General features: G+C 63.9%; 74 protein-coding genes (1 of these 74 only partly in view). 26 read left to right on the top strand and 48 right to left on the bottom strand.

Annotated features, from left to right (window positions below):
• The first annotated feature begins 225 nt into the window (after positions 1-225).
• Positions 226-3,705: a carbohydrate binding domain-containing protein gene (locus tag HPY44_14575; GenBank protein NSW57236.1), complete on the top strand. Its 3,480-nt coding sequence runs from the start codon at positions 226-228 to the stop codon at positions 3,703-3,705.
• A 101-nt stretch (positions 3,706-3,806) separates the two neighbouring features.
• Here HPY44_14575 and rpsT read toward each other — a convergent pair whose 3' ends face one another.
• The gene (gene rpsT / locus HPY44_14570; protein NSW57235.1) at positions 3,807-4,079 is read right to left on the bottom strand and encodes a 30S ribosomal protein S20; all 273 of its coding nucleotides are present in this window, start codon (positions 4,077-4,079) and stop codon (positions 3,807-3,809) included.
• Between the two features lie 249 nt (positions 4,080-4,328).
• Here rpsT and HPY44_14565 point away from each other — a divergent pair, with 249 nt between their 5' ends.
• The 4 genes from HPY44_14565 to HPY44_14550 all read left to right on the top strand — a co-directional run bounded on the left by HPY44_14565 (position 4,329) and on the right by HPY44_14550 (position 9,755).
• Positions 4,329-6,317 carry an alpha-L-fucosidase gene (locus HPY44_14565; GenBank protein ID NSW57234.1) on the top strand — a complete coding sequence of 663 codons (1,989 nt, stop codon included), beginning with the start codon at positions 4,329-4,331 and terminating at the stop codon, positions 6,315-6,317.
• Positions 6,318-6,628: 311 nt separating this feature from the next.
• Positions 6,629-7,621 carry a zinc-binding dehydrogenase gene (locus HPY44_14560; GenBank protein ID NSW57233.1) on the top strand — a complete coding sequence of 331 codons (993 nt, stop codon included), beginning with the start codon at positions 6,629-6,631 and terminating at the stop codon, positions 7,619-7,621.
• Between the two features lie 23 nt (positions 7,622-7,644).
• Positions 7,645-8,628: an FAD-dependent oxidoreductase gene (locus HPY44_14555; protein NSW57232.1), complete on the top strand. Its 984-nt coding sequence runs from the start codon at positions 7,645-7,647 to the stop codon at positions 8,626-8,628.
• Positions 8,625-9,755, top strand: a complete 1,131-nt coding sequence (locus tag HPY44_14550; protein NSW57231.1) for an N-acetylneuraminate synthase family protein — start codon at positions 8,625-8,627, stop codon at positions 9,753-9,755. Before HPY44_14555 ends, HPY44_14550 begins: the two co-directional genes overlap by 4 nt.
• Before the next feature lie 82 nt (positions 9,756-9,837).
• Here HPY44_14550 and HPY44_14545 read toward each other — a convergent pair whose 3' ends face one another.
• From HPY44_14545 to HPY44_14535, 3 genes are all read right to left on the bottom strand, one after another.
• Complete coding sequence (locus tag HPY44_14545; GenBank protein NSW57230.1) at positions 9,838-11,475, bottom strand: cobalamin B12-binding domain-containing protein; 1,638 nt, start codon at positions 11,473-11,475, stop codon at positions 9,838-9,840.
• Positions 11,465-12,580: an NAD/NADP octopine/nopaline dehydrogenase family protein gene (locus tag HPY44_14540; protein ID NSW57229.1), complete on the bottom strand. Its 1,116-nt coding sequence runs from the start codon at positions 12,578-12,580 to the stop codon at positions 11,465-11,467. Before HPY44_14540 ends, HPY44_14545 begins: the two co-directional genes overlap by 11 nt.
• Before the next feature lie 137 nt (positions 12,581-12,717).
• Positions 12,718-13,545 (bottom strand): sugar phosphate isomerase/epimerase, encoded by an 828-nt coding sequence (locus HPY44_14535; GenBank protein NSW57228.1) that lies wholly within the window; start codon positions 13,543-13,545, stop codon positions 12,718-12,720.
• A gap of 187 nt (positions 13,546-13,732) precedes the next feature.
• Here HPY44_14535 and HPY44_14530 point away from each other — a divergent pair, with 187 nt between their 5' ends.
• The 3 genes from HPY44_14530 (at position 13,733) to HPY44_14520 (ending at position 17,919) form a co-directional block, all read left to right on the top strand.
• Positions 13,733-14,821, top strand: coding sequence for a hypothetical protein (locus HPY44_14530; protein ID NSW57227.1), 1,089 nt, complete (start codon positions 13,733-13,735; stop codon positions 14,819-14,821).
• Between the two features lie 261 nt (positions 14,822-15,082).
• Positions 15,083-16,720 carry a thiamine pyrophosphate-binding protein gene (locus tag HPY44_14525; GenBank protein NSW57226.1) on the top strand — a complete coding sequence of 546 codons (1,638 nt, stop codon included), beginning with the start codon at positions 15,083-15,085 and terminating at the stop codon, positions 16,718-16,720.
• A gap of 152 nt (positions 16,721-16,872) precedes the next feature.
• Positions 16,873-17,919, top strand: a complete 1,047-nt coding sequence (locus HPY44_14520) for a Gfo/Idh/MocA family oxidoreductase (GenBank protein ID NSW57225.1) — start codon at positions 16,873-16,875, stop codon at positions 17,917-17,919.
• 120 nt (positions 17,920-18,039) lie between these two features.
• Here HPY44_14520 and prmA read toward each other — a convergent pair whose 3' ends face one another.
• The 3 genes from prmA to HPY44_14505 are packed head-to-tail and all read right to left on the bottom strand — an operon-like array spanning position 18,040 to position 20,929.
• Positions 18,040-18,936 (bottom strand): 50S ribosomal protein L11 methyltransferase, encoded by an 897-nt coding sequence (gene prmA / locus HPY44_14515; protein ID NSW57224.1) that lies wholly within the window; start codon positions 18,934-18,936, stop codon positions 18,040-18,042.
• Between the two features lie 35 nt (positions 18,937-18,971).
• Complete coding sequence (locus tag HPY44_14510; GenBank protein ID NSW57223.1) at positions 18,972-20,204, bottom strand: hypothetical protein; 1,233 nt, start codon at positions 20,202-20,204, stop codon at positions 18,972-18,974.
• Positions 20,201-20,929 (bottom strand): hypothetical protein, encoded by a 729-nt coding sequence (locus HPY44_14505; protein ID NSW57222.1) that lies wholly within the window; start codon positions 20,927-20,929, stop codon positions 20,201-20,203. Before HPY44_14505 ends, HPY44_14510 begins: the two co-directional genes overlap by 4 nt.
• A gap of 179 nt (positions 20,930-21,108) precedes the next feature.
• Here HPY44_14505 and HPY44_14500 point away from each other — a divergent pair, with 179 nt between their 5' ends.
• Positions 21,109-21,990 carry a hypothetical protein gene (locus tag HPY44_14500; protein NSW57221.1) on the top strand — a complete coding sequence of 294 codons (882 nt, stop codon included), beginning with the start codon at positions 21,109-21,111 and terminating at the stop codon, positions 21,988-21,990.
• Between the two features lie 123 nt (positions 21,991-22,113).
• Here the strand turns inward: HPY44_14500 and HPY44_14495 are convergent, their stop codons facing one another.
• The 18 genes from HPY44_14495 to HPY44_14410 form a co-directional block, all read right to left on the bottom strand.
• A complete protein-coding gene (locus HPY44_14495; GenBank protein NSW57220.1) occupies positions 22,114-22,842 on the bottom strand; it encodes a metallophosphoesterase in 729 nt (242 codons plus the stop codon).
• A gap of 17 nt (positions 22,843-22,859) precedes the next feature.
• Positions 22,860-23,882: a KpsF/GutQ family sugar-phosphate isomerase gene (locus HPY44_14490; GenBank protein ID NSW57219.1), complete on the bottom strand. Its 1,023-nt coding sequence runs from the start codon at positions 23,880-23,882 to the stop codon at positions 22,860-22,862.
• Positions 23,875-24,693: a 3-deoxy-8-phosphooctulonate synthase gene (gene kdsA, locus HPY44_14485; protein NSW57218.1), complete on the bottom strand. Its 819-nt coding sequence runs from the start codon at positions 24,691-24,693 to the stop codon at positions 23,875-23,877. Before kdsA ends, HPY44_14490 begins: the two co-directional genes overlap by 8 nt.
• A 29-nt stretch (positions 24,694-24,722) precedes the next feature.
• The gene (gene kdsB, locus HPY44_14480; GenBank protein NSW57217.1) at positions 24,723-25,502 is read right to left on the bottom strand and encodes a 3-deoxy-manno-octulosonate cytidylyltransferase; all 780 of its coding nucleotides are present in this window, start codon (positions 25,500-25,502) and stop codon (positions 24,723-24,725) included.
• A 34-nt stretch (positions 25,503-25,536) separates the two neighbouring features.
• The gene (locus HPY44_14475) at positions 25,537-26,013 is read right to left on the bottom strand and encodes a hypothetical protein (protein ID NSW57216.1); all 477 of its coding nucleotides are present in this window, start codon (positions 26,011-26,013) and stop codon (positions 25,537-25,539) included.
• 18 nt (positions 26,014-26,031) lie between these two features.
• Entirely contained in the window at positions 26,032-26,883 is an 852-nt protein-coding gene (locus tag HPY44_14470; protein ID NSW57215.1) for a rod shape-determining protein MreC, read from the bottom strand.
• Positions 26,884-26,929: 46 nt separating this feature from the next.
• Entirely contained in the window at positions 26,930-27,940 is a 1,011-nt protein-coding gene (locus HPY44_14465; GenBank protein NSW57214.1) for a rod shape-determining protein, read from the bottom strand.
• Between the two features lie 172 nt (positions 27,941-28,112).
• Positions 28,113-28,769 carry a septum formation inhibitor Maf gene (maf, locus tag HPY44_14460; GenBank protein ID NSW57213.1) on the bottom strand — a complete coding sequence of 219 codons (657 nt, stop codon included), beginning with the start codon at positions 28,767-28,769 and terminating at the stop codon, positions 28,113-28,115.
• Positions 28,766-30,460 (bottom strand): AarF/ABC1/UbiB kinase family protein, encoded by a 1,695-nt coding sequence (locus HPY44_14455; protein NSW57212.1) that lies wholly within the window; start codon positions 30,458-30,460, stop codon positions 28,766-28,768. The genes maf and HPY44_14455 overlap by 4 nt, the downstream gene beginning before the upstream one ends.
• A complete protein-coding gene (amrS, locus tag HPY44_14450) occupies positions 30,450-31,472 on the bottom strand; it encodes an AmmeMemoRadiSam system radical SAM enzyme (protein NSW57211.1) in 1,023 nt (340 codons plus the stop codon). The genes HPY44_14455 and amrS overlap by 11 nt, the downstream gene beginning before the upstream one ends.
• Before the next feature lie 42 nt (positions 31,473-31,514).
• Complete coding sequence (locus HPY44_14445; protein ID NSW57210.1) at positions 31,515-32,438, bottom strand: hypothetical protein; 924 nt, start codon at positions 32,436-32,438, stop codon at positions 31,515-31,517.
• The gene (locus HPY44_14440) at positions 32,435-33,211 is read right to left on the bottom strand and encodes a hypothetical protein (protein NSW57209.1); all 777 of its coding nucleotides are present in this window, start codon (positions 33,209-33,211) and stop codon (positions 32,435-32,437) included. The genes HPY44_14445 and HPY44_14440 overlap by 4 nt, the downstream gene beginning before the upstream one ends.
• A 454-nt stretch (positions 33,212-33,665) precedes the next feature.
• Positions 33,666-34,139 carry a tryptophan-rich sensory protein gene (locus tag HPY44_14435; protein ID NSW57208.1) on the bottom strand — a complete coding sequence of 158 codons (474 nt, stop codon included), beginning with the start codon at positions 34,137-34,139 and terminating at the stop codon, positions 33,666-33,668.
• A gap of 49 nt (positions 34,140-34,188) precedes the next feature.
• Positions 34,189-35,136, bottom strand: coding sequence for a TIGR01777 family protein (locus HPY44_14430; GenBank protein ID NSW57207.1), 948 nt, complete (start codon positions 35,134-35,136; stop codon positions 34,189-34,191).
• A gap of 60 nt (positions 35,137-35,196) precedes the next feature.
• On the bottom strand, positions 35,197-36,162 hold the full coding sequence (locus HPY44_14425; protein NSW57206.1) for a hypothetical protein: 966 nt from the start codon (positions 36,160-36,162) through the stop codon (positions 35,197-35,199).
• Positions 36,159-37,421 carry a hypothetical protein gene (locus tag HPY44_14420; GenBank protein ID NSW57205.1) on the bottom strand — a complete coding sequence of 421 codons (1,263 nt, stop codon included), beginning with the start codon at positions 37,419-37,421 and terminating at the stop codon, positions 36,159-36,161. Before HPY44_14420 ends, HPY44_14425 begins: the two co-directional genes overlap by 4 nt.
• Positions 37,422-37,453: 32 nt before the next feature.
• Complete coding sequence (locus HPY44_14415; GenBank protein ID NSW57204.1) at positions 37,454-38,941, bottom strand: DUF4434 domain-containing protein; 1,488 nt, start codon at positions 38,939-38,941, stop codon at positions 37,454-37,456.
• 20 nt (positions 38,942-38,961) lie between these two features.
• Positions 38,962-40,539 carry a PD40 domain-containing protein gene (locus HPY44_14410; protein ID NSW57203.1) on the bottom strand — a complete coding sequence of 526 codons (1,578 nt, stop codon included), beginning with the start codon at positions 40,537-40,539 and terminating at the stop codon, positions 38,962-38,964.
• A gap of 145 nt (positions 40,540-40,684) precedes the next feature.
• On the opposite strand from HPY44_14410, the gene HPY44_14405 reads away from it, so the two are divergent.
• Together HPY44_14405 and hisF are read left to right on the top strand one after the other, a co-directional pair.
• Positions 40,685-42,445 carry an FAD-dependent oxidoreductase gene (locus HPY44_14405; GenBank protein ID NSW57202.1) on the top strand — a complete coding sequence of 587 codons (1,761 nt, stop codon included), beginning with the start codon at positions 40,685-40,687 and terminating at the stop codon, positions 42,443-42,445.
• 48 nt (positions 42,446-42,493) lie between these two features.
• Positions 42,494-43,258, top strand: coding sequence for an imidazole glycerol phosphate synthase subunit HisF (gene hisF / locus HPY44_14400; protein ID NSW57201.1), 765 nt, complete (start codon positions 42,494-42,496; stop codon positions 43,256-43,258).
• Positions 43,259-43,280: 22 nt separating this feature from the next.
• Here the strand turns inward: hisF and HPY44_14395 are convergent, their stop codons facing one another.
• The 13 genes from HPY44_14395 to HPY44_14335 form a co-directional block, all read right to left on the bottom strand.
• Positions 43,281-44,348, bottom strand: coding sequence for an ATP-binding cassette domain-containing protein (locus tag HPY44_14395; GenBank protein NSW57200.1), 1,068 nt, complete (start codon positions 44,346-44,348; stop codon positions 43,281-43,283).
• Positions 44,345-45,124 (bottom strand): molybdate ABC transporter substrate-binding protein, encoded by a 780-nt coding sequence (modA, locus tag HPY44_14390; protein ID NSW57199.1) that lies wholly within the window; start codon positions 45,122-45,124, stop codon positions 44,345-44,347. The genes HPY44_14395 and modA (HPY44_14390) overlap by 4 nt, the downstream gene beginning before the upstream one ends.
• Entirely contained in the window at positions 45,121-45,927 is an 807-nt protein-coding gene (locus HPY44_14385) for an ABC transporter permease subunit (protein ID NSW57198.1), read from the bottom strand. Before HPY44_14385 ends, modA (HPY44_14390) begins: the two co-directional genes overlap by 4 nt.
• Positions 45,924-47,498 (bottom strand): molybdate ABC transporter substrate-binding protein, encoded by a 1,575-nt coding sequence (modA, locus tag HPY44_14380; protein ID NSW57197.1) that lies wholly within the window; start codon positions 47,496-47,498, stop codon positions 45,924-45,926. The genes HPY44_14385 and modA (HPY44_14380) overlap by 4 nt, the downstream gene beginning before the upstream one ends.
• A 37-nt stretch (positions 47,499-47,535) precedes the next feature.
• Entirely contained in the window at positions 47,536-48,738 is a 1,203-nt protein-coding gene (modA, locus tag HPY44_14375; protein ID NSW57196.1) for a molybdate ABC transporter substrate-binding protein, read from the bottom strand.
• A 29-nt stretch (positions 48,739-48,767) separates the two neighbouring features.
• Positions 48,768-50,027 (bottom strand): permease, encoded by a 1,260-nt coding sequence (locus tag HPY44_14370; GenBank protein NSW57195.1) that lies wholly within the window; start codon positions 50,025-50,027, stop codon positions 48,768-48,770.
• A 259-nt stretch (positions 50,028-50,286) separates the two neighbouring features.
• Positions 50,287-52,371: an alpha-L-fucosidase gene (locus tag HPY44_14365; GenBank protein ID NSW57194.1), complete on the bottom strand. Its 2,085-nt coding sequence runs from the start codon at positions 52,369-52,371 to the stop codon at positions 50,287-50,289.
• A gap of 81 nt (positions 52,372-52,452) precedes the next feature.
• Positions 52,453-53,715 (bottom strand): MFS transporter, encoded by a 1,263-nt coding sequence (locus HPY44_14360; GenBank protein ID NSW57193.1) that lies wholly within the window; start codon positions 53,713-53,715, stop codon positions 52,453-52,455.
• A gap of 174 nt (positions 53,716-53,889) precedes the next feature.
• On the bottom strand, positions 53,890-55,008 hold the full coding sequence (locus HPY44_14355; GenBank protein ID NSW57192.1) for a hypothetical protein: 1,119 nt from the start codon (positions 55,006-55,008) through the stop codon (positions 53,890-53,892).
• Positions 55,009-55,121: 113 nt separating this feature from the next.
• A complete protein-coding gene (locus tag HPY44_14350; GenBank protein ID NSW57191.1) occupies positions 55,122-56,375 on the bottom strand; it encodes a hypothetical protein in 1,254 nt (417 codons plus the stop codon).
• A 207-nt stretch (positions 56,376-56,582) separates the two neighbouring features.
• The gene (locus HPY44_14345) at positions 56,583-57,926 is read right to left on the bottom strand and encodes a DegT/DnrJ/EryC1/StrS family aminotransferase (GenBank protein NSW57190.1); all 1,344 of its coding nucleotides are present in this window, start codon (positions 57,924-57,926) and stop codon (positions 56,583-56,585) included.
• Positions 57,927-58,360: 434 nt separating this feature from the next.
• Positions 58,361-59,434 carry a hypothetical protein gene (locus HPY44_14340; GenBank protein ID NSW57189.1) on the bottom strand — a complete coding sequence of 358 codons (1,074 nt, stop codon included), beginning with the start codon at positions 59,432-59,434 and terminating at the stop codon, positions 58,361-58,363.
• Between the two features lie 166 nt (positions 59,435-59,600).
• Positions 59,601-60,653: an alcohol dehydrogenase catalytic domain-containing protein gene (locus HPY44_14335; protein ID NSW57188.1), complete on the bottom strand. Its 1,053-nt coding sequence runs from the start codon at positions 60,651-60,653 to the stop codon at positions 59,601-59,603.
• Between the two features lie 174 nt (positions 60,654-60,827).
• Between HPY44_14335 and HPY44_14330 the strand changes: the two genes are divergently transcribed.
• Complete coding sequence (locus HPY44_14330) at positions 60,828-63,335, top strand: right-handed parallel beta-helix repeat-containing protein (GenBank protein NSW57187.1); 2,508 nt, start codon at positions 60,828-60,830, stop codon at positions 63,333-63,335.
• Positions 63,336-63,346: 11 nt separating this feature from the next.
• Here HPY44_14330 and HPY44_14325 read toward each other — a convergent pair whose 3' ends face one another.
• The 3 genes from HPY44_14325 to HPY44_14315 are packed head-to-tail and all read right to left on the bottom strand — an operon-like array spanning position 63,347 to position 68,015.
• Positions 63,347-65,776, bottom strand: coding sequence for a right-handed parallel beta-helix repeat-containing protein (locus tag HPY44_14325; GenBank protein NSW57186.1), 2,430 nt, complete (start codon positions 65,774-65,776; stop codon positions 63,347-63,349).
• Positions 65,773-67,002, bottom strand: a complete 1,230-nt coding sequence (locus HPY44_14320; GenBank protein NSW57185.1) for a hypothetical protein — start codon at positions 67,000-67,002, stop codon at positions 65,773-65,775. Before HPY44_14320 ends, HPY44_14325 begins: the two co-directional genes overlap by 4 nt.
• Positions 66,999-68,015, bottom strand: coding sequence for a zinc-dependent alcohol dehydrogenase family protein (locus tag HPY44_14315; GenBank protein ID NSW57184.1), 1,017 nt, complete (start codon positions 68,013-68,015; stop codon positions 66,999-67,001). Before HPY44_14315 ends, HPY44_14320 begins: the two co-directional genes overlap by 4 nt.
• 206 nt (positions 68,016-68,221) lie before the next feature.
• Between HPY44_14315 and HPY44_14310 the strand changes: the two genes are divergently transcribed.
• The 6 genes from HPY44_14310 to HPY44_14285 all read left to right on the top strand — a co-directional run bounded on the left by HPY44_14310 (position 68,222) and on the right by HPY44_14285 (position 77,965).
• Positions 68,222-72,937 (top strand): hypothetical protein, encoded by a 4,716-nt coding sequence (locus HPY44_14310; protein ID NSW57183.1) that lies wholly within the window; start codon positions 68,222-68,224, stop codon positions 72,935-72,937.
• Positions 72,938-73,156: 219 nt separating this feature from the next.
• On the top strand, positions 73,157-74,290 hold the full coding sequence (locus tag HPY44_14305; protein NSW57182.1) for a site-specific DNA-methyltransferase: 1,134 nt from the start codon (positions 73,157-73,159) through the stop codon (positions 74,288-74,290).
• Positions 74,291-74,295: 5 nt separating this feature from the next.
• Positions 74,296-75,156, top strand: coding sequence for an AmmeMemoRadiSam system protein B (gene amrB / locus HPY44_14300; protein NSW57181.1), 861 nt, complete (start codon positions 74,296-74,298; stop codon positions 75,154-75,156).
• A 40-nt stretch (positions 75,157-75,196) separates the two neighbouring features.
• Complete coding sequence (locus HPY44_14295) at positions 75,197-76,273, top strand: Gfo/Idh/MocA family oxidoreductase (GenBank protein NSW57180.1); 1,077 nt, start codon at positions 75,197-75,199, stop codon at positions 76,271-76,273.
• Positions 76,270-77,115 carry a metal ABC transporter ATP-binding protein gene (locus HPY44_14290; protein NSW57179.1) on the top strand — a complete coding sequence of 282 codons (846 nt, stop codon included), beginning with the start codon at positions 76,270-76,272 and terminating at the stop codon, positions 77,113-77,115. Before HPY44_14295 ends, HPY44_14290 begins: the two co-directional genes overlap by 4 nt.
• Positions 77,108-77,965: a metal ABC transporter permease gene (locus HPY44_14285; GenBank protein NSW57178.1), complete on the top strand. Its 858-nt coding sequence runs from the start codon at positions 77,108-77,110 to the stop codon at positions 77,963-77,965. Before HPY44_14290 ends, HPY44_14285 begins: the two co-directional genes overlap by 8 nt.
• Before the next feature lie 367 nt (positions 77,966-78,332).
• On the opposite strand, the gene HPY44_14280 is transcribed toward HPY44_14285, so the two are convergent.
• On the bottom strand, positions 78,333-79,448 hold the full coding sequence (locus tag HPY44_14280) for a Gfo/Idh/MocA family oxidoreductase (GenBank protein NSW57177.1): 1,116 nt from the start codon (positions 79,446-79,448) through the stop codon (positions 78,333-78,335).
• 175 nt (positions 79,449-79,623) lie between these two features.
• Between HPY44_14280 and HPY44_14275 the strand changes: the two genes are divergently transcribed.
• Genes HPY44_14275 through HPY44_14265 form a run of 3 tightly spaced genes read left to right on the top strand, consistent with a single transcriptional unit; the run spans position 79,624 to position 85,008 of the window.
• Positions 79,624-80,880, top strand: a complete 1,257-nt coding sequence (locus HPY44_14275) for an exo-alpha-sialidase (GenBank protein NSW57176.1) — start codon at positions 79,624-79,626, stop codon at positions 80,878-80,880.
• Between the two features lie 44 nt (positions 80,881-80,924).
• A complete protein-coding gene (locus tag HPY44_14270) occupies positions 80,925-82,709 on the top strand; it encodes a hypothetical protein (GenBank protein NSW57175.1) in 1,785 nt (594 codons plus the stop codon).
• A 49-nt stretch (positions 82,710-82,758) separates the two neighbouring features.
• Positions 82,759-85,008: a hypothetical protein gene (locus HPY44_14265; GenBank protein NSW57174.1), complete on the top strand. Its 2,250-nt coding sequence runs from the start codon at positions 82,759-82,761 to the stop codon at positions 85,006-85,008.
• 77 nt (positions 85,009-85,085) lie between these two features.
• Here HPY44_14265 and HPY44_14260 read toward each other — a convergent pair whose 3' ends face one another.
• Positions 85,086-87,029, bottom strand: a complete 1,944-nt coding sequence (locus tag HPY44_14260) for a hypothetical protein (protein ID NSW57173.1) — start codon at positions 87,027-87,029, stop codon at positions 85,086-85,088.
• Positions 87,030-87,167: 138 nt separating this feature from the next.
• On the opposite strand from HPY44_14260, the gene HPY44_14255 reads away from it, so the two are divergent.
• Complete coding sequence (locus HPY44_14255; protein ID NSW57172.1) at positions 87,168-90,389, top strand: hypothetical protein; 3,222 nt, start codon at positions 87,168-87,170, stop codon at positions 90,387-90,389.
• 67 nt (positions 90,390-90,456) lie between these two features.
• Here the strand turns inward: HPY44_14255 and HPY44_14250 are convergent, their stop codons facing one another.
• From HPY44_14250 to HPY44_14235, 4 genes are all read right to left on the bottom strand, one after another.
• Positions 90,457-91,902, bottom strand: coding sequence for an FAD-dependent oxidoreductase (locus HPY44_14250; protein ID NSW57171.1), 1,446 nt, complete (start codon positions 91,900-91,902; stop codon positions 90,457-90,459).
• 41 nt (positions 91,903-91,943) lie between these two features.
• Positions 91,944-93,296 carry a deoxyribodipyrimidine photo-lyase gene (phrB, locus tag HPY44_14245; protein ID NSW57170.1) on the bottom strand — a complete coding sequence of 451 codons (1,353 nt, stop codon included), beginning with the start codon at positions 93,294-93,296 and terminating at the stop codon, positions 91,944-91,946.
• Positions 93,293-94,285, bottom strand: coding sequence for an aldo/keto reductase (locus HPY44_14240; GenBank protein NSW57169.1), 993 nt, complete (start codon positions 94,283-94,285; stop codon positions 93,293-93,295). The genes phrB and HPY44_14240 overlap by 4 nt, the downstream gene beginning before the upstream one ends.
• 74 nt (positions 94,286-94,359) lie before the next feature.
• A complete protein-coding gene (locus HPY44_14235; protein NSW57168.1) occupies positions 94,360-95,334 on the bottom strand; it encodes a hypothetical protein in 975 nt (324 codons plus the stop codon).
• Between the two features lie 172 nt (positions 95,335-95,506).
• On the opposite strand from HPY44_14235, the gene HPY44_14230 reads away from it, so the two are divergent.
• The 4 genes from HPY44_14230 to HPY44_14215 are packed head-to-tail and all read left to right on the top strand — an operon-like array spanning position 95,507 to position 99,721.
• Positions 95,507-96,208 (top strand): DUF4129 domain-containing protein, encoded by a 702-nt coding sequence (locus tag HPY44_14230; GenBank protein NSW57167.1) that lies wholly within the window; start codon positions 95,507-95,509, stop codon positions 96,206-96,208.
• Complete coding sequence (locus tag HPY44_14225) at positions 96,205-97,446, top strand: DUF4350 domain-containing protein (GenBank protein NSW57166.1); 1,242 nt, start codon at positions 96,205-96,207, stop codon at positions 97,444-97,446. Before HPY44_14230 ends, HPY44_14225 begins: the two co-directional genes overlap by 4 nt.
• Positions 97,436-98,407: a MoxR family ATPase gene (locus HPY44_14220; GenBank protein NSW57165.1), complete on the top strand. Its 972-nt coding sequence runs from the start codon at positions 97,436-97,438 to the stop codon at positions 98,405-98,407. The genes HPY44_14225 and HPY44_14220 overlap by 11 nt, the downstream gene beginning before the upstream one ends.
• Before the next feature lie 3 nt (positions 98,408-98,410).
• Positions 98,411-99,721 carry a DUF58 domain-containing protein gene (locus HPY44_14215; protein ID NSW57164.1) on the top strand — a complete coding sequence of 437 codons (1,311 nt, stop codon included), beginning with the start codon at positions 98,411-98,413 and terminating at the stop codon, positions 99,719-99,721.
• Positions 99,722-99,837: 116 nt separating this feature from the next.
• On the opposite strand, the gene HPY44_14210 is transcribed toward HPY44_14215, so the two are convergent.
• Positions 99,838-99,957, bottom strand: partial view of an alpha-mannosidase gene (locus HPY44_14210; protein ID NSW57163.1) — the 3' portion only. Its footprint extends 2,925 nt past the window's final position; only the last 120 of its 3,045 coding nucleotides appear in the window; its start codon lies off the right edge, out of view; its stop codon occupies positions 99,838-99,840.

Here is a 99,957-nt window from a genome sequence, read left to right as displayed (position 1 = left end):
CTGTGCTCACGGAGCTACCCCCTCGGAGATTGGTTTTGGGTGACAACCTACCGTTCTCCGAACAAAGGGTAGCTCCCTGCGTTCTCAGCGAAATTCACGCCCCGGCATTAGACTTTGGTACGGACTCCACTCTCCAGGCAGGAAAGACGCGGAGGCGCGGTCAATCTGCCCGCATGAGAGCAAATTGCGGTCGGGGATCGGAAAACCGGCTGGGAGGTACAAGGAATGTTGAGACATTGTCTCATGGTTGCGCCTTGCCTGTTCACCCTCGCCGTGCCCGCTGTGGGGCAGGACCAAATTCTCGTGTCCCTGGACGCCTGGGCGGACCTGGACGGTGTCGTTCATGTGCGCTGGATCACCGCTCAAGGCGACCCCGCCAAGTGTTCCGTGGAATACGGCCCCACCCCGGAACTGGGCATGACCGTGGAAGAAGATCCGTCGTCGCTCAGGGGCGGCACGAACAGCTCGGACCCCGGCACCGGTTGGGCCAACAACCACCGCGCGGACATTGAAGGCATCGAGAGCTGGCCCGTGCAGCTGCGTGTAGTCGGAGAGACCCGTGGGGGCAAGAGCTTTGTTTCGGATACAGTGACGGTGGACAGACCGGAACCTCCCGCAACCCGGCCCGACGCCGCCCGGATCCCTGTGCGCCTGCATCCGGGGGACTGGAAGCTTCCGCGGATACCGTACACCCTCGGCGTGCCATTCGCCCGAGGGGAACTGGGTGATCCGGCGCGGGTACGGGTGCTGGTGGACGGTGAGGAGATCGCGTCGCAGGCGGTTGCGGTCACCCGCTGGCGGTCGGACCAGAGCGTCAAATGGCTGCGGGTGGACTTCCTTGCCCCGGCAGACCAGAGCGAGGCGGTGCTGGAGTACGGCGCCTCCGTGACGCGGCAGGATTACGGTCCAGACATCGTGCCCTTCGGCATGAGCGCCCTGCCCCTGCCAGTATTCGTGCGCCTGGTGGACAGCGAGGGCAAGGTCTACCAGGACGAAGTCGACGAGCAGGCCCTGGAGGAAGTCGGGCCGGTGAAGTCCGTCCTGCGTATCGAGGGGCATCATGTGGCCGAGGATGGCGCGCGCCTTTGGGCGTACACGATGCGCTTTCACGTCTGGGAGGGTCTGGGCTGCACGCGGGTGGATTACACCGTGGAGAACGACAACACGCGGCAGGAGTTCACCGCCATCCAGTCCCTCGAGCTGGGACTGCGGGGAGCCGGGAGCGAAGCGGTGACAGTGGGCGAGGGCGAGGCATCCGTGACCCTCGAAGAGGGCGAGCGGGTTCTTCAGCGCGAGGACTTCGAATGGATCACCGAACCCGCCGGCGACAAAGGCAAGCGGATCGAAGGCGCACTCGCTCTCGGTGGCGGCGACCGGGCGCTCTTGCGGAGCTTCTGGGAGCAGTGGCCTGCGTCCGTGGAACTGCGTGGAGGCATCGCTCACTTCGGCCTTTGCCCTCGACTGCCTGAAGGCTTCTACGCGGGACGCAAGGATGAAGACAAACTGTACTATCACATCCGCGACGGCCTGCACACCGTCCGCCAGGGCTTCAGCAAGACCTGGGAGCTATGGCTGTGCCGGGAGAATGCGGAAGCGGCGGAGTCGCTCCTCGGCGAGCGCCCGGTGGCGTCCGTGCCGCCACAATGGGTGGAAGATTCCCGCGCTCTGCAGGGGCTTGCGGTGTCTACCCGGGACCAGTTCCCAGGCTATGACGAGTCACTGGAAACCGGTATCCGCCGGTTCCTCGAGCAGCGCGATGCCTCCCGCGAGTATGGCATGATGAATTTCGGTGACTGGCATGGGGAGCGCACCTGGAACTGGGGCAACCTGGAGTACGATCTGGGCCACGGATTCCTGACGCAGTTTGCGCGCACCGGAACGCCGGAATTCTGGCGCCGGGCGGAAGAAGCCGTGCGTCATCAGCGCGACGTCGATACGCGGCACCATGCTGACGACCCGCGCCGCGTGGGGCAGCAATGGACCCACAGTATCGGGCACACTGCAGGGTATTACCCGCCCGAGTACAAGGGCATGAAGGTGTACGCATCGCCCGGCTGGTCCGACAACCGCGGGCATGTGTGGTGCCAGGGGATGTTCGAGCACTATCTGATGGGTGGCGACCGAAGGTCGTATGAAACCGCGCGGTTGATCGCCGACAACTATGGGGGGCCGGGCACCACCAACTATACGTTCTACAACGCGCGCGAGCCCGGGTGGGTCGGCAAGATGCAGATGGCCGCGTTTCTGGCCACTGAAGACCCGTACTACCTGAATGCCGCGCGGATCATTCTTGAAGCGGTGCATGCGAAATCGCTGGAAACGGGCGACCACGGGTTCCATTACCACAAGCTGCCCAATGGCCACTGTGACTGCCCGGAGGACCAGAAGCATTACGGTGAAGCCGGATTCATGCTGGGCGTGCAGATGACGGCGCAGAAGATGTACTACGACGAGACCGGCGACGAGACCATCGCACAGGACATCGTGAAGACCGCGCGGTTCATCATGGAGACCATGTGGGTGCCGGAGGCTCTGGGTTTCCGGTACACATCCTGCCCCAACACCAGCGCGGGACCGGGTCGGGCGTGGATTCAGATGCAAGGCATGGCCTTCGCGGCGCGGCACGCCCAGGACGAAGCGCTTGCCGAAGTCTGCCGCAAGTCCATGGCCGCAGGGTGGAGCAGCCTTCCCACCGGCGGCAAGAGCGCGGGATATACCCTGTGCGCGTCGGCTCAGGCGTTGCACGAACTGGGACAGATGCCAGGGCCGCTCTTCCGCGAGTACCTGGAGCGCATCGACAAGGCGCTTCGCAGCCCGGCGCGCAGGCAGCTGCCTACGCTGGTGCCGAATCCGGACTTCGAGGAGAACATCGCCGGGTGGCCGTCACGGGGTTGGAAAGTCGAGCAGAGCCTGGATGAGCGGCATTCGGGACGGGCCAGCCTGCGCATATTCGGGACTGTGGCGAACCAGAACGAGTACGTGAACACCAGTTACGACACGGGCGGGTCTTCCTACGAAATCATGTGGCTCAAGCCGGGCACGAAATACCGACTGAACGCGTGGCTGAAGGTAAACAGCATATCCGAGGGCGCGCCGGGTCCGTCCATGCGCATCCAGTTCAGGGACGCATCAGGATCGCGCGGTTCTGCCACGACCAATGCCTACGACCTGGCGCAGAGCGGAACGTGGCAGAGGCTCACGGTAGACTTCGAGACGCCGGCCTACAACGACCGGAACTACTTGGCCCTCAACACCCGGACGAAGGACTCTGTCACGGTGGACATGTATCTTGACGATGTCAGCATTGTCCCGGTGGACCTGGCGGACGACACCGGTAGCTATACCTATATGCGGCTGGCAGTCGGGGCAGCGGGACTATCCGGCGGCGCGAGGCTCGTGGCTCACCCCGACCTGCCGGGAGTCCAGGCACTCCAGGGCCCCGGAACTGCCGGGTGGAACGTGGAGGTCTCGGATGCGGGCACATATTGCGTGTGGGTGAAGATGCTGGGGCCGGGTGAAATCCCGCCCGTGCGTATCAGCCGGGATCCGGTCACGAGGCCCGCGACGTCTGCGGAGGCCACGTGGGTCAATGTTGGCCCGGTGCAACTGCCCACGGGCGAAATCAGAGTGGAGATTGGGGAGCTTCCCGGGGCCGGGGTCATCGGTGGACTGCTTCTGACCACAGACCCCTCAAGCGGTCTGTAAGCCGATCCGAGACGGGCAAGAGCAAACGCCGGCGCCTCGAAACAAGGGCGCCGGCGTGTCGTGTCGGCGGTGGGTTGCGTGGACCGCTGTCAGAATGACTGCTACCCGGAAGACATTAGGGAGGCGACGCGCTTCATCATCCGGGACTTGCGGCGGGCAGCCATGTTCTTGTGGATCGCGTTGACTTTCGCGCACTTGTCGATGGCTTTCTGGGCTGCGGGGATCGCAGCAGCCAGGGCATCCGCGTCGTTCGCACGGGCGGCATCGAGAACCTTGCGGATGGCAAGGCGCATGGCTTTCTTTTTCGCACGGTTGCGCTCAGTGCGGACCTGCGCCTGGCGGAGTCTCTTCCTCATGGACGGTAGCTGTGGCATCAAGAATCTCCGGTGTCGGTAGTTTATCTGGCCCACGCAAGACACGACGTCGCCGGCGTCACTCCGCCGACGACATGCGTAGAGGGCATTCGTCCTTGGGCGAGCGATACATATACCACAATTGCCCCCCGAAAGCAAGCGCGAATCGGCGATTCAGCGGGGTCTGGGGCCACGCGAAGGTCCCGTTGCCGAGACCAGCGAACTTCCTGACCGCATCCCGATCATCCGCCGTCAACGGAGGCCATTTCCGTGAGTGAGCGAAAGCGAAACTGGCATGAGGACGTGTTCTACGGCATCCATTACGACCTGCACGCACGGGAGACGGACACCAATCTCGGCGCGGAACTCACCCCGGAACATCTGGAGGAGCGCCTGCGCCGGGTGGGTCCGGACTGGATTCAATGTGACTGCAAGGGCCATGCGGGCTGGACGAGTTGGCCCACCGAGGTCGGCTCAACATCGCCCGGTGTGGTGAAAGACGCGCTGCGCATCCATCGCGACGTCACTCGCAAGCTGGGGATCCGCCTTGGCATGCACTATTCGGGGGTTTGGGACACCCGTGCAATCGAGTTGCACCCTGAGTGGGGGCGCGTGAACGCCGATGGCAGTCGCGATCCCAACAATACGTGCCCGCTCAGCGGCTATCGGCGCGAGTTGATGATACCGCAGATGCTGGAACTGATCGAGAAGTACGATGTGGATGGTTTCTGGGTAGACGGTGAAAACTGGGCGTCGGCGCCGTGCTACTGCGACGATTGCATCCAGGAGTTTTCCAGACGAACCGGGATCACCGAGATCCCCCGTGAGCCGGGGCAGGCCAACTGGGACGACTGGCTGCGCTTCCACCGCGATCTGTTCGTGGAGCATGTCACCGAATATGCCGATGCTTGCCACTCAGTGAAGCCGGACTGCTGTGTCTGCAGCAACTGGATGTACACCATCCGGCAGCCGGATCCTGTGAGGGCCCCCGTGGACTACCTGAGCGGCGACTACACCTGGATCTGGGGAGCGGACCGGGCGGCGCTCGAAGGCCGCATTCTCGACGCGCGAGGGATCACCTGGGACCTCATGGCTTGGGACTTCTGCAAGGCCGGCGAGATGCGGGGGGAGCAGCCGTGGACTGTGAAGACTGCGGAGCATCTGAAGCAGGAGGTGGCCGAAGTTGTGGCTCTTGGCGGCGCGGTGATGCTCTACGAGAAGCCGGAGCGCTCCGGCTGGCTGGTTGGCTGGAGGCATGAGATCCTCGCCGAAGTCGCCCAATTCTGCCGTGAACGTCAGGCAGCGGCCTTCAAGACACAGACCCTCCCACAAGCCGCAATCCTGCACCTCGCGGACACCTACTACCGCCACAATGCTCCGCTGTTCAACTACGCGGCTGCCGTGGACCCGATTGAGGGCAGCCTGCAGGCGCTGCTGGAGACCGGGCGGTCTACCGATATCCTCACCGAAGAGATCGCACTGGAGCGCGGTTGTGACTACAGGCTTCTCGTTGCGCCCGAGCAGGACGGCCTGAGCGCCCAGATGGTCGCCTTCCTGGAAGCCTTTGCAGAAAGCGGAGGGCATGTCATTCTGTCCGGCGGGCATCTGAGCCGTGAGACGCCGGGGCTGGTGGGGTGCACGCCGCGGGAAGTCGGCGAACCGGCCAACCTCGACCCCGACACCGGCCCGTGCTACTTGGAAGTGAACGGTCGCACGGTGGGCGTCTACGGAGACTGGCAGGCGGTTGAGCCCGGGGCGGATACTGTTGCGGTGGCGTACAAGCTGGCGAACGAGGAACCGGCGAAGGATACCACGGATGCAGTGATCGTCACCCGCAGGAGCGTGGGCAAGGGGACCATCACCGCAATCCACGGCCCGATCTTCCGCAACTACTTTGCCGGTCATTACCCGTGGCTGCGGGATTTCATCGCCAATATCGTCTCGGACCTGGGGATCGACTGGGCGGCGGAGATCGATGCGCCCGCGCAGGTTGAGCTGGTCCTGAGGAGACGGCCGGGGCAGATCGTGGCGAACCTGCTGAACCGGGGAGCGGGGGAAATGCTCATGCCCCGCCGGGTGATTGTCGACTACCTGCCGCCGGTGCCGGATGTGGGTCTGCGGGTGAAGTTGGCGCAGGAACCAAAGTCGGTGACGGTGGTGCCTGCGGGCGACCGATTCGAGTGGTCCTGGGCGGACGGAGTGCTGACGGTGACCCTGGATCAGGTTCATATCCACAGCGTAGTGGTCATCGAGGAGTGATGTCCTGGGCAGGCTTAGGGCCGTTGCGCTGTGGACAAGCCCGGGTAATGGGCGCCAAGGAGGCTCTCGATGTCCCTGGGGAAACCGACCATCGATACCCCTCCACGTGACGCTATCCGAATGACACGCCCCGATCTCTCACAACCGTGCAGGGGCGCAGATTACCCGGGGATAGATAGAGGGCTAGCGGGGGGGTGCACAAACGGTTCCTTCCGGTTGCTCGACGGGAGGAGTCTGGGCCACAGTGCGGAATTGCCCAGGTGCCGGACTTCGGGCCGTATGGCCTTTCATCAGTAAAGGAGCAGTCAGCCATGCGCGCGCTACACATACTGGGCAACGGAAAAGTGCAAATCGATGAGTACCCGGTGCCCGTTCCCAACGAGAATCAAGTGCTGGTCAAGGTCACAGCCAGCGGGGTCTGCGGCAGCGAGATGGGCGCAGTGCGCGGGGAGAAGGGCATGGAAATGAACGCGGGACATGAGGTGGCGGGGATCATTGCCGACCCCAACGGCCACGCACAGTGGGAAGAGGGGGACCGCGTCGGCGTGTTCACTCTCCAGGGCTGCGGCAAGTGCCGATGGTGCCGGATCGGCAAGGACACTTTCTGCAGCGAGGTGGGCACGCCCAGCTCCACCCACGCGGAGTACTGTGTCTCCAAGGCCGCGAGCATGGTGAAACTGGATGATGACGTGAGCAATCCGGTAGCGGTCTTGCTCTGCGGGGACGGTCTCGGGGTGCCCTACGGGGCCACGATGCGTTCTGGTCTCGAGCCCGGAGACATCACCTGCGTGTTCGGCTGCGGCCCGGTGGGTCTGGGTATGGTACTCGTGCAGGCTTTCCTGGGGGCGAAGGTGATTGCGGTCGAGCCCAGCAAGGCTCGGAGGGATCTTGCCATGAAGATGGGCGCCTGGCAGACCATCGATCCGGCCGCGACGGATGACATGGTGGGCCTGCTCAAGGACATGACCGACGGGTGGGGCCCGGACAAGGTCTACGAGTGCGCGGGCAGGCAAGACACTCTTGACGTGGCGATGGATGCCACGAAGCCCGAGGGGATCATCGTCTGCGTGGGTCACGGGAAGCAGAGCATCGACCCGCAGAGGCTCATCATCAAGCGCAATATGCGAATGATGGGCAACTGGGTGGCGCACCCGGCGTGGTATGACGACATGCTCTGCATGTACCAGAGCGGGCTGGATGTGGACCGGCTGATCACTGGCATCTACCCACCCGAACAGGCGCAGGCGGCGTATGACGGGATGATCGACCAGACTGCGGGGAAGGTAATCCTGACCTGGGAATGACGCTCAAGGGACGGTGATGAGCGATGGCCGAGACTGAAGCGAACTGCGACCTGTGCGTCATTGGCGCCGGGCCCGCCGGGCTGACCGCGGCCCTCTACGCCTCCCGCGCGGGGTTGAACACGGTGGTGGTCAGCCCCACCGAGCTGTCGGGGATGGCTGCCCAGGCGCCTGTCGTGGCCAACTTTCCGGGACAGGCGGAGCCGATCCAGGGACGCGACCTCGTTGAGCTGATTCGCCGCCAGGCCGTTGCCGCCGGTGCCCGCCACGTCATCGCGTCTGTGGCCGGCGTGGACTTCAGCGGCGAAGTGAAGCTCGTGTACGCCGGGCGCGAAGTCCTTGCCGCACACGAGGTGATCGTGGCCACCGGCGCCATGGCTCCCGCTGGCAGGCTACCGGGCGAGGAAGAGTACCAGGGGCGCGGGGTCTGCTACTGCACCGCGTGCGACGGGCCATTCTACAGCGGCGAGAATGTGCTGGTGGTTGGAGACGACGACCAGGCGGTGGAAGAGGCGCTGAACATGTCAACTATCGCCAGTTCGGTGCACCTCGTGACCGGAATGCCCGAGGTTCGCGTGGACCCGGAACTGCTCGCTGCCCTGGAGTCCGCCGAAAACATATCAGTGCGCTGTGGGATGAAGATCCAGGAAATCCTCGGCGATGACGACCAGGTCATCGGCGCACGGTTCACTGGGGACCAGAACGAGCATGTGCTCGAAGCGTCGGGAATCTTCCTTTATCTGCGCGGCGCCGCGCCCGCGACAGAGTTCCTGATGGACGCCCTCGAGACGGACGCCAAGGGGTTCATCATCACGGACGACCTGTGCCGGACCGCAGTGTCGGGCGTGTACGCGGCCGGTGACGTGCGCAGCAAACAGGTGCGCCAGATGGTGGTCGCGGCGGCGGAGGGGGCGACCGCTGCGCTCGCGGCGGAAAGCCACCTCAGGCGCCGGGCATCCGTGCGCCTGGACCGTGGCAATCCGGGGGCAAAGTCAGGAGCGACGGAATGAAAGCGACGACCATCGAGGTGCGCGACAGGCGCATCGGATACGGGGAATCGATTTTCTTGACCGCGGAGGTCGGCTGCTCGCATCTGGGCAGTGCGGAGAAGATGGAATTGCTCCTGCGTGCTGCGGCGGAGGCTGGATGCGACGGCGTGGACACCTTCCTGTGGGATCCCGAGGAGTTCTACTGGGACGGCGTACCAGGCACGGAGCGATACGACCTGTACAAGAAGCTGTCTCTCCAGCGGGGCGAGTGGGAGGATATGCACCGCCTCGCGGTGGACTTGGGGATTATCCTGTACCACACGCCGCTGGACCCGGTGAGCCTGGAGCTTGCCGTCTCGCTGGGCACGCCGATGCTGAACCTGAACTCGGATGACATGCAGAACCCGATCATGCTGGACTTGGCGGGGAAGACCGGGCTGCCCGTGACGTTTCACGACATCGGGGCCTCTCTCGGGGAGGCCGAGGCGGCCGTGAACCGGCTGCAGCAGGCCGGCGCGCAGGGGCCCATTGTCCTGCATTCCACCCTGGAATCCGGCGATACGGATGAGGCGTATGCTTGCGCGAATCTGCGGGTCATCAACACCTACCGGGCGGCATTCGACCGCATTGGGGCTGTGGTGGGTTGCGTGGAGCACACCACCAGCAAGCATCTCATCTACGCGGTGGCGGCGATGGACCCGGTGCTCATCAGCAAGCACCTCAACGTGGACGAAAACCCGGACACCCCGGATGCGTCGATCTCCGTGGATGTTGAGAGCGTGCGGGACATGGTCCGCAAGGTGCGGCAGGTGGAAGAGGCGCTGGGTGAAGGCGTGAACTCCGTGGTGGTGAACAGCGACGGGAAGATGCCCGCCGGAGCGCTGGCGCGGCGCAAGAGCGTAGTCTCGGCGAGGGCCATCGCGGCGGGCGAGTTGGTCACACGGGAGCACCTCGCGGTGAAACGCGAGTCGGTGCCGGGATCCCTCCATCCGTGGATGCTCCACTACATTGTGGGCGCCACCGCCCGCGAGAACATCCCCGCGAACACCCTCCTGAACCTGGGAATGTTCCGGGACTTCGCCGCAGTGGACTGGCGGCCCGAGGATATCCGCAAGCGTCGCTTCGGAACAGCAAAGAACATCGTCTGATCCGCATCGGGCGCTACTGCGTCCGGCGGAGCCGAAGCAGTGCTGTTGCGGATCAGCGACTCCATGCCTCTCTCCGTTCCCGTCAGTCTGGGTGGGCGGCTCTCAGGCGTTGCAGGCGCTCCCGCTCGGACAGGACCTGGCCTGTGTCGAGGTCAACGGCCCGAATCGCCCCCTCCACCGGCGCGGTTGCCAATTGCCCCGCCGCCCACGGGTTCCCGCACAGGTGCGGAGCGTCCAGGTAGCCCAGTTTGATGGCATGGGCGAGGGTCGCCGGGTCACACAACGGATCGGCACAGGACGGCAGTTCGCGCAGTGCGTCCAGAAGCAGGTTCGCCTCCGCCACCAGTTCCTCTTTGCGCGCCACCACCCGCGGGTCGAGGCGCATGTCGGGCATGTCGGTGAGCGCTTGCCGGAACACCCCGCGCACGATGGCGCAGCTTTCCACGATGTCCTCCACCCGCGCTGCGTGGTCGCCCTCGCAGAAGCCGACCACATGCACAATGTGTGGCCGCAACTGGAGCTGCAGAACGGTGGACGCGGAAAGCTGGCCTTTGGCCACGTTGGGGTCGGCCGAGAAGCACAGCAGCCCCGCGCGGGTCTGGTGGATGACCCGGAAGTCCTCGCCGCGGAGGCTTTCGATGAGTTCCACCTTGGCCAGCATCTTCGCCAGGTCCATTATCGGCGAGGTCGAGGCGGGGGAGTTGAACATGTACTGGGAAACGTAGGTGCGAACGCCCACGGACTTGCATGCGTACGCGCCCAGGAACGCGGCGACCACAGCGATAGTGTCGTGGGCATCCCGCATGGACCAGTGATGGGCTTCGTTGCACTCCACCGGCTTGTCGCGGTCGGCGTACCATCGCATGGCCTGGATGTTCTCGGCGATCGAGACCGCCGGCGGCCGGTCCGAACGGGCATCCAGCGTGTTATACCAACAGAGCGGGATGGCGCCCCAGGCATTGTCGATGGTCTCCACGTGCACCTGGGCCCAGCGGATCAGGTCGCGCGTGCCGCTGTAGCAGCGCACCAGCGGGTAATTGCCGCAGCGCGATGCCTCGTAGATCGCACGCAGGTCCTCGGGCTTCCGCAGGGGCACGCCGCCTGCGCCGGACAGTTCAGGCTTCATCTGCTCCGGGCGGAAGAAATGCTCCTGGGCGTTCTGGTCGGGTCCAATGGAGATCACATCCACCGCGCGGGCCTCGGCGATGCGTCGCGCACCCTCGACCGTTGCTTCCACCGTCGGCTGCCCGTAATGGTGGCGCAGAATCGGCGCCGGATAGCTCCTGTCAACACGGTCCAGCAGTGTTGTGCCGAAGTCCTCGGGGGATATCTTGCGTCCCTCGCCTCGCAGGATCGCGACGATCTCGTCCGGAGACTGGTCGCCCGCGAAAACGGCCTCGAAGATCCCGGCCCTGCGCCCGGCCTCGGCGACGGGTGGGGTCCCGCCAAGCAGGTAGCGCGGGCCAGAGAGCCCCCGATCGGCAGCTTTGCGCTTCAGCTCATCGAAGAGCTTCGTCGCGACTTCCGGGGTCAGACGGTAGCTCACCGCGACGATGTCTGGCTTGCGTTCAGCCACCGCGTCCAGCAGCACATCCACCGAGACCGCGGGCCCCAGGAACGTGGTGTCATAGCCTGCGCTGCGCGCGAGACGCAGGAAGTTGAGCGCGCCGGCAACGTGCACACAGTTGCCCAGTGAAGCGGCAAGGATCTCAGGCATCAGAAAACTCCTCCTCATTCACCAGTCTGAGAAGCTCGCGCACTGACAGTCCCTCTATGCCCATGGTTTCGACGGTGCGGCCCTCTTGCCAGAAGTCCCGTCCGATCAGCAGCGAGCACAGATGCACGACCGCTCGCATGGTGGGCGTCTGAACGCCGTACTGCTCGCCAATGGAGATCATCGGGATCAGGCTGCACGGGACATCCTCAAGAATGTACCGGTGCATGAGCGATTGCGGGGCCATGATTCCTTTGTAACCGGGGTTCGCGTGGATGGCCTCGTTCAGGTCGCGTCCCGCTGCATCATAGGCGGTGTAAAGCCAGGTGCGGACACGCATGGCGCCTATGCCCATGGCTTCGGCCACGCGGATGCGCTCATTGTCCATCTCCTCAAGATATGCGGCCACCGAGGGAGTGACGCCCTGCAGGTAGTACTCGAAATCCCCGTGGGTGTCCTCGATGCGCGCCGAGTTGACCAGCATCACCGCAGGGTGAAACATGACGGCGACATTGTCCATGCTGGTTCGCAGGACGTTGGTCGCGGGCACAAACTGGGGGTAGGCGTGGCGCAGGGCGGCCACGACTTCGCACGTCCGGAAGCCGGGCAATGCGGCCACGGGCACGCTGTTCTTGACCGCGAAGATCTTGGCCTGCGCGGGGCCTACGGCGCGGCTGGCGTAGATGAATGTCTGGGTCTCGGCGATGAGCGGGAGCTTCCTGCAGCCCGCTTCCCGCAGCACATGGGCGAATTCCAGCGCGCCGCCGGTGCGTCCGGGATTGAGCACAACGATCTGGGCTTCCTGGACACAGGATGCAATGCTCTTGGCGACCTCCCTGTGACCGGTGGCGGGGAGGACCACCATGAGCACATCGCAGCCCGGCACCACCTCCGAGCAATCAGTGCTGACCGCCCCGAGCTTGCCGAAGCCCGCCTCAACGGTGCTGTGCTCCGGGGTCTGGAGTTCGATGCCTCCCACCTGCCGGATGGGGCCGAGACGGGCATCCGACCGATTCCACAGGTTGACTTCGAACCCCTTGAGCGACAGATGGGCAGCCATCGCCGTGCCGCCGTGACCGGCTCCGAGCACGCAGAATCTGGGCTTCTCCATGGTGCGTGATCACACCCCTTCATTCAGGTTCATTGCAGGTGGCCGGGCGAGTGGGAAGTTTTCCTGGGACCAGGAAGCGGGGTCGAATGCGGCCGCCCCGCAAAGCGCGAGGCGGCCGGCATAGTACCCGAAAGCGGCTACTTCAGTGCGGCGAGGGCCTCGGCGCGGTACCGGCGCATCACTTCCGCCTCGTGAGGCAGGCACTCGTCGGCCGGAAGGAAGTTGATCCATTCGCCGGACAGGCAGCCCTTGTACCCGATGGTCGCCAGGAGCTTGAAGGCCTCGTCGTGCGGAATCTGGCCCTCGCCCATCAGCGCGAGTTGCCAGCCGTTGGGCCCGCCGTCGGGGCCGGGAACGCCGTCGTGGACATGGCAATGGCGCACGTGGTCCTTGACCGCTTCGAAAGCCTCGGCGATGGTGTCCCCCACGCGGAACGGGTGCATGATGTCCCAGTTCACCGCGGCGAAGGGGTGGTTCGCCAGGTTGATCACGTCCATCAGGTCCGCGCTCTTGCAGTAGCCGTCGTGGGTCTCCATGCAGACGTAGACGCCCGCCTTCTGCCCGTGCTCCGCACACTCGCGCAACGCCTCGGCAACATACTTCTTCACATCAGCAAGATCCGCGCCCTCGGGGGTGCCACCACCGAAGACTCGGATGGTGGGGCAGCCCAGGTCGTGGGCAAGGTCCACGTACTTCTTCGTGAGCTCCACACTCTCGCGCCGCTTCTCGGCATCGGCCATGGAGTAGGTGCGCGAGGTGGCGATGCACCCGCAGGCCACGCCGGTGTCGGCGAAAGAGGCCTTGATCTGTGCACGCTCCTTCTTGGTTGTCTCCAGCTCGACGCCGTGTCTGTGGCTCGCCTCGGCTCTGGGCTCCACCGCATCGTAACCATACTTGATGGCGGCGGTCAGCACTTCGGTCAGTGTTGCCTCAGGGCAACTGAACGTCATGAAGCTGAGTTGCATGAATTCGCGGTCCTTCCTTGTCGTCTTCCTGCGCCGCCGGACGGCGGTTGGCCGTCAGTCCCCTCGCGCCTTGCCCGCATTGTACCACAAGATGCGCCGGTTCGTCAGGGCATCGGGTGCACTCCGGGGCAGGTCAAGCGGGATTCCGGGCGAAACCTGCCCCATCTTCTCGGGAGGATCACATTCCATGACCGGTCGCGAGATCGCCTATGCTACGTTGTCGCGAGAGGACGTCCCGTACCCCTGCATGACCTCGGGCTTTGTCACCAATTCCGCTTACTACACGCGGGTGACCGGGCGCGATTACTGGGCCGACCCGCAGGGCGTCTTCGTGGAGTTCGTGAAGACGGTGGGCGCCAATCTCATCATCCAGTGGTACTTTCCGGGTGAGGCCCAGCGGAAGCTGGAATGTGGCGAGATCATTCACGAGACCCGCCAGCATGAGCAGGCGGGGTTCCGCACTCCAGAAGACGTGCTGGCCTCCCTGCGCGACCTGCCGGATGATGACGCCGTGCGCGCGGGCTTCGATGTGGACCGCGCGGCGCAAGATTACAAGGCGGGCATCGCAGCGCACCAGCAACTGCTTGGTGAGTCCGCGCTGGTCATCGGACATTTCGGCCAAGCCGATTTCATGGGCGGCTACAACCGGTGGGGTTATGAGAACTACCTGGCCGCGGCGGCGCTGGAGCCAGAGACGATGCGGCGGTTCTACCACTGCTCGGCGCTGCACGGGCGCATGCTGAATGAAGCCATCGTCGTGGCCTGTCGCGAATACGGCGTGCCGCCGTTCACCTACACCGGGCAGGACATCTGCGGCGCCAACGGCCCGCTCATGTCGCCGGCCATGCTTCGGCAGATCTACTTCCCCGAGCTGAAGTGGTGTCTGGAGCCCCTCGTCGACGCGGGCATCGACATCATCTGGCATTGCGACGGGAACATCATGCCGATCCTGGACGATCTGCTGGACCTGGGGATCACCGGCCTGCAGGGCTTTGAGGAGGAGCACGGGGTGGGCTACGCGGAGATGGTGAAGCTGAAAGACCCACACGGGCGACCGATGATCATCATCGGCTGCGTCTCGGTGACTTCCACACTGCCCCACGGCACGGTGGATGATGTCCGAGCTGCCGTGGAGCGGTCCTTCACGCTGGCTGGGAAGGGCAGAGGCTTCGTGCTCTCACCGACCAGTTCCATCCTGCCCGAGACGCCATTGGAGAACATTGATGCACTATTCCAGCACGGGTACGAATTCGGGCGGAGGTTCCTGGGAGGGTAGGGGAGAGATCGCGCCGTACCCGTCATTTCCGGATCGAAGCGAACGGTCGGTGGCACAGCCGTCCCCGCCTGGGCGCCGCTGCTCCCAGCGGGGCCGAAGCAGTGCGGTTGCGTGTCAGCACACAATGCGGGGCGTGGCGCAGCAGCCGTCAAAGGCCGCTGCGGGCGCCGACCGTGTACTGAAGGACTCTTCTCATCAGGCATCGAAACGCAGACCGGGCGGCCGGACAACACTGCATCACACCTGGAGACGCGCGATACCATGAACGGAGCCGAACTGTTGGTTCAGATACTCAAGGACCACGAGGTCGAACACGTGGCCCTGCTGTGCGGGAATGGCCAGAACGGATTCATGCAGGCGTGCATGGACATGGGCGTGCGGCTTGTGGACGTGCGCAACGAGCAAGCCGCGGCGTATATCGCCGACACTTTCGGCGCGATGACCGGGAAGCTCGGCGTGGTTGCCGTGAGCGCCGGCCCCGGCCACACCAACGCCATCACAGGCTTGGCCAACGCCTGGTGGGATGGCAGGCCGATGCTCCTGCTGAGCGGGTGTTCGGAAGCGTCTACCCGCGGCCTGGGGCACTTCCAGGAGCTCGACCAGGTCGCCCTGGTGACCTCAGTATGCAAGTACGCGCGGCTCGTGGAGCGCGTGGATCAGCTTGAGCACGAGGCAAACAAGGCAATTCAGATCGCCCTTAGCGGCAGGCCCGGCCCTGTGCACCTGACCATCACCGGCGACGTGTTCGCAGCGCAGGCTCCCGCGCCGCCTATGGTCTCGAAGCGCCCGCATCTGAGCAGGGCGACCCCTGTCTCGGCGCCCGATCCCTCCGCGCTGATGCGGGCCTGCGAATTGCTGGGCAATGCCAGGCGCCCTGTGGTCATCGCGGGGAGTGGCTGCTACTACTCGGGTGCGGGCGAGGCCATGAGGGCATTCGTGAGCGAGGCCGATATCCCCGTCTTCTCGCTCATGTGGGACCGTTGCTGCATCGATCAGGCCTGGCCGCAGTATGTGGGCCCGACCACCGCCGAGTGCAATGGTGGGTTCCCGAAAGTGGCCGAAGCGGACGTGATCCTCATGCTGGGTGGCCGCGTCGACTTCCGCATGGGATACGGGAGACCGCCCGTCTGCGCGCCGGATGCACGATTCATCCGCGTGGACATCGACCCTACGGAACTGCATCGCGGCCCGGCGGATGTGGCGATTCTCGCCGATCCCGCCTCCTTCTGCGGCGCTCTCGTATCGTCGGGCAGCTGTATTGGCTCCCACACTGAGTGGCTCGCGGAGGTGCAGCAGGCCCGGGCGGCGTTCGTGGCCAAGTGGGACGACCGCCTGTGCGAGCTGGAGACGCCTGTGCCTGCGATGTGCGTGGTCAGGGCCATCAAGCCCTTCCTCGAACGGGACATCACATTTCTCCTCGATGGCGGCAACATCGGCCGCTGGGCTCACATGATGCTCTGGGATCGCCACCCGCAGTTCTGGCAAACTTGCGGCCTTAGCGGCGTCGTGGGTTGGGGCATCCCCGGTGCGATCGGCGCGAAACTGGCGCGACCCGACCATCCCGTGCTTCTGCTGAGTGGCGACGGATCGGCTGGCTTCACGCTGGCCGACATAGAGACCGCCCTGCGCCATGGCACGCCGTATGTCGCGGTTGTCGCCAGCGACGCGGCATGGGGGATTGTGGCCGAGTGCTACGACGAATCGTGCCGCTGCGGAAGCGCGCTTGGCGAAATCCGGTTCGATCGCGTGGCACAGGCCCTGGGCGCCCGCGGCGTGTACATCGAGCACGGCTCCGAGCTATCACCGGCGATTGAGGAGGGGCTGGCGCTGGACACGGTAACGGTGATTCACGTGCCCATCAAGCTGGGCGGCATCGACTACTGGGACCGGCGGCTGTGAGCAGCTCGTCGCATTGCATACCGCGCGGCTTGCGAGCGGGCACCGTGCGGTGAAATGGGTCCCCACAGGGCCGCAGCACTACGAAACACCAGAGCATGTTCCGCGTCCAGAACTGGGGCGCGCATATTGCCGTATGCATTGGAGGACCGCACATGGCCGGCAAGCTGAGAGTCGGGTTCGTGGGGACCGGGGGAATTGCGACAGGCGCGCACCTGCCGGGATATCAGGCGCTGGATGCGGTGGAGGTCGTCGCCGCCGCGGACGTCAGCCCGGACAGCCTCAAGCGCTTCTCGGAGAAGGCGGGTGTCCCGGAGCAGAACTGCTTCGCGGACTACCGCGAGATGCTGGACAAGGTGGACCTGGACATTGTCACGGTCTGCACGCCCAACTCGTGGCATTACCAGCCGACGGTAGATGCCTTCGCGAAAGGTTGCCACGTGCTGGTGGAAAAGCCTGTGGGCATCAGCGCCGACCAATGCCGGGGGATGATCGAGGCAGGGAAGAAGGCGGGCAAACTGTTCATGGTGGGCCAGACGCTGCGCTTCACCAGGGGCGCGGCGCAAATGAAGCAATGGGTGGACAAGAAGGAGCTGGGCGACATCTACTTCGGCCGGGCCCAGTATCTGCGGGTGCGCGGCGTTCCCGGACGCCTTGGCTTCGTCAGCCGCGAGCTCTCCGAGGGTGGGCCGATCTATGACATCGGTGTGCACGTCCTCGACCTGACCCTCTGGCTCATGGGCTTCCCGGAACCCGTCTCGGTCTCTGCGGGCGTGTACAACAAGCTCGCCAGCAAGAAGTCGAAGCTCATGCCTTTCGCGCCGGAGCAGTACACGGTGCCAGAAGACGCCGCCTTCGCGTTGATTCGCTTCGAGACTGGGGCCACCGTGATCCTGGAATGCAGCTGGGCGTTGAATCTTGTGGCGGGTGCCCACAACGTAGTGCTCTGCGGCGACAAAGGCGGGTGCCAACTTGAGCCGACCGCGATGGTCCGCGAGCGCGACGGCGTGCTGGAGCATGTGACCAATGATATCTTCCAGTACCCGGATCGCGCGGGACACGTTGAGGAAATTCGGCAGTTCGTGGATGCCATTCTGCGGAAAAAGCCGTCGCCGGTTCCGGGCGAGCAGGCTCTGATTACCCAACGGATTCTGGACGCTATCTACAAGAGCGGCGAGAAGGGGAGGGAAGTCGAGGTGTAAAGGCGCGGCTGTCTGACGCGCGCGCAACAGTCACCGTGGGGAACGGGTGCCACTGCCTGGCGAGACTAGTGCTTCCGCTGGAAGCGCGGCATGCCGGTCACGGCGTGGCACCCGGCGGCATCACTCTTCGCCCGGACGCCTGCCAAGGACACTGTACCAATCGCTCTGGGTCCGGGTATCCACGACGTGGAAACCTGCCTCTTGCATGCCCTCCCGCACGCTCTCCGCGAACTGCTCCGTGAAACCGGTGGTGATGTAGTACCCGCCGGGACGAAGCGCGGCGAAGGCCTGTCCGGCGATGTCCCGCACGGCAGGTGCGGTGATGTTGGCGAGCACCAGGTCATACGGTCCCGGGGGAGCGACGTCGATGCCGCCGTGGAGGATAGTGACCTGATCATCCAGTCCCATCAGGCGCGCATTGTCGCGGGTCACGTCCACCGCAACGATGTCCGTGTCCACCGCCACGGCGTTGCCGGCCCCGAGTCTGACTGCTGCGAAGGCGAGTATCCCGCAGCCGCATCCCACGTCGAGGACGCGGTCCCCCGGCTGCACGAGGTCCTCCAGCGCGCACAAGGCCAGCTGGGTGGTCTCGTGCGTTCCCGTCCCGAAAGCCATGCCGGGATCGAGTTCAATCACGACGTCTGTGGGGCGCGCGGCCTCCGGCGCGTCCTCGGGGGGCCAAGGCTCCCAGGATGGTTTGACCACCAGATTGCGGCCGATGCGCAGCGGGTGGTAGTAGGTTTTCCAGGTCTCCGCCCAGTCCTCATCGCGGACTGTTCTCCGCCCAATCTGCAGGCGCGTCCCACCGGTAAGAAAGGTGGGGATGTCCATGAGCCGGGCCTGGAGGGTACCCGCAATGCGCTCCAGTTCGGGCGTCTGCGGAAGATACACGGCGACGCGCTTCGCGGCTCCGGCGTCTTCAACCGCGGGGCCCGCGCCAGTGACTTCCAGCATGACGGCGACAACGGCCTCGCTGGCCGGGGATGGGCAGGTTGTAGAAAGCTCGATCCAGTCCAATGTACAGCTCCTGTCATGGGCGTTTTGTCGACTGGCTATTCCCAGACCCCGAGTTCCGAGAGCTTTTCCGCCACCTCTGCGACCTGCTCCGGGCCGTCAGCAAGCATCAGGGCGAAAGGCATCTCCACGGTCTCGCCGACAATGGTTCGCACCTTCTGGGGTGACGTGTACAACAGCATCGTTCCGAAACGCGACTGCCCGAATACCAGCGGCGAGATCCAGCCGATGCCCCGCTTCGTCTTGTCCGTCGGCGGCAGGTACACCCACCCGACAGTCCCCAGGTCGCTGTAGGTCATGGTCCAATCGGCAGCGCCGTTCGCGGTAACATAGCCCTCGCCAGGCAACCAGCCCCAGAAGCAGTAGACTTCGCCGTCCGCGATCTCATTGACCAGGCGGCTGCGAACCAGCAGGCAGGGCAGATCTCGGCGCAGTTCCAGGTCATACTCGTAGCGGCCGGGTTTCTCCACTAGCGTGCCATCATGCTCGCCGAACTTCGTGGTCAGGCGGCAGACCTTGCGGTTCGGCTCATCAACGAGCATCTCAACACTCGTGATCTCCCGCGGATAAAGCCACGTGCCGGCAATCTGGCCGGTCACGTATGCCTCCGGCCCACCCGCACCGATGGTGATGGGCAGCCGTGGGCCGGGGCCCACGCGGAACTCGGAGTCCAGTGACGACAGCACCACGCCCTGGTTGTCCGGGGCTATGTGCACACCGAAAACCGAGACGCGGACCGGCATGCGCAAGGTGTTTCCCAGGGGCGCGCGGTCGGGAACGGTCAGCAGCCCCTCGTGCTTGCCTGGGCCAAGCTCAGGCAGCGCGAACCGCAGCACCGCATTGCGCACGGGATCTGCGGAGGCCGCCGGTGCGGCAGATAGCCTCGCCTCCCCCAGTGAAAGACTGGCTCGCGCCAGGTCGATGGGATTAGCAGCGTCCACGACGCCAACCGAAAGTTCAGCAGGGTGGCCGTCGGAAACCCCGAGATCAATGACTTCGCCCACGTCGAGGCCCTGGTCATCCAACTGTGCCGCGGTGACCAGCGGCGGCTCATTGTCGTCCAGGGTCATCCACTCGGGCTTGTCCAATACAAGCCTTGTGCGGCCACCGGGAGTGCCGGGGGGCTCGATGTTCACCACGAGCCTGCCGTCGACCACTCCGGATCGGACCCGCTCCCATTTGCCGTCGGCGGCTTGGATGAAAGAGTCCGCCCGCACCGGGGCGATGCAGGCCAGGACGGCGATCAGCACGCCCAGACGGGTCCTGATCATGGCCTCCGGCGCACCTCCTGCATGAGCGTCGGGTCATCCGTGAGAATGCCATCGATGCCCCAGCTGATGTACTGCCGCATATCCTGCTCGGTGTTCGCGTAGAAAACGTTGGCTGTCATACCTGCGGCGTGTACCGCCTCGCAGAACTCCGGAGACATCATCTCGCGGCCAGGCTGCAAGATGTTGAACCCCGCGAGCCGTGAGCGCCGGATGTATTCGGCGCCGTCCTGACACATGGGCAACCAGCAGCACGGGGTGTCCGGGGCGATTCTCCGTACGCGGACCAGGGATTCCAGGTAGTCGTGCACCACGTGGGCGCGACCTGCCAGGTTTAGGTCCGCAAACTCACCCATGAACCGATCCTCGAAGCCCCGGTTGCCTTTTGTGTCCGTGGTCTTCAAGTGGATATTCAGCCAGATCGGTGACGGTAGAGCCTCCACCGCTTCTGCAAACGTGGGCACTTTCTGCCCGGCGAAGTCCGGGGAGAACTTGATGCCGGCGTCCAGAGCCTTGATCTGCGCCAGGGACATCAGGGCGATCTCGCCGGTGCCGTCGGTGCAGCGGTCCACGGTGGGGTCATGCATGACCACCAGTTCGCCGTCGGCGGTCATGTGTACGTCAAACTCCACCATCTCCACCCCGAGTTTTGCGGCCAGTTCGAAAGCGGCGACGGTGGATTCGGGGGCGTGTGTCGGGTCTCCACGGTGTGCGCAGGTGATTGCCATGAAGTGAGCCTCGCAATTGCGGTGGCGCGCCGGCGGTTATCGGCGCTGATGTTACGCGGGTGTTGCCCCGGGTTTCACAGCCGGCGTTCCCGGACGCCGAAAGCACTGATAGCTCATCTTAATCGTTGCGATTGAGGGCCGTCAATCGCGGGTCAGGGGGCTTACCACCAGTGTCATCGATGAAATCAACGCTCTCCACCATCTTCCTGCTGACAATCGTCTTCCCCGCGAGCCGGTGTCTCGCCGCCTCCGGGCCCCTGCCCGATCTTGGGCAGAGCAACACCGCGCTAGGGCGGTTCTGGGTCGGCGAACTGTCGCGCCTTGAGCAGTTCCCTCCGGCCTACCGCATAGACTCCGACGGGACGCTGAATTTCGTGGCCAGTCGCGGGGAGGTGCGTCTGGGCTACCACAATCTCCCAAAGGTAGACGTCGGGTGTGTGATCGTGCGGATCACTGACGCCGTGCTTGATCACGCGCCATCCACCGCGCCGGGATGCCTGGAATTTGTGTTCCCGTGGCGACAGGGCGCGAGCCTTGTGCCGCCGCGTGGTGAAGCAGCTGATCACATCATCTGCAGAGGCGTTTTGGATGCGTGCCGGCTGGTGCAGATCGCGCTGGGGCAGGGCGAACGGCCCTTCAACAGTGTGGGGCTCATCGGAGACGGTTACGGCGCGGGAATCGCCCTGACTGTGGCAGCGCTGATGCCGGAACGGGTGAGCTTCGTGGTCGCCCACCAGCCCGTGTGCCTGTCGGCGGACCTGTACGCCGCCGGTGACGAGGACAACTGGAACGAAGAGGACGTGGCAGAAGCCCGCAGGCTTGAGCCCCTGCTCAATGCCGAGCGCCTTGCGCCGTACGTGGTTGCCCCAACCCTGGTGATTGCGGGCGAGTTGGACCCTATCGCCACGCCGGAGAAGTGCCGGCGGTTGTGGTCGGCCTTGGGCCGGAGGGGAACGCTGTGGATGCTGCCCGAGACCGGCCACTGCCTGCCGGGGGAGCTCGCCGAGTGGGACGCGCTCTGGCAACGCTGGGCTTTCGCCCGGTGGTCGGGGCCCGCGTGAATCGATCGAGATTCGCCGTGCCGTGGCGCCGGGGCTGCGGCAAAAAACAACGGCCCCCGTGAGTCCTCCCCGGCAGGTGACTGTGCCCCGGGCTCTGTGCCGGGGGCGCAGTCACCGACGGAGTCAAAGCAGCGGGATCATGCGGCGAAGAAACCTGTCCGGCGCAGGCTTGCCGGTGCTGGTAATGAGCCCCGCCGCCTTGCCGTACGGGGGCACGTGGGACACTGTGACCCCGTTCTCCACAAAGAGCTCGCGGTCTTCCAAGTGCGAGTGCCCCCCCAGGATCAAGTCTATCTGCCCGAACTCCCGCGCCAGTTCGATATCCGTCTCGATGCCGGCGTGGCTCAGGCAGATGACGAAGGCGCAGTCTGCGCGCAGGGCCTCCAGGGCGTCCTCCGTCGCCTGGCGGTGGGTGATGAAGCGCATATCGGAGAAGAGCTCCCCCCACGATCCCGGAGGGATCATCAGGGGCATCAGTCCGAAAACGCCCACGCGCCGGCCGCAGGGGCTGTCGAGGATCGTCCAGCGAAGAATATGCCCGAGGTCCCCGCGAGAGATAAGATTGGCGCACAGCACGGGAAACCGCGCTTCCGCGGTCTTCATCATCATGCCGAAGGAGCGGAAGAAGTACTCGCGGTTGCCCGCGGCCATGGCGTGGTAACCGGCCTCGTTCATACGGCGAATCGCTGGTTCCGGGCCCGGCTTCACGAAGACGTTCCCCGCCCAGATTGCATCCCCGCAGTCCAGCAGGAGCGCCCTGTTCTCGATGCGCAGAGTGCGTAGCCGCCCGGCCCTGCGCAGGTCGAGGTGGTTGTGCAGGTCGGATGTCTGGATGACCTTGAGAGGGGCCATTGACGGAACCCGCGAGCTCAGACGATGCCCAGCTTGAGCAGATCCTGGATGTCCACGACCCCCATCGCGATGCCCTCGTCATCCACCACAGGCAGGTTGTCGAATTCGCGCTCCTGCATGACCCGGGCGGCTGCGGCGGCCAGCATGTCCGGGTGCGCAGTGGTGCAGCGGATGGTCATCACCTGGGTGATCGGCCGGTTCATCACCGCATTGCGGTCGGGTTCGCGCTGCATGAGGAGGCGAAAATCGCCGTCTGTGAAGAACCCGCGCATCTTGCCACCTTCGTCCACAACGCAGACCGCGCCGCGCACCGATGCGCGGCTCATGGTCAAGATCGCATCGAGCACCGTCGCGTCCATGCCCACGAAAGGCGCCTCGTCGCCACTGTGCATGACGTCGCGCACGCGCCAGAGGGTTCGGCGCCCCAGCGTGCCGCCGGGGTGGCACGCGGCATAGTCCTCTGTGGTGAACCCTCGTGCAAACATGACCGCCATCGCCAGGGCGTCGCCCAGGGCCATAGCGGTGATGCAGCTCGCAGTGGGCGCCAGGCCCAGCGGGCAGGCCTCGCAGACCACTCCGGCATCGAGAGCAACGTCGGAATTGCGCGCGAGGGAGGAGTTCATCTCACCGCAGATAGCGATCACTTTCGCCCCGCGACGGCTCACCAGTGGCAGGATGTTGAGCACCTCGTCGGTCTCACCGCTGTTGGAAAGGAAGATCACCACGTCGGTCTCGGTGACCATGCCCAGGTCACCGTGCACAGCTTCGGCGGGGTTCATATAATGCGCGGGGGTACCGGTGCTGGCCAGCGTCCCGGCGAGCTTGCGGGCCACTGCACCGCTCTTGCCCATGCCTGAGACGATGCACCTTCCCTGCATTTCGAGAAGCAGTTCGCAACCGCGCACGAAATCGTCACTGATATTCTCGATCATCCGGTCAAGGGCGTCGCGTTCGGTCTTGAGGGTGCGCAGCCCCTGTTCCAGGATCGCCTTGTGGTCCATTTCAGTCATCTCGCACTCTCTCGCGGGTCTGTCATTCATTCACAACCTCAAACAAGCGCTGGGCGGTGACCAGCAAGTCCTTGAGACTCCCGAGCGGGACCATGTTCGGCCCGTCACACGGCGCCGAATCGGGACTCGGGTGAGTCTCGAGAAACAGAGCGTTGGCCCCGGCTGCAACCGCCGCCTTCACCAGTGGCGCCACGAACTCCCGCTGGCCGCCCGAGGCGCATCCCGAGCCGCTGGGCAGTTGCACCGAGTGGGTGCCGTCGAAGATCACCGGATAGCCGAAAGCGCGCATGATCGGGATTCCGCGCATGTCCACCACGAGGTTGTTGTAGCCGAAGGCGTAGCCGCGTTCGGTCACACTGACTCGGCGGTTTCCGGTGTGCAGCACCTTTTCGATGGAATGGCGCATGTCGGCGGGGGCCACGAACTGCCCCTTCTTCACGTTGACTGCTCTGCCCGACTCGCCCACCGCCACCAGCAGGTCGGTCTGGCGGCACAGGAAGGCGGGCACCTGCAGGATGTCACAGATCTGAGCGGCTTCGTGCACCTGCCCGGTCTCGTGAACATCCGAAACCAGCGGGACCTGGGCCCTGTCCTTGACCCGGGCCAGGATTTCCAATCCCTGGCGCCAGCCCGGGCCGCGCTCGGATTGGATCGAGGTGCGGTTCGCCTTGTCGTACGATGCCTTGAAAACGAAAGGCATGCCGATCTCGCCGCAGATATCCTGGAGTCTCAGGGCGATGTCGGTGGTGGTGTCCACGTCCTCAACAAGGCACGGCCCGGCGAGAAGCGCCAGACGGTCCCCACCCAGTTCCACGCCGTCAACGATGGTCACGGGGTTCATTGGGTCTGTCTCCCTGGTTCGCGAGGCAGTCAATCTTGCGCGCCGGCGAAGATCCGCCGCACGCGCTCAAGATCCTCGGGCGTATCGACACCGATGGGCGAGTAGTCCACCTGTACCACGCGAATCGGGCAGCCGTTCTCCAGTGCGCGCAGTTGCTCCAGCTTTTCGGTCTGTTCCAGTGGTGTGGGCTCCAGCGCGGCGTACCACAGCAATGTCTCGCGGGTGTAGACGTACAGCCCTATGTGCTTGAGCGGCCAGACGCCGGATTCCGGATGTTGCCGGGGCTTGTCCGCGGGCCACTCGTCACCGCTCGCATCCAGCCGGAAGTAGGGGAGAGGCGCTCGCGAGAAATACAGCGCGTGGCCGGAGCGATCCACCACGACTTTGACCGTGGACGGCTCCAAGTGTTCCCGGATGTCGGTGATCGGCGTGGCGATGGTGCCAAAACGTTCGGGTTCTCCGTTGAAGAACGGCTCGGTGGCTGCGTCGATGGCCGCAGGCTCGATCATCGGTTCGTCGCCCTGGATGTTGACGATGATGTCGCAGTCCACGCGCCCGGCAACTTCGGCGAGCCGGTCGGTGCCTGAGCGGTGGGTGTCTGCTGTCATCTCGTATCGGCCGCCGAAGGCCCGGACGGCCGCCGCAATTCGCTCATCATCTGTAGCGATGATGACTTCATCCAGGCTGCTTGCCCGGCAGGCTTGTTCGTAGACATGCTGGATCATCGGCTTGCCCGCGATGTCAACGAGAGCCTTGCCCTCGAGCCGAGTGGACCCGTACCGCGCGGGGATCATGCCCACCGTTCTCAATCTGCTGCGCTCCCTTTCAGGACCCATTACCAGGTCAGATGTGAGGCTCGCGCCTGTGCATGAGCCGGGTGATCCAGAAGATCGGCGGGGTCACAATGACGGTGAATACCGCCGCCTGGAACATGCCCTTGAGCCAAAGGAGGAAAATATCCGGGGGCATGAACACCAGGCGGATAAGGCTGGCGACGATAACTGCGCCCGCGGACGCTCCCAGGGCCACCTCGGTGCGTTCAGACAGCAGAGAACCGCGCAAGAAACCGGTGCAGGCGCCGACGACCATGAAACTAGCGAACAGCCCGCCGAAAGGCGTGTGTGCCGCAGCTCCCTGGAGCACGGCGGCGATCAGCCCCGCCAGGCAACCTTCAAATACGCCGCGTGACAGGCCGATGCAGGCAACCGTGGCTATCACGAGTTCGGGCGCTTGGCCGCCAATACGCAGCCACGCGGGCCACGCGCCCTGAAGCGCCGCGGAGATGATGAGCAGCAGAATGCTGATGACATAAGGTTGCATGGATCACCGAAGCCCGGCTTACTGCTCACCGGCGCGCAAGACGTACAGGAAGTCCAGTTGATCGAATTCTACATAAGGGCGGATGTATGCCACGAGACTGCTCGCACTGGTGGGTGAACGACGGACCGACTCAACCACCCCGATGGGCAGCCCTCCGGGGTAGGTTTCGCCCATGTCCGACGTGACGATGATATCATTCTCGCGGATCTGCGCGCCGCGCCGGACCTTCTCAAGTTGCAGCCGGTTCGGTCCGGCCTCCAGTTCGTTCGCCGCGTAGACCATGCCCTCTTCGCCAGTCTGGAGATCTTTGCCACGCACGGCGTGATGCTGGTCCACAAGCAGGACCACGCGCCCTGTGTCGCCGGACGCCTCGACGACCCTGCCCACCAGCCCCTTTGCTTCGCGCACTACATTGCCGACTTCCAGCGGTTTTGCGCCGGCTGTACGTATGCGCACCCAACGCTCGTTGCGGCTGGACGACCGGCTGGTTACCTGGGCCGCCACATTCGTAAAGGTCTTGTTCGGCTCGAACCCCAGTTTCTGTCGGAAAGCTTTGTTCTGCGCACGTATGTCCACGGTCAGGATTTGCAGAGCTTCCAGCTCATCGCGCTCTCTCCGCAGGCGGCGGTTCTCGTCGGCCAGTCGCGGTGCCCGGGTCATCGCGAGACCGATGTCGTGGGTCTTTCGGAACACCCTTGAGAACTGGGTTGCGACGGGTGTGACCAGCACTAACGCCACGTACTCGGGGAAGCTGACGCGTCCCAGACGCCATGCCTGCTGCTGCCAGATGGTGAGTGTGAAGGCGACCGCGACCATGACGACCAGCGGGCGGTGAATTGCGGGTTGTGAAGGAGAGAGACGTAGTGACATGAGAGCGGGACCCGATGACTGCCGGACGGCGCGTCTGCAGCGCCGTTCAGACATCCACCAGCATCCCGTCAAGCTCCTCGAGGTACTTGGCGGTGCCCATAACCACGCATGTCAGCGGGTCTTGCGCGACGTACACCGGGATGTCTGTCTCGGCGCTGATGAGCTGGTCCAGACCATGCAGCAGGGCCCCACCCCCCGCCAGCACGATCCCCCGGTTCATTACGTCCGCCGCCAGTTCGGGCGGGGTGGAATCCAGCGCTTCCTTGGCTAGCTCGACGATGGCCTGCACGGGCTCTGCAATGGCCTCACGGACTTCACTGGAACTGATCACGATGCTCTTGGGCAGGCCGGAGAGGAGGTCTTTGCCGCGAACCTCCATGGTTTCCTCTTCCGGCTGCGGGTAGGCTGAACCGATGCGCAGTTTGATCTGTTCCGCGGTGCTTTCCCCGATGTACAGGTTGAACTCCCGGCGGATGAAGTTGGCGATCGCCTCATCCATCTCCTCGCCGGCGATGCGCATCGAGCGCTGGGAGCAAGTGCCACCAAGGGAGATGACGGCGATCTCGGTGGTGCCGCCGCCGATGTCGATGATCATGTTGCCGACCGGTTCGGCGACGGGCAGACCTGCGCCGATCGCGGCGGCCATCGGTTCATCGATGATGGCGATGTCCCAGGCGCCTGCCTGCCGGGCTGCGTCCTCAACCGCGCGACGCTCGACCTCGGTAATCCCCGACGGAACGCCGATGACCATGCGCGGGTGGGCGAACCACCGGCGTGGTTGGCACTTGCGGATGAAGTGCTTCAGCATGGCCTCCGTGGCGTCAAAGTCAGCGATGACCCCGTCTTTTAGTGGGCGGATGGCCGCGATGCGCGCGGGGGTCCGGCCCACCATGCGCTTGGCATCCTCTCCCACCGCAAGCACCTGGTCGGTTGCCGTGTCCACGGCCACCACCGAGGGCTCGCGAAGCAGAATGCCTCTGCCGCGAACATGCACCAGGGTGTTGGCGGTACCAAGGTCGATGCCCATATCCCGCGAGAACCGGGAGAACCAGTGCATCGTGGCCTTGGTGAAACGATCCAGGGCCCTTTGGTAGCGATCACGAGTGATGGCCTGGTGCATGACCCTGGGCTCACCTGTGCTATCGCCACGAAGGCGTTGTACTGCCCGCTCTCTTTCCGCTTTGGACTCGCGCATGGTTCCTCTGCTGCAATGTGGACTGCGTCGTGGGCTACGTGAAGCGACGTCCAGCGGCCCTCAACCCATCCGGGTTTTTCTGCTCGATCGGCAACCGCATGTGCGTGCTCAGCATTTCGGCCACCACCTCCACCGGCAACCCCACGACGTTCGTATAAGACCCGCTGTATTCACTCACGAGGGCGCCGCCGTGGCCTTGTATTCCGTATGCGCCCGCCTTATCCAGCGGTTCGCCAGTCGCGATGTAGCGCTCGATCTCGGCATCCGTCAGGTCGCGGAAGCGCACTTGAGTGGTGGCCACAGCAGTATGTTCCGCCCTGGAATCATTCTCTCCGGAACGGACCAGCGCCACCCCCGTGTGGACTTCGTGCGCTCTTCCGGAAAGCAATCTGAGCATTTGCCGTGCGTTCTCCGCGTCTGCTGGCTTCCCCAGCACCACGTCGTCGATAACGACAATCGTGTCCGCGCCCAGAACCCATCGTCCGGGATATTCATTCGCAACCGCCCGCGCCTTTCCGAGGGCCATGCGGACGGCATACTCCCTGCAAGCTTCTTGCTCCTCACGGACAGGCTCGGGAGCGTCGGAGACCACGACCTCAAAGGGCACGCCGATTGCGCGCACCAACTCTCGCCGCCTCGGGGAGGCGGATGCGAGGATGAGGACTCGGTCATCCGCATCGCTCCGGCTCATCGTCCACCCGACCGGATGATGGAGATGAGCAGGTACAGTCCCAGGAGGGCGCCGATTACCACGTATGCCACCGCGCCCGGCGTGGACAGCAGGCTCGTCGCCCTTTCGCTGCTGAGCATCACCGAGGAACCGACGATCATCGCCGACACGACCAGCGAGAACGCCAGACGATTTGCCATGGCGTCGGCGCGGCGCAGGATCTGGTCGCGCTCCTCGGCCTCAATCTTGACCGTCACCCCGCCCACCTGCAGCTGGGCTAGAAGCTCACTCACCTGGCGCGGGATCAGCAAGCTGTAGCGCTGAATATCCCTGAATGAACGCCAGATGCCGCGGATCAGGTTGCCTGGTTGGAACCAGTTCTGGAGCACCTCGCGGCTCGTACGCTCCGCGGGTTCGCGGAAATCGAACCCCGGGCTGAGTCGCCGGCAGGTGCCTTCCGTCAGGATGAGTGAGCGCAGGACAGCGGCGAAAGCCGGAGGCATAGTGATCCGGTGCCGGAAGATGATAATCATCATTTCCTCCAGCACGTCACCCATGCTCAATTGGCTAGTCGCGACTCCTGCATAATGCCCCATCATGCGCTGTATGTCATTGCGCAGTTGGCGCAGGTCAGTATCCTCCCCAACAACCCCCATGTCAATAATCTGGTCGTAGACCTCGATCCCGTCATCCTCAAGCACCGCCAGAAGCAACTTGACCAGGGCCTCGCGCATACTGCGATCTACACTGCCCACATTCCCATAGTCCAGGAAGGCCAGACGACCGTCGGGCAACACCAGGAGATTTCCCGGGTGTGGGTCGGCGTGGAAGAACCCACGAATGAAGATCTGTTGGAGCATGGACTGCGCGAGGTGGGCGGCCACCGACCCGCGGCTGATGCCCGCTTTCTCGATAGCTTCTACCTCGTCAGCCCGCACCCCCTCGAGCCAGTCCATCGTCAGGACCCGGCGGCTGGTGAAGTCCCAGTATACCCTTGGCGCCACAACATGCCGGTCGTCCGACAGGGTCTGTCGCATCCGGTCCATGTTGTGCCCTTCGTTGGTGAAGTCCAGTTCAGCACGGAGACTTCGCGCGAACTCCTCCACATGGTCCGTCAAATGGTAATCCTTCATGCCGCGGATGTGCCGTTCGGCCTCGCGCGCGGCGAAGTTCAGGATGAGCAGATCGGTGTCCACGATGCGCTGCGCATCGGGGCGCTGGACCTTGACCGCCACGACGCGGCCGTCGTGAAGCCTTGCTTTATGCACTTGAGCCACGGAGGCCGACGCGGACGGTTGTTGCTCGATGCTCGCGAAGAGCTGTCCCACGGGTGCGCCGAGATCTTCCTCTATGACCTTACGCGCCTGGTCCCACGAGAACGGCGGGACCTTATCCTGGAGCTTCCGGAACTCCTGGGCGTACTCGATAGGGATCAGGTCCGGCCTGCTCCCCAGGACCTGGGCAAGCTTGATGGTGACCGGGCCGATCTCCTCGCATGCCAGGCGCAAGCGCACGGGCAGGTCGCTTCCGGCAGCCGATGGCTCGACCTGTCCCTCGGCCGATCGTGGCAGGAATCGGCCCAGCCCGAAGCTGCGCAGATGTGGCCCAAACCCGTGTTTCCATAGGATTCCCGAGACCTGCACCCCGCGGCGGAATACGCTGCGCGCAATGCCTCGCAGGCCCCGTTGCCCGGTCTGTCGCTCAGGTGACAATTCCTATGTCCTCTCCGCAAGAACTGCAGCGGCCATCCCTGGTATGGGTGCGGGCGGTATACCCCCACCGGCTCACGGCTAAAGCGCCGCAGGCGGGGCAGAAGGTGTCCGTCGTGCCGTCCATCTGGATATTGCCCACGTATACGAAATCGAGACGCTCTCGGGCCATTTCGTAGGCGCGCCGGAGGGTCGCCGATGGTGTCGGCGGGTTGCCCAGTTTGTAGTCAGGATGGTACCGAGACAGATGCAGTGGCAGTCTGCGCGACACGGATGCCGCCCAGTCGAAAAGGTCGCGCAAGTCCTCGTCCGAGTCATTCTCCCCGGGGATGATCAGGTTTGTGATCTCAACGTGGCACCGTCCCCAGGACATCTCCACCGTCCTCCGGGCGGCGAGACCGTCGCCTCCGCAAAGCTTGCGGTAGAACGTGGGACGGATGCTCTTGATGTCCACGTTCATGGCATCGACAAGCGGGAGCAACTCTTCCAGCGGCTCCGGTTCCACGATACCGTTGGTAACCAGGACGTTGACCATGCCCGCCTCGCGCACCAGTTGTCCCGTGTCCATCAGGTACTCGAAACTGATGAGGGGCTCGTTGTAGGTGTAAGCGATGCCGATATTGCCCCTTCCGAGAGCATTCTTCGCGAGCTGTGCCGCATCATTCGGCGAGAGCTCCTGCGACGGTGGCGCTCCCTGCGAGATGTTCCAGTTCTGACAGAATTCGCAGGTCAGATTGCAACCGAAGCTCCCCAGGGATAGGATGACGCTGCCTGGATAAAAGTGGTAGAGCGGTTTCTTCTCGATCGGGTCAAGGTTGGCGGCGGTGATGCGGCCATAGCTGCGCGCCCACAGACGCCCGCCTTCGTTGCAGCGAACGCTGCATCGCCCGCAGGTGCCGTCCGCGATTACGCAATGAAATGGGCACAGCCTGCATCGGAGCTTACCATCGGTGCTCTCGTAGTATCTGCATTCAACCCCCGTGTCTTCGATGGGTTCGCTCTCCCTGTCCACCATTCGCACCCCTCTGCGCGCTGTACTGGGGCCGGGGCGGCTTGCTCAGCCCTTCTTGCGCATCACTGAGTCCCAGAACGACGGCTCGCCCTGAACCTGTTCCACCACTCTCATGACCTGGTCAACGTCTTCCTCGAACCCCGTCAGCATCAGCCAGACCGCCCCCTCGGCGCCGCAGACACCACCGGCCGCTATCTGCTGCACAGCGATCTTTGCCAGCCCGGAAACGGTGGCGATGGCCTCTATCTCGGTGAATAACTGAGCGGGGAAGACCCAGAGCCTCGGGATGTCATTCTGGGTCATCCAGACCGGCCGCACGAAAGGGTCCGGCGAAAGCCCCGTCGCCACCTGTTTCTCCAGACCTACGGGGACGATGAGCTCCAGACCTCGCCCGTAGACCGCGCCCAGAATCGAGCCCATCGTGCCGCCGGCAGGGTGCCCGATGAGCAGCCCAGCCAGGCCCTGCGAGTAGTCGATGGCATTGGCGCCCTTGAGGACCACGTCGCCTTCGGTCATCTCCTGGACCGCCTCGGCCACCGTCATTCCCATAACCGGCTCACCGTCGTGAAATACTACTTCGGGAATCGACCCCTTGAAAGCCTTCTTCGCCTCGGGGTTCTTGGAGGGAACGACATTGCCCAGGACGTACTTGCCCTTTTCGATGTCATGCCCCAGGAGTTCCTCCACCACGTAGGCGTTCGTGGTGCCCTTGCAGACCGCCACCCAGCCCTCGCGCATCGCCAGCCTCACACGCGGGTCCGCGGCGATCCCTTTGGCGATGAGGCGCTTTGACTCTGCGACGGTCAACAGGATGCTTCTCGCGCAGAAGTCCCCAGCGCGCTCCATGAGGTCGAAGGGGTCGCCATAGTCGTCGTCAAATTCATCGTCGAACTCGTCCTCGAGATCGGGATCGATGTCGTCTGTGACGTCGGTGACTTCCCTCAGGGGCGGCTGGTTCTTCTTTTTCATGGTCTCTCCTGTGCGCCCGATTGCGTTGGGGCGCCGATAATGGTGACCTGCGAGATAAGATTGGCCGGGTCGAAAGCGCGCCCAAAAGACGGGTAGGCCTCGACCAGGGCGTCTTCGTCAGCGTCAAGAGCGCGCACCGCGATGGCGCTCAGTCCCAATGCCCAGGTCGGGGCCCCCTCGACGACCGCGCCGGATTGGAGCACGGCCCGCATCTTGCCCAGCGTCCAGTAGCTCGGAACGGCGTTCTCCGCCGGTTGCGTCCACTCGACAGTGAGTTCGGCGATGTCGCGGGCAGTGACGATAACTGGCTGGTCGGCACCAGCGTCGATTGCGAAACGGCCAAGGTCGGAAATGCGCTCGCCGATGCGTGCGTCCGGCGACACGCCAAGCTCCACAAGCCGAATGTAGCCGGTCAGTTGTTGTCCTCCACGGGTCGTCACTTGGCCAACGAGGCGCTCCGGGTCATCCTGTGCGGCCTGAATCAGGGCGGACATGCCCAGGAAGTGCTCATAAAGCGTGCGTCGCTGCTCGATAGCGGCCTTCAATGCATCTGCTGCACCGGCCTGAAGTGCCGTCTCGAGATGCTCCAGGGCTGCCTCGTAGTCGTAAGCTCCAGCGGCCTGGTCAGCCGCTGCAACAGCGGCGGAAACCTGATCCTCCTGGGCCACGCCGGCAGACAGCGCAAACGCAACCAGTAGCAGCGGAAGGGCCACTTGCACCATGGCCTGCTTAGACGCGGACCGACGGCTGAAGTGGCTCGGGAGAGCAGCCATCGGGAGCATTGCTCCTTTGCGGAAGACTCGTCAGGCGGCCCGGGAATGAGCCTGATACGCAGGTGAAAAGCGCATAATGAGAGTATAGCAGCCCCTCGCGCGCATTGGCAAGGAAGCGCAGGAAGCGTCCGAGGACTATCGGCTATGCGGGATGCTGCCTGCCTCGGGTGTGGCCGGCGTCTGTTGCCCGCGGTATAGGGGCCGTGGCGTGTAATGTAAGGCCTCAGGACTGGGCCACAAGCTTCCGGGTGGGCGGCCGGCCCCGGTGCGCGTGTGGAACGGAAAGGCCCATCACGGGGCGGCAATCCGGGGGCTTGCGCCCCCGGCTACAGCTGCGGCATGCCCCGCGGGCTGTGAGGCAACGGCTCCGGGCGAAGGACACGCTGAGCGCGAAGTAGGCCTCATGCGGGGCATATCGAACGAAATTGATGCTCCTGGGAAGGGCCCACCCTCTCTACGGGTTCAGCTGCCATATTGTGAAGTTCAGGTAGCCTGCGAAAGTCACCCAGGCAAGATACGGCAGCAAGAGCACTCCAGCCCACGGCTGCACGCGCCAGAAGGAGATCAGCGTCGCCAGAATAAGAACCCAGAGGCAGCACAGCTCGATGAAGGCAAGCAGGAGGTCTTTCAGGTCAAAGAAGAACCCTGACCAGAGCGCATTGAAGGCAAGCTGGGCGGCGAAGAGCATCAACAGGTCCCAGGACCACCCCGCCTTGAGCCAGACAAGCCACAGCGATATCCCCATCAGCAGGTAAAGCGCGGTCCATACCGGCATGAAGATGTCATCCGGCGGCTGAAAATCCGGTTTGTCCAGGCCCCGGTACCACTCGCCTGAGCTTTCCATCGACCAAATCGACCCGACAGCCCCCGCCCCGAAGCAGACGGCCAGGCAGACCACCAGCGCAACCACGGCACGTACGGCTTTCATGGAATATCACTCCATCCTGTCAGTGATGTGGTGGACCATGAGCCCCCGATCATTTCAACATATCCGAGAAAGCACCCTCCAGCGTGGGGTGTGCGAACTCGAAGCCTGCCCCCCGGAGTGCGGCGGGGAGTGCTCTCACGCTTGCCAGGAGAGTCTCCTGGGCCATTTCACCAAACGCGGCCTTCATTGCGAAGCCGGGAATCCGCGCGATGCAGGGACGCCGCAACACCCGTGCAAGAATTCGGGCGAATTGGGAGGCAGTCACGGGCTCCGGGGCAACCGCGTTGGCGGGTCCGCGCAGACCTTCGCAGGACAGGGCGAACTCGATCGCGCGAGTCAGGTCGTCCATGGCGATCCAGCTGACCCATTGGCTGCCCGCTCCCCAGGGACCTCCGATGCCGAACTTGAACGCGGGCAGCATTCTCGCGAGCGCGCCTCCGTGGGGACTGAGCACCATCCCCATGCGGATCATCACCACGCGGGTGCCCGACTGGCTCGCCGGCTCAGTTGCCGCTTCCCACTGCCGGCATACTTGAGACAGGAAGCCGTTGCCCGAAGGGCTCTCTTCCGTCAATTCCTCATCGCCTCGGTTGCCGTAGTAACCGATGGCAGATGCCGAGATAAGGACCTGTGGGCCTTTCTCCGCCTCCGCGATGGTGCGCGCGAGAGTCTGGGTCGGTCTGATCCGGCTGTCCAGTATCTCCCGCTTGGCCGCAGGGGTCCAGCGCGTGGCGATGCCGCGCCCGGAGAGGTTGACTACCGCGTCCCACCCGGACAGGGCCTGCGGGGCAAGGTCTCCCACCGACGGGTCCCAGGCGATTTCGTCCGGAGCGCGAACCGCACGTCGCACCAGCCGTCCGACCCGCAAGCCGCACCCCATAAGGTGGTCGGAGACATGTCTGCCGATGAACCCCGATGCGCCGGAGATGAGCACTGACGATACCTGTCTCACCAGGCAATCCCGCCCTTTCAGCGCCTGACCGGTATCGCGCAGCATCCCCGGACGGCACCAGACAGCCCGCTCAGTCGCGGGTCCTGCCGATGATGTCCCGATGCTTCACTCTCGTCCACTCGCCGCCAGGACCTGGCGCAGGTGGTTCAGCCCGCGTTCCTCGGCCCTCGCGGCGTCACGGAGCATGTTCGCACCGGCCCACCGTTTCCCCGGGTCCGACAGGGCGTCCTCATGCCCCCATCCCAGGAGCCAGCGCAAAGCGTCCCAGTTTCGGCCCACAATGTCGAATTGCTCCGCGGCATGAACCATTGGCAAGCGCATTGGCTCGTCCAGCACCCGCAGTGTCTCCGCGAAAAACTCCGCTTCCAGCGGCTTGAGCAGGCCCCAGGTCTCCACGTTGTATGCAAACGCGGTTTCGTCCGGCGCCCACCCGTTTTCACGGGCCTCATCCCAGCCCTCGAGGCAGCGCACGTAGGCGGCGTACGGCTCGCCTGGCTGCTCACATTCGTACGCCGTTCGCAGTTTCTCTGCGATAGCCTCCAGAGCCTGGTCGCGAAGGGGTGGGACCACCGTTCGGGGGCCGATCACGATGATCTCCCCACCGTTCAGCCCGGTGTCGGACATGGTCGCCGTGGTACTCGTGGCATACTCGCCCTCGGAAGCGCTGGTGTTGCGGCAATGGATGCGGCCATCCGTTTCATATCCGGCCACCAGGCCCCAGCGATCGAGACCCTCGGTACTTCGCGCGAGGACCGGCATGCCCTGATCGACAGACGCAACGATAGGCTCCCACAGCTCATCCGCGTCCAGGCGCTTGTGGTGCCGCGCCTCGTGTCCCAGGGACGACAGGCCGCGCATGAGCCCTCGGCCGGTCCCGATATGGGGGCCGTCCAGGCTGATCTCGGGACCGAGCGTGTGCAGGCGCCCTGCGTCCCCGGTGATGCCAACCAGCCACGCATCGGACCGCGCATCGCCCAGGAATTCCAGCAGGGCGCGCAGGGCCCAGATGTGCCCGAGATTTGCCCCCGGGCATACCGGAATATCGGGCAGCCCGGTGATGACGGTGCTCATTGTCCGTCCACCCGGGCCTCGCGCACGAACTTGCAGTCGCCCTCGGCCAATTCACGCATGACCCTGCGCGTCGCGGCGTTGTAGTTGTTGTAGTCCACACACTCGAGACTGATGCCGGCCGCACCCTCCTCCCACGCCATCCGCATGAGCTTCTCCGCGACCTCCTGCTGCTTCAGGCCTGTCGCCTTCTCGTACGATGGCATGCCGTACCCGCCGTAGTCGTATGATCGTACCGGCCAGAGCACGCGGCACTTGCCGTCGACGCGGTCCATGATGGCCCGGCAGATGGCCCGGGTACTCCCGAATGGATCTTTCGCATCCCACGGCGCGCCGTTGATCACCAACGTGTCGATGATGCCCTCATCGACCCAGGTGTGCCAGTCGGCGCCGCGCTGAACCAGTGGCGCGGTTCCCTCTGCGGTCACCCCGAAGACGCCCACCATCAGGTCGACTTTTCTCCCCGACGCGTCCAGTTTCGCCCGGATCTGGCGCAGGAATTCGGTGACGTAGCCCGCTACATGCCGGCACCAGCGCACATCGGTAGGGTTTTCAGGCGGATCGGTATTGTACTGCGCGCGCCAGGCGGCCACTACGGGATCAGTGTACTCGAATGCGGGTGACCAGCCACCGGAGCGGTACGTGTCGATGAAGAGGGCCTCCATGCCGCGGTCCAGCAGTTCCTGCACCAGGTCCAGCTTATGGGCGAGTACCTCCGGGTAGGCGATGCTGCAGCGACCGGGCCAGATCTGTCCGTCCGCAGACTTGCACCAGAACTGGGGATGCTCCAGGTTCCAGCGGCCAAAGGTCCAGATGCCACCGTGGTTCTCCTCGAAGGGCCAGTGGATCCCCGGCTTCATGCCTCGCTCGCGGCTGATGTCCAGGGCGCTCCGCACCAGGTCTGGCTCGGCCGCTCCGTAATGAACCCAGCCCCATACCGGGCGCGTGTCAGGCACCCGGCGCTTATCCAGCACAACGTCCTGGTGGTGGCTTTCCACTTTGCTCTGGTAGCGCATGGTGGAACCCGCGCAATTGCGCCAGAGGATGGTGGTGGTGCCCACCTCCTCAACGTGGGAAATGATCTTGCCGCAGCCTTCGACGGTCTCCGAATCGAAGACGAATCCCTCGCCCTGCGGGATTGCAGCGAAGTCGAAGTGATCCAGCCACGAGGCAACCTCGAAGCGTTCGGCCCCGATTGCCTGCGCGATGGCACCGGCCGTCAATCCCATGATGAGCGCTCCCGTTAGCACTGTTTTCCACATGGCGCCGTCACCCGGCTTTCGTGATCTGCTGCTCAGCGTGCGCCGGCTGTGAGTGCTCCCAGCCGGTATGTTCTGTAATCAGAATACAGCCGCGCTGACGTTTCACGTCCGTTATTGGGGCTCATGTAGTTGAAATAGCAGAAGCCCACCAGGGTGTCCGCGTGCCTCGCGGCGACCTCCAGCGACTGCGCCAGACGCCCCACCGGCATGGGCTCGTAACGCCGGCCCATGACCGCGACTTCGACATCGGTCCACATGCCCTTGCCCAGCTGGTCGCAGATGCTCCGCAGCCGCGCCTGGTTGAGATGAGTGTAGTTCAGTGGCGACAGGCCTGTGCCCACCCCATCGATGACCATGAACACGTCCACGTCCGGACAGGCCGCTATGTACGGCCGCCAGAAGCTCTCGATCTCCTCCGGCCGTGCGGCATGCCAAGGCTCCTGAGGGCTCGCGCGCCAGTTGTACAGGCCCACGGGCTGGATGATTTCGAACCCCGGCCGCAGGTTTCGGATGTGTCGCGCGAGACGCTGGGAGTTGCTGGACGGGATCGCCGGGTCATTGCCGAACTCCGCCGGGCAGCACTCGTAATTGATGTAGTAGCCAACTAGCGACGGATGCCCCGCGTACCTGGCCAGCATCTCCTCGCGGTACTGGTTCAGACGCCTTTCAGTCGCGTTCTCCCGCCGGGCATCTCCGGGCGCTCCAAAGCCTGTCGGCGGACCATCCCCCAGGTACACCCGCATGCCCAGGGCATCCGCGCGGGTGAGTATCGCCTCAAGCGGGTCGCGGCCGCTCCACCAGGGCGACTGTGGCAAGCAGGTGTCAGGGACTACCGTGGACCACGTCTCATCTGCGCCCGTGAGCGTGTAGAGGATCATGATATCCAGGCCGATAGCGTGCGCGGAGTCGACTTCCCGGGCCAGCAGTTCATCCGCAGGGAAATGCTTCGCCCAGTTCTCGTAGTGGAAAGCCCAGAATGCGCCGTCCAGGACTGGAGCGCGCCGCAATGGCTCGGGTTCAGGAGCGTTTCCGTAGACCTCAAACTCACTCACTGCGACGCGACTGTGCCGGTAAGCTGTCACCAACAGCCGCAGCGCCCTGAGCTGCGTGGGAGGAAATCGGAAGGTCCACCATGCGCCGTCGGTGTTTTCCACGGTCGCATCAAGACGAAACCAGTCGCCATCCCGGCGGCCCTGCAGCTCCCAGCCGTCCTCTGCGGGAGCATGGTCAGCGCTGTAGAAACGGGCGATCACGCAGCCGGCGGTAACGAGTTCCTCCCACTCGACGCCCAGGTCCTTGGGCGGGTCGGTGGTAGGCGCATTGCTGCCCCAGAAAGTGAGGAGGTCGCCGTCCGTGGCGAGACTCACCGGTACCGAGGCCACTGAATTCTCGTGCCAGCTTCGCGCCGTGCCATCGAGGGCGATATTGGGGGCTTGTGCCGGTGCAGCCACGATGAAATATGCCAGCGCGAAGATGGCAAGCGTTGCTGCCCCTGCTGCCTGCTGTCTCGCTGACGCCACGGTCTCCTCCGTCATCAGGCTCAATCCGCCAGGAACTCTTTCAGGCTCGCGGCCTGCTGTTCGCCGATGTCTGCCACGCCCTTGCAGGCCGCGAAGGCATAGAGCTTGCCGCGGAAGGGCGCGCTTCCGTCATACAGGGTGCCGATACGCACCTGGGATGGCCTGCCGTACTTGTATTTCGCCCGTGCGCCCACGGAGCTCTGGCGCACACCGTCGATGAACATCTCCACCCGTCCGTCGCGGTAGCGGATGCCGGTGAGTTTGATCCTGCGCCCACCTTCGACCGGCACGTTGGACATGGCCGCAGACCACTCACCGCCGACCCCACGAGAGTTGAAATACCACCGGTTGTCGGTGCCCACCATGACCTGCCACCCGTGGCGGCTCTCCGGATAGTCTCCGACGGCGAGTATCTGCAATACGCCCCCCAGATTCTCGGCCTCCACATCTACAGTGACGCTGAAGGACCCAGGGCCGAAATCGAAGCCGATGGGGTTCTCGATCTGCAGGTAACCGCCCTCCCCCAGAATGAGCGCACCGTTCTCCCAGGGGATGTTGCCTACCAGCTTGCCGTGGTTCCCCTGGCCGGACAGGTCCTCAACTCGGTTGCCGGGCTTCTCAGCGAAGTCAAACCGCGCAAGTTCCACGCGCTCATCCACTTCCAGCTCCGCAGGCCGGATGAACTCCACCTGCGGTACGGGGGCGCGGTAGAGCTTGTACTGGCCAGTGCGATTGTTCTCGAAGATGATCTCGGTGCCGTCGGGTGACCAGGTGGCGCTGCGAGAGTTGCCCGCGCCGGTGTCCAGGCGCGCGAGGGCCCCCGTCGCCACCTGGATGAGATAGATGCCCCAACCCGGATCGCCAGGGCGGTACCCGGTGCAGGCGATGACCGAGCCGTCGGGTGACCAGCGCGGCCCATACATGCTCATCTCCTGACTGGTCAGCTGGAATCGCCGGGTCGGCCTGTCCGCCTTCGCGAGCCGGATGCACCAATTGCTCCTGTATCCGTTGACGAACCCGTAGGCGATGTGCTTGCCGTCGGGCGATATATCGGGCTGCATCATGGCGTTGTCCATGGCGTCCTGGGCATCCAGAGTCTCTGGTTCGCCACCGGTAACCGGAACACGCTGAAGGCAGACGGCGAAATCCTTCATGCCTCGCGTGGTCGAGAAAACGATGGACTGACCGTCCCGCGACCAGGTGGGGGTGTGGTCCCTGTGTACTCCGCCAGTGAGCCGCCTTGGCTCCCCGCCACTTGCAGGGACAACGTGGACGCAGTGGCCCAGTTCAATGCCCTGCACGGCGGTCTTTGTGAGTTGCACGTGCACGAAGGCAAGTTGCGAACCATCCGGCGACCAGGCCGGGAACTGGGACTCGCCGGGGCCCTGCACCAACGGGGTCACCTGTCCGTTTGCCAGGTCAAGGATGTATATGTCCATGCTTCCGGCGCGGTTGGACTGAAACGCCACTTTCGCTCCGTCGGGAGACCATGCGGCCTCGGTGTCATCCCCGGGGCCATCCGTGATCTGAGTAACCTGCGACACGGCCGGCAGGGCTGCCATGATCAGACCCCCGAGGATCCATGCCAACGCTCTCATACCAGTGTCCTCCGCAACGACGGCTGCGAGACGTGGGGATGATTTCGCCCCCGCCGGCGGGGAGACCTGCCCTGCCTGCCGAAAGGTGCGGGCGGGCGCTGCGGCGAATTGTTTCACAATCACTGTATCAGGAGACCGGACTGCGATGCGACACGATACACACGAGGCAGACTTGTGCGTGGTCGGTGGCGGGCTTGCAGGAATGTGCGCAGCCATTGCCGCGGCGCGTCACGGGGCCAAGGTCGTGCTGATGCACGACCGCCCGGTGCTCGGCGGGAATGCGTCATCCGAGGTGCGCATGTGGATCTGCGGTGCAAGCGCCCACGGGGCCAACCTGCGGGAGACGGGGATTATCGAGGAAATCGAGCTGGACAACATCCGCTACAACCGCTCCACGACCTATGCCATCTGGGACGCGGTGCTCTACGGGAAAGTCTTGGCCGAGCCCAACATCACGCTGCTGCTCAATTGCTCATGCAACCAGGCGGAGACAGACGGGCAGCGTATAGTATCGATTACCGGCTGGCAGGGAACCGCGGAAACCTGGCACACGGTGCGGGCCGCCCTTTTCGCGGACTGCTCCGGCGACAGCATTCTCGCCCCGCTCTCGGGAGCGGAGTTCCGGATCGGGCGGGAGGCCCGGGCCGAGTTCAATGAGGACATCGAGCCGGAGATTGCCGACCAGCGTACCATGGGCATGAGCTGCCTTATTCAGGGGCGCGAGATGGCATCTCCCCAGGAGTTCGTGCCGCTGCCCTGGGCAAACCGGTATGGCTCCTGCGCCGATCTGCCCCATCGGGGCCACCAGGTGAACAACACCAACTTCTGGTGGATTGAGCTTGGCGGAGAGCAGGACTCGATCCACGATACCGAACGCCTGCGCGACCAATTGCTCAAGGTATCTTACGGCGTCTGGGATCACATCAAGAACCATTGTGAGCAGGACGCGACCAACTGGGCGCTGGAGTGGGTCGGGTACGTGCCGGGCAAGCGCGAGAGCCGCAGGTATATTGGCGACCATATCCTGACCCAGAATGACGTCCGAGCCGAGGGACGCTTCGAAGACCTTGTCGCGTACGGCGGCTGGTCCATGGACGACCACCATCCGGGTGGGATGAACTGGCCGGGACAGCCCACCATATTCCACCCGGCTCCCGCACCCTATGGTATCCCTTACCGTTGCTTGTACTCGCGCAACATCGAGAACCTGCTGTTCGCCGGGCGGAACATCAGCGCCACCCATGCTGCGATGAGCTCGACCCGGGTGATGGCCACCTGCGCCACCATGGGGCAGGCTGTTGGCACCGCGGCGGCCATCGCGGTAGCAAACGGTCTGACTCCCCGCGGCGTGTACGAAGAGCGGATGAACGAACTCAAACAGGCCCTTCTTGAGGATGACTGTTACCTGCCATGGAACGTCCGGAAGGTTCCCGAGCAGTCGCTGAACGCGATACTCTGCGCCTCCGAAGGCGATCCGTCGCCCCTGCGCAATGGAATTGACCGTCCGGTGGGGGAGACCGAGAACGCCTGGTCGTGCGCGCCGGGCGGGTGGGTGGAGTATCAGTTCGCGGAACCGACGCAAGTGACGGCGGTGCGAATCGTGTTCGACAGCGACCTCAACCGCAAGGGTAAGAATATGCCGGCGATGTTCCCGCTGGACCCCTCAGCCCACAGCATCCCCGCCGCGTGTTCGCTCTGCCCAGGCGCTCCGGAATCGATGACCAAAGCCTTTCGAATAGAGGTCGAAGATGCCGATGGCCTCCGGCATGAGGTCGCCTCATATCAGTGCAACTATCAGCGCCTGGTGCGGGTGCATCTACCTGTGGTCTGCCGCGCGGTTCGCCTGATCCCCGAGGCAACCTGGGGAGCAGAGCGCTGCCGGTTGTTCGCCTTTGACGTACGCTGACCAGGTGGTTGGCGACTTCGCGCAACACCAAGCCAGGGAGGGCCGGGAATGGACAACGTCCGCGTCATACCGTGTCTGGATATGAAAGACGGCCGTGTGGTCAAGGGAGTGCACTTCGTGGACCTGGTGGACGCAGCCGATCCGGTGGAAGCGGCGAAAGCGTACTCGGACGGCGGGGCCGATGAGATCGCCTTCCTCGACATCACTGCCACCGTGGAGAAGCGGCGGACGATGTTCGACGTCTTGCGCAAAGTGACCGCGGTGGTGAATGTCCCAGTAACCGTGGGCGGCGGGATCAAGAGCTGTGAGGATATTGAACAGGCCCTCTCGGCCGGGGCCTCTTGCGTGTCAATCTCCAGCGCGGCTTTCCGAGAGCCGGAGATGGTTCGAGAGGCTGTCAAGGAGTTCGGCTCAGCGCGGGTATTGGTCGCCATCGATGCGGATGCCAATGATGCGCTGCCCTCGGGGCGAGAAGTGTACATTGACGGCGGCCGCACCGGTACGGGGCACGATGCCGTGGAGTTCGCGAAGAGGATGGCTGACATCGGCGTGGGGCAGATTCTGCCCACATCCAAAGCGACTGACGGGACCTGCGACGGCTACGACATCCCGCTTACCCGCGCCATCGCCGACGCAACCGGCCTGCCTGTGATCGCCAGTGGCGGGGCCGGGAAACTGAGCCACTTCCACGAGGCTGTGACAGAGGGGCACGCCAGCGCGGTCCTCGCGGCCTCGGTGTTCCATTTCGGCACTTTCACGATCGCCGAGGTGAAGGAATATCTGGCATCCAGGGGGGTCCCGGTGAGGTTGTAGCTCTGCCCGGGCCTGTGATCCATCAGTCCGCGGCCAGCAGGTGAACCGCGGAGGCGTCGAAGCACGCGGTCACCGGGCCGCCTTCCACGACGCCGCACTCCCCGAATGCCTGGCGAGTCATGGTGACGGTCATGGGCAGTCGTCCCTCGACGCTCAGCCTGACCAGCTTGCCCCGGTCATCCACCCGTGCCAGGGTTCCATTGACCAGATTCAGCTGTCCTTCCGGTTGGTCGGGAATCAGATTGCCCGGCCGCAGGCTGATGTCCTCGGGGCGCACGGTGGCCAGCAGGTTCTCAAACTCGGGGATTTGAAGCACCGAAAGCCACTGCCCGCCGACCAGCCCCACCCTCCCTGCCACAGGGTCGGTATGCTCCACGGAGTAGAGGTTGCGCGAGCCCACGAAGCGGGCGACGAACTGGCTCACGGGCCTGCGGAACACCTCTGCGGGCGTGCCGACCTGCACGATCCTGCCTTCGCGCATGATCGCAATCTTGTCGCCCAGCTCCAATGCCTCCTCGAAGTTGTGACAGACGTGGATGACCGTGGTCCCTAATCGGTGAGCGATGCGGTCCAGCTCCACGGTGAGTTCTGCGCGGGTATTCTCATCCAGCGCACTCAGGGGCTCATCCAGAAGCAGCAGCGTGGGTTCGGGCGCCAGGGCTCTCGCGATCGCTCCCCGCTGAGCCTCGCCGCCTGACAGGGTCCTGGGCTTGCGGTGAAGCAGGTGGCGGATACCCAGCATCTCGGCGAGCTCTTCCGCTCGGCGAGCGCGTTCCGCGGCGGGAACCCGTTTGATCGCCAACGAAAACTCAATGTTCTCCTGCAGGCTCATGTGCGGGAAGAGGACGTAGTCCTGAGGCACGTAGCCCACGTTCCGCAACTCGGGGTCCAGGTCCGTCACATTGCGGCCCTCGAGCCAGATTTCGCCGTGGTCCAGTCGCCACAGGCCCGCGATACACTCCAACAGCACGGTCTTCCCCGCGCCCGTCGGCCCGAGCACCACGAAATACTCGCCTTGCTCGATCCGCAGGTCGAGGCCGCGAAGAGAGAACTGGCCCAGGTCCTTGACGGCGCCGCGCACTTCGATCATGGCTGGTTCACCGGGACGACATGGTGCCGCGCCAGGATCTCCGCGGCTCCGGGACTACGGATGAACTGGATAAGACTGCGGGCACCGTCGGGGTTTTCCGCGCTCCTCGAAATGGCCAGCAGAATAGGCACCGGAGGCGCGATGTCCACAGGGAGCTCCTGGGCAAGACGCACCGCGTCGCCCTCGTCCTCGCGGCAGACGCTGAACACCACGGCCGCCTCGATGTCCCGCCCCAGTCCGAGCCACTTGAGCAGCTCGCACCCGCTTTGGGCATAGACGAGTCGGTCCTGCAATTCGTCCCAGAGGCCGGCCTTGCCCAGCGCTTGTCTCGTGTAATGTCCGACAGATGCTTTCTCAGGATCGCCGACGCCGATCTTCCCGGTGCCTTCACGGTGCAGCGCGGCCATGCTCGCATAGCGCTCGACAGCTGTGTCCGTGGCCACGATGGAGATGGTTGTGGCGCCGAATGCCACGGGCTCTTCGAACTGCGCCACGCCCTCCTGCGAGAGCCGGTCGACCTCAAACTGGCCCAGGCTCGCGAAGAGGTCGAAGTCGGCTGTGTCGCCCTTGCTGGAGTAGAGAATACAGGGCGGGCAGGAAAACTTCAGGACGATGCGTGCATTTGGACGATCGGCCTGGTAGGCGGCCGCGAGGTCGGCAAAGAGCGCACCCAGCGATGGGCCTCCCTGCACAGTGATGATCTCCGCGCGCTTCGCGCAGCCGCAGACCAGAAGCGCGGGAAGACAGGCGGCCAGCACCCACCGAAGCTGCCTCACCACAGGTACCCCCTGCCCCCGAGCTTGCGGAATGTGAGCAGCGCTACCGTGGCCAGAATCACCAGGATCAGCGTGACGCTCAGAGCCATCTCGACCTTGCCGATGGACATATTCAGGAACACGGCGATGGAGAGGACCTCGGTCTTGAAGCGGGTGGCGCCGCAGAACATGAGAATGGGGCCGAACTCCCCTGCGGCGCGGGCCCAAGTCATGATGGTGCCCGCCACCAGGCCATTGCGAGCAAGGGGTAACACCACCCGGAAGAATGCCTGCCGTTCCGTGCAGCCAAGGGTTCGCGCCACCTGCTCCATGCGCGGATCTACCCCATCGAAGGCGGACTTGAGGGCCCGGACAGCGAAACTCGCCGCCGGGACGAACTGCGCCAGCACAATGCCCTGAGTGGTGAATACGAAGGGCATGATGTGGGTCTCGATCCACTGGCCGATCGCCGTCTGGAAGAACACGAGCAGGGCGATTCCGGCAACCAGTGGTGGCAGAACGATGGGCAGGTCGATGATAGTGTCCACGAGGGCGTGGAAAGGCACCCTGTACCTGCTCAGAGCATAGCTCGCAGGAATCCCGATAGCCACGGCGATTGCAGTGGTTATCGTGGTGGTTATCGCAGTCAGCTTTGTGGCGAACAGGACTTCTTCCGAGATGAGCGTCGACACGAAGGTCGGCGCATCTATGTACGTCACCATCGACAGCAGGGTAAGGGTGATCACGCCGACAAGAAGCACAAGTCCCGACACTACCAGGTATCGGAACAGTGCCGCTTGCGCGTTGCGTTTCAGGTCGCTCATTCGGCGGGTGTCATTCCTGCTTCTGCGACCATTCTCTGGCCCTCAGGCCCCACCAGGAAGTCCACGAATCTGGTCGCGATGTCCTTGTGCTCAGAGAAAGTCAGGACGCCGATCGGCACCTTCGAGGGCTCATAGCTGCCCTGGGGCAACTCGATGGCGTCGCAGTCGTCAGCGACCTGCGCGGCAGTCACATTCCAGACGATCGAGACATCCAGGGACTTGAGTTTCACCGAATTGCCAAGTTCAGGCACATTGCCCGCGCGCAGGACGATGTTCTTCCGGGCTTGCTCCAGCAGGCCCGCTTTCCGCAAGAGATCTTCCGTAGCCTTCCCAATCGCGGCCGCATCCGGTTCGCCGACTCCGAGTTTGATCCCGGGTTTCGTGAGGTCCTGAAGGGTCTTGATGCCCTTCGGATTGCCCTTCTGCACGAGCATGACCGGTTCGAAGTACCCGACCAGCTTCGGTTCGCCCTCGATAAGGCCGCGGTCTTTCGCCTGGTTCAGGTAGAAATCCTCCCCGGGCATGTACAGGTCTCCACGCTTGGCGAAGGTAAGTTGGCTCAGAAGACAGCCGGACCCGGCATAGCCGACATCGATTCGAACCCCTTCGTTCCGGGCGCAGAAGGCGTCGATGGCCTTGTCCATGAAGGGTCGGATTCCGGCACCGCAGTAGATGTAGAGCGTCACGCGCTCGCCGCCTGCGGGCTGCTTCGCGCGGTCGAACTTCCACTTCTCCCAGATGTCCTGGACCTCGTCTTCCATCATCAGGTCCAGGAATGCCTTGCCGGCTTTGGGGTTCTTGCAGCCCTTGATGATCGCGGCTTGGGCGGGAATGGGCCCGGAGAGATCTGTGGGTATCTCGCCCAGCAACTGGACCTTGCCCTTCATCTCCTGGGGCTGCCCGCCGACCTCGCGCGTCTCAAGGGTGCAGGGGTAATACACGATGCCAACGTCCGCCTTGCCCGAGGCAAGCTGCACTTTCACCTGGGACGGCTCGTCGGTGCGCCACAGCTTGTCCTGGATCGCGTCCCAGACACCTGCCTTCTTGAAAGCCTGCTCCGCATAGAAGCCGGAGCTGTTCTGGTTGCTCGGGACCGCGATCGTCTTGACCTCGGGCTTCTTCAGGTCGTCGAGCGATTCGATGCCGCAGGGGTTCTTGTTCGCGACCATCATCGCGATGGAGTTGTAGGCGAAAGTGATCGGCTCGCCGTCAATGCGGTCCGCATCAGCAACGCGCATGATCTCCCTGTCGCCCAGCGCTATGAAAACATCCGGGACTCCCTTGCCGTCGACGATTTTCCCCGTCTGTACATCAATGTTGGCCACTTCTTGCTTGACCGTGACGTTGGGGTACCGCTCTTCGAAGAGCTTCTTTATCGCGCCGTAGGGGCCAGCTACCCCGCACGGCACGTAGACCAGCATTTCACCGCTGATTTCGGCCTCCGGGGCTGGTGCATTACCCGGGCCCACAGGCGGGGTGTTGCGGGCTTCGGTGGCCGGCTTGGTGCAACCGCTCAATGCAACTGCTGCCACCACGATTACTGCGAGCAGGGCAAAAGGCAGCGCGCGCATATCAGTTTGGTCCTCCGGGAACCCTGAGATTGCGTTTCTACTCGGCCAGGAGTTTGCGGATGACAGCGTTCAGATCGTCCTCGGTCCACTCGCCACCCATGGCCATCTTGAAGGTGACCTCGACGGGCTTGCCGTCCTTCTCGTAGGTCCATGTCTGCTGGTCGTTGATGAGAATAGCGCCGCAACTGAGCCCCGCGGCCTGCCACTTGTCGAAACCTTCATCCGAGGTGAAATCGACGAACTCGCTGGACACGTCGGCGCCGAACTTCTCGGGCAGCGCCTCGATCATCTTCTTGATGTGGGCATGCCCCTCGTTGTCCGGGTAGAAGGCCTGCACACGGACCTTCGCGTCGGGATCGAGACCCGATGCACATTCCCCCAGCTCCAGGCAACCGGTCATACCCTTCTCGTCCATGATCTTGAGCCCCTCGTCTGATGTCATGAACTCGATGAAGGCCTTGGCCGCAGCGGGGTTCTTGACGTTCTTCATCGTCGCAACCAGGCACGGCTGCAGGGCATAGGTGTCCGCCGGGAACGTGCAGGCAACCTGAACCTTGCTGGTGCTCAGCTTCTCGGGGTTGGTCTCCAGAGGGCAGTTGCGATAGGCGATGCCCGCGTCAACCTTGCCGGATGCGACCATGGTATGGGACTGGATGGCCTGCTTGGTGAACACGAACTTGGGCTGGAGTTCATCCCACAGGCCCAACTTCGTGAGCGCCTCCTTGCCGGACGCGCCCACGGAGTTCTTCGCCGGGTCGGGCGAGGAAATCCGGTTGCACTTGCGCAGGTCCTCCGGCGATGCGACCTTGATCTTCCCGTTCTTGTTCTGGATGATGACCAGCTCGAAGCTGCCGATGGTCTTCGCCTGGGAGGCATCCACAAGCCCGGCCTTTTCGACGAGCCCAAGCTCCACTCGGCCGGGTGAGATGAACACGTCGGCCTGCTCGCCTTTGTTCGCCATTCGTTCCACGAGGATCCCCGCGTTGTCATAGACACCGTTTATCTTGAGTTGCGGGTGGAGTTCCTCGAACCGGTCTATGACGCCGCGGACCGGGATGATCATGCCGCAAGGCACGAACACGGTGAGTTCACCGGATACGTCATCGGCGGCGGCACCTTGCGCAGAGGGAGGGGGAGCGTTCATCTGGGGTGTTTCGGTCACGGCGGGCTTCTGGCCGCAACCCGTGAAACACAGCACTCCGATTGCCAGCAACGTGGCGGCGAACAGTAGGTTGCGCATCCGCGTCTCAGGCCTCCTTGAGTTTTCTGCTACTCCATCATGCAGGCGCAGATGTACTGACCGACCTCGCTTGCGAAGATCGCCGCAAGGGTGGTGGACAAGGTGATGGTCACAAGCTGGTACGTGACTGTCTTCTTCCAGCCCACGGCGCGGGCGATGATGAACGTCCCCGGCAGACTGAGCCCGGCCCCCGTGAGAAGGACCGCCAGAGCAGGGCCCACATCCATTCCGAGCTTCAGGAACGCCTTCGTGAACGCCACTTCGGACAGGATCGGGAAGTACATGAGGCTGCCGAAGATGTCGGCCACCAGGATGGGCTTCAGGAACTCCAGGAAGCTCGCGCCTTCAGGCGCCGGCCCCACCATTCGGTAAACCAGCTTCACGTCGATGAACGCCGCGATGGCCCCGATCGCGAGGACGGCGGGGATGAGCACCGGGATCACGAGCTTGATCAGGCCCCACGATTCCCGCATCCAGTACGCAAGTTCGTATCGCTCGAACTTCCTCAAGGCCACGGTGACGATTCCGGCCACCAGGATTCCCATGCCGATGAGCCGGGGTGTCCAGGGCATCTCCCAACTGCCCAGGACCACCAAGGCGAGGAGCATAGATAGGAGCCACCAGACGCGCGCGTGGGAGTCTCCATCATCCTCCAGCGCGGGCGCGCCGTCTGCGCGCTCTCGCTCTTCCCGTCGGAATATGAGCGCCATCAACAGGCCCACAAGGAGAGCGATGAGTGGAACTCCTACGGCTCGCCAGACCCCCAGACGCCAGCCGATGACCTGGAAGGTGAAAATGATCGCCACAACGTTGATCGCCGGACCAGCGAAGAGAAAGGTGAACGCTGGGCCAATCCCCGCGCCGCGCCGGTAGATGCTCACGAACAGCGGAACAATATTGCACGAGCACAGGGACAGGACCACCCCGGACACTGCCGCGGCAGTGTAGGCCTTCCCCTTGTGTGCGCTCGACCCAAGATACCGCAGGATCACAGTGGCAGGCACGAATGCGGCGATTGCCCCGCCCAGGATGAAGGCGGGAAGCATCGTGGTGAGGGCCTTCCAACTCAGAATGCAGCAGCTGAAGACATCCACAATGCCCAGAAGCGCATCAGCCGGACGCTGGGGCAGGCGCTGCGCGATGGCATTCTCTATGCCCACCAACGCCCCGCTGAGACGCAACACAAGCAGCAGCCCGAGCAGAGCCGCCGTCCCGTAGGCCAGAGCACGCCACGGCTTGCGGGGTGGGCAGTATGGTTCCTGCGTCTCCACCAGGTTGTTTTCGGTCATGTCGCCTCGCTTTTGCAATCTCCTATCGAACGAGTAGGTGGCTCAAGGCAAAACAACGGCCGGAAGCGGGGCCCGCCACGCTCGAAGGGAATGTCACGCGGCAGGTGCCCAGGGCCCCAGACTCCCCGGCCGGTCGTGCAATGTAACTTCATGTTACTGTAACACGTGGAGTGCTGTGCGCGGTTCTCCGCCGATGGAAAGTAGGCGCAAGGAATCGGCAAGAAATAGGTACGGCCCGGGGAGACAATTCGTCGGCCGCCTACGCCTCCTCCATGATTACCGCCTGGTGGACGCCTAATTCGGGCAGCGTGAAGCCTTCCTGGCCAAGCTCGATGGTTTCTCCGGTTGGTGCGAGGTGAGCCGATGCAATGCGCGACCGCAACTCCGGCGAGAGCCTGATCGGCAGCGCCCGGAGTATTTCCGATTCACCGCGCCCGTGAATGTATTCACCTGGCCCGAAGCCGTGGTTGACGAAATGCAGCACGAACCGGCCCGGCTGGCGGCACAGTGATGCTTCCACGCGGTTCCAGCCGCCCACCGACACCCACTGTTCCCCCAGAAGGTCCCGCACCCAGTTCTGGGCAAGCATTTCGGGCCACGGAGAGCGGCTGGCGTCCTTGTTCGGTGCGGTGACAGGAATGGCGCAGGCCATCACGATGCCGTCGCCAACCCGATTCTGGATGATCCCGGGCGCACGCCCGCTTTGGTCTTCACGGGCCCAGAAGTTGGGCACCGTCTGGATGTCGCTGGTGCGCACCTTATCCACGAACTGGGGCACGAGTTCCGCCACGGTCTTCGCGGTTGCAGGCTCCAGGATGCAAGCGCTCTTCGCGTACACCAGGACCGGATCGCCGGGAGGCAGGTCCGCCGCAAGGCCTTCGGTGAGCGGGGCCAGGTAGAAGGCATAGGCCCGGTCATCCCGCAGGCGACGGGCGCCGATGAGCGCCTCCAGTTCGGTTCTTCCAGACGCCAGCTCCTGCGCCGGACACTCGAAAAGCACCCGTCCACCCGCCTCCACGTACTCGCGCAGGCGACGGATCTCTTCTGCGCTAAGCTGGCGGTTCGCGGGCACGAGGATGAGCTTGTAGCACGAGAGGCCTTCTGTCCGAGCACCATCGGACAGCGGCCATGCTTTCGCCTGATCCAGGTCCATGAATACGTTGTACTGCAGGTGGGCTCTGCGCAAAATGGCAGCCCACTGGTCGCAGTCGGCGGGGCCGCCCTCGTTGGCGAGCACGCCCATTTCGTAGACCGGCCGGGCATCGGCGAACAGCTCAGACCGGTCGCGCACCCATTTCCCCCAGCGAACCAGGCGCTCGATATTGGCCTCTGAGAGCCGTCCGTCCGGCGCGTGGGTGATTCCCATGGTGTAGGTCCCGCCGGCGATGAGCGTCCCCAGGCTCTCCACTGTGATCAGCGTGTCGGGCTTGAGTTGATTGTGGGACCAGCACACCTCGGAGCAGCTCAACAGTTCGAAGGGACGGCCGTCATTGCGGTGGCTGCGCGAAGTGACGCTGAGAGAGACTGGATTGTGGGCTTCTCCCGACAGGAAATCGGCAAGCTCGTCGCACATCCGGTACATTGGCATGCGGCGGCGTCCTGCGCCGTTGAAAGTCAGTGCAAGCGGCCGATCCTGTGCCATGAGCATTGTCTTCAGTTCAGCCAGAAACGCCCGATAGGTGCGAGCCCGGAACTCATCGTGGCGGCGGGTCCCCGCGGCATCCAGCAGGTGCTGGCCACTGTACCACGCGCTGTACTGGCGGTGGCAGTGGTCGCAAAAGCAGGTGTCCTGATCGAGTTGTGTCGTATGTCCCGGCAGGTAGAGGATGTCGATCCAGACCCCGTCCACGTCATAACCTGTGACGACCTCTTCAAGCTGTCGCACCGCGAACTGCCGGTAGGGGCTGTTCAGACAGAGCCAGTGGTAATGCGAGAAGTGTTCGTAATTGGGCTGAAAGATTCTGCCGGCCATGTCGCGCACGCGCCAGTCGGGGTGCTCGCTGCCGATGAGGCTGTCCAGGGTCAGCGAGTAGTACGCCATGACACGGATGTCCCGCTTCCGGCAGGCCTCGACCTGTTCGCCGAAGTAGTCCCGGTCCGGCTGCTGGGCTACGAGTTTCGACGGGTACAGCAGGTAGCCGTCATGGTGCCCAGTGAGCAGCGTTACCGACCGGAACCCGATCCTCTGCCAGCAGTCAGCCCAGTATTCGGGGTCGAACCGGGACCGGTCGGTGGTCCATGCGGGGCTGATGAAGTGGGGAATGCCCCGGATGAGGTCTCGGCGCAGCCAGGGAAAGAGTTCGTCGACCTGCTCGGGCGTGCGGATCAGCGAATGGATGTCCACGGGAGGGTATCCTCTGAAAGAAATGGTGCGGGCGGCGGACAATTCGCGGGAGCCGGGATGAAGCCCTCTTCGGTTGGCCTGCTACTTTGCCGGCTCAGACCCGTTGACAGGCTCTACGTCGCGGGGCTTCACGAAGAGGTAGACCAGCAGAGAGGAAAAAGCCAGCAGGCCGCCCATGACGGCGAATGGCACGCGCAGACCGAGATGTGCGCTGAGCGAAGCACCCACCAGCGGCCCCAGTGCGAACCCCAGCGATGAGGCCGACTGCGCCACCCCGTAAGCCCGGCCGTAGATCTCAGGCGGTGCCGTCATGCCGATGATGGAGTTCATGGCCGGGGACGTGCCCCCGGATGCGACCCCGCCGGCGATGCGCAGGGCGAAAAGCTCCGGCAGGCGTTGCACCAGCGCCTGCGGGGCCACGAGGAGTCCGGTGGAGAGGGTCGTGCATACCAGCACCCTGCGATGCCCATACCTGTCGCCGAAGTGTCCCACGATGACGGAACCGATCCCCGCGGCAATTCCCGTCAAGCCTAGAAGCAGACCGGTGATGCTGGCGGGCTTGTAACCCACGGCGATGTGTTCCACGAACAGCGGGAAGATTGGCACCACGAATGAGCCCGAGAAGCTCAAGAAGAAGAAGACCGACAGGAGCGCTGCGAGCCCCTTCTTGCCGAAGGCTTTCCGCAGCCCCCGGCGATTATTGTGGGATGCTTCGGCGGGGTCGAACCGCTCACGCACGAAGCAGACCACGGCAAGCCCGCCCATGAGAAGGAGCCCGGAGGCCAGATAGAAGGGCACTCGATAGCCGAAATGGTCAGCCACTACCCCGCCGATCCACGGGCCGATGCTGTTGCCGGTGAGAACTGCGGTGTACATGAGCCCCAGGCTCCAACCGATGCGGCTCCTGGGAACAACGCTGGAGACGAGAGTTGTCGAGGCCACCATCGTCCCGGTCAGGCAGCCCTGGAGCGCGCGCATCGCGGTAAGCTGATAGACATCATGGACGAACCCCATGATCATCAGCACCACAGAGCCGCCGAACATGGCGCGCGCCACCATGATCTTGCGGCCGAAGCGGTCGGACAGATTGCCCCAGATGGGGGAGAAAAGGGTAAGGGCCAGCCCCGAAGCCGTGACGGTGATCCCGGCCCACAGTTGGACCTCGGATTCCCGCGTCACCCCCAGGTCGCGGATGTAGAAGGGGATGAAGGGCATGCAAAGCGAGAACGCGCTGATGCTCAGGAGTTGGGCGATCCAGCTTGCGTAGAGTGTGCGTTTCCACAGGGGGTCCGGTTCTTCGTGGGCAGACGCGGGCAGTGTGGTAGAGGCATCAACCGGACTCATGATTCAGCTCACGACCAGATAGTTCCGGACGTCATCAAAGGCGCCAGGAGGAATTCTTCAAAATCGAAACATTCAGACCGCTGGCGGCAATTGTACCCTACCCTGACGGCATGTCAAGGTTGCGAGACGATTTCGATTTGCCCGTTTCAGTGCGGTTGGCCCAGGTCTCGACCGTCAGGGCCTGTCGACTTGCCAGTTGCCTTCCGCGCTCCACGAATGGGCAATCCCGCCGGCCGAGGGGTTGAGCACGTGAACTACGCCGTTCGGGTCCACATCCATGTATCCCCGGTCGCCGAAGACATTGTTGAAGGCCACCGTGGCTTGTCCCCATTGCTTATCGGCGTACCGAGCATGGACGAGGGCGCCCTGGAAACCGATCTGGGCCTTGCGCAAGAGATGCACCGATCCATCCGGCGCCCGGACCAGAGATGCCTTGGCCGCGAACATCGTGTGCCCGAGTGATGCGGCCTGACTCCAGACACCCTCGTTCTGGCGGCAGTACATGAGCCCAGGCGTGCTCATTCCCGGGAACACGATGTGAATATCGCCCTCGGCGTCCACCGCTACGGCCGGGCTGTCATGCGGGGACAACGGCCCCACGGACGGGATCATCTCGGCCTGCGACCACGCACCGTCCTTCCAGCGCATCAGGTAAGACTTCCCCATCGGACCCAGGCCGATGCCGTAGATCAGCACAAGTCCGCCTTTGCCGTCGGGCGCCAGGGCGCCGGGCAATTCGCCTGGTTCCGTGATGATCTCGATTTCGGACCACTGCCCGTCCTTCAGGCATCGGTAGTGCATTCCGGAGCTTGAGCCGGTGGAGCTGTATCCGCCGCGATTGGGCTTGAAACTGCCCATGACTTCGTTCCAGATCACATGTACTGTCCCATCGGGCAACGCACAGATTCGAGCATTCGTGTCCCAACCAGGCTGCTCTTCAGTGATGTTGACCGGTTGCGACCACTTGCCGTCGGCGAAGCACGAGTAGAAAATGTCGCAACTGCCGTCGGTCCCTGCATCGCACCACGCGAGATGCAGTCGGTCGTCGGGACCTGTTGACATGACGGGGCCATGGGGGAAGTAGCCCTGGGCCAATTCGGACGGTCCTTGCCACCGACCGTCTTGCCAGACCTGGTAGGTAATGCGACCCTTCACCGAGTCAGTGAAGACTGTGTGGAACGCACCCTTGCTGTCGCACGCCACCGCGTACGACGCACCCGGCTGCGCCAACACCTGGGACGTCACCATCAGCAGACCGATCACGAGGACCAACACAGTACCTGGCGTGCGCACGTCTAATCACCCCTGGAGACAGCGTCGTATCCCCGAGCAAAGGCCCTGCGCACTTGATAGCGCGGACCCCATCGCCGGATCGCACAAGCGCCCGGTCGACGTCAAGCCAGTCTTCACCCCGCGGCCATCACCGTCCTTGGCTCGCCAGGGTGCGAGAACGGCCCACAGTTGCAGACATAGTTGTCAGGGTGCTGACCGCAAGTTGCCAGTTCGTCGGCGAAGAGCTCCCAGCCTGCCCGGGCCTCCCGACAGAAAGCGATGGGTGTCTTCGGACTGATATCCATGATCTCGTTGATGGTGAACCGGTACACCAGCCACCGGTACTCGTCAGGGATCTCGCCGCCCGGATGATGCTTGCGCCCCTGGAAATCGCGCATGACCTGCAGGAACTCCTCATCCAGCAATGACAGGTCAAAGTCCCGCTCAAGGTGGGCGTAGTCGTTGTACCGGAGGGTTTCCATGGTAATCATGTCCGGCCTCACCCGGTCGAACAGCCGGCGGAGCATCTCGCGGGTTTCGTCGCGCCAGTTGCGCACGGGAATCATGGGTGACAGCCGTACGCGCACCGGGTAACCGGCTTCCTGCATCCTGCGCATGGCCTCGATGCGCCCCTCCATGTCGGCGGTCACAGGCTCCATGCGGGTGCTCTGGGTCTTGGGCGACAGGCTCCAGCAGGCCACGGTTTTCCCTCGGTGGTCCAGGTTCAGGAATGGCTCCACATTGTCGCTCTTGCCTACGTATAGCTCCAGGTACTTGCCCGGCTTGTGCGCGAAATAGTTGATGAGCAGTTCCGAGCCTCCATACTCGGGCTCGAAGCACGCGGTATCCGTTCCATTGTCGAACTGGAAGAGGGTCTGGTCGCCGGCATTCGCAACGTACGGGTCGAGGTGATCGACCAAGTCCTCCATATTCATCATGATGTTGTACGTGTGACCCAGCCCGCAGTAGGCGCAACGGAAAGGGCAGCCGATGATGGTGTGAATCTGCCAGGCGGGCTGGCAGACGCATCGGGTCTCGGCACGCCACTCCGGGGAGCCGCTCCCGCGCCAATCGAGACCATTGTACCCGGCGAGGTTGTACCGGGCGAGCTTTGGGAACGCCTTCAGCCGGGCCGCGCGGGCTTCTTCGGGTTCGTCAAAGCGGAACCGGTTGAAGATGATCACGGGCAGGAAATCGCCCGCACCGCCGTGATGCGCGCCATACCCGAGGCCCAGCTCATCGGCGAGATCGTGCAGCTTCGCATCGTCCACGTGCAGGACCTTTTCGGCATCGATGAACTGCATCATCCGCTCAGCACGCACGCGGGTATTGGGGTCCTGCTCGATTCCGTCCACGATGAGCAAGTGAGAGGCCTTGAGGGACATCATTTGTGTGTCACCCTGCGGTCTTAGAAGTATCTCAGTGGCTCTTGCCGTACCCCCTGGGCTGTGCCCGAAGGTCCGTTCAAATGCGTACGGTTATGAAAAGCCGGAGGGCGGCGGGTGCGCGCGCCCTCCGGTGATGGGATCAGTTCGGCCTGTGCGGCGTCGCGCCGGCTGAAAGATGCCACTGCCCGGCATCCGGACGAAGGGATGCTACCCCCGGTTGAACAGCCCTGCGCTGCCGGTGATCTCTTCCTTCGTCATGCGGGCCTCGTCGCCGAAATGCTCCAGCACCTGGTCCACATTCTCGATCACCTTGCGGAAGGCGTTGGCGTACTCTTCGATGACCTGTGGGCGGTAGTGCTTGAACCAGGGCACGCTGTAGCAACGCGCGGGAATGCTCTCGGTCACGGGCAGGCTGCCCTTGGGCTGGCGCAGGTCACGGTTGGAATTGGCGATGATCGTGGGTTTGCCGTGGCCGTAGATGTCGGCCTCGTGAAACAGAGGGTGGGTGTGCAGCGGGAAATTGGCCCCGGGGCTGATGGAGCAACCCTCGGCGCTCACAGCCTGAGCAAACTTGCTCACATGCAGATTGTCGAGTTCCTCGGGCACATAGATCCCGTGGGCTGCATACCAGCCGCCGCAGTCGGAACCGCTGTCCTTTGCGGGCCGGTGGGCGCGGATGCCCGGCAGGCCTTCGAGCAGGTCCCAGAAGTAGTTCATCGCCTTCTGGATTTCGGCACAGCGAGCCTTGTAGTGCTTGAGCTGGACACGACCGCAGGCCGACGAAAGCTGGTGCATGCGGTACTTGTACCCACCCCAGGGAAGACCGGCGAAGGGCTGCAGGCTTGGGTCCTGGCAGACGGTCGAGGTGCGTTCATAGTGACCCCAGGCGATGGCACGCTGGTACAAGAGGTCGTCGTTGGTCAGCAGGAAACCGCCTTCGCCGATGGCGAGGGCCTTACCGGACATGGTCGACATGGCATTACAGTGGCCGATTGTCCCCACGAGGCGGCCCTTGTAATGGGCGCCGTGGGCGTGGGACACGTCCTCGATCACCTTGATCCCGTGCTTTTCGGCGATCTCCATAATCGGGTCCATATCGCACGGATAGCCGCAGTAATGAACGGCGACGATGGCTTTGGTGCGTTCGGTGATCCGGTGCTCGATGTCGCCGGGATCGATGCACAGTGTCATGGGGTCGACTTCGGCGAACACGATGGTCGCCCCAAGGGAAAACGCGGGCAGGACCGAGGCCCAGTAGGTGAGGCTCGGTCCGATGATCTCGTCACCCACACCCACTCCGCACGCCCACATGGCTGCCTGGAGCGCGCCGGTGCCGGAACTGTGAGCTACGGCGTACCTCATGCCGTGCCAATCGGCGTATTCCTTTTCGAACTGAACCGTCACATCGGTGCCGGACATGCCGCCCCGGCGCAGGACTTCGAGGACCGCGGCTTCGTCCTCTTCGGTGATGATGGGCCAGGTGAAGATGTCCTGCGGGTCTGTCTGAACCGCCCTGGGTCCGCCCAGAAGCGCGAGCTGACTGTTTGACATGGAAATGACCCCTTTTGTCCGCATTGCGTGTTCTACGACCAGCGAGGGCGATATTTCGCGCGGACTTCGTGGGCACCTGCTTGTGAGGGAGGGGAATTGTTGTCAGGACCCGAGGCGAGAGCGCTCAGTGCCGGGCGCAGGCTGAAGCGAATCAATATCCCGATCCATCACGAGTATGAGTTTGCCCATCAGCTCGAAGAACCGTCCTCACGAGCGCCCGCGCACCGCGAGGTCGACATCGGAGTCCAGCCGGCGGTAACCCGCGGCCGTGGTCCCGCACAACTCCCGCACAACTCTCGCGCTTGAGGATGATGGCGGCGATGCACATCTGGTCCTCGACGCCGACGCTCCCGGTCTCCGTCGCGATGTTCTCACTCTCTTACCGTAGTTCGCAGTGCACAATCGCCCAAGGCTTGCCGCAACTTGCCCGCCCTCTACCCTCCCCGGCCATCCCACCAGTACGTCCGGAACTCCTTGATCGCCTCAAGCACTGCGTCCACGTTCTCCGCGGGTGTTGGCGGGTAGATGCCGCAGATGAACTCCAGCCCGCCCTGGGGGGAGCCCAGTTTGCGGACCTCTTCCTCGATGAGGTCACGGATTTCGGAGCGCGTCCCGAAAGGCACCACGGTCTGGCGGTCGATGTCCAGCCGGATGCAGAATTGGCCCTTCACCTCACGTGCCAGGTTGTCGATGCCATTGCACAGGTCCTGAGGATTGATGATATTGACCCCGGCGATGCGGAACTCGTCTATCAGATCCATAATGTAGCCGTCGCTGTGGAGCGCCACCAGTATGCCTTTTTCGGCGCAGGGCGCGATGAGCCGTTCGTAGCCGGGGGTGATCCACTCGCGGAAAGTTGCCGGGCTGATGATGGAAGACGTCTGGGTGCCCAGATCCTCGCCGAACTCCATGAGGTCAACGCCCATATCCACATACTGCCGCACGATCTGCATATTGTGGTCGACAATCATTTCCGCCAGCTTCCGCAGCTTGGGCTCGCCCAGCGCCATGTCAAACATGGCATTCTCAAACCCGCGCAGGTACGTCAGCCGCATGAATAAGAACCCGTGGGGCAGGCCTCCTGACGTGAGTGCTCCGGACTCTTTCGCCTTGGCGATATTGGCTCGGGTCTGCTCCCAGTCCATCGGGCCACGGTCGGCAAGTCTCAGGGGGTCTGGCGGCCGCCAAGTGTCCAGTGCCGACCAGTCAGAGAGCGGATGCCCTGTGACAACGCCCTCGATACCGTCGATGCTGCTCTCCCACGTGCAGCCCCAGTTGTCCACGAACTTCTCGCCCGCGCGGTAGGCATTGCCGAACTGGAAGTTGTCGTAGTCGATCTTTCCTTTCTCAAACCCCGGGTACATCCACGGGTGGCGCGCCATGACGTCCTCAAGATCTTCCCGCAACTGAACGCGCGACGCTCCCGAGATGCTGACATAAGCGGGGATCCACTCGGGGCCCTGGAAACGGGCATTGCGAATGTAGTTTTCACGATGGGACAGGGGCATGGCAGCCTCCATGGCCGGCTGTGCGAGAATTGATGAGAGTCGGGGCGGACGTTCGCCGCGGGTACGGGAGGAACCTGCCACGGCTGGCGATCGAGACCGTCCCGGCGGGATGTTGCGGGGAAGAGCAGTCATTGACGACCAGCGGCAAGCGGCTGTGCGGGTCCCGTCAGCCCACGAACACCGCCGCCTTGATCACCTGGTCCGGCGAAGAGGCCATCATCCGCAGGCCCTCCTCAGTCTCACTCAGGGCCAGACGATGGGTCAACAGGCTCGCGATGTCCACGTATCCGGCAGCCAGGAGTTCGAGGGCGTCGGGGATCGTGCCCCGGTGCAGCCGGGAGCCCAGGAAGTCCAGTTCCTTCTTCACCATGACATTGCCGGGGAATGTAATCGGGTCGCTGATCAGGCCGAGAAGCACCACGCGCCCCCCGGCAACCACAAGGTCGAGCGCCTGGGCGACTGTGTTAGCCTTGCCCACTGCTTCCACCACGATATCCGGCCCGGAATCTCCGCAGAAGGCCTCCAGGTCCGCGCGGAAAGTGGGTGAAGTCGGGTCGAAGGCCGCGTCCGCACCCATGCTCAGTGCCCGGTTGCGCCGGGCTTCCGACAGGTCGCTGACCGCCACTCTCGCGCCGCGATGGCGGGCTACGGCCATGACGCACAGGCCGATACTGCCGGAACCGATGATGAGCATGGTGTCGTTCGGGCTGGTCCGCGCGCGGTTGTTCGCCTGCACCCCAATGGACAGGGGCTCTGCGAGAACCGCGACCTCGTCCGACAGGCCTCGCGGCACCCGGTGAAGGCATTCCAGGGGCGCGCAGAAAAACTCCGCAAGCGCTCCCGGTGCATGGACCCCGATGACGCGCATGTTCTCACAGCAGTTGTACCGTCCGTGGCGGCACGGGTGACAGTCTCCACAGGGCATGCCAGGGTCGAGCACAACGCGTTCGCCGGGGGCGAGCCCTGTCGCGACGGGACGTCCCGTGAGACGCATGAGGCCCTCTGGTGACGGGTTGACGCGCACAATCTCGCCGACTACCTCGTGCCCGGGAATCTCGGGATAGCGGAAGAACGGCTGCGATCCCTCGTAGGCGTGCAGGTCGGATCCGCAAAGCCCGCAGACTTGGACCCGCACAAGCGCCTGTCCGGGAGGCGGATCCGGCACTGGAAGGGTGTCAACGGCGGCGGTATGGGCGGCCTGGATGATGAAAGCATGCATGGCGACGGCTCCGGTTGATGGTGTGAGGGCGTGAACGCCCGCTTGGTCTTACTAGCGGAGCGGCGCTTGTCTCGAACCCGGGTGCACGGCGCAGGCAGGACTGGCCCTGCACGCCGGCGAAGGGTCTGGCCACAATGCAGGCCGGGCAATCCTCGACCCACGGTGGTGACCTCCGTGACAGTTCCCTGCCTCTCGGTGGCAGTCCTGCTTCTCCTGTGCATGCCGGGCTTCAGCGCCGTGTACCACGTCAGCCAGAGCGCGCCGAACGCCTCGGACGACAATCCCGGCAGTCTGGCGGCTCCGCTGAAGACGATCTCGGCGGCGGTTGGGAAGCTCCAGCCGGGCGACAGCGTCTTCGTGGGCAATGGCACGTACCGGGAGTCGGTGGTCTGGAAACCGGAGCCGTGGCAGGACACGGACATCCGCTGCACTCTTGCCGCTGAACCGGGCAGCCGGCCGATCATCAAGGGCTCGGAGATCATCGCAGGGCCCTGGGAGCCGGTGGTGGTCCGCAACGGCGCAGCACTCCCGGCCCCCGCGGATGGTCACCGCGGGGTGTTCGCGTGCCCGCTGGACACTTACGCGCAGATGGTGTTCGTGGATGAAGAGCCTCTGCAGCAGATCGGCCTCCAGGGCAGTCCTCTCCGGGCCGAGAAAGCCACGGGATTCCGTTATGTGCGCGAGTGGGTGGGCAAGGGCCTGGACGATATGCGCGCCGGGTCCTTCTACTACGACAACGAGGCGAAGCGTCTTTACGTCTGGCTGCCCGACGGCGCCAGCCCGGAAGGCAGGACAGTCGAGGTTGCGGTTCGGGACGTGGGAATCGACCTCAGGGGCACCTGGACTGTGAGCGGCCTGGACGTGCGGCACATCAAGGATGGCATGTGGCCCCGGGAACAGGCGATGAATGTCTCCGGCAACCGGTGCATCGTGGAATCCTGTCGCATCACCCATAACGACTTCCTTGGCCTCATCGTCTCGGGGGAGGATTGCACCATCCGCAACTGCGAGATCGCCTACAACGGTATGTGCGGAATGGTAAGCAACTGGGGCTTTCGCATGCTGGTGGAGGACAACGAGTTCCACCACAACGCCTGGCGCGGGGACGTGGTCTGCCTGTCGGCGGGGAACAAGTGGGTGATGTGGCGCGACAGCCGCTTTATTGGAAACTATTTCCACCACGAAGACGAAGCCGCCCTGTGGATGGACATCAACGTGAACAATGTGCTGGTCGCCGACAACCTCTTTGAGGACTGCGCCGTGGGTGTGTACTTCGAGATCAGCCGCTGGGGTGTCATCGTCAACAACACCTTCCGGCGCTGCGGCCGGGCAATCTGGATCTACAGCTCGGATGCACTGGTGGCCCACAATGTCCTGGAAGGCTGCGGAGAGGGCATCACGGTCACGGGCATGCCCCGCGTGTGCAACTACAACCAGAGCGTGAGGGAGCCCGGCGAGTACGCGCTCATGCCTGTCCGCAATGTCCAGGTGCTCAACAATATCCTCGTGGACTGCCCCGGTTCCTTTCTTGGCATTACTGAGGACAACGGGCATAGCTGGGGCAACTGGTCGGACTACAACGTGTTCGTGTGGACCCTCCCGTACTACCACCGCACGGGCAACCATTTCAGGTTCATGCGCGGCTGGGACAGCTTCTACGGGAAGCTGGCGATCTGGCGCATGGAACGCCACTGCGATACCCACTCGCTAACCGTCGATCCCAAGCTGCGGCGCATCATGCTGGGCGACAGGCACTGGGTGGCATTGCCCCCGGAGCAGGTGCTGGATGACGGCGGGTTCGTGAACGCGGCGGCCGGGGATTACCGGCTGAAGCCCGACAGCCCGTTGCGCGGGAAGGGAGTTGAGATCCCGCTGGAACTGCAGCAGACGTGCATCCCATGCGACGGGACGGAGATCAGGTCGCGCGCGTGGGCGAGGACGCTGCTGTCGAAGGCCCCCCGCGAGGGGATGCCGGCGATGTTCGAAGATGCCCACGGCGGACACTATCGCCTGCCCCCTATTCCGGGTAGCGTGCCCCCGGTGAACCTGGACACCTGCGGGCCTGGGACGCCGGGGATCAACGAGCTTTGGCGAGCAACACGGGAATATCCTCACTTCCGGAAGACCGGCGAGCCGGAGTCCCCGGGCGAACTGGACTGGCAGGTGCGTCCGGAGCCGATCTCGGAGGATCCGGGCTTCGACAAGCCCTTCGCGAAGCCGGGTGAACAGGGCGGGCCATGGATTGCCGTCGGGGCGCTGCATACATACACCGGCGTGGCCTGCGCGAACTTGACCAAAGGGCATACAGCACCCCAGACGGCGTACCAGGAGATCGGCGTGGTGCAGCCGGATACCGAGTACGTGGTGCTCTGCGAGATGCACGGTCTGTCGCTTGTCCCGGACTGCGGCGCACTGGGGGAAATCTACCTTGCCACCGGAGATGAGCGGGACCGCCTCGGCTCTGCAATCGAGGTCAGGATCGCGCCTGGAGGCACCGTGCACTGGAACACCCGCGTCCTGCGCTTCCGCACCGGACCTGAGGGCCAGGACCCGGCAGTGGGCAAGCCCCTCTCGGTGGTGATCAGTGCAAAGGCCATCGTGCCCGAAGGATCGCCCTCGACAGACCCGGTGGCCCTCCTGCGCTGGGACAATCTGCGCGTCCTGTCAGGCGCGAAGCCGTGAGGTTGCCGCCCTCACTTGTTCTCGAGGCGTACGTCGTCCAGGTAGAATACTGCATCTACCGTGGTGTGTGACAGGAAGGCGAACCAGTCCAGAACCTGGAAGCGTTCGTCTTTCATGGGCACCGCCTGCGCGGCTGACTCTTTCCCGTCCGGCAGCGTGACCCGCACTGAGAAGCCCTCGCCTGCGAGCTCGCCCAGACCGAACTTGATCTCGACGCGGGACCACTCATCCAGGGGCAGCCTAACCAGCGTCTGTTCGGCGGCCTTCAGTGTCCCGTCAGGCCCAATGGTGACCAGTGGCCCGCTGAAGAACGTGCCCCCTTTGTACGTCCGGCCCTCGATCCCAATGTTCGCACCCCCGCCGGGGCGGACCGCGAAGCTCACCGTCACCCGCCCCTTGTCGAAGGTGGGGGAGTAGATCAGGTACGGGTAGAAGGGCTTGGCGTTCTTCGGACCGTCGGTGAACTTCAAGCTGAAGCGTCCTTCGGCGGCAGTCTCATCGGTCACGCGAATGTGAACATGCTCGTCTGCGCCCTGGATGGCGCGCTTCTCGGGCACAGGGGTGGGCACGTTGGGCTCCGATGTGTCCACAATCGGTCCCGGCGGGGGCGGCGGGGGCAAGGTCATGGACAGGATCGGCGTGGGGGAGACGGGGATCGCCTCGGCGTCCAAGTGGGCGTATGGGGGCTCAAGCCCGGCCGCTTGTGCGATCTCCGCTGGGAATGCCGGATCATCGGGCAGCACTCCGAAGCTGTTATCTACCCACGTGTGCCAGTCGGCGCTGTTCTGGTTGTGTCGGATCGGGTTCCCGGACGTGCGATAGATCACATTGCGCTCTACCAGGAAGCCCTTGCTGCCCTGGTCGAAGAACATGCCATTGTTCGGGGCGCTGCCCGCGAACTTGCTCCGGTGCACGTCGTGGATATGGTTCCCCCGGATGACATTCCCGGGCATGAACCCCAGTGTGTAGATGGCCCCGCCGTCGGCGAGGAGCATCATGGAATCGTGGATGTGATTGGCCTCGATTACATTATTCTTGCACGGGGTGGGGTTCTCATGCCACGCCCATCCCACCGAGATATTCGAGTACAGGAAGCGACGCACGATGTTGTGGCGGATCACCGTGCCGTCGGTGATGCCCGCCCAGATACCGTGGGCTGAAAAGTGCACCAGGCCGCCATCGGAGATCACGTTGTTCTCCACCACATTACCGGTGGGAGTTGGTCCTGCGCCCCCGATCTTGACCCCGCCGCCGCCCAGGTCGAACATTCGGTTGCCCGCGATCCGGTTGTTCGAGCACCCGCCGCCGAAATCCACCGCGTATGCCCCGAGATGCGCGAAAGTGCAGTCCTCCACCGCACAATGGGTCGCCACCCGAGCCTGGAAAGCCGCGGGGAGATCGGTCATGCCCTGACCGGAGCTGTACCCTTGATCGGGCAGGGACCAGTGGGTGTGGGCGAAGGTGATGCCCCGGAAGCGCACGTGGTCAACACTCAGACCCATCTCCGCGTCGCCCTGGAGGATCACGAGTTGGTCCGTGCGGGGAGCCACCACCGTGAGGGTCGCCATATCCTCGCCCTCCACCGGGCGGTATGACAGCACCCCCGTCGGCCGGTCCAGGTACCACTCGCCGGGGTTCGCGAATTGCTCCTTCACGTTCTCGGCGTAGTACGGGTTGCGCCCGCCTTTCCACCAGTGCCCGATGCGGTAGACCGGGAAGCCGGTGAAGCGCACGATGTGGTTTTCGGTGTCCAGTTCGCGGATGCGCAGGCGCGAGGAGGACCAGTCGTGCAGGGCCACGATCTCCACGTCCTCCAGGTTCTCCCAGGGTTCGAGGTCACCGGGCACATACATGAACTCATCCTGGGAGCGCCGGTGCCCCATGCCCTCGCGCGCCGGCGCGTTCGTGAGACCGGCGATGATCAGAGCGCCTTTGGATGGCCGGTAACGTCGCAGGAAGTGAGTCTCGCCCGGGCGACGCACGAAAAGCTGGCGGAAGGTCCACTCGCCCCTCTGCACCTCGGGTATCTGCGCCTGCCAGACTCCATCGCCTGCATCCTCCCAGTCCGTGATGACCTGTCCGCCAGTGAGAACTGTCGCGCCCTCACCGTATGTGGTCCACGTGATCGGGGCTTCCTGCGTGCCGGAGTCCTCCGGCGTCAGGCGCAGGGGTTCGGCCAGGAACCAGTCGCCGGCCTGAATGCGGATCGTCACCGGGCCGGGCAGGCCATTGCCGGCGGCCTTCAGTACCCGGACGGCATTGCGCGCGCCTTCGAGGGTGCGCAGTGGACCGTCGGCTTCATTGGCCGCGGGTGTGGGGATGCTCCCGCTCCACCCGTCATTCCCAGCCTGCGAGACGTAGAACACTGTGTCGGCGCCGACGCTTGCGTTCGCGAGAAGCAATGTCACCGCGGCTGTCAGCGCGATCTGGATGACTGTCATGGTGGGTTACCTCGCATGGGTTGTTGCGCGCCGATGATCTCGCCGATGCGCCGGATGCGGTCCAGGCTTGCGTCCGGAGGCGTGGTGTCGGCGATACTGTAGACGATCCCGCATCCGTCGGGGAAGGCATCGAGTGCTGCGTTGATATGATCCTCGAACTGTACCTCGGTGAAGCTGCCCGGCAGGACGCTCACGGAGCATATGCCGCCCCAGATCGCCACCGAGTTGCCCATCCGCGCGTGGCAGTCCGCGAGAGACAGCCGGGTCATCGGGTGAGGGCAGACAGAATCGGCCACATCCACCCCGGCCTGCCGGTAGAGGTGGCACAGGCCGTCGTTCTCCCCGTCCGTATGAGTTGCCAGGAGCTTCCCGTGGGCGTGCAGTGAGTCGGACCAGCGTTTCAACTGTGGCAGTATGTGCTCTTCGAACAGCCACGGCGGCGTCATGCTCACGTCGTAGTTTGCGCCGAACATCACCAGATCCGCATCACTCATGCAACAGGCATTCAAAGCGGCGTCGAAGCAGGGCTCCATCGCCTTGGCGCAGTCGAGAATCAGGTCGGGGCGGTCATGGAGGTCGTAGTAGAAGCGGTCATACGGCACGAGTTCCTTCAGCAGATGGTGCACCGGCGAGGCAGCAACGTTACCGAATGCAACGGCAATTCCGTCGTCGCCGATGCTTGCGCGGAATCGCTGGTATCGCGACTGGTCAGGCTCGATCTCGATATCCTCGAACAGTGCCGCCAGCACCCGATAGTCGTCGAGCGATTTGACCACCCGCTCGTGAACGTGCATGAGCGTCACGCCGTCGCGCCGCATCTGGTCAGTGTAGAGCAGCACGCCGGAAAGCTCTCCCGCCGGGGTGTTGTAGATGATCCGGATCTTCTCGCCCTCGTGGATCACCTGGCGCCGCGTCCGTCGGAACCGCAGGCGGTATGGCTGGTTGGGCACGTGGTCCAGCCCCAGGACCCGGTCACACGCCTCCTCCGGGTGTTCGGTGTCCAGAAAATCAGGGATCGCCGCGTGGCATCCCACGCCAAGATCGCGCACGATGTCTCGCAGGGTGGCGTCGCGCCATTCGGTCGGCAGCGTGCCCCGGGTACGGTTTGACTTGAACCACAGGTCCAGACGGGGCACCCAGGGGATGCGATCTACCGGTTCGCGCCGGAATGCGGCCAGCATGCGCTCCCGGTGGGTCATGGGTGCAGCAGGAGGCTGGACGGTCACGGGATCACCTGCGCCTTCACTGTCTCCCCGGCGCGCACGGCTTTCAGGCCCTCGGCGACCTCGTCAAGCGTGTACTGGTGGCTGATGAGTGGTGCCACCTGCACACGGCGCGATTCGAGGAGAGCAATCGCCCGGGTGTCGGTGAGCGGGTTAGTGTACGCGCCCCTGATGTTCAGTTCGTGGTGGAAAATGCTGTACGGCTGCACCGGTACTTCCAGGTCCTGCGGGCAGACGCCGAAGAAGAGGATGGTGCCCCCGCGCCGGGCCAGTGGAATCGCGGACAGCGCGGTCGCCGGAATGCCCGCCGCCTCGATGACCACGTCCGCGCCCCCTCCAGTGAGATCATGGACCGCTTCGGTCAGGCCATCCCCGAGAGCCACCGGGTCCAGCGCGTCATCGGCCGCCAGTGCAAGGGCCAGTTCGCGCTTCTCCTCACGCGGCTCGCTCACGATGACCCGGGCCGCACCGCTGTTGCGGGCCAGTTGAGCGAGAATGTTGCCGATGCTTCCCGCTCCAAGAATAACCACGCTGTCGCCGGGGCGTATCTCGGCCACGTCGATCCCGTGCAGGCAGCAGGACACCGGCTCCATCATGGCCCACAGGTTGAGTGGCAGGGCATCAGAGACCGGCAACGCAAGCTGAGCGGAGACCTTGCACAGTTGCGCGAAGCCGCCGTCATACGTGACGCCGCAGGCGGTGGGGCTGGTGCACAGGTGGAAAAGGCCCCGGTAGCAATAGCGGCAGCGCCGGCAGGGATTGTTCGGGTTGACAGCTACGGGATCGCCGGCTTTGAGATGTGTCACATCCGCGCCGACCTCAAGAAGGGTACCGCTGAGTTCGTGCCCGGCGATCACGGGGTAGAGGGCATCGTAACCGCCGGATTCGATCTTCAAGTCGGTACCGCAAATGCCGCATGCCGCCACCTGGATCAGCACCTCGTGGGACGCGATCACCGGGTCGGGTACCTCACGCACCTCGATCTCGAAGGGTGCCGTGAAGAGCGCTGCTTTCATTGGGTAGACCTCCGGCGGCAGGAATCCGCGGTGTAGTTCGCCAAGAGACCGCTTAGTGGAGCGGCCTGCGACGGTTCACCTTTCCATCCCTGCTTTCCCGTTGCAGGCCGATGATTCCTCCGGGGAACACTGGGTGTGACAGCAGGGTCTAACCGGCGTGCAATCGGGACGGTTCGCAAGTTCAGTCGTCCAATGGAGGGCGTACCATGATCGCCAGCATTCGCCGGTACAGACTGACTCACTGGACGGTACTCACCTTGTTTCTGGGGACGGTGGTCACCGTGTGGCAGGGGCACACGGCTGTTGGACAGGACGACCCGCTCAGCCCAATCGGCATTGAACTGGTGGCGGCGCGGGAGTGGCTGGGCGGGAGCACCGGGGCGGTGCGCGTCGTGGTCAATGATTACCGCGAGCAAGAGCCGGTTCGGGGCGCGGATGTGGAGATCGCACTGGCTGACGCGGAAGGCACCTCTCGGCGCCTGTACGCCGGAAAGACAAATGCATTGGGTACGCTGAACGCGACCTTCGATGTCCCGGACCTGGAACCCGGCGACTACACTCTCAAGGTCTCGGCCCGCGCTCGGGGCATGCAGGACAGCACGGAGCAGACGATCCGGCTCAAGCGGTCCTGCCAGATCCTGCTGAATACAGACAAACCCATCTACCAGCCCGGGCAAGTGATCCACCTGCGCGCGCTTGCCCTGCGCAGGCCGGGTCTCAGCGCGGCGGCGGGCCGGGACATGACTCTGGAAGTGTCCGATGCCAAGGGCAACAAGGTTTTCAAGAAGACCGAAAAGACCAATGATTTCGGCATCTGTTCGGCGGACTTCCAGCTTGCCGACCAGGTGAACATGGGCGCCTTCAGTATTCGCGCGATCCTTGGCGAAGATGAGGCGACCAAGACCGTCACGGTGAAGAAGTACGTGCTGCCGAAGTTCAAGGTCACTGTATCCACCGACCGACAGTACTACCTGCCGGGCGACACGGTGACGGGGAAGGTGCAGGCGGACTACTTCTTCGGCAAGCCCGTGAGTGGCGGCCGGGTGGCCTTGAGTGTGAAGACTTTCGACGTGGAATTCACCGAAGTGGGCCGCGTTGAGGGCAAGACCGACGAGAACGGGACCTTCGAGTTCGAGACCCGCCTGCCCACACATTTCGTGGGCCAGCCGCTGGAGCATGGCCAGGCGTTCCTGGAGCTTGATGTGCAGGTCACCGACCAGGCCGAGCATGCGGAGAAGGTCATCCACACCTCCACCGTGGCGGCGGGGCACCTGAACATCAATGCGGTACCCGAAGCGGGGACCATCGTTGCGGGTGTAGACAACATCGTCTACGTGCTCACCTCGCGCCCCACCGGGGAGCCGGTTGAAGGCACCATCCGGGTGCTCAGCGCGAGATGCGGCGACAAGACCATTCCTCTGAATCAGACGGACTACGGGACCGACGCGCTGGGCATTGCGGAAATCACCCTCGCGGTTCCTGCGGACCTGATCCCAGAGATGCCGAAGGCCCCCGCGGGGATGATGCAGAGGTGGGGCATGGATGAGCCCGATGCCCCGCCTGCCATGCCGGTTGTGATCGAGGTCGCGGGCCGTCTGGCTGACGGCACCCTGGCGAAGCGCACCATCGAGTTGCCCACTCGCCCGGGTGGCGCGGAGAACCTGCTGCTTCGGGTGGACAGGCCGCTGGCCAGTGTGGGCGACCCGCTCAATGCCACGGCTCTGTGCGGGGCGGCAACAGGAACCGTGTACTTCGACCTCGTGAAGGACCGGCAGACCATGCTGACCTACGCCGGAGAAATCCGCGACGGCCGAGCCCAGGTCTCCATGCGCCTGTCGCCTGAGCTCAGCGGGACCTGCTATGTGAGCGCGTATCGAATCTCCGGCGATGGGCAGATCATCCGGGACACCCGCCCGGTGTTCGTGCAGCCCGCAGGCGACCTGCAGATCGGCGTCGAGCCCGACCGCGACAGCTACGTGCCCGGACAGGAGGCGAAGCTGGCTTTCTCGGTGGTGGATGAGAACGGCAGGCCGGTGGCGGCGGCTCTCGGGATCAACGTGGTGGACGAGAGCGTCTTCGCCCTGCAAGAGCTTCAGCCGGGAATGGAGAAGGTCTTCTTCTACCTTGAACAGGAGCTGATGACGCCCCGGTATGAAATCCACGGCTTCGAGATGCCCACGCTCATCACGAAGGAGCCGGTGGACGAACTGCAAGCCGCCCCTCAGCAGGCAGCAAGGGTGCTGTTCGCAGGCGCTGACGTGCCCACGCCCGAGATGATCCTCGAGAGCACCTTCAATCGCCGCCTGGTGAAGGCCCGCGAAAGCTGGGCGGAGGGGATGCGCCCGAAGCTGGAGAAGCTGGCGGAAGCCTTGGGCAAGCTGGGCGACCGCAAGCTCAAGGAGCCTGCAAATGCCGGGCCGGAACTTGTCAAGCTCGGGCTGGTCAAGGCAGATGAACTGCTGGATCTGTGGAAGAACCCGGTGAAGGTGGAGATCATCACAGAAGGCGGCTGGCAGAAAGCCGCGGTGGTTATCAGCGCAGGGCCGGACGGCAAGTTCGATACCTTGGACGACCTGTTCCTGAGCACCGCCCAGCCCGGTCAGTGGTTCAAGAATCGAGACGCCGCCGTGGAGGGCAGCAAGATGTGGCGGTTGCGGGGCGGCTTCGGAGGGGACATTGTCTTCGCAGCGCCTGCTGCGGGCATGCCGGGGATGGCGATGGCGCTGGACGGGGGTATCGCAAAGGGCGGGGTTGCCGAGGCCGTCCCCACAAGTGACGCGGGCGGCGTGGAGAAGCCCGTGCGGGTGCGTGAGTACTTCCCGGAGACCCTCTACTTCGAGCCCTCCCTCATCACCGACGAGAACGGGAAGGCCACGCTGACCTTCCCCATGGCCGACTCCATCACCACCTGGCGGCTGGCGGCAATCGCCAACAGCGCCCTGGGCAAGCTGGGCTCCACAACGAAGGGACTGCGGTGCTTCCAGGATTTCTTCGTGGACATCGACCTTCCTGTGGCCCTCACCCAGAACGACCAGGTGTCGATACCCATCGCTGTCTACAATTACCTGCCCGAAACCCAGACGGTGCGCCTGCAGCTTGCTGAGGGCGACTGGTTCGAACTGGATGGCGAGGCCACCCAGAGCCTTGAAATCGCTGCGAACGAGGTGAATGTCCGGTACTTCACTCTCACGGTGAAAAAGATCGGCCATCACCCGCTCACGGTGCATGCCTACGGGTCGAAGATGAGCGACGCTATCAAGCGCAGCATTGAGGTGCTGCCCGACGGCAAAGAATTCGAAGCCACCGAAGGCGGGCGTCTCTCGGGTACGGTGGAGGAGGTCATCGAAATCCCGGAGGGCGCGATCGCTGACGCCTCGAGCCTCATGGTGAAGGTGTATCCCGGCGTCTTCTCGCAGGCCGTGGAGGGGCTGGACAGCATCCTGCAGATGCCCTTCGGGTGCTTCGAGCAGACCTCGTCGGTGACCTGGCCGAACATCATGGTCCTGGACTACATGAAGGCCACGCGGCAGAGCACGCCGGAGATCCAGATGAAGGCCGAGGGGTTCATCAACACCGGTTACCAGCGCATGCTGTCGTACGAGGTGCCCGGAGGCGGGTTCTCGTGGTTTGGGAATGCCCCAGCCAACCGACTTCTCACGGCCTACGGACTCATGGAGTTCCACGACATGTCCGCCGTTCACACGGTAGACCCCGACATCATCCGGCGCACCCAGAACTGGCTGCTGGATCAGGCGAAAGACGGCGTTTACGAAGCCGAGGAGGGCTACTGCCACGCCGAAACCTGGGCCAAGGTGCAGGTGGACAAGCTCCTTCCCACAGCGTATATCGTGTGGGGTCTCACCCACAGCCAGTGCAAGGACCCACGGGTCAACACCAGCGCTGACTACGTGCGGGAGAACTGGAAGCAGGCGAAGGATCCCTATACCCTGGCGATTGTGGCGAATGCACTTGTCGGTGCCGACAGCATCAGGGGCAACGGCGAGTTGACCGGGACCACGCTGGAAGTTCTGAAGACCCTTGTTGGGATGGCGAAAACCGACGGCGATCAGATGTGGTGGGAGTCCTCCATCGGCGGCGTCACCAACAGCACCGGCAGGAGTGCGGACCTGGAGGCCACGGGAATGGCGGCGCTGGCCCTCCTGCGGGGCGGGCACCACTCAATGGAAGCCTCCAGGGTGCTGAACTATCTGGTCGCCAACAAGGACCCGCGCGGGACCTGGTTCTCGACGAATGCCACGATTTTTGCCCTGCGCGCCCTGGTCATGGCCCAGAAGGAAGCCACCACCCGGGATACCAATGCGGAGATCACCATCACCGTGAATGGCGAGCGTGCAGCCGCCTTTGCGATCACCCCCGAAGACGCGGATGTCATGCGCGCCATCGACTGCCGGCAGTTCGTGAAGCCCGGTGCGAACAAGGTGCGAATCGACTTCGCCGGGCAGGGAAGCTCGCTTTACCAGGTGGTTGGGCGATACTACATGCCCTGGAAGGCGGCCGAAAAGCCCAAGACGGAAGCCCTGTCCATCGACGTGCAGTATGACAAGACCCGGCTTGCCAAAGACGACACTGTCACCGCGAAGGTGACGGTAAGCAACAACACCCCCGCGAAGCTGGGGATGGTTGTGGTCGACCTGGGCATCCCGCCGGGGTTCACCGTGGACGCAGGGGACTTTGCCGAACTGGTGGGTTCGAAGAAGATCGACCGCTTCAACCTCACGGGGCGACAAGTCATCGTCTACCTGGAGACCGTCGAGGGGCGGCAGAAGCTGGACTTCAGCTACACCCTGCAGGCCCGGTACCCGCTCAAGGCCCAAGCGCCCAAGAGCACGGTGTATGAGTACTACAATCCAGAGAACCGGTCGGATGCGAAGCCGGTTGGCATCGAGGTGACGGAGGGGTAGGGCGACTCTTTTTCCCCACAGGCGCTGGGCAGTCCCGGGTGGACCGGGCCCCAGCGCCTGTTTGGCGCAAAGCGTCGAGCCCGCCCGAGCATACCCGCGGCACGACCCGCATGTGCATGTGGGAGGACTATGGTCTCGCGCCAGCGAAACCCCCCTCACTTTTTCAGGAGGCCGACGGTCACCTTGACCCACCGCATCTACTTTGCAGACGCCCGGCGCATGCCTGAATTGGACTCCGGGTCTGTGCACCTCATAGTGACTTCGCCCCCCTACTGGCAACTCAAGAATTACGGTTCGCCCGGACAGATCGGCTTCGACGACACGTACGAGGAGTACATCGCGAAGCTCAATGAGGTGTGGGCGGAGTGCGACCGAGTCCTGCACCCCGGCTGCCGGATATGCATCAACATCGGCGACCAGTTCGCCCGGGCCGCCCATTATGGCCGGTACAAGATCATACCCATCCGGACCGAGGTCATCCGTTTCTGTGAGAGCATCGGCCTGGACTACATGGGAGCTGTGATCTGGCAGAAACTCACAACCTGCAATACCACCGGCGGGGCGTCGATCATGGGCTCGTACCCTTATCCACGCAATGGGGCAATCATGATCGACTACGAGTTCATCCTGGTGTTCAAGAAGCAGGGGAAGGCCCCACCCGTCTCGCGCGAGGTCAAGGAGGCGGCTCGAATGACGCACGAGCAGTGGGTGGAGTATTTCACGGGGCACTGGCGCGTTCACGGCGAAAGGCAGGATGCGCACCTCGCTGCGTTCCCCGAGGAGATCCCGCGCCGCCTGATCCGCATGTACTGCTTCCCCGGGGAGACCGTCCTGGACCCTTTCCTGGGCAGTGGGACCACGGTGAAAGTGGCCGCCGAAGAGGGTAGAATCGGACTAGGCTACGAGATTAACTGCGAGTATGAGCCGGTCATTCGGGAGAAGCTCGGGGCGCATGTTGGGAGGATTGAGTTCAGTCGCCGCGTAGGAGAAGCGCTTCCCGCACCAGTCGCGGTGCAGGAACCACCCAAGCCAAGCCTGGTGCGCCTTCAGGGTGCGGATAGGATAGACTTCGGCAGCCGGATAGACGGGCGTTCGAGGTCGGGCAAGACCATCCTGCAGGCGGCGCGGAGACTGGCCGGAGAGCCGGGCTGGCTCTCCTTGACAGAGCGCGAAAGGATGGCCAATATTGTTGACGCGGTAGCCGCACAGACCGGAACCGATCGCCGTCTGGTGTCCGCCGGAGTGCGCAATGCCCTGCGGACGCTGAAAGGCTTCGCGGAACTTGTGCGCGGAGCGGCGGAAACAGGTCCTCTGCAACCGGCGCGGCGACCGGCGGCACATGAGCAGGAGTGAGGGCGATGACAACGAACGCTGTGCGTCAGCCGGCCTTCGCGGGGATGTTCTACGCCGCGACGCGGCGAGAGCTGTTGGCGAGTCTTGACGCTTGTTTCCGCAAAGCGGGATGCACCCAGTTGCCGCCTGCTGTGGATGATGACGGTCCACGGCGCATCCTGGGCCTCGTTAGCCCGCATGCGGGTTATATGTATTCGGGTACGGCGGCGGCGAAAGGCTATCTGCAACTGGCGCAGGACGGTCGTCCAGAGGTGTTTGTGGTCGTTGGTCCGAACCACGGCAGGAGTTTCGTGAACGGTATTCAGACCGGTGGGTGGTGGGAGACGCCGCTGGGACGCTCGCCGATCGCAGGAGATCTTGCGACGGCTATCGCCAGAGACCTGGACGGGTTCACTGATGGCGTAGCCGGGTTCGCGGGGGAGCACAGTCTCGAGGTGCACCTTCCCTTCATCCAGTATGTGTTCGGCCTGGACACGCCCATTGTGCCGATCATGATGCTGGATCAGGGTGGCCCGGCGGCAGCTGAAGTCGGCGGAGTTCTGGCGAAGCATCTTGCCGGGCGGAATGCGGTAATCATCGCGAGCACTGACATGACCCATTTCGAGAGTGCAGACTATGCTCGGGAGCAAGACCAGGTGCTGATCTACCGCATGCTGGAACTGGACCCGGACGGCCTGCTTCGAGACCGCCTGCGGCTGGATGTATCCATGTGCGGATATGGCCCGGTTGCGGCCATGCTCCATGCCGCGAGGTCTCTCGGAGCGACCGAAGCCGAGGTGGTGGACTACACCAACTCAGGCGTGGCAACAGGGTCCAGCGCGGAGGTCGTGGCTTACCTGTCCCTTGTGGTGCGCAGAGCCGCATAGACTATTCGTCGGCCCAGGCCGACTCAAGGAGCGAACGCTGATGGCAGACAGATGGCGCGTCGGCCTCGTGGGTGTGGGGCGTGGCTCGGGATACGGAAGACTGCTGGCCGAAGACCCGCGGTGCGAGATCACCGCTCTGTGTGACCGCGACCCGGATGCGCTGGCGCGATTCCAGGAGGGTCTCGGGCTTCCGGACGACCGCTGCTTCACCGACTACGGGCGGTTTGTGGATAGCGGCCTGGATATCGTCTTTGTCGGCACACCGATCCCCGCCCATTGCGAGCAGGTGATCAGCGCGCTTGAGGCAGGTTGCCACGTGCTCAGCGAGGTAACCATGGCGCCCACCATCGGGGAGTGCCAGCAGATCGTAGATGCGGTCCGTCGCACCGGGAAGCGGTACATGCTGGCGGAGAACTGCGTCTATTGGCACTTCGTGAACCATTGGCGTGAACTGGTGCAGTCGGGCGACCTGGGGATCATCGTGTACGCGGAGTGCGAGTACATGCACCCTATCCCATCGCTCATCTACGACCCGGCGACGGGCGAGAAGCGCTGGCGCAGCTACCGACCTCCTCTGCACTATTGCTCGCACTCGCTGGGGCCAATCCTTGAGATCACCGGAGACCGCATTGTCCGCGCGTGCGGCGTCGGAAATACCCACCACATCTTCGATCTGCCAGATCCGGGCACCATCGATCTGCAGGTGGCCCTCTTCCAGACCGAGAAGGGCATGACCATCAAGATGCTGCGGACATCGCTGCTTCCCCGAGATCGCGGCATGCACGCGTACGAGCTCCACGGAACAAAGGGATTTGTCGCCACAAGCCAGGACGGGGTGGGGGAGAACCCCGGGCGCCTGTACATCCAGGGCAAGACGGACGCGACGCAGGAAATCGACGTGCCGCGCAATGACCCGAACCTGCCACCCAGTGCCCAGGCCGGTGGACACGGCACCGCGGAGTACTCTCTGCTTCAGGATTTCCTGGGTGCGCTGGAACGTGGTGAAAAGCCGCGGCTGGATGAGATCCGCGGTTGGGAACTCACAGTGCCGGGCATCGTGGCGCATGACTCTGCGATGAACGGGAATGTCTGGATGGAGGTCCCGGCGCCAGAATGAGCCGCGCAGGGCACGACTGTCCCGTCTGCCGCTCCGGAACGCGGGCCCCGGTGGAAGTCGGGGCGACCATCATCGACGTCCGCGGCCTAGGATTCCGTTACCGCGTTCCCCCGGTGGAGGCGCTCAAAGGGGTGGAATTCGCGCTGCCGCGGGGTGCCTTCTGCGCGGTTATTGGGCCAAACGGGTCCGGGAAGACAACGCTCATCAAGCTGATGATGGGGCTGCTTGTGCCCAGTTGCGGAACCATACGCGTTTTGGGCCAGGACCCGGAACAGGACCCGGGGGCGGTCCAGCGCCTCATCGGGTATGCGCCGCAGCAGACCGCCATCAATCTCAGCCCACCGTTGAGCGTGCGGGAGGTTGTGAGTCTCGCCGCACAAACCCGCAATTCAGGGGGACGGGGGCAGGTCCGCCAGCGAGTGGACAAGGCGCTGGACATGGTGGGGATGCTCTCCATGGCTGGGCGGCCGTTTCGATCCCTGAGCGGCGGCCAGCGCCAGCGCACACTCATCGCCCGGGCGCTGGTAGTGGATCCCCCCGTGCTCGTGCTGGATGAGCCCTTCGGACAGGTGGACGCAGCCAGTCAGACGGCGATCGGTGAACTCTTGCACCATATCGCACAATCTCACGGTGTCACCGTTATGGTGGTTGTGCACGACGTCAACCCAATCTGTCACTTTATCACCCATTCGCTCCTTCTACGCACGCGCCAGATCGCTTTCGGGACGCCGTTGGAGGTCCTGACCGCCGAGAACCTGCGGGAAGCCTACGGCACTCTCGTCCCCGTGCTGGTGTGCGAGGAAGGCTACCGTCATCCGGTCATCCAGGCTTCGCATGACTGATTTGCAAGAGTACCTCACTTCCCCGTTCGTGCTGCGCGCAATCGTTGGCGTGTTCCTGATCGCCGTCAACGCGGCTTTGAGCGGGGTTTTCGCCAGTTTTCGCAGCCTGACGTTCCTGGTGTCCGGGGCCAGTCACGCAGCGCTTGCAGGAGCGGCGCTGATCATCGTGCTCGAGGCCTACGGCCTGGTTCACCTGGGCAATCCGGTGCTCGGAGGCGCGGTTTTTGCGGTCGCTCTCGCGCTACTTGCCGGAGGCGCGTCTTTCAGAAGTTCCGACCGAGCCGCAGACCCAGCCATCGGCGTGGGCTTCGCATTTTCCATGGCCCTGGCAGTACTTCTCATCTCGTTGATTCCTGAGTCGGCTACGCGTGTGTGGGGCGTTCTGATCGGGGACCTGCTCTTACTGAGCAATCAGGATCTGCTGATCCTGGGAAGCCTCACGGGCCTGGTGGTGCTCTTATTTGGCCTGCTGCGGCGCGAGTTCCTGTTCATTACCTTCGACATGGAAGGCGCGCGGGCGTTTGGCATTCAGGCGGGTGTGTACAACTACATTCTCTTCGCCCTCATCGGCCTGTCTGCGGCGATCCTGATGAAGGGCGTCGGGGCGATTGTTGTCTTTGCAATGCTGGTGTCGCCGGGCGCTGCCGCGCTGCTGATCGGCAACACCGTCAATGCAGTGGTCGCATGGGCCTTTGGGATTGCCTTCGCGTCCGGGCTTATCGGCATCGTGCTGTCGTATTACATTGATTTTTCTGTCAGCGCCCTTGCAGCCATTATCTCCGCGGCGAGTTATTTCATTGCCAAGGGCGTCATTTGGCTGCAATCGAGGGGTAAAGGGGCAGATGGGTAGGGCTCATTCCCAACGCGGATCGCGAGTACCACACCACGCCGCGCGTGGTGTGCTCAGCTCGGAGCACTGCTTCGGCTTTGCCGGAAGTGGCACTCGGCGGAAGGCTGGCGGGCGAGACGCCCGCTCCACGCGATTCAGTTGGTCGGCCTGGGCGTCCGGCAGGACGCTCGGACCGAAGGTCCCGCAGACCCGGGTTTCAACCCGGGGCACGGAAGGCGAAGGCCGGCGGGCGAGACGCCCGCTCCACGCGATTCAGTTGGTCGGCCTGGGCGTCCGGCAGGACGCTCGGACCGAAGGTCCCGCAGACCCGGGTTTCAACCCGGGGCACGGAAGACGAACCAAAAGCGCCCCGCGTTCCATTCCGGCCTCAGCCCACATCCGCTAACGGAGACACGCGTTCATCCACGGGCAGCTTCACCGGTGCGCCGCGCAGGTGGGACAGGAACGTGGCCTGCATGATCTCGATCGGGACCGCGCCCACCCGGCCAGATGACGTATGCTCCCCGCCGGACTGCATCCGCTCGAACATCTCCCGCATCATGTGGACCCGGTTGTGGATTGCCACCTGGCGGCTAATCTCCTGCCAGCCTGCGCGCATGGTGTAGCCGGAAGCGGTAGTCACAGCATCATCCGGAATCTCCACCGTCTCCCACGTCTCGCCCGCGGAGGGTTCCGGGGCGCGGTTGATCATGAAGTCGTTGTTGAAGGCAGCGAGGCGCCCCTCGGTGCCCCAGGCAATCCAGTGGAAGATCCCAGGGTCCTCGTTGAAATGTAAGTCGGCCCGAACACCGCTCTTGTAATAGGTGGTCAGGTCGATCCTTTCCCCCAGCACCCATCCTGCGCCGCGGTCTCCGGGTTCCCGATCCTCTCTGGCGCATGGGCGGCCGTCGATGCTGCAGTAAGCGAACACCCAGTCCGCATCGCCAAGCAGTATCCCTACCGCGTCGTTGAGGTGGCTGCCGATATTGTGCAGCTCCGGGCCGCCGCGCCGGGACTTTCCTCCTCCGGTGACATATCGCACTGTGCCGATGATCCCGTCATCCAGCAACCTCTTCACGTGCCAGTATGCAGGTGAACTGCGCCGCTGGTGGCTGACCACGAACTGCACTCCTGCCGCGTCGCAGGCTGCGATCATCGCGTCGCATTCTGCCGGGTCCCGCGCAAGGGGCTTTTCGCACAGCACGTGAATCCCCCGGGCCGCCGCTGCCAGCACGGGCTCCAGGCGGACGTCGGCGCACGTGGCCACGTGGACATAGTCCGGGTGCAGGTCGTCCAGCATCTTCTCGACGTCCGTGTAGACTGCTTCCAAGCCGGTCTCCGTCTTGAACCGCTCCAGCGCCGCGGGCATCACATCGCAGCAGCCCACAAGCTCCACCACCGGGTCATCAGCTGCCCGGAGCGGATTGTCGGGTCTGAAGAACGCGATGTCGTCCAGATGCGAGCGAGCAATCCCGCCGAAACCGATGATTGCAGTCCTAAGCATACCGGGGGCCTCCACCAATTGAGGGTCGCTGCCTGTGATGGGAGTGTTCCCCAATAGCTCCCGGTGATTCCTCCTCGCGCAGGCAGACACCAGGCCGGAACCCTGGAGGCCAATCCGGTGTGGGTGTGGAAACGTACCGGTGTATCCCACCCCTGCACTGCCGGAGAGACGCGCAATGGCGCTCGCGATTTACAGAAGGACGTTTCGCGTATTGACGGGGGCAATGGTGTTCCCATTGGCCTGCATCACCTTCGCCCAGGGAGAAACACCCACCGTGCTTGACTACGAGATCCGCCTGCAGACCGTCCTGGAACACGATGATGGGCAGTTCCTGTGGTTCCATCCGAGAGTCGCCCCGGTTCCGTCGGCCACTGGCGGCGTCCCGGCTGTGGTGATGACTCTACAGAAGCATCTCCGAGTGTCCGACCATTACTCAGGCCTGAGCGTTATGCGCACCGATGATCTCGGCGCGACCTGGAGCGGTCCGGAGGCCCGCCCGGAGCTGGACTGGGTGCCAGGGCCCAACGGAACCAACTTCGCCGTCTGCGATGTGACCCCGGGCTGGCATGCCCCCACCGGCAAGCTCATCGCCGTGGGCGCTCGAGTGCGTTACGGACAGGGCGGTGAGCAATTGGACAATGACCAGAGGGACAATCAGACGGCATACACTGTGCTTGACCCCGCCGCGGGTACCTGGACGCCTTGGCGGGTCATTGACATGCCGGCCGATGCGAAGTTCGACTATGCCCGGTCCGCCTGCGCCCAGTGGCTCACATTACCGGACGGGACCCTCTTGCTGCCGTTCTACTACGGGCCGAACGCAAGTGCCCCGGCATCGGTGACGGTGGTCCGCTGCTCCTTTGACGGCAACGAACTCAAGTACCTGGAGCATGGCAACGAGATGGAGCTGCCCATCGTCCGGGGGCTCTGTGAACCGTCCATTGCCTGGCACGGTGGGAAGTTCTACCTGACCCTCCGCAATGACCTGAAGGGCTACGTGACGCGAAGCGATGACGGCCTGCACTACGAGGACATCCGCCCGTGGACTTTCGACGACGGTGCGGAACTGGGCAGCTACAACACTCAGCAGCACTGGGTCTCTCACAGCGACGGCCTTTTCCTGGTGTACACCCGCAGCGGCGCGAATAATGATCACATCATGCGCCACCGCGCGCCGTTATTCATCGCCCAGGTGGACCCGGAGCGGCTGGTGGTCCTGCGCGACACGGAGCGGGTGCTGATTCCCGAACGCGGTGCGACACTCGGCAATTTCGGCGCGAATGCCGTCTCCGAGCGCGAGTCGTGGGTGACTGTCTCGGAAGGCGTCTGGGGCGATGATGCGCGGCGTCGCGGGGCAACGGGAGCGACCTTCCTGGCGCGCATCATCTGGAACAGGCCCAACGCGCTGGCGGCGGGGATTCCCCAAGGCTGAAGAGGCGACCTGGCCCCCAGTTCTCTCGCGTGAGGTGATGGCAGATGCCGGACTTGAGTTCCGCCCTGCGCCGCACGTTCCGGGACGAGATATCCAGCGTCAGCGAACTGGAGCCCGGTAAGCCCGCGGTTCTCGACCCGCTGAGCCTCACCTCAATGGCCCGGGCCGCCCTGAACTACCTCAGGGGCAATCCCGAGCCCACACGGGACTTTGAGTGCAAGTTCACGCTGGGGCCGCTGGGGATTCCCTGTCATTTTCCGGAATGGTGCCGGCCCAATCAGTACGCCTACGATCCCATCTCCCTGGGCGACACTGACGCGCGCATGAGCACCCAGTATGCGAATATGCGCGAGATGTCGGGCGAACCCAGTCCCTGTCCGATCGAGCTTGGCGTCCACCGGCGCATCGAGAGCTACATGGGCGCGGAGAACCTGTGCTGGGTCAATCCCGCGGCGGCGGTGGGACATGCGGTTGAGGGCGAGTATGCCCTGAACTGGACCACCGCAAAACTCATGTGGCGCCTGGCTGAGCAGTGGGAGCGCGAGCGGGACGAGACCGCGTTTGCCAACGCGCGCAGGCTGTTTGAGGGCCTGCGGGACATGACAGAGTGGAAGGGCGACCGGGCCTGGCACATGGGAATCGCGCCCTGGAAAGACCGCACATGGCTCCTGGATGGTTGGTGCGAAAGCCACGGGCGGAACTACCCTTTCATCGTGGAGCCCCTGGTCCGGTATTGGGAATGCACTGGCGACGACGAGGCGCTCGACCTCGCGAAGGCCTTTGCCGAGGGCTTCCTGGACGAGGTCCAGCCGGACATGGGCACCCAGCGGATTGACCCCGAGTCCGGAGCCTTCACCGGCCATGTTCACCTGCACACCCACGCGGTCTGGGGTGTGGCGCATCTCGGTGCGGTCCTGGGGGAGAAGCGCTATCTGGACTGGGCGGCCAGTGTATACCGGTTCGTTGTCGATCAGGGTACCGACTGGGGCTGGTACCCGGAGTTCGTTCCGCAGGGCGAATACCGCAGCGAGGTCTGCGTGGTTGGCGACATGGTAAGCCTCGGCGCGTGGCTGGCGCGGGGCCTGTCGCCGGACTACTGGGACCAGGTGGAGCGCACGGTGCGCAATAAGCTGCGTCGCAGCCAGTTCTTCCTGACGCCCGAGTTCGTCGCACTCTTTGAGCATGTGCATCGCGACAAGCCCGCCCTTGAAGTGGATGCGGCGCTGCGCGAACTGCGGCGGCTCGAGGGCGGGTTCGTGGCCCAAACCACCTTCGACGATTGGGTCAGCTACCCCGGAGATCCGCACCTTGGCGCCCCGGGCATCAGCAGGAACGGCATCCACATGATGGGTTGCTGCCCGCCCGAAGGAATGCGCGGGCTGTGGGAAGCCTGGCGTGGGACGGTGCTGGATGTGGGGAACGACGTGTACATCAACCTGTGCTTCACCCGCGAGCATCCGGCGGCGCGGGTGACCGCCTGTCGCCCCGCGGACGGCCGGCTGGAAGTTGTCGCCCTCAAGACTGCGGACTTCCACCTCCGCCCGCCGGCGTGGGCCGAGAGGACACTGGTCGGGGCCTGCCGCAACGGCCAGCCCGCCCCTGTGGTCTGGGGTGGTCCCGCGGACGCCTACGTGGTTTTCGCGCAGTGTGCGCCGGGCGATGAGTTGGTCATCTCCTGGGCCGTTCCGGCCTTCAGCCAGAGCTTTGCGGCGAAGAGCATTCCCGGTCGAGAGCAGGAGGTCCGGGCACGCTGGGTCGGGAATGAGGTCGTCGCCGTGGAGCCCCGGGCGGAGCACCTGTCCATGTTCAACCCGGAGCCGCGGAAGTAGGGGGCGCGTGTCCCAGAAATGCCGGAAGTCGGAAACCGGGGGTCCTTTCATGCCCGCACGCATCCTGCTGCTTGCCACGGTGGTGCTCGCCATGTGTACCCAGTCGTCCGCACAGGAGCCGGTCAACATCGGGTCGCGTCTCGAACTGCTGGTGGATGACGCGCTCATCGAGCGGATGGACGGAGAGGTGCGCCTGGCGTTGCACCAGCCGGTGCGCCGCGAGATTGTCCTGCGCACCGATGCTCCCTGGGAAGGCAATGCCAGCGCCTTCCAGTCGGTATTCAGGGACGGCGACCTGTACCGCATGTACTACCGTGGCCTGCATTATCTTCACAGCGGCGAGCCGGCCCAGGCGATGGCAGACCACCCGTGGTTCCTGTGTTACGCCGAGAGCGACGACGGGATCAACTGGCGCAGGCCCGTGGTGGGCAGATTCGAGTTCAACGGGTCCACCGATAACAACATCATCCTCACCCCCGAATTCCTGTCCGAGATTGGTGGCGACCCGGCGCACACCGCGGTTTTCAAAGACGAGAACCCCGACTGCCCCGAGAATGAGCGGTACAAAATCATCGTCGTCGGCCACAAGCCCGCGGTGGGCCTGTACGTGCTGGCATCACCGGATGGGATCCACTTTGAAATCCTGAGCAAGGAGCCCATCACCACCACCGGCGCTTTCGACTCGCAGAACCTGGCCTTCTGGGACCCGCATATCAAGCAGTACCGGGAGTACCACCGAGGCTTCAAGGATGGCGTTCGCGACATCATGACCGCCACCTCACCCGACATCCGCAAGTTCCCCGAGCCGGAGTGGCTCCAGTGGCCCGATGCGCCGAAAGAGCACCTGTATACCAACGCGATCCAGCCGTACTACCGAGCGCCACATATACTCGTGGGCTTCCCCATGCGCTATACCGACCGCGGCTGGAACAAGTCGATCCTGGAACTCCCCGGTCTGGATGAACGGGTGGTCAGGGCGAAATCTCACCCCCGCTACGGGACCGCGATCACCGACGGGCTTTTCATGTCCAGCCGCGATGGCCTGACCTTCAAGCGCTGGCCCGAAGCCTTCATTCGTCCCGGCCCGCGTGACCGGGAAAGCTGGGTCTATGGCGACAACTTCATCTTCTGGGGCATGGTGGAGACGGCTTCGGCAACCGAAGATGCGCCCGATGAGCTGTCCCTTTACGCCACGGAAAGCTACTGGGAGGGGATCGGCACTGCGGTGCGGCGATACACAATACGCGTGGACGGTTTCGTCTCCGCACAGGCCACCCTCAAGGGCGGCGAGATCGTCACCAGGCCCCTGATTTTCGAAGGCGGGAGTCTGGCGATCAATGCGGAGACTTCGGGCGCCGGGGGGATCCGGGTGGAGATTCAGGATGCCGAAGGCAACCCCATCGAGGGCTACAATTTGGAAGAGTGTGCGCCCATCCTCTGCGACGACCTGCGGCACGTTGTCCGGTGGGACTATGAGGGCGGGGACCTTCGCAAGCTCGCAGGCACCCCGGTTCGCCTTCGGTTCGTCCTGAGCGACGCCGACCTGTACTCCTTCCAATTCGTGCCGCTGGAGCCGGAGCCCGAATACCCAGACACCGTTCAACTGGGCGCTCTGCCGCGGAAAAACCGGGACCGGGAGCCTTTCGTGGCCCTGCAGGATGACTTCCAGGCAGCAGTCGCAGGGACGGGAGCGGTGGATGGCGACCTTGATCCGGTGGCGGCTTCGAGCGGAACCGCCTGGTTCATCTCCGAGGGCTCGCCGGATCGCGTCCAGGTGCTCAATGATGATCCCGTCGGCGGCGGACAGGCTGGCGAGCGGCAGTATCTGAAGATCCAGCGGCTCGCCGAGACCCACATGCAGGGCGGGCTCGCCTGGGTCCGGCTAAGCCCCCAGGACGCGGCCGACACCACCCGTGGACTGGTCGAGGTGCGCGCCAGGGTCTACGTGCCGTCCAGCAATAAAGGTCGCATTGAGATCGACGCGTACGACAATCCACCCGGCGAATTCTCCTGCCGCGCGTTTCATGTGCGCATCGCAGCGGACGGTACGGTGACGTACTTCCGAGAGATCGAGAATCCGGTGGACGGCATGCGCCTTGAGCCGGATACATGGCAAGATGTGCGCATTCGGGCTCACCTGGACCAGGGCGTGTTCGACCTGACCATCGGCCCGAGAACAGTGCAGGGGCTGCCATTCGCGATGGATGGGGTACGACGCATCCAGACGGTGCTCTTCGGGCCGAACAACGCGAACTGCACTCTCTACATCGATGATGTGCGGGTCTCGGTCGAGCCGTAGAGGGGCAGCGAGCAAACGAGAACGGCGGCCCTCGGAGACAACCAGGGGCCGCCGCTTTGTGTCTGCAGTATCGTTGGCTATTCGCCTTTCGGCACCTCGTAGCTGTACATGTGCGAGCCGCTGGCGAAGTAGATGCGGCCATCGAGTATGTCTCCGCCGGGGCCGATGGGCACTGGCGACTGGGCGATCAGGTCGATCGCAAACGTCGCCGGGTCCACTTTCGCGATGCCCTTCACGAACAGCATATAGATGGTTCCATCAGGCGCGGTGACAAACACCCGCGGGCCCTGTTGGCCGTTGGTCGAACCCAGGGTCGCGCTGGTGTCTTCCTTGTGGATGACCTCGCGTTTCACAGGGTCGAAGACGAAGAAGATGTGTGAGTCGACCACGCCGTACACCAGCCCGTTGGGTCCCGGGCACATGTCGGTGTAGTTCTGGGCGCCTGGGAAGAGCACCTCGCGCCATTCGATTCCCTTGGATTCCATGTCCATGATGTACATCTCGGCCTGGTCCGCCAGCTTCTCGCCGCCGGTCCCGGGGCTCGTTGTGGTGCCGCCCAGCAGCTTGCCGTCGGGAAGGGCAACGAGACTCATGGTGGACAGTTGCGGAATGATGTCCTCGTGCTCCACAAGCACGTGCTCCTTCGTTTCGCGGTCATAGAAGAGCAATCCGCCGCCGGTGTATCCATATCCCGGAGTTCCCGCGAGAACGATGGTCTTGCCGTCCGGGTGGGCGAGCAGCTCATGGGGGCGGTGTATGGCCGGTGTGCACTCAGTGATGAACTGCGGATTGCAGCCGTCCTTGCCTTTCACCGTGGGCACCCAGGGCTGTGAGGGGTCCCACTCCAGCAGGAAGCCGCCGCCGTAGCCCCCCACGAAATATCGGTCGCCTTGGCGCACAACTGTGTTCCACTGGCCGTAGCTGGCGCGGTTCACCCACTCGTCGGTCTTCGGGTCGAACTGGAAGAAGCGCATGGGGAAGGCGGTGCCGCCGCAGATGGTGTCTCCGGGCGCAACGCACAGACCCATGACATGCGCGCCTTCGCTCTCGTATTCGAAGGTCAGCTGCTTCGTCTCGCCGGTAGCCGGGTCAGTGACCTTCATGATCTTCTCCACGGTGTCGCAGACCGAGAGAATCTTGCCGCTGGGGAACTTCTGGTGGAAGAGACCCTGGCTGGAGGTGATGATCGGCTTCGGGTTCTGCTTCTCCTTTGTTCCGATCTTCGTGGCCTCGCCCCGATAGAAGACATACCAGTTGTCCGTCGGGTTGTTGGGTGCACCCGTGAGCGGCCGGCCGTAGACCTTGCCATCCATGTCGCGGTAGACATAGCCGGTGCCCTTGCCCCGCTCGTTCTCTGGGCACATGGGCTTGGCGGTTCCCTCTTTCGGGTTGAACCCGATGACCTGGCTGTTTGTGCTGCCGATGCCGAAGTAGATCCAGCCCGTGTCATCGGCGGCCACATAGCGCTGGTACTGCCGCCAGTTCTCGGCATGCACCCGGCCATAGTCCTTGAACTCCCGGGTCTCGGGGTCGAAAGAAACCACACCGCTGTCGGGGTAAGTGACCGACCAGATGACCCCATTGTCGTCTTCGGTCATGCCCATGGCCATCTGCGGGGTTGTCTTGGTATGGAAAGTAAAGGCCCGCTTTACCGGGTCGAACTCGCAGAACCAGCTGTTGAAATGGGTGTAGAACTTGTTCTTGCTGGATAGGATCGAAGAATACGGGCAGTCGCCGCCCGGCGGGAAAGGCATCGGATAGGTTTCGGTCTTGCCGGTCTCAGCGTCGATGAGAAGGAGCGCATACCCACCGCGGTGGTCAAACAGCCAAACCAGCACAATGTCGCGTCCCTCTGCGTCCTGGGTTGCGACAATGCCCCGGTGATTGCTGACCGGGGTGCAGACTCCGTGGTGCCGGAATCCATTGCCGAGGTCTTCGCTTGCGGCGAAGACCATCTGTGCGAGAATGAGCACGAGGGGAAGGGCGATGAGAACGACTGCACGGATCAACTGGGCGTCCATTAGCGCCTCCTGGCGTTGCGATTTCCACGGCCACAGCTCACGCTGAGGCCCACATTTCGCGACCGAGGCAAGGTGTCCCTCCCACGTCCGGGGAAAATGTGCCCAGTTTACTTGACGATCCATGGGAGGTCCGCGTTCATGGACGCCCTTCTCACCTTCGGCCTGCTGTGTCTTGCATTCACTTGCGTCGCCGCCGATGAAGCGCCGTCCGTGCCCTTGATCCCCACCGCCATCATGCATGCCATGACGGTCAAGCCGTTGGGCCAGGAAACCTGGGAAATGCGGTCCACCGGCGGCGACCCTTATGTGGTGCTGGAGCGCGTCGCCCCCTTCGATCACGAAAAGATCCATGTCCTCGCCTTCGACTGCCTCGCGCCCCGTGGGTCCTCGAGCTTCCAGATCTACTTTGGCAATCCATTCAACCAGTACGCCATCGCCAGCTTCGGTCCGCTCCCTGCGTCGGACCAGTGGCAGGAGGTCGCCATCGACATCAAGGCCCAGAAGCCCGGCGAGTGGGACGCCAGGGTGCTGGATTTCCGCTTGGACCTGGGCGACGAGGACGGGCGCCTGCTCACCATCCGCAACCTGCGCCTGCGGGAGCCGACGCGGGCTGAAATCGCGGCGGAAGAGGCCCGACAGCGCGAGGCCCGGGAGAAGCTGGAAGCCCTGCAGCAGCAGATCGAAGCGCGTCTCATCAGGCCCGCGAGCATCAAGCCGTGGGAGGACGTGATCGCGGGCACGCAGCGGTTCACGTCGGGCCTGAACACCACGGCGATCTCCGTGGTGGGGCGGGAACTGGACCTCGCAAGCCAGTTGCGCGAGTACGACGGCGTGCAGACCAGCGAAGAGGTCCCGCGTCCCTGGATCGTGGTGGGGGAGGGGCCTTCGCCGGAGAACCACTCGGTGATCCGCGTGCTGAACCCGCGGGGTATCTGCGAGGTGCAATTCCTGGCCTTCTCCGAATGGGTCCGAGGTGGCGTGCAGGTGGTTGCGCTCAAGACTGCAGATGGCGACTGGAATATCGGGGCAGCATCTTTCCGGTCTGGGGGCGCAGTGCCCGCAGGCATTTTCACCCGCTGGGGCAACCAGCTGGCATCGATGAGCCTGCCGGTGCCTGAAGGCAGGGGCGTGCGCATCGCCGGTGGGGATTTTCTTCCCGACAAACCGGGCTGGGAGCTTGCCACTGCCTATCACACGAACGACGAGACCGTTTCCGTTGACCTTTGGGGGCAGGAGGGGTTGCTCGCGCGCACGCGAGTAGTGCCGTTTCCTCGCAAGCCCGACGACGACCTGTTCATCGGTGCTGACGGCCCGGAGAGGCCTGGGTGCAAGCTCATCATCTACTCCCGGGGAGACAGCGGCTATTACCTGCTCGATCTCCGGTCGGGCGATCTGGCGAGAATGGAGGCCGATCTGCCTGCCAATTGCACCGGTATTCATCGCGCCGCGGACGGGGGGCTGGCGGCCACGCTGCAGGAGAGTGAACTGTCTCATATCCTGCGCATCAAAGGCCCCGGAGAGGTGGAACAGATCAACGTGGGTGTGCGGGAGAATCTCTTCTGGTTTACCACCGGCGGGCTGTTCGATGAAGTTCCCGAGGGGAAGTATGTGAAGCGCAGCGAGTTCGCTCACCTGCGCACCGACTTCGCGACTTCCGCCGCGCGGAACCCGGACTTCCAGCGTACCGACCCGGCATTCTGGGCCAATGAAGACTACATGAAGTGGGTGCGCGGCCGCGTCGGTCGGTACGACGCCGACCTGCCTGCGTGCTGGGAGCCGTGCTTCACCCACCGCTGGTTCTACGGGCAGGCCGGCAAGTGGATGGCCGCGACAGACGACGAGACCGGCCTGCCTGCGTATACCCTGGTGGACCGTGAGAACGTGGCCGGCACCTACGGCGAATTCGGCGAGACCAAGAGCTTCGTATCGGGCACCTATGCGCCCGGAGTGAAGCCCATCGAGTGCCTGTATGACCTGCCCCTGCGGGCGTTCCTGGGCGAACTCGTTGAAGCGTTCCGCGCCAATCCCGAGCATTTCGTGGCCGTAGAGCCCAACCATGAGATGGAGATCAACGCCGAGAGCCAGGCCACCCACGGCGACTACAATCCCAATATGATCCGGGCTTTCTATCGCTACCTGTCAGACCTGTACGGCGGTCTTGGTGGCATCAACCGAACCTTCGGCACCGAATTCACCTCGGACCGGTTCGACGCTCCGCGCAATATCGGCCGGGGTCACTGGGATGCATATTCCGTGGAGAACCCGTACTACATGGTGTGGATGCGGTTCATGAACTACTGCATCTACCGCATCATCGCAGGGACGTACCGAGAAGCGCTCCTGGCAGGTTTCCCCGCCGAAACCATCAAGTGCCACCAGATCCCCGACCACTATGCCATCAGCAGCCTCACGGCCTTCAGCCGGCCCGCGCAGAGAGTGACGCCCATTGACTGGAACCTCAACGCAGGCGTGGGCTTCGGCTTCACGCGCTACGGCGTCTGGTACACCCAGGAGTTCAACGCGGTTCAGGGCCCCCACAGTTCAGGCTTCGACAACATGGTGGTCGGCGAGTACCAGTCCCTCACCCCCGACGTGGACGCGGCCTACCGGCAGCTTCAGTACATGCGTGACAACGGCGTCCAGTTCATCCACTGCATGGTCTGGCCCGAGGGACACGACCAGGGCTACAATGCCGCGCTGCGCGATGCGCTCAGACGACTCGTCGCTGAGGATGACAGGCCGAGACCCGGTGTCACCGGTGGTACTGGTGCCGTGCGTGCCTGGAACGGGTTGGAGATCGTCTCGATCGGCACCGGCGAGGACCGCACGGGCTTGCTCAAGAGCGTCACCCCGGAGGGCAAGTGGGACGGGCTGGTCTACGCGAACCCCTTCCACGCACATGTGGATGTGGAGCCTTTGGTGTACTCCGAAGAAGGCCGGTTTGGAGTTGATCCGGAGCCCCTGGTTCTTGGGCCCTTCCCGGGCATTGATGCAGGCAATCTCATCGACATCTCAGTGAGCGCCCGGATGGAGGGCTTCCGCGAGGGCGCCCTGAGCATGCGAGTCTTCCACGGGGCGAACGAGCTGATGGGCCTGCGACAGAGCGTCAAGCTGGACCAGAACTGGCGCGAGGTGCGATTCCAGGTCCGCGTGCAGGTGGACACCGATGAGTTGCGCGTTGAGCTGAACTCCGGCGTGCCGGGAGATGCATCCTGGGGCATGGATACGGTCCGCTGCAGACGCCTCGTGGCCACGCGGCAGACCGAACGGACCACAAAGCTGAAGAAGGGCGTCTTCGCAGGCGAACGCCATCGCGGCGGCGTGACCTTCGACGTGATGGGCGCGCCGTTGGAGTCATAGGAGTCGGGGGACTGGCACCGCGATCCGTGGCCGCATGTGAGGCGCCTGCTGGCGCTTGCTTCCGATCCTACACTTCAGCTCCCTGGTGACGGAGAACGGATTGCACCTCGGTGATGTCTACATCACGCGGGACCGTGTCTCTGTCCGCGCAGACCGCCGCCGCAACCCCCGCCCCCTGGCCGATGACCATGGTTAGCGCCATGACCCGCAAGGTCCACGGGTTCACCGCGCTGACGCTGCGTCCTGCGCCCATAATCAGTCCGTCCACGTCGCGCGGCAGCATGCAGCGATACGGGATGTCGAAGGTGGAGTCTTCCATGGCCTGGACTCCCCACGCTCCTGGCGCGGGGTTCTTCACGAAATCGCTCTCAACCACCCCGCGGCCGACGGAATCTTCGAACCGCGTGGCGTTGGCCTTCATCTCCGGCGCGAACTGGAACTCCCCGTCGATCCAGCGGCTCACGCGAATCCCCAGGTCATCCCCCGTGGCGCTGACATACGCCCTCTCGAACCCGGGAACATGCCCCCGGAAGAACTCGGTCACCTGAAAAGCCATCTTGCGGCCGTCGATCATCGCCCGGGTAATTCTGCCCACGTCCAGTTTTTCGATCCGGCTGAACCCGGTTATGAGGTGGGCCACGCCGAGGTCGCGGATGGCGTGGATCTGCAGGGCGTCGATGTGGTCATGCACGCCGACCCTGGTCGGGTAGGCGCCCGATGCGATGCCGTCTTGGACAATGCTGAAGAGTTCGCCGCCACCGTGCGGGAAGAGGAATGTGCCGGTGTCACGGTACTGCGCCAGCGCCTCCTCGAAGGTCCAGTCCACGTCCATGTAAGGCGGGTACTCGTCCGGGTGGTCTACGAAGTACTCCACGAAGCGGTCCACGTCGACGCCGCCCACACGGAAGACAAGGGTCTCCAGCCCGTGGATACCGTCGCCGATCTCGCGCACCGGTGCGCCGGAATGCCAGGCGACGTCGCTGTTGCCGGTGCAGTCCACCACGGTCTTCGCGAGAAGCGATTCGCGCCCGGAGTTGGTCTCGATCACCACTCCGCGCAGGCGGTTCTCGTCCATGACCGCCCCGACCACCGGGGCCTCGAAAAGCACGTGAGCGCCGGCTTCCTCTACGAGGTCAGTGAGGACCACTTTCGCGGTCTCCACGTCGTAGATGATATGCCCCTTGTGGCGATGCCAGCGAGAACCCGGGCCGTGGGCCTGGGCCAGACGGTCCACGAACTCCAGTGAGTTTCCCTTCACCACAAGCTCATGTCCGGCGGTGTAGTAGCAGTTGAACACTGAGCAGCACATGCCCGCGGTTGCGACGCCGCCGGGGAACCCGTTGCGTTCGAGAAGCACCGTCTTTGCCCCGGCGCGCGCTGACGCAACTGCAGCTGAGACTCCCGCCAACCCTCCGCCGGCAACGATGACGTCATACTCATCCCGGACCGGGAGCGAACGTGCAGGCTCGGAGACGCTGCCCGATACGAGTTGCGCGGCAATGCGTTCTGACACAAACGATTCCTCCGTGGAGCCGGGCTGCGCGGCGCCTTGCGCTACTGAGCCAGACCCGCGACTTTCGCCACGTAAGCGTCCATTCTGAACTTGCGCTCGAGACCGGCGGCGTTCATGTACCGCACTCTCCCGAATACCGGCCGTTCCTGCCAGGGCCGATCATGTTTCCCGAAGCACCACGCCACCCCGGTGAAACCGTTCGGGTCACGCCCGTCCAATTCGTACCGGTTATTCAAGCGCAATGCGGTCTCGAAGGCCGCTCGCGGCGTGGGCGACCATTCGAGAATCTTCTTGCCCCAGTACATGCGCATGTAGTTGTGCATCTTGCCCGCACGGACCATCTCCAGCTGCGCCGCGTTCCAGTATGGGTCATGGGTCTGCGCCTGCTCGAGTTCATCTTCCGAGTAAACGTAGGGCCTCGGATCTTTCTCGTGCTCCGCGAGCGTCGCCTTCGCCCAGTCCGGCAGGCAGTCGTAGGTGTCGTATGCCGGGTTGTAGTGGACGAAGTTCATGGAAAGCTCGCGGCGCACGATGAGTTGCTCCAGAAAAGCTTCCTCATTTGGCCCGGGCGCTTCTGCTACTGCAAGGGCGACCTCGAGCGGAGAAATCTGCCCGAAATGCAGATAGGGGCTCAGGTGGGAGGTGAAGTCCAGTGACGGGTCATTGCTCCGCTCATCGTAGTGGTCGAGTTTGTGGTCGATGAACTCGCGAAGAAGCTTCCTGGCTTGCGAATACCCCCCTCGAAAAGCGCTCACCGGGGGAACGGAGCGGTCAATGTCCAGGCGTGCGAGAAGCTTTTCCGGGTCGGCCAAATCCTCCGAACTCAAGTCAGCATCCGCCCATTTCTTCCGGAGCTTGCGCTGCTTCAGCGGCACGAGATACTCCGGCAACAGGCGGTGGATCTTCGGCCGGATTGTGCGGGCCGCATATTCCTCTTTGCCTGATACCTCCTCGACCGGCACGACCACGTCCGTCTCGACCTGGATCGCCCGGCAGGGGGCGTTCTCTGCGACGTGCTGTCTCCACTGCTTCTGGATGCGCGTGTAGCCGCGGTCCGTGACCAGCGCACAGGCATCCTCCGCCAGTTCGCAGGCGGCGATCTCGGGCGACGCGGTGCGGAGAACGAAGGGGATGCCCCTCTCTTTCAGGTCTCGATGCAGCTCCGCCAGGCCCTGCAGCATGAAGGCGTAGTGACGCGCATTTGCCTCGGGGTATCCCCCGGTGAGACCGAACAGAACCACCACCGGTACAGACGCCTCATTCGCGAGGTCGATGGTGTGTTCCAGCGCATGATTGCAATGGGCACGCTGCGAGGCCTGCATCCAGTAGAGCACGAACCGGCCCGGACGGATCGGCAGGTCCCTCAGGATGCGGATGCGCGCCGGCTGGATCATTCCGGCTCGTCCAGCCTGTCAAAAGCGGCGAAGATAGACAGCTGCTCTTCAGGCGTAAGCTGGATGTCCGCTGCTGCCGCGTTCTCGGCCACTTGCTTTGCATTGCGGGCGCCGACAAGCGCGCTGGTGATCCCCGGCGCGTGAATTGTCCAGGCGATGGCGACCTGGCCCAGGGTCGCATTGTGGGCATCAGCGATGGGCTGGACCACTTCCTCCAGCACGTCCAATACGCGCCTGCGGTTGGCAGGCCGGAACCATGGCTGTTCGGCTCGGTAATCACCGGGCGCGAACTTTCGGTCCATGGTGACCTTGCCCGTGAGCAGCCCTTGCTCAAGGGGGCTGTAGACGATGCTGGCGATGCCTTTGCTGTGGGCGAAGCGGATCACGCCGTCCAGATGCTCTCGGGAGATGAGGCTGAACTTGGGCTGGTTGCTGTGGACCGGCCCGTACTCCAGACATTCCTCGATCATCTCTTCGGTGAAGTTGCTCACCCCGATCGCCCGGATCTTGCCGGCGTCGCGCAGTTCGAGGAGCGCTTCCATGGTCTCCTCGATAGGCGTAGTCGGGTCCGGCCAGTGGCACTGGTACAGGTCTATCACGTCCACGCCCAGCCGTTGCAGGCTACGGTCACATTCGGCAAGGATACTGCGCTTCTTCAGGCACCGGTAGACCGGGTGCTGGCCGCGCTCGTCCTCGGCTTCGAAGAAGTACTCGCCCTCCACGCGGTCCCAGATGAGCCCGCATTTTGTGGCGACGATCACCTGATCACGGCGGCCCTTGATGGCTTGGCCCACGACTTCCTCGCTGTGCCCGAAACCATACATGGGCGCGGTATCGATGCATGTGATCCCGGCGTCGATGCCGGCCTGGATCGCGGCGATGGCCTCCTGGTCGTCTGTCGGGCCCCACCACCAGCCGCCGATTGCCCACGCGCCGAAAGTGATGGCCGGAACCTGGATGTCACTGTTGCCCAGTTGCCGGTAGATCATGGAATCCCTCCTGAGCCCGCACCCGTGGCAGCGCGCGGGCAGACCAAGTCAGTCTCGGTAACCGCGTGGTCTCTTCAGTCCTCCAGCAGGCCTCCGCAGAGAGAGACCATTAGCCAGCGGCCATCCTCATTCACGAAGCTGCCCGTCATTCCCATGGTCATGTGGCCGAACATGGGGATGTCAACGCTCCACTTTCCGATGGTGGACGCCACGGGTCCGCTAACCACGGTGTCCAGGTCCAGCATGGCGGACCGTTCCGCAGAGCCCATGGACAGGGCGGTCGCGAGCATGGTCGTGAGATATTCGGGGTAGGTGAAGAACCACGCCTGGCCGTCGGGAGTGTATGCGCCAACCACAAAGGGGTCGGAGTACAGCCCCTGTGCCAGTTCGGTTACGTCGCCCTGGAGCATGGAGCGTTCCCACGAACGCAGCGTATCAACCACTGCACCGACGGCGGCCTGATCGGTGGTCTTGGCTTCCGGGGTGATGGTGAGAGAGACGTACCTGAAGGATCGCTGCGGACCATCCTGGACGGCCGAGACGCAGACATCCCAGGTCTGAACGATCGGGGCCGGAGGCTCGGGTTCGCAAGCCGCGGGTGCTTCGCGCACGACGAACCGGGACATCTGCGGCGGCATGAAAGCGTCCCAGACGTCGCCCAGCGAGGGCGGCTCAACCACAGGCGGCGGTGGCGGCGGCGTGGTTTCGAAGGTGAGCTTCAGTCGCCCAGCAACGAACTCCCCCAAACGGGAGAGGTTGGCCGAAGCGATTTTCGTGCCCTCGGGTAGCCTGAATGCGGCCGCAAGGTCGGCGTTGCTCTTGAGTTTGGAGCGGGACGCGGCGGTGAAACTGTCGGCGGTGCCGATGATGGCCGCCGACCCCTGGCTGCTGAAAAGGTTCCACAGCGCCGGTTCGCCGGTGGTGAGCGAGGTCACCGTGTCGGCGAGCAACTTGTCCATTCCGGCCTGATCGTTTTCGCTGAGCGCCCAGACAGCATGGCCCCCCAGCAAGACAGCGAAGACGGTGATGCAGAGCATGATGTAGCGCATCTTTGAACTCCTTCGATCCTGTGATACACACGCTGCGTTCGCGAGCATATTCGACTTCGGGGCCCGAACACCTTCCTGCGTCGAGCAATGCAGGACTAAAAGGAGCGCTGCGCGAATAGCCACCCGCACAGGGAGTCTCTCACGTCGCGCCTGCCGCGGGTGCCCTTCACAGATGACCGAGGTCCCGGCCAACGCCATGTCTCTGACACGCCCTCCCATCCTGGTGCTTCTCATCTGCGCCCTGTGCGTAGCGGCTGGTTCCCGCCCGGCGGCTGAATGGCTGCACCGGGAGATCGAGGCGATCCTGGCGCAGCCCGAATACCGGCGGGGCGTGCCGCTGATCCAGAAGCTGCTGGAATGGATCGATGAGCTCCTGCGGAGCTGGTGGGGAGACGAGGTCTTCGCGCTGAAGGAGGCCTGGCCGGGGCTTTACTGGGGGATTGTGGCTCTATTGATCGTCGCCTTGGCCCTGCTGCTGGCGCACATCCTGATCACCATCCGCAATGCCTTTCGCGAAGGCGTTGTAACCCGCGCTCCAGCGCCAAGAGGTCGTTCCGCAGATCCGGCACAGCTCAGGGAACAGGCCCGGAGACTCGCGAGCGCCGGCAGGCTGCACGAGGCGGTCCATCTGCTGTTCGAAGCGGTTGTGCGGCAACTGGACCGGGCCGGGGCATTGCGATACGACCCGGCCAGCACGAACTGGGAGTACGTGGCGGCTCTCGGGGACCATCCTACGATCCGGAGCGAACTTCAGGAGCTTGCCCGCGAACTCGATGTTGTCTGGTATGGCGGCGTGCCGCTGGATGGTGACCGCTTTGAGGAGTGCGCTGCGAAGCTGGACCGGGTCTGGGAATTGGCGGTGGAGCTCGGATGAACCGCTTCACCGTTCTCGTCGTTGTTGTTGTCGCCGTGCTTTGTTTTTCGCTCACGGCCACCTACATGTCATCCCGTACGCCCAGACAGGACCTGAACGCCGATCACGCCAGTCACCGCACCAATGAGTGGGGCGTCAAGGCCCTGCGGGAGCTTCTCGGGCGCGCGGGACTAAAGACATCCGACTGGAGCAAGCCCTTCGGCGAGCTTGGCAATGAGCGCGGCGTGCTCTGGGTGTTCGACCCCCAGGAGGAGATCAACAGGGACGAAATCCGGGGGATGCTGGCGTGGGTTGCGCGGGGGAACCGGGCCATCATCGCCCCCGATCCGGCGGACTCGGTCCGAGGGGCAACCCTCCCCAATGCGGGGCCGGACCGCTCCCTTCTGGCCGCTCTTGGCTGGAGTGCCGCACAGTCGGGTGCGCCCATTCCCGAGCGCGTCCATGTCCAGCCCACCGATCCTTTCTGCAGGGACGTGGACCAGCTTCACCTGCCGCGTGGCTGGCGATTGCAGGACGACTCTCTGCGGCCTGCGCAGGGCGGAACTCAGCAGCGGCTGGAGGAGGTCCCGAGCCTGTGGCGCCTGGTGGGCAAGCCGGGCAGCCCGGTCCTTGCGGTGGGATCGATCGGCCAGGGCGAACTTGTGGTCTTGTGTGACGCAGACATGCTCGCCAACGCTTCCATCGGAGAAGCGGACAATGTCGTGCTCGCGGCGAACCTCTCCTTCGGCGGACCCGGAGACCGGGTGTTCTTCGATGAGGGCCACCGGGAGCGCGCTCCCGCGGCGGCGAGCAAGAAGCTGGACAGGTCGGCCCCCGATCGGGCAGTCTGGACGCTGATCCTGATCTTGGCGGCTTTTATCGCAGGGCGGGTGATTCGGTTCGGCGGCATCGTTCCGTCGCCTCTGCCTCCCCGGCGTTCTGCGGTGGAGTATGTGCGCGCCTTCGCCACCGTCTACCAGCGCGCGGGGCGGCCCAGGGCCGCGCTGGAGATGGCATTCAGCCATTTTCAGTCGCGCCTGGCGATTGCGTGCGCCGTGTCGCCGACACTCGAACCCGATGCCCTGGTCCGGGCAGTTGCGCGCAGGCGCCCGGCGATCGACCCAGACGAGCTGGAGACGCTGCTGCGCGAATGCCGCGCAGCGCTGGAGCCCGGCAGTCACCTGCATGACGCGGACTTGCTGCGCCTGGTCCGCCAAATCTCCCGCTTCGAGCAGGAGCTTACGCCCCATGACCTTTGAGAGCGCTGCACCTCGACGGGCTGCCGACCTTGCCGGACGAATCATCGAGTCCGTACGCAAGGCGGTGATCGGCAATGAGACCGTGATTCAGCAGCTTCTTGTGGCGATTCTCGCTCGGGGACACGTGCTGCTGGAAGGCGTACCGGGCACCGCAAAAACGCTGCTGGTGAAGACGCTTGCAGTCAGCCTTGGGATGGAGTTCAAACGCGCGCAGATGACGCCGGATCTCATGCCCTCTGACATTCTGGGCACCAGCGTCTTCGAACTCGCAACCCGCACCTTTCACTTCCAGCCAGGGCCGGTGTTCACCACTGTTCTCCTGGCGGATGAGATCAACCGCGCGCCGGCGAAGACCCAGTCTGCGCTCCTCGAGGCCATGCAGGAGCGTCAGGTGACGGTGGATGGAGAGCGCCGCCCGCTTCCCGCAGACTTCACCGTTTTTGCCACTCAGAACCCGGTGGAGTACGAGGGTACATATCCACTGCCGGAGGCCCAACTGGATCGCTTCATGCTGAAGATACTGGTTCCGTACCTGGAGCCCCAGGCGGAGGATGAGCTCCTCGCCCGGTACAATGATGGCTTCGACGCCGACCGGCTGGACGAGGCCGGCGTTACGGTGGTGACCAGCGCAGATGAATTGGGGGCTGTGCGACGGGAGATTCAGGAGCTCACTGCCGAACCGGAGCTCCTGCATTACGTGGGGGAGATCGTTCGGGCTACACGTATTCACCCGAACCTGGTGCTGGGGTGCAGCCCGCGGGCAGGGGTGATGCTCCTGCAAGCGGCCAAGTCTCTAGCAGCCCTGCGCGGACGGGCTTTTGTGACCCCCGATGATGTGAAGGACATTGCCCTGCCGGTCCTGCGCCACCGGGTCATCCTGCGGCCGGAGGCGGAAATTGAGGGCATCGGGGCGGACGACGTGATCCGCAACGTGCTGGCCGCAGTTGAGGTGCCGAGATAGACCATGCGACTCACCGTGCTCGGGCTGCTGCTGATGCTGCCCGCTGTGGCGCTGCAACTGGCCGGGGCTTACGTTCCGGCTGCCGGCGCTGTCGGTTGGGCGTGGCTCGGCCTGATCGCGATGCTGGCGATGCTGGACGCCCTCTGGGCACGGGGCGCATGCCGGGTCGAGCTGGAGCGTCTCGTCCCCGAGCGCCTGTCGTTAGGGGTGGAGACCCAGGTCGGAATTCGCGTGCGCAACAGGACCCCACGGTCATGGCGACTGATAGTCAAGGACGACCCGCCGGAGCTCTTCCGGCAGATCGGCCGTGAGCGCACAGTCCGGCTAGCACCCTTTGAGCAGGGCGAAATCCGGTATCCGCTCCTGCCCACGCGCCGCGGTGACTTCACGTTTGGAGATGTCCACCTGCGCGGCACGGGCAGGTTGGGCCTCTGCGCCTGGCACAAGACCGTGCCCCTTGCGGCCCCAACCAGGGTCTATCCGAACCTGGTGCAGGTGGACCGCTATGAGGCCCTCGCACGCGCCGACCGTTTGCAGCAGGCTGGTTTCCGGCCCCTCCGCATTCAGGGGCAAGGCGCCGAGTTCGAGAGCCTCCGGGAGTACATCCCGGATGACGAATACGGGAGCATCGACTGGAAGGCCACGGCGCGACGGAACCGTCCCATCGTGCGCCTTTATGACATAGAGCGCAGCCAGACGCTCATGCTCATGCTGGACGCCGGGCGCATGATGACGGCGGAAGTCGGGGGGCTTACGAAGCTCGACCACGCCGTGAACGCGGCGCTGATGCTCGCCCATGTGGCCTCACACACGGGTGATTGTGTGGGGATGCTGGCCTTCGGGCGCACCCCGAAAGCCTTCGTGCCCGCGGGTCGCGGCGCGGCGCAGGTCGGGCGGATAATCGATCAGTTGTACGCCGTCCAGCCCGCTCTCGAGGAGCCGGACTACGACCGGGCTTTCGCGGCGCTGGCCCACCGCTGCCGTAAACGCGCGCTGGTGGTGCTGTTCTCGGACCTCGTGGACGAGGACTGCTCGCGTTCACTGATAGCGCATGCTGGCGCGCTTCGCCCGCGCCACTTGCCGCTGCTAGTGACACTGCGCGATCCCGATCTGGAGGCAGTAGGGCGAGGCATCCCGGGCGATGTGAACGCCGCGTATGAGCGGGCTGTCGCAGCGGATGTGCTCGCCCGGCGAGATGCAGCGTTGGCAACGCTCCGGGCGCGCGGGGCACTGGTAGTAGATGCGCCGGCGGGGAACTTTACGGTCGCGACGGTGAACCAGTACCTGCAGCTCAAGGCGCGGGGGATGTTATAGATCGCACCGGGGACCGGCCTGAGGGTTCGCGGCCTCAGATGCCAGTCGCCCAGGTGTGCAGCCGGCGTCGGGACGCCCGCCCCACGCGACACAAGGCAAACGACCCGCGCAGACCACTACACCAGCCTGAAAGTCTTTATCTCGAAGGGCCGAATGTCGAAGGCCAGCACTCCCTCCGCGAAGTCGGCCGCCTTTGCGTCCTCTTCCACCAGATTGCATTCGCGCACTTCGCTCAC

It is taken from the genome of Armatimonadota bacterium, from assembly GCA_013314775.1.
In the GTDB taxonomy this organism is placed as follows: domain Bacteria; phylum Armatimonadota; class Zipacnadia; order Zipacnadales; family JABUFB01; genus JABUFB01.
Note: the sequence above shows the minus strand (reverse complement) of the source record. Positions and strands in the feature narration are given on the sequence as shown.

Excerpts from the sequence above, each read along its gene's own strand:
- HPY44_14440 (NSW57209.1), bottom strand. The coding sequence starts at position 33,211 with ATGGCTGCTCTCCCGAGCCACTTCAGCCGTCGGTCCGCGTCTAAGCAG.
- modA (NSW57196.1), bottom strand. The coding sequence starts at position 48,738 with ATGCGCAACCTACTGTTCGCCGCCACGTTGCTGGCAATCGGAGTGCTG.
- HPY44_14470 (NSW57215.1), bottom strand. The coding sequence starts at position 26,883 with ATGTCACTACGTCTCTCTCCTTCACAACCCGCAATTCACCGCCCGCTG.
- HPY44_14230 (NSW57167.1), top strand. The coding sequence starts at position 95,507 with ATGACCGAGGTCCCGGCCAACGCCATGTCTCTGACACGCCCTCCCATC.
- HPY44_14240 (NSW57169.1), bottom strand. The coding sequence starts at position 94,285 with ATGATCTACCGGCAACTGGGCAACAGTGACATCCAGGTTCCGGCCATC.
- HPY44_14530 (NSW57227.1), top strand. The coding sequence starts at position 13,733 with ATGACCGGTCGCGAGATCGCCTATGCTACGTTGTCGCGAGAGGACGTC.
- HPY44_14315 (NSW57184.1), bottom strand. The coding sequence starts at position 68,015 with ATGAAAGCAGCGCTCTTCACGGCACCCTTCGAGATCGAGGTGCGTGAG.
- modA (NSW57197.1), bottom strand. The coding sequence starts at position 47,498 with ATGCGCGCGCTGCCTTTTGCCCTGCTCGCAGTAATCGTGGTGGCAGCA.
- HPY44_14340 (NSW57189.1), bottom strand. The coding sequence starts at position 59,434 with ATGCCCCTGTCCCATCGTGAAAACTACATTCGCAATGCCCGTTTCCAG.
- HPY44_14215 (NSW57164.1), top strand. The coding sequence starts at position 98,411 with ATGCGACTCACCGTGCTCGGGCTGCTGCTGATGCTGCCCGCTGTGGCG.
- HPY44_14290 (NSW57179.1), top strand. The coding sequence starts at position 76,270 with ATGAGCCGCGCAGGGCACGACTGTCCCGTCTGCCGCTCCGGAACGCGG.
- HPY44_14345 (NSW57190.1), bottom strand. The coding sequence starts at position 57,926 with ATGTCAAACAGTCAGCTCGCGCTTCTGGGCGGACCCAGGGCGGTTCAG.
- maf (NSW57213.1), bottom strand. The coding sequence starts at position 28,769 with ATGAGCCGGAGCGATGCGGATGACCGAGTCCTCATCCTCGCATCCGCC.
- HPY44_14510 (NSW57223.1), bottom strand. The coding sequence starts at position 20,204 with ATGATCAGGACCCGTCTGGGCGTGCTGATCGCCGTCCTGGCCTGCATC.
- HPY44_14555 (NSW57232.1), top strand. The coding sequence starts at position 7,645 with ATGGCCGAGACTGAAGCGAACTGCGACCTGTGCGTCATTGGCGCCGGG.
- HPY44_14540 (NSW57229.1), bottom strand. The coding sequence starts at position 12,580 with ATGGAGAAGCCCAGATTCTGCGTGCTCGGAGCCGGTCACGGCGGCACG.
- HPY44_14500 (NSW57221.1), top strand. The coding sequence starts at position 21,109 with ATGAAATCAACGCTCTCCACCATCTTCCTGCTGACAATCGTCTTCCCC.
- HPY44_14270 (NSW57175.1), top strand. The coding sequence starts at position 80,925 with ATGCCGGACTTGAGTTCCGCCCTGCGCCGCACGTTCCGGGACGAGATA.
- HPY44_14310 (NSW57183.1), top strand. The coding sequence starts at position 68,222 with ATGATCGCCAGCATTCGCCGGTACAGACTGACTCACTGGACGGTACTC.
- HPY44_14420 (NSW57205.1), bottom strand. The coding sequence starts at position 37,421 with ATGTGGAAAACAGTGCTAACGGGAGCGCTCATCATGGGATTGACGGCC.
- HPY44_14425 (NSW57206.1), bottom strand. The coding sequence starts at position 36,162 with ATGAGCACCGTCATCACCGGGCTGCCCGATATTCCGGTATGCCCGGGG.
- HPY44_14325 (NSW57186.1), bottom strand. The coding sequence starts at position 65,776 with ATGACAGTCATCCAGATCGCGCTGACAGCCGCGGTGACATTGCTTCTC.
- HPY44_14435 (NSW57208.1), bottom strand. The coding sequence starts at position 34,139 with ATGAAAGCCGTACGTGCCGTGGTTGCGCTGGTGGTCTGCCTGGCCGTC.
- HPY44_14465 (NSW57214.1), bottom strand. The coding sequence starts at position 27,940 with ATGCACTGGTTCTCCCGGTTCTCGCGGGATATGGGCATCGACCTTGGT.
- HPY44_14235 (NSW57168.1), bottom strand. The coding sequence starts at position 95,334 with ATGCGCTACATCATGCTCTGCATCACCGTCTTCGCTGTCTTGCTGGGG.
- kdsA (NSW57218.1), bottom strand. The coding sequence starts at position 24,693 with ATGAACCCCGTGACCATCGTTGACGGCGTGGAACTGGGTGGGGACCGT.
- HPY44_14560 (NSW57233.1), top strand. The coding sequence starts at position 6,629 with ATGCGCGCGCTACACATACTGGGCAACGGAAAAGTGCAAATCGATGAG.
- HPY44_14305 (NSW57182.1), top strand. The coding sequence starts at position 73,157 with ATGCCTGAATTGGACTCCGGGTCTGTGCACCTCATAGTGACTTCGCCC.
- HPY44_14260 (NSW57173.1), bottom strand. The coding sequence starts at position 87,029 with ATGGACGCCCAGTTGATCCGTGCAGTCGTTCTCATCGCCCTTCCCCTC.
- HPY44_14265 (NSW57174.1), top strand. The coding sequence starts at position 82,759 with ATGCCCGCACGCATCCTGCTGCTTGCCACGGTGGTGCTCGCCATGTGT.
- HPY44_14405 (NSW57202.1), top strand. The coding sequence starts at position 40,685 with ATGCGACACGATACACACGAGGCAGACTTGTGCGTGGTCGGTGGCGGG.
- HPY44_14225 (NSW57166.1), top strand. The coding sequence starts at position 96,205 with ATGAACCGCTTCACCGTTCTCGTCGTTGTTGTTGTCGCCGTGCTTTGT.
- HPY44_14285 (NSW57178.1), top strand. The coding sequence starts at position 77,108 with ATGACTGATTTGCAAGAGTACCTCACTTCCCCGTTCGTGCTGCGCGCA.
- rpsT (NSW57235.1), bottom strand. The coding sequence starts at position 4,079 with ATGCCACAGCTACCGTCCATGAGGAAGAGACTCCGCCAGGCGCAGGTC.
- HPY44_14280 (NSW57177.1), bottom strand. The coding sequence starts at position 79,448 with ATGCTTAGGACTGCAATCATCGGTTTCGGCGGGATTGCTCGCTCGCAT.
- hisF (NSW57201.1), top strand. The coding sequence starts at position 42,494 with ATGGACAACGTCCGCGTCATACCGTGTCTGGATATGAAAGACGGCCGT.
- HPY44_14525 (NSW57226.1), top strand. The coding sequence starts at position 15,083 with ATGAACGGAGCCGAACTGTTGGTTCAGATACTCAAGGACCACGAGGTC.
- HPY44_14360 (NSW57193.1), bottom strand. The coding sequence starts at position 53,715 with ATGAGTCCGGTTGATGCCTCTACCACACTGCCCGCGTCTGCCCACGAA.
- HPY44_14520 (NSW57225.1), top strand. The coding sequence starts at position 16,873 with ATGGCCGGCAAGCTGAGAGTCGGGTTCGTGGGGACCGGGGGAATTGCG.
- phrB (NSW57170.1), bottom strand. The coding sequence starts at position 93,296 with ATGATCCAGCCGGCGCGCATCCGCATCCTGAGGGACCTGCCGATCCGT.
- HPY44_14575 (NSW57236.1), top strand. The coding sequence starts at position 226 with ATGTTGAGACATTGTCTCATGGTTGCGCCTTGCCTGTTCACCCTCGCC.
- HPY44_14385 (NSW57198.1), bottom strand. The coding sequence starts at position 45,927 with ATGAGCGACCTGAAACGCAACGCGCAAGCGGCACTGTTCCGATACCTG.
- HPY44_14550 (NSW57231.1), top strand. The coding sequence starts at position 8,625 with ATGAAAGCGACGACCATCGAGGTGCGCGACAGGCGCATCGGATACGGG.
- HPY44_14370 (NSW57195.1), bottom strand. The coding sequence starts at position 50,027 with ATGACCGAAAACAACCTGGTGGAGACGCAGGAACCATACTGCCCACCC.
- HPY44_14475 (NSW57216.1), bottom strand. The coding sequence starts at position 26,013 with ATGCAACCTTATGTCATCAGCATTCTGCTGCTCATCATCTCCGCGGCG.
- HPY44_14505 (NSW57222.1), bottom strand. The coding sequence starts at position 20,929 with ATGGCAATCACCTGCGCACACCGTGGAGACCCGACACACGCCCCCGAA.
- HPY44_14445 (NSW57210.1), bottom strand. The coding sequence starts at position 32,438 with ATGAAAAAGAAGAACCAGCCGCCCCTGAGGGAAGTCACCGACGTCACA.
- amrB (NSW57181.1), top strand. The coding sequence starts at position 74,296 with ATGACAACGAACGCTGTGCGTCAGCCGGCCTTCGCGGGGATGTTCTAC.
- HPY44_14430 (NSW57207.1), bottom strand. The coding sequence starts at position 35,136 with ATGCTGCGCGATACCGGTCAGGCGCTGAAAGGGCGGGATTGCCTGGTG.
- HPY44_14255 (NSW57172.1), top strand. The coding sequence starts at position 87,168 with ATGGACGCCCTTCTCACCTTCGGCCTGCTGTGTCTTGCATTCACTTGC.
- amrS (NSW57211.1), bottom strand. The coding sequence starts at position 31,472 with ATGGTGGACAGGGAGAGCGAACCCATCGAAGACACGGGGGTTGAATGC.
- HPY44_14220 (NSW57165.1), top strand. The coding sequence starts at position 97,436 with ATGACCTTTGAGAGCGCTGCACCTCGACGGGCTGCCGACCTTGCCGGA.
- HPY44_14490 (NSW57219.1), bottom strand. The coding sequence starts at position 23,882 with ATGAATGACAGACCCGCGAGAGAGTGCGAGATGACTGAAATGGACCAC.
- HPY44_14350 (NSW57191.1), bottom strand. The coding sequence starts at position 56,375 with ATGATGTCCCTCAAGGCCTCTCACTTGCTCATCGTGGACGGAATCGAG.
- HPY44_14535 (NSW57228.1), bottom strand. The coding sequence starts at position 13,545 with ATGCAACTCAGCTTCATGACGTTCAGTTGCCCTGAGGCAACACTGACC.
- HPY44_14395 (NSW57200.1), bottom strand. The coding sequence starts at position 44,348 with ATGATCGAAGTGCGCGGCGCCGTCAAGGACCTGGGCCAGTTCTCTCTT.
- HPY44_14410 (NSW57203.1), bottom strand. The coding sequence starts at position 40,539 with ATGAGAGCGTTGGCATGGATCCTCGGGGGTCTGATCATGGCAGCCCTG.
- HPY44_14495 (NSW57220.1), bottom strand. The coding sequence starts at position 22,842 with ATGGCCCCTCTCAAGGTCATCCAGACATCCGACCTGCACAACCACCTC.
- HPY44_14275 (NSW57176.1), top strand. The coding sequence starts at position 79,624 with ATGGCGCTCGCGATTTACAGAAGGACGTTTCGCGTATTGACGGGGGCA.
- HPY44_14335 (NSW57188.1), bottom strand. The coding sequence starts at position 60,653 with ATGCATGCTTTCATCATCCAGGCCGCCCATACCGCCGCCGTTGACACC.
- HPY44_14295 (NSW57180.1), top strand. The coding sequence starts at position 75,197 with ATGGCAGACAGATGGCGCGTCGGCCTCGTGGGTGTGGGGCGTGGCTCG.